An 82,091-nucleotide genomic window follows, 5' to 3' on the forward strand; every position below is an offset into this window, starting at 1 on the left:
CTTTGGGATTTTCACGCTTGATTGCGCTTATGAATTACTTTCACGGCGCAGTTCCTATCCCCCTACAAATGCAAGATTCCCTATTTTCTGCTGCCTAGAGTGACAGAAGAGCGCTAGGCTACTCTGCTTGTAAGGGAGAGAGGATGCGATCGCATCCTCTCTCCCTTGCCCTTAGCGCCTACCCCTCAACCCAACTGATTCTTGATATATTAATGACTGACACGGCGACCTTGTACTCATAAACTCAAACAAGTCTCGGAAAACAAGCATCTACGCACCACTGGTTAGCGACAACGCGGCTGTTGAATGATAAGTAGCAATGCTTAGCCTGCGTCTTGTAACGAGAAGTTAACACGTTTGAGTCGCCCAAAAGTATTCAAAAAGGGTCGCAGTGCGTCAGAATCATCATTGATATGACAGAATTTTGAACCCGTTACTCAGGCTGCGACAAAAAGTAACCATCCTCGAAGGATAAAGCTATGCCCACTGCACCGGCAACCCCCGATACCGATAATCTCGATGCCAAACAGCTCCTGAGAACGCTCGTAGCTGTTAAAAAAGGTGACTTTTCTGTCCGGATGCCGATTGACCAGACTGGCATGGCGGGGAAAATTGCCGATACGCTCAACGACATCATTGAGATGAATCAGAGGATGGCGAATGAGCTAGAACGGATTAGCACGGTTGTTGGGAAAGAAGGAAAAATCGCCCAGCGTGCTTCGATTGGAACGGCAGGGGGTTCTTGGTCAGCAAGTGTAGATTCTGTCAATACCCTGATTACAGATTTAGTTCAACCCACCGCTGAAACTGCTCGCGTGATCCGGGCAGTTGCCAATGGCGACCTATCTCAGAGAATCGCACCGGAGATTGAAGGTAGAGCCTTGCAAGGGGAATTCCTCCAAACCGCACAGGTCGTCAACACGATGGTGGATCAGCTTTCCTCCTTTGCCTCAGAAGTCACGCGGGTTGCCCGTGAAGTAGGCACGGAAGGCAAGCTGGGCGTGCAAGCAGAAGTGAAGGGCGTCGCAGGCACCTGGAAAGATTTGACCGATAACGTCAACTTGATGGCAGGAAATTTGACCGCGCAGGTGCGGAACATCGCCGAAGTGACGACTGCGGTAGCAAATGGCGACCTTTCTAAGAAAATCACCGTCGATGTCAAAGGCGAGATTTTAGAACTGAAAAACACCGTCAACGTCATGGTGGATCAGCTGAACTCGTTTGCCTCAGAAGTCACGCGGGTTGCCCGCGAAGTGGGTACAGAAGGTAAACTGGGCGGTCAAGCAGAAGTTCGCGGCGTTGCCGGAACCTGGAAGGATCTCACCGATTCGGTGAACTTGATGGCGGGGAACTTGACAGCGCAGGTGCGGAACATTGCAGAAGTAACGACGGCAGTAGCAAATGGCGACCTTTCCAAGAAAATCACGGTTGATGTCAAAGGCGAAATTTTAGATTTGAAGGACACCATCAACGTGATGGTGGATCAGCTGAACTCGTTTGCCTCGGAAGTCACACGGGTGGCGCGTGAGGTGGGTGCAGATGGGAAGTTGGGCGGTCAGGCAGAAGTGAAGGGAGTTGCCGGAACTTGGAAGGATCTCACTGATTCGGTGAACTTCATGGCGGGAAGTTTAACCTCCCAGGTGAGGAACATCGCAGAAGTGACGACGGCGGTGGCAAATGGCGACTTGTCGAAGAAAATTACCGTCGATGTGCGCGGGGAAATTTTAGAACTAAAAAACACCGTCAACACGATGGTGGATCAGTTGAACTCCTTCGCCTCGGAAGTGACGCGGGTGGCGCGAGAGGTGGGTACGGAAGGGAAACTGGGCGTACAAGCAGAAGTTGGTGGAGTTGCCGGAACCTGGAAGGATCTCACCGATTCGGTGAACTTGATGGCGGGGAATCTAACCGCGCAGGTGCGGAACATCGCGGAAGTGACGACGGCGGTAGCAAATGGCGACTTGTCGAAGAAAATTACTGTCGATGTCAAAGGGGAAATTTTCGAGCTGAAAAACACCGTCAATATCATGGTGGATCAGCTTTCTTCCTTCGCTTCGGAAGTAACGCGGGTGGCGCGAGAGGTAGGCGCAGATGGGAAGCTGGGTGGTCAGGCGGAGGTGCGGGGCGTTGCCGGAACTTGGAAGGATCTCACCGATTCGGTGAACTTCATGGCGGGTTCTTTGACCGCACAGGTGCGGAACATCGCGGAAGTGACGACGGCGGTTGCCAATGGCGACCTTTCTAAGAAAATTACCGTCGATGTTAAGGGCGAGATTTTAGAGCTAAAAAACACCGTCAATACGATGGTGGATCAGCTCAATTCTTTTGCCTCAGAAGTGACGCGGGTGGCGCGAGAGGTGGGAACGGAAGGGAAACTGGGCGTGCAAGCAGAAGTGCGAGGCGTTGCCGGAACCTGGAAGGATCTCACCGATTCGGTGAACTCGATGGCGGGGAATCTAACCGCACAGGTGCGGAACATCGCGGAAGTGACGACGGCGGTAGCGAACGGCGACCTTTCTAAGAAAATCACGGTTGATGTCAAAGGCGAAATTTTAGAGCTGAAAAAGACGATCAACACGATGGTGGATCAGCTTTCGTCCTTCGCCTCAGAAGTAACGCGGGTGGCGCGTGAGGTGGGTTCGGAAGGGAAATTAGGCGTACAAGCAGAAGTGCGAGGCGTCGCCGGAACGTGGAAGGATCTCACCGATTCGGTGAACTCGATGGCGGGGAACCTCACCGAACAAGTGCGAAACATTGCGGAAGTGGCAACTGCGATCGCAAATGGCGACTTATCCAAGAAAATTACCGTCCAAGTTAAAGGCGAAATTTTAGAGCTGAAAAACACGATCAATATCATGGTGGATCAGCTTTCATCCTTCGCCTCGGAGGTGACGCGGGTAGCGCGAGAGGTGGGTTCGGAAGGAAAACTCGGCGTGCAAGCAGATGTACGAGGGGTTGCCGGAACCTGGAAGGATCTCACCGATTCGGTGAACTTCATGGCGGGAAGCTTGACCGCGCAGGTGCGAAACATTGCCGCCGTGACGACGGCGGTGGCGAATGGCGACTTATCCAAGAAAATTACCGTCGATGTTAAAGGGGAAATTTTAGAGCTGAAAAACACCGTTAACACAATGGTGGATCAGCTCAACTCCTTCGCCTCGGAGGTGACGCGGGTAGCGCGAGAGGTGGGTACGGAAGGGAAACTCGGCGTACAAGCGGAGGTGCGAGGGGTTGCCGGAACCTGGAAGGATCTCACCGATTCGGTGAACTTCATGGCGGGAAGCTTGACCGCGCAGGTGCGAAACATCGCGGAAGTGACGACGGCGGTGGCGAACGGCGACTTATCTAAGAAAATTACCGTCGATGTTAAAGGGGAAATTTTAGAGCTGAAGAACACGATCAACACGATGGTGGATCAGCTCAACTCCTTCGCCTCGGAGGTAACGCGGGTAGCGCGAGAGGTGGGAACGGAAGGAAAACTCGGCGTACAAGCGTATGTCCGAGGGGTTGCCGGAACCTGGAAAGATTTGACCGATAACGTCAACTTGATGGCGGGGAATCTAACGGCGCAGGTGCGGAACATCGCGGAAGTGACGAAGGCGGTAGCAAATGGCGACCTTTCTAAGAAAATTACGGTTGATGTCAAAGGCGAGATTTTGGATCTCAAAGACACGATCAACGTGATGGTGGATCAGCTTTCCTCCTTCGCCTCAGAAGTAACGCGGGTGGCGCGAGAGGTGGGAACTGAAGGGAAATTGGGCGGTCAAGCGGAGGTGCGCGGCGTTGCCGGAACCTGGAAGGATTTGACCGACAACGTGAACTCAATGGCGGGGAACTTAACCGCGCAAGTGCGAGGCATCGCCAAAGTGGTAACGGCAGTTGCCAATGGGGACTTGAAGCGAAAACTGATGCTGGAGGCGAAGGGAGAAATTGAAACCTTAGCCGATACGATCAACGAGATGATCGACACGCTGGCAACCTTTGCCGATCAAGTCACGACAGTGGCGCGAGAGGTCGGAATTGAAGGGAAGCTGGGAGGGCAGGCGAAGGTGCCGGGAGCTGCCGGCACCTGGAGAGCGCTGACCGACAACGTGAACGAACTGGCGGCGAATTTAACCACGCAGGTACGAGCGATCGCAGAAGTCGCGATCGCTGTAACCAGAGGCGACCTCACCCGGTCGATTTCCGTCGCTGCACAAGGCGAAGTCGCCATCCTCAAAGACAACATCAACCAGATGATTGCCAACCTGCGGGAAACAACGCAGAAAAATACCGAGCAAGACTGGTTGAAAACCAACCTCGCCAAATTTACCCGGATGCTTCAGGGACAGCGAGATTTGGAGACCGTCTCCAAACTCATTCTCTCGGAACTCGCTCCTCTGGTATCCGCGCAACACGGTGTGTTTTACCTGATGGAAAGTGGCGAGCAACATCAGGCATTCTTGAAACTCCTGAGTACCTATGCCTACCGCGAGCGCAAGCATCTCGCCAACCACTTCCATTTAGGAGAAGGCTTGGTGGGACAATGCGCCCTGGAAAAAGAACGGATTCTGCTCAGCGAGGTGCCGGACAACTATATCAAGATCAGCTCTGGCTTAGGGGAATCGACTCCGCTGAATGTTGTTGTGTTGCCCGTCCTCTTTGAAGGACAAGTGACTGCGGTGATTGAACTGGCTTCTTTCCGACGATTTAGCGAGATTCACCTCACCTTCTTCGATCAACTCACCGAAAGCATTGCCATCGTTCTGAATACGATCGCGGCTTCGATGCGTACCGAAGAATTGCTCAAGCAATCTACCGCCCTGGCAGAAGAACTCCAAACCCAGCAGAAAGAACTCACAGAAACGAATAAGCGACTGGAACAACAAGCCAAATCACTCCAGGCATCCGAGGAACTGCTCAAGAATCAACAAGAACAGTTGCAGCAAACCAACGAAGAACTGGAAGAGCGATCGCGCTTACTCGCGATGCAAAACCGCGAAGTCGAGCGCAAGAATCGAGAAATCGAACAGGCAAGACAGTCGGTGGAGGAAAAAGCCGAGCAGCTGGCACTCACCTCGAAGTACAAGTCGGAATTCTTGGCGAATATGTCCCACGAATTGCGGACGCCGCTAAATAGCTTGTTGATTTTGGCTCGTCTACTTTCTGATAATCCAGAGGGGAACCTGACGCCGAAGCAAGTCGAATACACCCGCACCATTCATTCCGCAGGCACCGATCTGTTGGGACTGATTAACGACATCTTGGATCTGGCAAAAATTGAATCGGGAACGATGTCGGTTGACATCGATCAGATGTTATTTACCGATTTGCGGAGCCAGATGGAGCGAACGTTCCAGCAAGTGGCACACGACAAAGGACTCGCCTTTACCGTAGAATCCGACGAAAGACTGCCCAAGGGAATGTATACCGACTCGAAACGGTTACAACAAGTCCTGAAGAATCTGCTCTCGAATGCCTTTAAATTTACGGATCAGGGTGCAGTCCGATTACGAGTCGAGCTAGCCACAGGCGGCTGGAGTTCCGAGCAGGGCAGTTTAAATCGCGCCCAGACCGTCATTGCTTTTGCCGTCAGCGACACAGGGATTGGGATTGCACCAGATAAGCAGAGAATTATTTTTGAGGCTTTTCAGCAGGCGGATGGAACAACCAGCCGCAAATACGGCGGCACGGGTTTGGGCTTGTCAATCAGTCGAGAAATTGCCCGACTGCTGGGCGGAGAAATTCGTCTGGTGAGCAGTCCGGGACAGGGAAGCACGTTTACCCTCTATTTGCCGCAAGCTTATCAAGATGGGGCAGCAGGAATGAGTCCGGAAGTGCGAAGTATCCTTCCAGGAGCGAGGAGTCCCGTCGCCCCCAGTACCCTCGCACCCAGTATCCCTCAGACCCTTGATGTTCGACCGGCGATTCCATCGGCAACTCTACCAGCAACTCCACCAGCAACTCCACTGGCGACTCCACCGGCGAATCGAAACGACGGCGTTCGTTCCTCCAGTCTCGGAGAGGCAAGTGTCGCCGCGAGTCCCTACCCGCGTTCTGCACACATGGCTGACATTAGCGATGACCGGGACGATATCCAAGCGGGCGATCGCGTGTTGCTAATTGTGGAGGACGATATCAATTTCGCCCGGATCTTGTTAGATATGGCACGACAACAGGGCTTCAAAGGGCTGGTGGCGTTGCGAAGCGATACGGCTCTGGCAATGGTGCGAGAATATCAGCCGGATGCGATTACTCTAGATATCCGGTTGCCGGTGATGGATGGCTGGACGGTGTTAGACCGTTTGAAGCACGACCCAGGCACTCGTCACATCCCCGTGCATATCATCTCCGTCGAAGAAGTCCAGCAGCGCAGCTTGCAACAAGGAGCGATCGCTTATCTACAAAAACCTGTCAGCAGCGAAGCGTTAGCGCAGGCGCTATCTGACATTAAGGGATTTGTCGAGCGCCCCGTGAAGAACTTGCTGGTCGTAGAAGATGATGAAACTCAACGCCACAGCATTGTCGAACTAATCGGCAATAGCGACGTGCAGACGACGGCGGTAGGCACTGGGACAGAGGCACTCGAAGAGCTGAGAACCGGGCACTATGATTGCCTGGTACTGGATTTGGGACTGCCGGATATGACTGGATTTGAGTTGATGGAGCAAATCAAACAGGAGCCTAGCCTGACGACACTCCCGATCATTGTTTATACCGGCAGGGAATTAACCAAACAACAAGAAACCGAACTCAAGCGCATTGCCGAGACGATTATCATCAAAGACGTGCGATCGCCAGAACGTCTTCTGGATGAAACCGCCTTGTTCCTCCACCGAGTGCAGGCAAATTTACCCCGCCCGAAACAACAAATTCTGGAACAATTGCATCAAACCGATCCGGTTCTGACTGGCAAGAAAGTTTTGATTGTTGATGACGATGTGCGGAATATCTTTGCCCTCACCAGTATGCTGGAACTCCATCAAATGGAAGTGTTGTATGCCGAAAATGGCAGAGATGGCATTGCGAAGTTGCAAGAACGCCCCGACATTGATATTGTCCTGATGGACGTGATGATGCCGGAAATGGACGGTTACGAAACCATGCAAGCCATTCGCCAACTCGATTCATTCGCAACACTACCGATGATCGCTCTCACCGCCAAAGCCATGAAAGGCGATCGCGAAAAGTGTATTGAAGCGGGTGCGTCCGACTACATCACCAAACCTGTGGATACCGAGCAATTGCTCTCCCTGCTTCGCGTCTGGCTCTATCGATAAGGCAAAAGAAAAAAGGCAAAGAAGCAGCAAAAGTTCTTGCTGTTTCTTTGTCTCTGTTTCTTTTACCTTTCTACTTTTTACTTTTTACTGTATGAACACGCCCAAAAATAGCAGCGAACTTGAAGATATTGAAATTCAGTTGCTATTGGAGGGCGTGTATCGTTACTACGGATTTGATTTCCGAAATTATGCTCCCGCTTCACTCAAGCGCCGCATCTGGAATGCGATTCGTGCGGAGCATTTAAGCAGTGTATCCGCGCTTCAGGAAAGAGTCCTCCACGATGCAAACGCGATGGAGCGATTTCTGCTCGGTCTCTCCGTCAACGTGACCGCCATGTTCCGCGATCCGACCTTTTATTTAACATTTAGAAATAAAGTTGTTCCCTTATTGCGAACATATCCATTTATTCGGATCTGGTGTGCAGGTTGTTCAACTGGAGAGGAAGTTTATTCAATCGCAATTTTGTTGCAAGAAGAAGAGCTTTATCACCGTTGCCGCATCTATGCAACCGACATGAATGAGATGGTATTAAGAAAAGCCAAAAGTGGCATTTTTCCCCTCCATTTAATGCAGGAATATACTCAGCATTATCTCAAAGCAGGCGGGATTAAGTCTTTTTCGGAGTATTATACCGCTGCTTATGATAGCGCTATTTTTCGGGCGTCACTCAAAGAAAACATTATTTTTTCTCAACATAATCTAGCTATCGATGGTTCTTTTAATGAATTTAATGTCATCTTATGTCGCAACGTCCTAATCTATTTCAATCCATTTCTTCAGGAACGGGTTCACAATCTTTTGTACGATAGCCTTTGTAGATTTGGGATTTTAGGATTAGGTCGTCAGGAATCCCTGAAAACCACTCTATACGAAAAACACTATGAGGAGTTAGAAAATCATGAAAAGATTTACCGAAAATTGGCTTAATTAAAACTTTCCAATTACAAATTACACATAAATGCAAGATTTCCCAAATCAATGGAATAAAAAGGAGGTGAACATTTTTTAGGTCAAGAGTAGTAGGTAATTGGAAATCCTTCACTACCCACCCGTTTTATTGAGTTTTGCCCATCTACTGATTCATGGTGAGTATGACTTTTGATATTGTTGTTGTCGGCACATCATTAGGTGGGTTACAAGCTTTAACCGTAATGCTCGCAGGTCTACCAAATACTTTCCCAGCGGCTGTGGTTGTCGTCCAACACCGTCACAAAGCCTCTGATAACACGCTGAGCTTCTTTCTCCAGCAGTACAGCACTTTGCCGGTGGCGGAAGCGGAAGATAAAGAAGAAATTCTGCCTCGACGGGTATACCTAGCTCCCGCTGATTATCACTTACTGGTGGAACCCCGACAGGCATGGGGACACCGCCAAGGTCGGTACGGAGGCATCGCCACATTAGCACTCTCCACTGAGGCTCCTGTATGCAATGCCCGACCGTCGATTGATGTGCTGTTTGAATCGGCGGCTGATGCTTATGCACAGAGAGTTATCGGGGTGATTTTAACCGGAGCAAGTCAGGATGGAGCGAAAGGCTTGGCAAAAATTAAAGCACGCGGCGGACGGGCTATAGTACAAGAGCCTGCAACAGCAGAAAGCCGGATTATGCCGGAAGCCGCGATCGCATCTGTAACGGTAGACTGGATTGTGCAGCTCCAAGACATTGCCCCTCTTTTAGTCAACCTTTGTCAATCGGCTGTGAGGTGAAAAAATCAGATATGTGACGCCAAAGCCCTAGTAGCTCAACAGCCGAATCTAGACACATCAAATCTTCATCTAAAAACCCTGGATTCTGGTTTCTAAAATTTGTAACTTTGGATAGTGGTATCAATAGCGAAACAGTGGCAGGCTCGACAAAGCCGCTCAAACAAGTCCCGACCTTCCAGAAAATGCAGCCCGAAGAAATAGTTAACGTCCTCCTTGTGGACGATCACCCAGAAAATTTACTGGCTTTGGAGGCGATCCTGGGCAGCCTCGGTCAAAATTTGGTCAGAGCTACATCGGGCGAACAAGCCTTGCGATGTCTGCTTGAGCGGGATTTTGCCGTGATTTTGCTTGATGTCCAGATGCCCGGTCTAGATGGATTTGAGACGGCAAAGCTGATTCGACAACGACAGCGATCGCGCCACACGCCGATTATTTTCCTAACCGCATTTAGCAGTAGCGATTCTCTGGTTTTCAAAGGTTATTCCCTGGGTGCAGTAGATTACCTGCTGAAACCGCTGGAGCCGGAAATATTAACCTCCAAGGTGGGGGTGTTTGTTGACTTATTCAAGAAAACCGCAGAGGTGAAACGACAAGCGGCACAACTGACTGCTGTTAACTTAGAACTTAAGCAAAGTGAAGAGCGTTTTCGCTCGTTAAGTGCCTGCTCGCCCCTAGGCATTTTTATGACCGATATTGAAGGGCGCTGTACATACGCAAATCCGCGCTGCCAAGCGATTTGTGGCTTAACGCCTAATGTAGAAACGGGAACTTTAGCCTCGCTCTACGAAGAAGGCTGGTTGCAGTCGGTACATCCAGAAGACCGCGATCGCGTCTATAGACATTGGTCTACTTGCATGAGCATCGGTCAGGAATGCTCTAACGAGTTTCGCTGCCAAACTCCGGAGGAGATTGTGCGTTGGGTTTACCTGCGCTCCTCCCCGATGCTGACCGATACCGGCGAACTTATCGGTCATGTCGGCACCCTAGAAGACATCACCGAGCGCAAAGCCGCAGAGGAAGCCCGCGCTCAGATGATCCGCGAACAGGTGGCACGACAGGAAGCCGAGGCGGCGAACCGGATTAAAGATGAGTTCCTCGCCACCCTCTCTCACGAACTCCGCACTCCCCTCAACTCGATGCTGGGTTGGACTCAACTGCTCCGCAGTCGCAAGTATGATGAAAAAACAACAGCCCGTGCCCTGGAAACGATTGAGCGCAACGCCAAGTTACAGGCGCAACTGATTGAGGATATTCTCGATGTCTCGCGGATTATTCGCGGGAAGCTGCGGTTAAATATCTGTCAAGTTAATCTTGTACCCGTGATTGAGGCGGCGCTGGATGCGGTTCGTCCGGCGGCTGAGGATAAAGAAATTCAATTGGAAAGTATACTCGATCGCTCCGTGGAACTGGTTCCTGGCGATCCTAACCGCTTGCAGCAAGTTGTTTGGAATCTACTCTCCAATTCGATCAAGTTCACGTCTTCAGGAGGAAAGGTGCAGGTGCGCCTTTTCAAGGATGGCGATCGCGCTCAAATTAGCATCAGCGACACCGGCGTGGGCATCAGCCCAGATTTTCTCCCCTATATTTTCGATCGCTTCCGTCAAGCAGATAGCACCACCACCAGGCGCTATGGTGGATTGGGACTCGGTTTGGCAATTGTCCACAACTTAGTGGAACTGCAAGGCGGCACGATTGAGGCAAGAAGTGAGGGAGAAGGGAAAGGGTCAACATTTATCGTGAAGCTGCCAGTAGTATCCGATCAGCTCAAGACTTGCGATTTGGAGTCTATCTCCTCAGGTAAAAAAGTCGCGGTCGCGTCTCCTCCCTCTCTGGAAACGTTGCAGGTGTTGGTGGTGGATGACGATACGGATACCCGCGATTTTTTGAGGGCGGCGCTAGAACAATACCACGCTCAAGTGACGGCTGTGGCATCGGTTCAGGAAGCGATGCAAGCTCTAGAACACTTAAAACCCGATGTACTGGTGAGCGACATTGGAATGCCGAATGAGGACGGTTATGGCTTGATCCGCAAAGTTAGAGCTTTGGAATCTCAGCGAGGAGAAACGAGCATTCCCGCGATCGCGCTGACTGCTTATGCCAGGGGTGAGGAGCGATCGCAGGCACTCGAAGCAGGTTTCCAGGTACACCTACCTAAACCCGTTGAGGCAATCAAATTAATTGCTTCTGTGGCAAACTTGGCGGGGCTGAGTACAAAGCTCGCAGACGTGTAGCAATCTCTAAACCAATCGTTCTTTCAATCAGGCGATTTCTATAACGAGATTGCTTGCTAGCCGCACGGCTGTAAGCGTTGGTTAGGCGATAGATATCCCGCGATGGGAGCAGGACTATCTGTTCGCGCCGATCGTCTTGTCGAAGAAGTCGAACGTCCGCTACAGCGCCTTGAGCGACGCTTCGCGTGTCTGCTTGTAGGTCGATCCGATGAAGCTGTGACCCATCCCCACACAGAAAAAGGCATAAAAAAAAGGAGAGCCACTTGGGCGACTCTCCCGATCATCAGGGTGCATCTACTAAACAAAATATATCACTTGGGGATGAGGGGTGTCACCCCTTATTTTGTTTTTTTCGTGAAGTTTCCTCGCTTTTATGTGAAGTGAAGACGAAGATAATTGTCAACATAAATCAGGCAAAGGGTTGTGCGGCAAATGTAGCAGATACGTATTTCTGCGAGCGATCGCCTGCACATCCGCTACATTTTCTACCAGCACCCGTTGCCTGGGCTTCAGCCTTGCGGAGTAGGTTTTGACGACTCCGCAAGGCGGTATATTTTGGCTTGTCTAACTAACTGTTCAACTTCTTAGCCATCATTTGGTTCGTGAGTTTCGGGTCAGCTTGACCTCCTGTTTGCTTCATCACCTGCCCCACAAAGAAACCCAACAGCTTAGTTTTACCGCTGCGATACTGTTCCAGCTCTTTGGGATTTGCCGCTAGAACTTCATTGATGATTTTTTCCAGCTCTCCCTTGTCAGAGATTTGCTTGACTCCTTTGCTCTCTACCAGTTCTTTCGCAGAACCCCCTTTAGAGAGCAACTCTGGCAGAATCTCTTTAGCGATTTTGCCGCTGATAGTCCCGTCTTCAATTAAGGAGATGAGTTCCGCCAGAATCTGGGGTTTGAGGGCAATTTCAGCGATATTCAGTTTAGCGGTGTTGAGATAGGCAGAAATATCACCCATCACCCAGTTAGCCGCTTGCTTGGGATTCGCCTTGGCAGAAACCGCCGCTTCAAAATACTCCGACACCGATCTATCGTCGGTTAGGACGCGGGCATCGTAAGCAGACAAACCCAATTCACTTTCGTAACGATGACGTTTTTGCGCTGGCAGTTCCGGCAGTTCCGACTTCCACTTAGATAATTGCTCAGCGGAGACTTGTATGGGAGTTAGGTCGGGTTCTGGGAAGTAGCGGTAATCGCTAGAGCCTTCCTTCTTCCGCATACTCACTGTGCGTTGGCTACCTTCCTCCCAAAGCCTGGTTTCTTGAATAATTCGCTCGCCGGATTGGATGGCTTCAATTTGCCGGTCGATTTCGTACTCAATCGCCCGTTGGATGGCGTTGAAGGAGTTCATATTTTTGATTTCGACCTTCGTGCCAAACTCCTTCTGACCAACCGGACGCACGGAGATATTCACGTCGCAGCGTAGCGAACCTTCTTGCATATTGCCGTCACTGACGCCCAGATAGCGGACAATCCGGCGCAGTTCTTGGGCATATTCAGCAGCTTCAACCCCTGAACGGATATCCGGTTCGGAGACAATTTCTACCAAGGGAATGCCGGTGCGGTTGTAGTCTACTAAAGAATAGGTAGAACCAGAGAGTCTTTCACTACCCGCATGAACCAATTTCCCAGCATCTTCTTCCATGTGCAGGCGAGTGATGCCAATCTTTTTGCGGATGGGGTTGCCATCTGCGTCAGTTAGCTCAACCTCTAGCCAACCATGTTCGGCAATGGGCAAATCGTACTGAGAAACTTGATAATTTTTGGGCAGATCGGGATAAAAATATTGCTTACGGTCAAATTTGCTATAAGGAGCGATCGCGCAGTTGAGAGCCAAACCGGCTTTAACCGCGTACTCCAGCACCTTTTGATTCAGCACCGGCAATACTCCAGGCATTCCCATACACACTGGACAGACATTCTGATTGGGCGTCGCACCAAATTCGGTGGAGCAATTACAGAAAATCTTGGTTTCGGTACTGAGTTGACAGTGAGTTTCCAGACCGATAATAGCTTCGTACTGAGTTTTAACCGGAGCAGCAGTCGTCATGAGCTTACAGAGTGCAGATAATTGCAACACTTCGGCTCTATTTTAGCTTTGTCTTAACCTCGCAGCCCTTAATTAATCAAAAACGACTTCTGGATTCATGTCTGCTGGTGATTTCCAATCGATTCCGTACTCTGCTTTTAAAATACGTTTCTTCTCAGCCCAGAATCGCTCGGCAAAGGCTGCGTCTCTTGGTTCGTTCGCCAGGTTTTCGTCTGCTTTTCGACCGGCGTCTGCAATCAGTTGTTCATATTTCGGAGCAAATTCTTTTAAATCGTGCTTGATTTCCCCTGGATTCTTTCCCAGGTTCAGCCTTATTTGAACTTCCCGAACTAGCTTAGGCAGAACAAAGGCAACATAGCGATCGCGATACTTCTCACTTTGACTGACATCATCTGGCGTTTTTTGGAGTCCTAGTCTCGCCCCGACTCCTAATAAGGTTAGGCTTAATAAAATTCCTAGAATAACCTTTGAGGATTTCATCAACCAACTCTCCTAAATTAGGGAATGCCCAACATCTTAGCATCAGAACTAAAGATGTCTATCCGCTCATTTTCATCTGGATAAAGTAGAGGATGCACGCTTGCGATCGCTCGTTTCTAGTTCGGTTTAAATCTTGCAGCGAGAAATTAAAAATTGCGAACTGCCTTAATTCGGCGCTATCGGGATTACTCTCAAATAATTTAGCTTCCGTTAGATAGTCAGAAGCCGAGTTGACTTCCAAAATGAGTCTATAAAAGCGAAATAATTTAGCAATATAAATTTTGAAAGTATTACTAATCTAACGATCGCCGATTTTATTTTTAGGGATATAAAATTAGTCGTTGCTTCGCAAGCGACGCCGAGGAAACAAAGGAACGGAAATAGATGAATTCACGACGGATCTAAATCTTTTGACGATTCAGTTGAAGAAGCGCGATCGCTGAAATTCTCTCTTTTTGTATACGCCTTTTGGCTTGTGAATATGCTAAAAAAAACCAGCCACTCGCGGCGACTGGTCAAGCTTGCTGTGTTGGGAGGAGGAAAACCTGATGCCAAGACGAAAAAGCTATGCAATTATCCCGTAGATAGCCAACCTGCGTCTCGATACACTAAGTCGTCCCTTGTTAAGGAATGTAACACATTTTTTTCAAAAGCTGCAATATTTATTTACAAACAGTCATTTGTGCGTGTGCCAACTTGTGCATTAAATGCCGAACAAAATAATGTAAGTTCCCCAAGCCGCAGCTAAACAGGCAATAATCGTTGACCAGATAGGGTGCCGACTAAGACTGGTGATGCCGCCTTGGGTTCGTAGGGTTTCTAAGTCAATCCAGGGGGTCGCGCCTTGCCGAAACCATCCAGTTGCGGTGACTTGCCGATTTACGAAGTCGCTGGGACGAGCGGACAAGGGTAAAAGATTACCAATAGAACCCAGCCCAGAGCAATAATGTAACTTAACCAAGCCAGTATCGGTTTGCAGGATTAAATCCTGTCCCAGCCAGTTGCTAATCCCTTGACGCCCCAAGAGTTTTCCTTGCAGACGCACCGGCTGACTATCGACAGGTAAAGCATCGATTCGAGTCGATAAATCGGATAGGTTGGGGTTTGTTTGCAGAGTGGAAGCTTTGATATCTGGAAAGAAAGAATTGATCCGCAAAAAGGTGCCAATGCTAAAACCTATTGGCAGACAACCGACGAGGATCGTCCAGTAATCGTCGAGTATCCAAGCGAGTTGCCGGATTCCCAACCAGCTGCCAATCCACCCCAACAGCCAGAACAAGCACCCCAAGGCTAAACCAGACAAAATGCCAAAGAAGGGGGCACCTTGTAACCAAAGTTTTGACTTCTTAGTTTTGAGCGAAGATGCTCGAATCCGCTGTTCGGACATTTGAGTGGAGTCAAGTTCTGTCTCTAGCTTCCAGTGGCGGGCGTAGAGGCATAACAAGTACAGGCGATCGCCCATTAAAGGATGGCTGTTGTTGATGACCATCCACTGGCGATGGGGGTTGAGGTAGCCCCATTGCAATAGGGATTCCCAAGGCGTCTGGGAGGGAAAGCTGCCCAAGCTGATGGCTTGCCGATACCCCACTGGCGTTAGTAAATCAAAGCCTTCTAAAAGCCAGCCGGTGGACTGGTGTTTTTGGATATCAGCAGCAATGCCACGGGTAACTTTCAATAAAGCGCGGGTGAAGGCATTTGGGTTGCCAGTGATATCTGCGGCTATGCGATCGCTATAGATAATTCGCAGCCGCGACAGCCACAAACCGATAAAGCAAACTAACCAAAATAAGCCGTAACTCAAAGCCGAAACAACCGCAGCCGGAATCTTTAGCAGGGGGCTTTTTAAGCGGTCTCCCCACTGCGCGACTTGTCGGTACAAGGTGTAAGGAATCTGGGCAATTAGCATGATGAGGGACATCACTGCCAAATTCAATCCCAACGGTAAACAAGCCAGGGCAATCCACCAACAAGTCCAAGCCCAGTCTGAGTTCCTCAACAGGCTGAAAAAGCCTCCAATCAGGAACATTGCGGTTGCCATCACCAAACCGACTAGCTTGTTTTGGACAATGTGTCCCAACTCGCTAGCATAAATTGTGGCAATTTCATCGTCTGCCAGTTGATCTAAGAGTCCTTGACTGACCACAATTCGGGCAGTGCGAGGCAGATTTCCATAAGTGAGTGCGACTGGGGCGCTGATGGGTAAGATCCGCAAAGTCGGCACGGGCAAACGGCGCTGTCCGCAATAGCGGGGTAGCATCTTGGCGGCTTCTGGGCTGGATTTAGACAGCGCTGACAGCGACAGCGATTGCATCTTCTCAAATTGCTTGAGGAAGAAGTCTAGTAGCCAGGGAGACAGACACGCTAGCAGCACCAACACGGTTACGATAGGCCAAGTCGGGTCTTCGTAAAAAGCTGGAATAGGCTGCAAAAATGGCAGGTTGATGAGGAAGTTGTTGGTCGTCGTCATCAAGAACTGCACGAAAACGCGAATTACCCAGAAAAGCGCGATCGCAGTCCCTGCTTGAAGCAACCACAGACGTTCTGGTTTCACTGCTGGCATTGCTCGCCATCCTTTGGCGCGTCCTGCTTGACGCCAGCCAATACTACTGGTCGATTCTAGAATTTTCTCATCTGTTGGCGTCTCAGATGGTGTTTCAGATGGCGTCTCAGAAATGACCCCTGTCTCTGCTACTGTATCTGGCGCAATCGGTGCTTCTGCCGGGGCGGCTACTTCTGCCTCTAGGTTGCTTTCCGCTTCTTTCCCTTTGCCCTGTACTAAGGGTGAGTTGGAGGGTGTTACCTTTTGTACTGGCTTAGTGCTGTTCGCCCTGACGCTTTTAGAGGCAGGTTGAGCGGCTTTTGCCCCCTGTGCGGGTGAAGTGGCAGGCGTTTGCAAGGGGACAAACCCGGTCGCGTCTAGAGCAGGCGACACGGATGGCTGAGGCTTTTGAGGCGGTTGGTCTAAGGGAATAAATCCGGTGACATCTGACGCAGGCGCAGCCCCTTGTGCGGGTGAAGTGGCAGGTGTTTGTAAGGGGACAAACCCGGTCGCCTCCGACGTTGGTGGAGGGGAAGGCGTTTTTTGAAGTTGAGGATAACGATTGACCAAATTAGCCAAATTCCGCTCTCCCCAGTCCTTCACCTTGGGATATTTGCTTTGACTGAGGGTTTGACAAAGCGATCGCGCTTTCTCGATTTCGCCAGTGCGTTCATAGGCAACCACCAGCCCCATCTGAGCGCGGAGGACTGTCTTTTGACTCAACTCAAACTCGCAAACGCCTTCTAGGTGGGCGATCGCATCTGGATAATTTCCCTGTTTCAGGGCTGCTAGACCAGCTTCCAGAGAGGGATTGGGAACAGAAGCCATAAAAATTCAACAGCACTCGGCTTCCTTCCAAGATACCCCTACTTCAGCGATCGCCTATCATTCAGCCAATTTTCAATTTTCAACCGCAGATGGCTATCCGTTTCAGTCGGATTCACCAATTAAAGTAAAAGCCGCCCAGTCTCTGGGGTCGGGGTGGTGTTTCATGGTTGTTAGCATCGCTTGCCGCAATGCTTGGGAGCGATCGGGGTTGAGCTGGAGATTTTTGTAAAACTCGGTCATTAAAGAGGCTGTTGGTGCATCGGGAACCGACCACAAAGAGACAATGACACTGGGGATACCGGCACTAATAAATGAACGTGATAAGCCAATCACGCCATCCCCGGTAATTTTGCCGCGTCCGGTGTCGCAAGCACTCAAAACGACTAATTCTGCATTGAGCTTCAGGTTTAAGATTTCAGCAGCCGTGAGCAAACCCTCATCTGAACCGGATGGAGCCAAAGCGATCGCACTGTTCAATCCCTGGATATCATCAAATATCCCATGTGTTGCCAGATGGATAATTCGGGCAGAAGGCAATGCTTGCGCGATCGCGGCTTTAGTCGCTTGCTTCCCTGTAATCGCCTGAGTCTTGAGCAGTTTAGCAATCTCTTTAGCTTCCTGTTCCGCCCCCGACAAATTCGATAACTGCTCGGCGGGTTCTCCAGGGTTCAGCACCACCTTAGGCATCGTGGGATTGCCGACTATCAACGCATTCTTGCTAGAAAAAGTCCGTGTATCCCCCAAAACCCGTTTTGTGCGCTGATGGGTTAAATCCAGCATTTGAATTGAGGGAGCCGTCAGAATGGTATGTTTTTCTATCAGGTATTTGCCAGAAGCATCTTGGAGAGCTGGAAATGGCGCGAGGAACAGCGCATCTTGTGGGATAAAAATCACGCGAGCATTTGGATCAACAGGTAGCTCTTCCGCAATGGGTTCAATCAGCAGTTGATGGAGTTGCTGTAATCGTTTGGTCGGGCTTTCTTCCTCTATCAGTTCCGCTACAATACCGCCACCGCGCCCCCTTACCCCTATAGATTCACGGGTATTGGCAACGAGGTCTTGTAGAGAAAGATTCTGTTTCTGCCACAGTGGTTTGAGATCGGCTGTCCGAAACGTCACTTCACCTGTAGGCTTGATGACCCAAATATAGAGTTCTGATTCCTTTGTTTGTTCTTTCCCTTGAACTTTGAAATTATCGTAAATAACCGAATATTCAACAAGAGTTGCATTTTGTTTCTTGGCAACTTGTTTAATCAGCTCGATATTGGGCGTAGTAATGCTAGATTGCTCTTTTGGTTTAGGTTCTAATCGAGAAGCCAGTAACTCCACAAAAGCACGCGCCCTTCCTCGTTCGGCAATTTCCAAGGCTTCATTAGTTTTATTCTGAGCAATTAAAACTTCCTGCAACAGGCGGTAAGTCCGAGCTTGCCTTTCAAAAATAGAAACTTTATTAGCATCTTCTAATTTAACTCGTAAATCTTCCCAAATCTTGATAGCATCGCGGAGGTATTTTTCAGCTTCCGGTAGATTACCTTTTTTGCGATAAGCATTAGCTAAATTATTCAAGGCATTGCCTTCTGCTTCCTTATCTTCTTTTTGTTGTGCAATAGCTAAGGTTTGTTTGTAGTAATCAATTGCTTTCGTAGCATCTCCTTGGGCTAAGTAAATATTTGCCAAACCTGCCAAACCTTCGTATCTGCTGAATTGTAATGTTTCTGTATAATATTGAATTGCTTTGGCATAATCGCTTGAATAATAATAAATATTCGCCAAGTTAACTTTATTTTTAGCGATGCCAAAGACGTTTTCTTGTTCCTCGTCAATACTTAATGCTTGCAAATAATCTTTAATTGCTTTTTCAGTTTTCCCCTGTTGATTATAACTATAGCCTCGACTTCGTAAAATCTCTGCTTTAATTTGAGGATTAGAGTAATTTTCGACAAGTATTAAAGCATCCTTGTAAAACTGAATAGCTTTGTCATAAGCAGCTAAAGAGTTATAAACGTTTCCCAGATTTGAGAGAATATTTATTTGTCTTTCTAAGTAATTATATTGTTTGGCTAGGTTGAAGGCTTCAGTGTAGTAATTAATTGTCTTGGTGTATTCGCCTATGCAATAGTAAGCATTACCCAGTTTTTCACGCATAAAGCTTTCATTTTCTTTATCTCCAATTTCTTTGTAAACTTTAAGCGCTTTTTCCCAAGGCTCAAATGCTAAGGCACAATTAGGTGGAGGAAATTCCAGATTTCTCAGTGTGTCTGCTTTGGCTAGCAAAGAAGAAGGTGTTTCAGGCAAAGTCAAAGTTGCTAGAAGCTTGCCTGACAAGTTCCACAAACGGATAGTGCCGTCATCAGATGCAGTAGCAATCAATTTTCCATCAGAGCTAAAGTTAGCGCTGTTGATATCAAACTCATGTCCTTTTAGTTCGGCTATTAATTTGCCAGAAATATCCCAAACACGAGCTGTCTTCCGAGAGATTGTAAGGATAAATTTTCCATCAATGCTAAAACTGGCACTGTTGACTCTATCCTCATGCTTTGTTTCTACTAACTGCTTGCCAAAGGTATCCCAGATACGAGCTGTACCATCAGCCGATGTAGTAACAATTAGCTTTCCGTCAGGGCTAAAGCCAGCACTGTTTACTCTTTGTTGATGTCCTTTGAGTTCCACTAATAGGTTAAGAGAAGTATTCCACAAACGAGCAAACCCATCTTCAGAGGCGGTTATAATTTGCTTACCATCTGGACTAAAACTCGCACTTGTAACATAATTTTCAAGCTCCGCAAGCAATCTCCCGGCAATATCCCAAAGGCGCACTTCATTAAATAAGCCTGTAGTGATAATCAGCTTACTATCAGGGCTAAAACTTGCACCGTATATACCACTCCACTTATTGCCTTGAAGTACTGTTAGTAACTTACCAGAAGTATCCCAAATACGAGCTGTTTCGTCTGAAGATGCAGTGACAATCAAGTTCCCATTTGGGCTAAAACTAGCACTCCAAACTTCATCCTGATGCCCTTTGAGTACCGCCCATGGATTTCCGGACTTGTCCCAAAGTCGGGCTGTTTTGTCCTTAGATGCAGTAACAATAAACTTACCATTCGGGCTGAAACTTACCGTGTTAACTTGATGTTCATGACCTTTAAGTTCAGCTAACAGTTTGCCTGAAACTTTCCAAATACGAGTAGTCCCGTCTTTAAAAGTACCAACAATACGTTGTCCATCGGGACTAAAAATAGCGCTTATTGCTAGGTTCAGATTGATAGCGATTTCGGTTAGCAGCTTACCGGAAGTATCCCAAATACGGCTCGTACCATCCCAAGATGCAGTAGCTATCCGCTTGCCATCAGGACTGAAACTGGCATTTACAACCTGTTCTCGATGCCCCTTAAGTTCGACTAGCTGCTTACCTGACAAGTCCCAAATACGGGCAGTTTTGTCCCAAGATGTGGTGACTATTCGATTTCCATCAGGACTGAAACTGGCACTATCGACATTTTCTTCGTGACCTTTGAGGATAGCTAGCTGCTTGCCTGATAAGTCCCACACACGGGCTGTTTCATCCCAGGATGCAGTAACAATGAGTTTACCATCTGGGCTAAATTTTGCATTTCTGACAGAACTTTCATGACCTTTGAGTTCCACGAGCTGCTTGCCTGACAAATCCCACACACGGCCGGTTTTATCACCAGATGCAGTAACAATTAGCTTGCCATCAGGACTAAAACTAGCACTGTTAACCTCATCCTCGTGTCCTGTTATGAGCAATAGCTGTTTACCTTTTGTATCCCATAAACGGACAGTTTCATCTTTGGATGTGGTAACAATTAGTTTGCCATCCGGGCTAAAACTCGCAGTGTTGACGCAACAGTTATGTCCTCTCAGTTCTGCTAAGAACTTACCGGAAATATCCCAGACACGAGCCGTTTCATCATCGGATGCAGTGACAATCAGTTTACCATTGGGGCTAAAATTGGCATCTAAAACACAACACTTATGTCCTCTGAGAATCGCCTGTAATTGACCCGAAGAACTCCAAATACGAGAGATACCATCATCCGATGCGGTTACAATTAACTGACCATCGCCACTAAAACTCGCACTTCTAACTCTTCCTGGAGATTTTCGTTCAGATGATCGTTGTGGAGATTTTGGTTCCAGCGCCTTAAATTGAGCAAGCGATTTATCGGATAAATACCACACATGAGCTATGCCACCCCTATAAGTAGTAACGATGTATTTGCCATCTGCACTGAAGCGGGCATTATCCCCATTTCCTAGTGCTGCTAGCCGCTTGCCGGAAGTATCCCAGAGGTAAATATCAACACCTTCAGTAACAATCAGCTTACCATCGGGGCTAAAAGCAGCGCTGTTGCCTCCTTGGAGTTCAGCTAGCTGCTCACCAGAGATATTCCAGATTCGGGTTGTACGGTCTTTACTTGATGCCGTAAGAATTAGCTTGCCATTTGGACTAAAACTTGCTGCGTTTACTTCTTTTTGATGTCCTTTGAGTTCTGCTAGCAAATTGCCTGAAGTATCCCACACACGGGAAGTTTCATCGTCAGATGCTGTGACAATCAATTTGCCATCTGGGCTAAAACTGACACTATTAATGTCTCCCTCATGTCCTTTGAGTTCTGCTAGCTGTTTACCAGAAATATCCCAGACACGAGCAGTTTTATCTCTAGATGCAGTGACAATCAATTTACCATCCGGACTAACACTTACAGCAGCTTGGCGTAAGCTAGCGTTGAAGCTCAAGGAAACTTTGAGTTCGGTTAATACCTTGCCAGCGGTGTTCCACAATTGAACTGCATCGAATGAATTGGTAATAATATACTTTCCATTTTCGCTAAAGTCTGCTCTGTAAACATCTTTGAGTTCTGCTAACAACTTGCCTGAGGTATCCCACAAACGGGCTATTTTGTCTTCTGATACAGTAATAATCTGCTGCGTCTGTGGGCTAAAAGTAGCATAAATATTTTTTTTCTGATTTCCTTTAAGTTCTACTCGCTGCCGATTTGACAAATCCCATACGAAGAGGGTTTCCTCTTGCCAATCCTTACTGGAAGCAATGACAACCAATTTACCCTCTGGGCTAACGCCACCATCCTTAAAAATGGCCTGTTCCGTTCGTAGTTCTGTTAGCAACTTTTTGGAGGTGTTCCAGACACGCGCTGTACCGTCAACAGATGCAGTAACTATAAGTTTCCCATCCGGACTAAATTTGCCACTGTTAACACTACCCTGATGCCCTGTCAAAAAAGCTAGTATTCTACCCGAAGAGTCCCAAAAAGCTGCTGTTTGGCGAACTGAACCTGTAACAATCCGTTGCCCATCAGGACTAAAAGTTGCACTGTATACACCTTCACTATGCCCTCTCAGTTCTGCCAATTGTTTCCCCAACAAATCCCACACCCGTGCCGTTTTATCATCCGATGCTGTAACTATTCGCTTGCCATCGGGACTAAAAGTTGCACTCCATACTGTGTCAGTATGCCCAGTCAGTTCCGCCAACAGCTTGCCAGACAAATCCCAGACACGGGCAGTTTTGTCAGCAGATGCGGTGACTAGACGTTTGCCATCTGGACTAAAACTCGCACTGTAGACACTGCCTGAATGTCCTTTGATTTGCAGCAGTAACTTGCCCGAAGTGTCCCACACGCGAGCAGTTTTGTCAGCACCTGCGGTGACGATACGTCCTCCATCGGGACTAAAACTGGCACTATAAACATTGCCTTGATGCCCAGTAAGTTCCGCTAGCTGTTTGCCCGACAAATCCCACACACGGGCAGTACCGTCAAACGATGCGGTGACAATGCGATCGCCATCGGGACTAAAATTGGCACTCCGGACACTAGCCGAATGCCCCCGCAGTTCTACTACCACCTTGCCAGAGGTATCCCACACCCACGCAGTACCGTCAGTTCCGGCGGTGACAATTAGCTTGCCATCTGGGCTAAAACTGGCGCTGTTGACACTCCCCTGATGCCCTTTGAGTTCAGCTTCTTGTGCGATGTAATCAATAAAGCTGCCTGATACAGCCGGTTTGGCGGCTGTATTTTGGTCTAATTTCTGGTTATGGGGGGTTTGCGCGATCGCCTTCATATCGAATATGACTGGAAAATAAACAGGCAAGGGGGTTGAGATACCGAAGGCGAACCAAGGTAGAAAAAGTAGACCAATTCTTGGGAGACGCATAAATCTCAATGAGGGCAGCGCGATCGCGATTATCTACTGGAATACTTATCTCTCACAATTTGGCACTTATGTAATTCGATCTATAGTTTTTTGCCAGAAACTGGGTTTCTCGAAGAATTGCTCCTGCAAACTGGATTGGGAAGGAAGCGATCGCCCTCTTCTCAACCAAATCTGGCGCTAGACTGGACAGTGTTGCCAAGAGTCCAACCCTATGTCGTATCCAGATAAACCCCTCACTTATCCCACTAGCCAAAAAGTCGATCAGGTTGATGACTATCACGGGACAAAGGTATCTGACCCTTACCGTTGGCTAGAAGATCCGGACTCGGATGAAACTAAGGCTTGGGTTGAGGCTCAAAATCAAGTTACTTTTAGCTATTTAAATGAAATTCCGGTTCGGGAAAAAATTAAGCAACGGCTAACACAACTGTGGGACTACGAAAAATATAGTCTTCCGTTTAAAGCAGGCGATCGCTATTTTTACTTCAAAAACGACGGCTTGCAAAATCAAAGCGTTCTCTATACATTAACGTCCCTGGATGGCGAGCCAAAAGTTTTGCTAGATCCCAATAAACTTTCAGAGGATGGCACCATTGCTCTGTCAGGTATTGCTATCAGCGAAGATGGGAATTTGATGGCGTATGGTTTATCCACCTCTGGTTCAGATTGGCAAGAATGGAAGGTACGCGATGTTGAGACGGGCGAAGACCTTTCCGATCATCTCAAGTGGATTAAATTCTCTGGCGCGTCTTGGACGAAAGACAACCAAGGTTTTTTCTATAGCCGCTACGATGAACCGAACGAAACAAGCAAATTAGAAGATATTAACTACTATCAAAAACTTTTCTACCACCGACTGGGTAAGCCACAATCTGAGGATATCCTCGTCTACGATCGCCCTGACCAAAAAGAATGGGGTTTCAGCGGTGGCGTCACCGAAGATGGGCGTTACCTAATTATCAGCGTGTGGCGAGGAAGCGACCCTAAGAATTTGGTGTTTTATAAGGATTTAACCAATCCAGATGCGCCCGTGATTGAGCTAATTAGCGAGTTTGAGGCTAGCTATAGTTTTATCGACAATGATGGCTCAATCTTCTGGTTTCGCACGGACTTAGACGCGCCTCGCGGTCGCGCGATCGCAATTGATACCTTCAATCTTCCCTCCTCTCCAGTAAGTAAGGAGGAATGGCAAGAAATCATCCCGCAGGCGGAAGAAGTCCTCGAAGGTGTGGGAATCCTCAATAATCAGTTTGTGACTGAATATCTAAAAGATGCCCGGACTCAGATTAAAATCTTTGAGCTGAACGGCTCCTTTGTGCGGGAAGTTGAGTTACCGGGAATTGGTTCGGCTGGAGGTTTTGGCGGTAAACGCTACGATACGGAAACTTTCTATAGCTTCACCAGTTTTACCACACCTGCCACTATTTACCGCTACGACATGGTTAGTGGTGAAAGTACAATTTTTCGTCAACCGAAAGTTGATTTCAACCCTGATGATTACAAGACAAAGCAGATATTTTATCGCAGCAAAGATGGCACCCATCTGCCCATGTTTATCACCTACAAAAAAGGGCTGCAACTAGATGGAAGCAACCCTACTTATCTCTATGGCTACGGCGGTTTTAACGTCTCCCTGACGCCTAGTTTCTCGGTTGGCAATCTGGTGTGGATGGAGATGGGCGGGGTCTATGCTGTCCCCAATTTGCGCGGCGGCGGCGAGTATGGAGAGGAGTGGCACCAGGGCGGCACGAAGCTAAATAAGCAAAATGTCTTTGATGATTTCATCGCGGCGGCGGAGTGGCTAATTGCTAACGGCTATACAACCCCGGAAAAACTTGCTATCGGCGGCGGCAGTAATGGGGGATTGTTGGTGGGTGCGTGTATGACTCAGCGCCCGGATTTATTCGGTGCGGCGTTGCCAGCGGTGGGAGTGATGGATATGCTGCGCTTCCATAAATTCACGATTGGCTGGGCTTGGACTTCGGATTATGGTTCTCCGGAAAACCCGGAGGAGTTCAACGCGCTTTATGCCTATTCGCCGCTGCACAACCTCAAACCTGGGACCTCTTATCCAGCCACGATGATTACAACAGCGGATCATGACGATCGGGTGGTGCCTGCCCACAGTTTCAAGTTTGCTGCCGCTTTGCAAGCAGCTCATACAGGTGTTGCACCCGTATTAATTAGAATTGAGACTAAAGCGGGACATGGGGCTGGGAAGCCAACGACTAAGATTATTGAGGAAGTTGCGGATCGGTGGGCTTTCCTGGTGCGGGAGGTGTTCGCGTAGCGGCGCGGATGCGCGAGAGCGATCGCTCGACTCAAATCGATTGCTATCTCACTCAATCATCAGTCATTATCTGCCTGGTTTGAAGAGCAAATCCAAGGAGCAATCCCCTATCAAACATCGCCAAAAAAGATAAGTTCCATGAATCTAAAATCAGCCCAGCGTTATGCACAATCGGCGGTCATCCCCTATCGCATCAAAAACGGAAAAATCGAAGTTTTGTTGATCACTTCCTCAACAGGCAAACGCTGGGTGATTCCTAAAGGAATGATTGAGCCGTTTATGACCCCGCAAACTTCGGCAGCCAAAGAAGCCTGGGAAGAGGCGGGGATCATCGGTCAGGTGCTACCGACTTTGATGGGGACTTACGAGTATCAAAAAGGGGGCGGCACCTGCCGGGTTGAGGTATTTTTAATGCAGGTGAAAACGGTGTTGGAAGTTTGGCCCGAAGCTAGCTTTAGAAAGCGACAGTGGGTGAGTGTGAAACAAGCGGTTAAGCGCGTTGAGGAAGCCGAACTCAAACGCATTTTCATGACTTTCGCCGATACCTTATTCACTCTACAATCACCTCTCGAATAGCCTGAATCGTTGATGGGGCTAAGGTGTAGGTATTTTTCAGGAATCTTTGAAAATCGCGGCTTCTGCTAAAACTGAGTAAAGCGATCGCTCTTGTTGATGCACGCGATCGCTCTACTCCAATCGCTCAATATTTAGTCGCTAGACGAGAAGTAAGCGAAGTTATGCCAGATCGAAAACAACCCAATGGTTGCCGTAAAATGCTGCGGCGCACTTTTTTATTTTTAGTAGGTTTGGCACTTGCTCAATTTTTAACCGAATTCTTCTCAATTCCCCAAAACCGCTCCAATTTTGCTAGTCTCGTTCGTCAGTTATGGGAGAAAGCGATCGCTTTCTGGGAGTCTCAAAACGGAGTCGCTCAAAAACCTCTACCCAGTAGTACGCCAACCCCAATAAGTAGCGTTTCTCCTGAGCCTTTACCTTCGCCAACTCCAAAAACCAGCACCACTTCTAAACCATCTCAACCGTCTTCCAAAACCAACGTAAATCCCGCTGTTGCTAAAGGAAAACCCGTACAAGTTACCCAAAAAACACTGGCTGGGGTGTCTTTTTATCAAACCACCATTGACCTCTCTGACCCCGAAACTTTCATCACTCTGGGATTAGCAAATAATGCAACTTATGCAAACGGGCCAACGGTGAGCAATGGTGATGAACCTTTTGCCAAGTTGGTAGCGCGTCAGAAGGCTGCTGTGGTAGCCAATGGCACCTTTTTTGATAAAAGTAACCAGAAGTGGGTTATGGGTAACATGGTGGCTGCTGGCAGATTTCTGAAATACAGCCGCTGGGAAAATTATGGGACTACCTTGGGGATTAAAGCAGGTAATCAATTAGAAATGATTACCGCCCGAACAGAAGGACAGCCGAATTGGGATCAACACTGGTTTTCAATTACTTGCGGACCAAGACTGATTAAACAAGGAAAAATTTCTATCTCGCCGCAATCAGAAGGCTTTGCCGATCCTCATGTTCTCGGTGTAGGATATCGGACTGCGATTGGGTTTCCAGCGAATCGAAAACAGTTATTTTTAATTTCTTTTCTTGCTAGTCTATCTTTACAACAAGAAGCCAACATTATGAAAGCGATTGGCTGTATTGAAGCAATGAATTTGGATGGTGGTGCTTCAGAAGCTTTAGCCCATAATGGAAGAATTTTACTTCCCGCAGGACGGAACCTGACGAATGTAATTGTTGTTTATGACACTAATTATCCTGCTCCTTCAGCTTTGAAAACATCTTGGCAACGCTTTCAAGCAGGCGATCGCCCCTCGATTCCTTTATAGCCGTCCCAAATGATTCGTGACGGCGAGATTACCCGACTTCTCCAGGAAGTCGGGGATCTGAAGCGCTAGCATCTCACCCCTAAAATAGGATTGCTGTATCAGCTTCCTCTTTAGATTTATCTTTTGTACAGCGTTAAGCATTCGCAGAGAGAAAAGGAATACTCTCAGCAAGCGGATCGTTAACACTTATCCCTTGTTTACTTGCCCAATACTCACTTAAAAAGTGAATTTGTATTAAGCCAACGATTAGATTGAATCCTGGTACAAAAATCCACCAGACAATCAGTGGTTCTTTCATCCCAGCTTCGCTGTAGAGTTCGTTTACAGTTTTATAGAGTCTGAACTGCACAATGTAAATCCAGGCAATTCCCACCAAGGAAAACCAACCAAACCAGCCAGGAACATCTGGATCGAATATACGCAACAATTGGGGAACTGCTATCCCCAAAACAAAAGGCGCTAAGCATAAAGTTCCTGACCAACCATAACCTTTGTAGCGACGTAATTCTTCTTGGATTATCCACTTATACCAGCCGTAATACAGCATCAGGGTGACAATCGATAAAAGAATCACTTGCCAAAGGGGACGGGTTTTTCCTAGAGGCTTGCTAGACATATTGACGGCTGAATTGCTAAAGTTTTGCTCTATCGTTTACATTTATTAATATACAGCATACCCCTCGCTAACGCCGCCTCTAATCTCAACCGTTTGTTCCACTTATCGGCAACCCTTTGGGCAATCCATAGAGAGCCTTTTTGGTTTGCTCTAACCTGCTGCTACTTTTTATTAGCAGTTCATTCTCTAATTGGCGCTTATTATCAGCTTTGATTAAAGCATCCATCGCTTCATAATATAAATCGTGATCGTAAGCAATCAATATCAAATCGGCTCCGGCATTCAGCGCCTTGACGGTAGCATTTCTCAAACCATCTTGACTGTTGTAAACTGCATACATACAAAAATCGTCAGTGATTAAAACCCCATCCTGTTGCCAATCATTTCTAATCATGCTAATTACTCTCTGGGAAAAGGAGACGGGATGTTCAACATCTACCGCCATCAATTTAGCATGACCCAACATCGTGAAAGCCTGAGATTTACTCATTAATGTCCGGAAGGGTACCCAATCATCCTGCGCTAATTCATTCACGGAAGTATGCAATTCTGCACTTTCAAGATGGGTGTCGGTCTCTACTCTTCCCAATCCCGGAAAATGCTTAATCGTACATCTAACCCCGTTAGCTTCTAACGTCTGACAATATAATAAAGCAAATTTTTCAACGACTTTTTTATCAGATGAAATAGCTCGCTTATAAATTTTAGAAAATTTATCGTTTGGATTAATCACTCCTTTGTTTAAATCCACCACAGGGGCAAAATTTAGATTGATTCCAATTGTAGATAGCTCACTTGCCTGAATTTTGGCATACTTGATGACTTTATCTTTCGCTTGTTCTAGATTTGCCGACTCAGAAATTACTTTTGATAATTGAGGTAATTGGGTTAGAGGGGGAGATAATCGAGATACTACACCCCCTTCTTGATCGGTCGTTATCCATAAAGGAGATAAACCTTGACTGCGGCGAATCTCCTGCAAAGCATTAATTTCTTGCTTGATATCTTCTTGGTTTTTATTTCTAATATTTCTGGTTGTGAGAAATATACCGCCTATGGCTTTTTTAGAAACTAGCTTCTTTACTTCATTTAAGTCTCGGTAGCCAATAATAAAGTGCTGACCCAGCTTTTCTATTTGGGATGGGTTGGCGTGGAATAAACTTTGTTTCAGTAAATTGAATCTTATTTCAACTGTTAAAGCTGTAAAAAGACTTAGGCAAGCAATCACTAGGATTGTTTTATTCAGGAATTTTTTTTTAAGCTTCGAGGGAGTAAAGGCTTTGATTTCAGTAAAAATCAAAGCTAAATTGATTGCGATTAAACCTAAAAATAAATAAAACTTTATGCTTGGGAGGAAAGGCGCTCTTAAATTAAAGGCAAGGAATAGAAGTGCGATCGCTAAAAATACTTTAAGTATTTTAAGTAAATTAACCATTTAAACAAAAAAGCAAAACTAGACATAGTTTGACGATTATTTATCTTGATTGAGCGATCGCTCAATCAGTTCCCGAATCGCTTGGGCGGTGGCGGGTGCGAGTAAAACGCCGTTGCGATAATGACCTGTGGCGAGAAGAACATTGCTGTAACCGGGCAGAAGACCGATAACAGGGGCGGGGCGTCCTTCGGGGCGGGGACGCAACCCCGACCAAGTTTTAAGGATTGTGGCTTCTTCTAGACTTGGGCAAAAAGCGATCGCTTGCGCCATGACTTCATCCAGATGGGCGGCATCTGCCACTATCTCATCCCCATTATTGGGAAACTCCACCGTCGCACCGACCCAGTATTCTGTGTCCGTGACGGGCACAATGTGAACATCATTGCCTGTAATTGTCGGCTGGAAATCTGCGCGCCCCATTGGCTGCGCTAGGCGCAAGTGCAACGCTTGTCCCAATACCGGGCGGATATCAATCGGTTGTTTTAAAGACGCTGTGAGTGGGGTGGAACCAAGCCCTGCTGCCACAATTAACCAATCAACATCAACTTGCCCTGCGGTTGTTTGAATGTGGCGAATGTCCGCATTTGTTGCTTCCTCTTCTAAGACGGTGACGCCAAATTTAAAGGTAACGCCGTTGCGTTGAGCAGCATCAACCAGCGCTAAAGTCAGAGCAACCGGGTCGAGTTGCCTGTCTTGGGGAGAATAAATCGCGCCGATTATCTCATGACTCAACTGAGGACAGCGAGACTGGAGTTGGGCGGCGTCCCAAATTTCCAGGTGCCAGCCTTGAGTGTGGCGAATTTCTACCAGTTTTTCCCAACGAGATAAATCTTCACCAGCAAAGCAGAGCATCAGAATTCCCTGGCGGTTGAAGGGGATCTGACGGTCTAAAAGCGCTTCTAGCTCTGGAATCAGGGTTTCATAGCGCTGGATGCTAGCCTGCCGCATTTTCCAGGCATTGCCCTTAATTTTGTGACTGATCGCGCCCATCAAGACGCCCAATGCAGCGCCAGTGGCGGCTTGTGCGGGTGGTTGCTTGTCCAAGACTGTAATTGTTAGCCCTGGAATTAGACTGAGTTCATAAGCGATCGCAGCCCCAACAACGCCGCATCCAATAATCACAACCTGACTCATTTGAGAGCGCATCAGAAAGAGCGCATGAGAAATGGGTAATCGGTAACGGGGTAATCGGTAACGGGGTAATCGGTAATGACGATCAGCCCTGAATTCTGAGTCAGTAGCAACGAACTCATGACAAATGACCCAGGACTAATAACTTTTTCCCAATTACCCCTTAATTGGCTATGCCTTCGGAATCAAGTTCATAAAGGCGTCGAACTCTTGCAATACAGAGCGGAAATTTGTCACCGCTTGCTGATAATCCGCCTCTTTCGCAGCCTGATCGATTCTGACCAGATCGCTGAACAAATCTTTTGCTGCTTGACGCGCTGCCTGTTTGTCCTTAGGAGCCAAGCTATCCGCCACACGGTTCATATTCCGTCGCAAATCTCCTAGTGGCCCGTGAATAAATGTACCCACATCTACCCATCGCCGTTGTTGGATGAAGGTTTGCAATGTGTTAAGGCGATCGCGCTGTTCTTGAATTCCTGGAAGCGATTGCTGAATCTGCTCAATCTGAGCCGCTGTGTAGGTAGGAGCCGATTTCGTTGCCGCAGTTGCACTACCGCAACTAATCATAAATGTGGCTACCACTGCCAAAATTAAACCCAAAATAGACCGATAACGTGCCATCATGCTATTTTTTGAAACCATGAATCAAATTTCCCCTGTTATTTTAGAGAAAAATCGGGAAAACGCGAGAGGAGAAGAGAAAAAGAGATGATATCACCCATTATCCAATTGCCTGACGACGCAGAAACCCTTGAATCGCATCGCTGACTTTGTCCGACCAATGGTCTTGAGGATAATGCCCGACTTCTTCCATCTTCATGATTTCTGCCCTCTGGATGGAACTCGCCAGCTGTTGCGCTTGAGTGAAGGGAAGCCAGGGGTCTTTCATCCCCCAGGCAATTAAAGTTGGCTGCGTCCAGCTTTGAAAACCGGATTCTATTTCTGCCATCGACTGCTGAAGCTGGAGATTCCGCACGGTGTACAGGAGACTTCGCCCCGCATCCGAACTTTTGAGGTAGGGACGGCGGTAAATGTCTAAATCCTTATCTGGGATGACGTAACGGCTACCACCTTCTAAGGTTCTGTCCACCAAGAGCGGGTCTTGCGTCATCATATCGCCGACAAAAGGTAGACCCAGTTGTTGAATCTTCCAAGGCAGCTTGGCAGTCGTTGCTACAGGTGTATTGAGGATAACCAAGCGCTCGATTTGGTCTGGATGACGCAGGGCGTACTGGAGTCCCACAGAACCCAAAAATCCCTGAACAACCAGATAGAATCGCTCGATTTCCAGGTGTTGGATGAATTCTGCTAGTGCGTTGATGAAGGTATCGGGTGTATACGCAAAGTCCCGCCGCTCTGGTTTCGCCGAGAAGCCAAAACCAATCCAGTCAGGCGCGATCGCTCTATACCCTTTCTCTGCTAATCCGGGCATGACCCCGCTCCAGCTATAACTCTGCGACGGCAACCCGTGCAGCAGCAGAACTGGCAGGTTATCACTTCTACCAATCGGATTCTCTTCTCGGTAAAACCATTCCAAGGAACCGATCTTGATTAATTGCTCATTGGTTGACACTATCTTTGCCTGCACATCTCCCGGTTGCTTGAGCTTACCGCAAAAGCGGGAATCTCCGGCAAAGCAAGTCAAGTTTTAATTTTAGTATCCTGGTTAAAATTGCATCTAAAATTGGGCTGTTGAAATATTAGAAGTTCAAGGATTTCATGATAATTTAGCAATTTTTTCTGGTATATTATTAGTAGTTTATATTTATTCTATATTTCAATTTTTTATAATGAAACTCTAACCGCGATTTCAAAAAATGCACATATTTCTATTATTTAAATATACCTTAAAAAATAGCACTTGTATAGTATCCAAATTTACCATTCTTATCGCGTCAATGAATAAACTTAAAGAAAGATGCTCTACCAAGTTGCGAAATACAGAACATCCTGTTATATTTAAACGCCAAAACAACTGAAAAAGCGTAAGTTTAGGGGAACCCAAGCGAAGTGAATGCAGCTGAACAGGCCACAAACATACAAGTCGCTAGTAAGATTGCTGCTGTTGTCAATCTCTACAAATCTGAGTTTCCTGATGCAAGAGCAGATTTAAAACCTTGGGCAAACGACCCGGATACTAGAGAGTTAGTCGATCCGGATTCAATTGATATCGGCTTCCATTTTCCTGGCAGAAGTCGCTTATTTCAAAGCCGCAGCATCTTGGTACAGATTCGCTTTTACGAAGACCCCGTGACTGGGATTCGCCGTGCTATCGGTGTCGAATTAGCAGGTTTTGACCATAAAGGCAAACAGTGGCTACTCTCGACCGTAGAGGAGTGGCAGTTTGTCGGGGAATCCCAGCCAGTGCCAGAAGTAGGGGAAAAGCTGAAGCACTTTTGTCGGCAAATATTTGAACTGTTCAACAGCGAAGAAATCGCTTAAGTCGAATGGGTAATCCCTAGGGAATTACTCGATAACTTGGGTTGTCTGAGCAATGACTACCGGCTTGCCTTCAAATTCGGCTTCCATTTTCTTCTTGACATTTAAATCGTTCGTTAAGTTGTACTCTTTCTCAAAATCATCCAGGACGAATTTCCGAACTTGCCCTGTCACCGTAACATTCTTACCTTCAGCGATCGGAACTGTGGCAGAAACTGCATTCAAAACCAACACTTTTTCGCCACTGAATATTTTGTCGTCTTCTAACTGAAACGCTTTGGGACCAATAATTTCTTCAACTTCGCCACTGACCGTCACTGTCTGACCAATCAGTTGATCCGTGTTTTGAGCAACTTTTTCAACGGCTGTGGTAGGTTCAGGGGCAGCCGCTTCTTTCTGGACAGCTACGCAACCAGGAAGAAGCATGGCAAGCAGCGCTAATGCGATCGCGCCGCCACTGTTCCAAAATCCTTCGGAAAAGCTCTTTGTTCTATCGGCAACCCGATTATTCGTAAATCTCTTGTTCATTGCCCAAATCTCCTAAATCTACTTCGCAGCTAGTCGCTACAGCAGTAGATAACCCCCCGATCAAACCTTGATAAAGCTTTTTTCCCGCCCTTGTTAAATCACCGCCCCAAGCCAGCAATTGTAAAACCAAGCCACCAGCTTTTAAGCGGCGACTTTTCGCAACAGGACAGCGATAGCTAACTATTATTTTAAAAACGAAAACTACTGCCTAGCGTCTACCTGGGGAAGGAAAGCTTTGGCGAGAGTATCCCAATGCTTCCTCTCTACTTTTAGGGTGTTGCCTTGTTTGGGCGATCGCTTTCAGTTTCCCACCAAATATTTTTGTGAGTTCTTATTCAGTAACACATCCCGTAGAACAAAAACTAGCTGGGTAACTAGATTGATAAGTAGAAGAACGTTTGCCAAAGATGGTGTAACGGTTATCGCGGATTTGTTCGTAAGTGCGATCGCCCATCCACTTCACCCCTGGTAAAGCTCGATATGCATCCACAAATAGGCTACCCATTGGCAATAATCGCCCAATTTCTTCTGCCGCATCACTTCCCTGCCACCGTCTCTCAGGCGTATCGGCATTAATCAAAATCATGCCCATTTCACAATCTTGGGCAGTAATTCCAAAGTGTTTGAGGGCTTCTTGATCTTGCATCGGGATGTATTGAAACATCTGCCCCTTATCTAAATTTTCCAGCAGTTGCACCAGGGTGACACAGAGATTACAGTTGCCATCATAAATCACGTGGTAATTCATTGAGTTAATAAATGTTTTTATTCTTAATTTGAAACATATTTTCGGAGCGTATATCTAAGCTTTAGAGTTGATTTAACTTCAATGACTCACCATCTGAATAAGGAAGATACACTCTTTGATGTCCACTAACTTGAGGGTATCGACTACAACGCAGTCGAGCCAATTTTTAGATAACTACTAGGATAACCTAATATACCAGGTTGCTAATTCTCTCGAAGGGAAGACCTAGTCTTGAAACTAACCCATAAATAGTCATTAGAGCTAAAGTTCCCCAGGAAAAGCCGAAAAAAATAGGTAGCCATACCAAGCAATCCGTACGCGCAACAGCGCAAAAAAGAACTGAGTTTGACATCTTGCACTATTCTCAATTAGCTCCAAAACCCGCAAAGAAATCGATTTTTTGACAGATTTTCTTGGCGAGTTATCGTAAGTGGTGCTAAATCTAAAAAATTTCACAGCGCGATCGCCTGCATGGTGTATTCAGCGATCGTTCCAACCGCCTGAAGACAAGCAATGTCTTAGCGGTGTATACGGCTACAGTCCTTTGAGCGGAACTCAGTAAGAATATTCAATTGCACGAATATTTAGGCAGTGATTAGGCGGGATGAAACCCAAAATTATTGTCTGTGGCTTAGGTTTGACTGGGTATAAAATATTTTCCTTGCTAAGACAGCAGGGAGCCAGCGTGATTGGCATTCATGCCGAATCGATTCCGGGTGAAGATTATGATGTCGTAATTGGAGAATTACGGGCAGCTTCTACTCTAAAAGCAGCGGGGATTCAGGAAGCCCAAACGTTAGTGCTGGCTGGGGAAGACGAGGCGCTGAACTTAGCGATTCTTACCCAGGCAAGAGTTCTCAATCCTCAGATTCGGATTATCAATCGGTTGTTTAATACGAGCTTAGGCGATCGCCTCAACCAGACGCTTGCCGATCACGTCACCATGAGCGTTGCAGCCCTAGCAGCACCCGTGTTTGCCTTTGCCGCCTTGGGAAGTCGAGCGATTGGACAGTTGCGGCTGTTTAACCAAACTTGGCCCATCCACGAAGAACATATTGATGAAATGCATCCTTGGATCGGTCGTAAGTTAAGTGACTTGTGGGATGACCGTTCTCGGATGCTGATTTACTACTTGCCGGTGGACGGTCAGATGGATCTCATTTCTGCCGTCGTGTATGGGCAAAAGTTGCAAATAGGCGATCGCTTAATTGTTGGCACCCAACCCAGCGTCCGCACCTCCGGCAAACCCGTACTTCCGAAACTTTTCAAAGTCCTGACCAACTTCCAACAGTTTCCGCAATACGGTCAACCGATAGCAGTTGTTACCCTAGTCCTCCTGATCACCGTTTTTGTTGCCACCCTCACTTATGTTTGTGTCGATGCAAAAATATCTGTCGTTGACTCCCTTTATTTTTCGGTTGGCATGATTACGGGTGCTGGTGGTAACGAGAAAGTCGCAGAACACGCACCCGACAGCATTAAAATCTTTACCGCAATGATGATGCTGCTCGGTGCTGGTGTAATCGGGATTTGCTATGCTCTCCTCAACGATTTTGTTTTAGGTACCCGGTTCAAACAATTTTGGGACGCCGCACGAGTTCCAGGGCGAAATCACTACATTGTGTGCGGACTCGGCGGTATTGGAGTTCAAATCGTCAACCAACTCCATACCCACGGACATGAGGTTGTTGTCATCGAACGCGACGCCAACAATCGCTTTCTCAACACCGTCCGCGCTTTGAAAGTGCCCGTGATTCAAGGAGATGCCAGTTTATCTGCCACCCTAAAAGCTGCCAATGTGGAAAAAGCAGACGCCCTTTTAGCTGTCACCAGCGACGATATGGCGAATTTAGAGATTGCCCTTAGCGCCAAAGGGATTGCACCAAAGTTAGCTGTCGTGGTGCGGAATCAAGACCCCCACTTTGCATCCCAAGCGCAAAAGGTATTTGAATTTGATGCCGTGTTGAGTCCGACTGAATTAGCCGCACCTTCCTTTGCAGCAGCGGCTTTAGGAGGACGAATTTTAGGTAATGGGATAACTGGCGATAGTCTTTGGATCGCCTTAGCCACCATGATTACACCAGGGCATCCGTTTTGTGGCAAGCGCGTTCAAGAATCGGCAATGGACGCCGACTTTGTGCCTTTGTATATCGAAACCAACTGCCAAACGATTCACGGTTGGGATGTTTTGGAAACTTGCCTTAGTGCTGGCGATATTTTGTATTTGACGATGCCAGCAAATCGACTAGAGCAATTGTGGCGCGTGACGCCTTCTCAACTTCTAGCCAGTTGAAGATTCTGTACTGGCTAGAAGCGTTTACTCAATTAGCTTTGTAGGGGCAAAGGCTGTGTATCCTCTTCTACAAAGCAAAGCTAATTAACGTTGGCAAACCCTCCATTAACGCAACAGCACTCGACTCCGAGGCCCAATGGGTTGCTCAGATGTCGTCAGCTCAATCGAGCATCCTGCCGTCTGCTCGTTGGCAGAAGACGAGACACTTGTTGAATTGCTGCCTTGATTAGGCGTACAACTGGTTGCGGCTGTCGCGGAAGACTCCAAAACCACATGATTAACCTCAGTAGAGTCATTGCGGCTGAAGAGTGAGGGAGGTACATTTGCCCCGGATGGAGATGGGGATGGGGTTCCTCCACTGGTTGGACTACCGCCACTGCTAATGGGTGCTAGGGCAGGTGCTGGGGTAGTTACTGGAGCTGTTACTGGGGCGGTTACCGGGGTGGGTGTTGAGGCGGTGGGTGCTGGGGCGGGTGCTGGCACTGGGACAGGTGTGGGCGCTGGGGCAGGTGCTGGCGCTGGAGAAGGCGCTGGCGTTGGGACAGGTGTTGGGGAAGGTGTTGGAGTAATTAAAACGGCATTTGCAGGCACTTTCACCTGTAATTTCACCGGCATACCACCGGCAGGGATAGTAAAAGAAGGGAGGGGTTTCGGCACGGTAGGGGGCAAGTTGTTGCCGAAATTGTATTCAGATCCAAAATCAAACACGGTGGGGCTGGTGCCTCCATTGGCATCGCTATATCTAGGCCCCTGACCCCTAATTTCAAATACACCTTGATACTGTTGCCCAGTTTTTGGATCGGTGACAACGCCTTCCCAGAAGCCTCTGGCGACAAATTCATCCTGAATTGTGCCAAATAAGGTGGTTCCTTCTTGCCCGGTTTGCTTTTTGGGTTGAAGATTGCCGCTAGTTAGAACCGGAGAGGTAATCGTTCCATTCGTGGAGACAACGGGAATACCACGAAAGTCTACATAATGAGTGCCATCGGCTTTGGTTCCTACATAGCCAGGATTGGGTGCAGTGTAGACGAGGACGCCGTTGCGGAAATATTGCCCTGCGGCATTAGTATCAACTCTCGTTGTGCTTTGGTTGAAATTTGGGTTAGCGGGGGGAAGGGTAAAGGTACCCGTGACTGTACCGCTACTGTTAATGGTTACTTGGGCAAAAGCACCATTTGCTCCCAAGCCCACGATCGTAGCGGTTAAACTACTGCTAATCAGTAAGCTTAAACTCACCGGAGTTTTTGAAGATAGCGATCGCATAAATATTCTTTCCGATTGGTATTAGCCAAAAAATAGAGCGATCGCATCATGGCAAAGCAAAGCTTCCGCCAGTTTGTGCCTCACTCAATCACATATACTGGGGAAATTTGCCGAAACCGCAACGGGTTATTTCATTTATCAGAGCTTTTTCGCTTTTACTAGCTTTTCTCCTTAAAACCGGAAAGTTGCTCTCATCGTTCCCACTACTAACGTGTCATTTGCCGCATTATGGTCGGGGTTGAAAACCACCAACACCCCTGGAGTCAGGAAAATGTTATCCGTCAATCTGGCTCGATAAAACAGCTCTAGGTGCAAAGCCGTGTCGCGACGCCCTCCCGGCGTTCCACTCAAATTGGTCAAAAAGTTGGGAAGATTGAAGCCATCCGGCAAGGTACTGGAAGTAATTTTCGGCGGCTGTCCAAACAAAATTCCCCCCAAATTTCCTCTACCAAACAAGTCAGGAAACGCAGAAAATAACATCCAATTCGTAGTTTCCACAGAACCCGAAAGATTGACCGGGTCTGAAGAAGTCCACCCTCCCCAAGTCCCTAAAGTCAATCTAGGGTTGACGCGCCAAGCCAAAGTCCCTCCCACGGCGTGAGTATTAAAGGCAAAAGAAGTCGATGGCGAAATAATCGGTGCCAAGGGCGAAATGAGTTGATTGTCGCCGGTGCCGATACCCAGCAAACCATCGGGAGAGTGTGAATAGATATAGTGCAACCCGATATCTAGATTATTTGTAGGTGCAATAGTGAACTGCACGCCCGCACTGGTTCTACCGCCAAATAGTCCACCTTGGCTGCTATTACTGGTAAAGTCAGGAAGTTCAGCGCTGTAGACGGCTTGTAAACTCAGGCGTTTGTTAATTTGCCAGTCAAATCCAATGCCGCCCGTGCCGTTGCCAATTGACAGAATGGGGTTGCGCTGACCTAATAAGGAAATCGAACCATCTCCCGAACCTTCTAAAGGATTGATACCGCGAAATGTATTGGCAGGGTTAACACCAGCCGGACCAACAATAACGCCGAAGTTATCCGTGACTGGAAACCGATAGGAAAGGTCGCTCAAAACCAGGTCGTTGTTAGTTTCTAACTCAGTCGATAATCGACCCATATTGGTAAAGACAAAGGGTGCAGAAGAGGCGAGATTTCCACCCTGAAGCCCCGTCAGCAGTAAATCCTGTCCTGTAAACGAGGTTGCCAGAGACAGTTGAACGTTACTTGCCAGAGTCAACTGAGCCTGACCAGAACGTTCCGGCACTCCATCTCTAGGAAACAAATCCACATCTACTTGATTGCTTCCCTGCAAGCCAACAATTGCTTGCCCAAATAGTCGAGTATTGGTAGAAAATTGGTGATTTTCGAGCTGTGCTGTACGACTTTCTAAGTTATCGACTCGACCTTTAACTTCCGCTAGTTCGGCGGCATAGTCTTGTTGAAGCCGTTGCAGGGTCGCTAAATCATCTTTAGGAATGCCTTGGGGTTGCGTGAAAATTTTTTCCAGGGCAGCATTGAGGGCGGCGGCAAATTCGTAGCGGCTGAGGGAACGGTTGCCGCGAAAGCTGCCATCCGGGTAGCCGGAGATGACGCCATACCGTTCTGTCAGGTTTTTTAGGGCTTGGTAACTCCAATCTGCGGGAGTAACATCTGTCAGTTGATCGACTGATGTTAATTGACTCATCGCATCGCCTGATTCATCGCCGTCAGCGATATTTTCTAAGCCAGCATCTTTCGGCTGAGTTGCTGCGGGTATTGGTTCCGAGGCATTCGTAGAACTCATTTCCGCCAACACACCTTTCCCCCAACCCCTCTCCTGCAAGTCGGGGGGAGTCCTATTCCCCGTTCCTGCACTTCGTGCCACTTGGCTAATGGAGGGAACGGGGTGGGGGGTTAGGTTCTCCAAGCGACTGTGAGAAGTCAGGCGATTGGAAGTTGAGAATTCTGGCTGCGTGACTTCAACCGTGACAGAAGAGGGCAAAATGGGTTGAGGCTCAGTTGCATTTAGCGATCGCTCGGATGGCTGAGGCATTACGGCTGAGGGTGGCAAAGTTGAGTTTTTCCCAGCAGTTAACAGTCCGACAACTACCAGGCTGAAGTCGCTCATGAGATTCTAGTCATTCTGGATACATAGCCGTTACCTTTGACAGCCGAAATTGCTAACTTCAGGAAATCAACTAAAAAAAACGGCACCCCACTTAGGAATACCGTTGCCATATCAGTTTTTGGCGTCACAAGTTACGCATTGAGGCGCTATCCTTCTGACGCGGTGTGCTTCTAACCCCCTTGTTCAAGAGGCGTTGAGAAAATCAAAAAGACTTTAACGCGCTTCCATCCAGGCGATACACTGCTGCATCTGCTGGCGCATCGTCTCATTGTCAGCATGGTATCGGCGTCCGTGACCGGGTAGCACCCACTCAAACGAGTAATTAGCCAGCTTTCGCATTGATTTAAGCAATTCAGGCCAGGAATACCAACAGACATCGGGGAAGGCAAACAAGTGATTTAAACTTGGCGACCAAGCCAGATGATCTCCCGTGAACAGAAATTTATTTTTGTACAGTAAAACCGTGTGACCTTTTGTATGACCGGGCACTGGAATAATTAACAAATCTGGCTCCAACTGTACTGGCTCTAAGCCAGTTAGCTGAATTTCCACATTGCGAGTACCCGAAGAGATTTCGTCGGTGTGGAGAATTCGCTGACACCCAAAATGCTCGGCATACTTTTGATGATCCGCTACATCATCTCGGTGCGTCAGATACATATAGCGAATCTCTCCCATTTCCTCTAGCCGCTTCACCAGAGGAGGCGTAAAGCGGGGAGAATCAACTAACACATTGCCTTCCGGTCGCACAATTAAATAGCTAGCAGCGCCATAGGAATTTTCTGCATGATAGCCGCAATGATAGACATTTTCAGCGACTAAAATCGGAAAACTGTGCTGAGCATCTTTAACGTCTTTTGGCTTCTCCACAGTCCCAATGGAAGCCGTAGGACAAGACAAAAGAGCCTGCATTGCTTTTAATCTTTCAGCCTCATTTTCTGGCTGATGATAAACTGCTGACTGCTCATCGGTGCGATAAAACACCTCTGGAGTCATCCAACGACAAGTATCGCAATCAATACAAGTCGTATCAACGTAAAAATCGCCACTAATATTTTCAGGGTGACGCTGATTTAAGTGAGCCATAATCTAACCTAATTGGTTGTTTAAAAAGAATCTTGTGCAAAATAAATGCCTTAAAGTGGAAGCTCGAAAAAGGGAGATAGAAAAGGCTCAATTTGCAGATCAATTTGCCGACATTGTTCAACTTCCTGTACTTGAGTCCATTAGTTCAAAAAACCTAACTTTAGAGAGATGATAAAAATAAGCTACTCATCCCTTTTAAAGGTGGGACTACAAAAATTGTAGGAACGCACTTGCTCGCGTCTGTCTAACCTAAAGCAAATAGATATAGAAATGGGATGCGATTGTGCTTACCAATCAATGGGTTGGCGATCGCGGAAAAAACCACTCGTGGGGCCATCATCTGGAAGAGTAGCCAGCCACACAATTGTTTCAACCCCTTGCTCTACAGACCGGGTAGCATTTGGGCCACCCATATCGGTTCTTACCCAGCCAGGACACACAGAATTCACTAAAATATTGGTGCCTTCCAACTCATTGGCAAAAATCCGTGTGAGGGCATTTAATGCGGTTTTGGACATTCGATAAGCGGGAAATCCAGTGTTCATGTCGGATAACTGTCCTGCACCCGATGATACGTTCACAACACGCCCATACTGATGCTCTTTCATCAGCGGAATTAATGCTTGGCAAAGCAGTAATGGGCCGTGTAAATTCGTCTCCATCGTTTCGTGAATGGTACTAACCTTGGTGTTGAAGATACTACCCTCTGGATCTCCTAAAGGATCTCTCGCAATTCCAGCATTGTTCACTAGAATATCTAATCGCCCAAATTGATTGCGGATGAACTGAGCAAGATGCTCAATACTCTCTGCACTGGTGACATCAAGCGGATGAGAAACTACATCTAAGCCTTCAGCTTGCAATTTCTCAACGGCTGCTTTCCCCTTTGCTTCGTCACGACTGGTCAGAATCACTTGGATATCTCGCTTTGCGAGTTGTCGGCAAGTTTCAAAACCCAGTCCCCGATTGGCACCCGTGACAATTGCGACTTTCTTCATTGGATTTTCTATACTTCCACTGCTCCCTTTGTTTCTACTCTAGACTTTTTTGCTTTTATTGAGTGTTCTGCAAAAATTTCAGGACTGATTTATCAATGAAGTCTCAGCAGATTCTTTGGGAAGTTGCTCAGAATCTGGTTAATTTCTTGTCATGGGTGGATGAACGTACAGAAGCAAAATTAGCAACACGGGTACAGTTTCCTGTACGCATTAGGGCGCAAGCCACAAAGCAACATTCCGCGCATAAGTCTTGATATCTTCTAGGGCGCGTGGCTCTTGGTTCATGCCATCGCCGGGAGCCTCATCCACAAAGCTAGGACAACCTTTTTCGATGTCCCAGTTGTAATCGACAAAATGGTGAAAACTCGATGCAGCAACTGCACGCCCTAGGGTGTTGCCGTCAGTGTCTTTTTCACTTTCGATAACAACAGCCAGATTAAAGGGACGACCTGTAATTAAGCTTTTGCCCATTGCAATCACACGAGCATTCTTTGCGCCTGTGGGAACTCCGATTGCACCCTCGTGGGGATGAGTTGGAAAATATTCGACTAATCCAGAAGGTGAATTGGGATTGCGTAGAAGTTCGTGAATGGGTTCGGTGGGGGTTATTTTTTGATAGTCGCCGTTGCGCCCAGAATGATAGTTAGGCCAGGAAATATAGGTTGTGTAGGGGTCGTCAATGCACCAGCGAGATTCGTCGGGGTCTGGATTTTTGGTGTTGAAAAAGTGGATCGCGCCGATGTCACCCAGACCGTACATGGAGCAACCCATATCTTGATGATCGCGGGTGGTGAGGATACCTCCACCGCGTCGGCGAAATGCATTAATTCCCGCACAATCTTTTTCCGTCAGACCTTCGCCAGTATCTAATGCAAATAGCCATAGCTGGTCAAAATCCGAGCGGTCGAGGGTACTTAAAATCGGGTCGTTGCCGTCTGCATCTGACACGCGATCGCGTTCTGTTACTTCAAACAGGGGATTCCCCGCCTCATCTGTCAGGGATGCGAGATAGTCGCGTAACAAGGAGAAGCGCCAAATGCTCCAGTCATCTTCTGTTGTCGGGATGGTTGTCTGGAGCAAAATGTGAATGGGTTGTGTCATCGTTTTTTACCTAATTCTTCTGGATCGGAAATCATCCAAATTTGGGGAAAGTAGACGGGATTAGTTTCAGAGAAATTAAATTCACGGTGGGTGATGCCAGCGCCAGCACTCATCATCTGTGCTTCTCTTGGATAAGTACCTGTCCGATTCCCCATCCCCAACCTATCTTGATGCTCTTCTATAGCACCTTCTAGGGCGTCTAGGGCGTAGGTGAGGATTTCCATGTCATGATGACTGTGGGCACCGAAACCAGAACTGGGTTAAGACTCTATCTTCGTGAATCAGCCTGAGAGTGCAAAATCTCATTGGCTCCGGGTCAAGCAAACCCCCTAAGGAAAAGGTGCGATCGCTATCCAGCCAACCTAGCTTGGTATAACCGCGATTTTGCCTGTCGTGGATTAAATTGAGCGTATCTTGACTCATCGCTTGCACCTCGGTTTGAGTAGTCAGACACGGATGTCAGTTCATGCGATCGCCTAACGCTAGCAGCTACATTGGCATTGTTGAAATTATCAACGGTTATTGTAATGAAGGCAACAGTTAATAACTGTTGTTAGCGCTACTAGGCACTGTAGCTTTTGTGAGGAAAGCGAGATAGTTCCATAACGAGGAATGCTAAATACTCTAGTTATCTCCTCGGATCTAAAGGGTCGTTTGCAACAAAAGTACTCATAGACTTTTCTATCGCCCTGCCAGCTTTAGAATGAGCGTGAATCTAGCTGATTTCCCAGATTGTTAACATTTGATTAATTGCAGAGGAACACTTATGGCAAAATCATCTGACAAAGAATTGGTTGCTAACGCATCCCCGGCTCTTGTGGCTTTCTATCTTAGTCAACAGCCTGATTCAGAAGGACGGATGATCGACGAGATTTGGTCATGGAATTACGAAAAACTTGAACGGATTCATGACTATGTTCAGTGGCTTTTCCCCCTGAAAGATAAAAGTGGCTACAACCCTAATGCACTGGTTCTAAATGATGAAATTGTTCAAGCTTTTCGGACAGATCCCTTACTTAAAACACGTCTGCAAAAGTCATTTAAAATAATGCTCAGGTTTTACGGATTCAAATGCAACGAAGGAAACATCAATAATATTCAAATAACCAAATCTGACCAATATCAAGATAGAAAAAGGGCTTGGATTCAGCCTCTTAATCATAATTACCTCCGGATTACCAGGATTTTAAAATGTTTGACAACTCTGGGATTAGAAAATTATGCCCAAGCTTTTTTAAAATGTTTAGATGATATCTATTCAGAAGATAGTCAAAAAATTGGAAGTGACACTTATGCTTTTTGGAAAAGGGCAGTTGAAATGAGTTGATTTTTCGGGGTTTATTGCCTAAACGAGCGTCGCAATGAACCCCGAAGATTCTCTTGAAAAACGACGATAAAATTACCTACTCTTGGATAAGAGAGCAGGCGCTCTTCATCTCTCTTGAAAGCAAGTCTAGTAGGAATATTGGGTAAAAAAAGCAAAATATAGAGTCAGCAGAGGCAAAGCATTTGCCCCTACTGACTTCTTTATGGGTAAGCACAATATGTTGCTTTGATGAATACCGATTAATTACATAATCCAGTCGGTGCTTACACGGGATGCAGGTGAGTTTTAATCGTCACCCAAGGTGCTTTCGCGATCGCGTTCCGCATCGTCTCCTCGTCTGGGAAGGTTTCCGATAGATAGCGTCCTTCGCAAACCAGCGTTACCGCATTCTCTGAAAAAGGCCAAGGACTTACCGCTACCTGAGTTGGATCGCCTGCTAGTGGCGTCAGCTTCAGCGTAATTTCACCCTCAGCGGTGGGAACCTTCTCTACTGAACGCTCTTTACTTAACTTCATGCACAAGATCAGCGATAAACAATCCCAGATTCCCACTAACTGCCGATTTCGGGCGATCGCTTCTGGTGTGCTGTAGGGTGCGTAATCCGGATCGTTGCGGAGGGAGTCAATTAATTCCTTCTGGAAAGCCTGTTCGCGCCCTAGGAAGTCCTGCACAAGCTGGATATCTTCTGCGGAGTCGTTACTAGAGTCGTAATGCTCGTAGAGGCGCGTACCGTGCAGGGAAGCCAACAGCGCTGGATATCTTCCTTGAGCGATCGCTAATTCTCCGGCTTTTGACCAAATATCTATATGGATTTTTCTCGGTAATTCCGTAAAACTGTGCGGCAAACCAGTTTTTGGGTTGAAGGTAGGCGTCTTTTCCCAGGACAGCCAGCCAATATCATGTTGTTCGGCACCTAAGCAAACCTCTTTTCTAGGTTCCAACTTCCCAAAATACTCATTTCCCCACGCTTGTGCCAATTGACCCGATACCCACGCATGGGCAAGCTGCGCGATCGCTATCAGCCCCTCTGGTTCTTTGCGATATAGCATTTATGGTTCCTACCGCATCTTCCTAACTATAGTCGTGATGAGTTGGATGCTCCTCATCACAGCAAGCCGTGCTTTATCCATTTAAACCGCTCGCGCCCCACGAGTCTGTCCGCTCCGAGATTGATTTCCGCGAACGGGATCGGCAGTGAATGGAGTAATCCTAATTTCCTTTGTTTTCAGGAAGGCAAGGAAGGAGCGAAGAGGTTGGATGTAACGTTAGGTGAATCAGGCGCGAGGGGACGCGATCTCGAAGCGAGTGCGATCGCGTTCCCTCAAATTCAGAACCTCAAATGCACAAGTCGGTGCAACGACAGTTGAACCGAAACTTTTACTGACTAAGTTTTATTGACTGCTCAGCTGCGCCAACCAATCCAATATCAAAGGATTCACCACGTCCGGACGTTCATCATGGGGACAGTGACCCGTTTTGGGAATGCCGACAACCTTCACGGGTTGCCCATTCTCACTTAGCTCTTTATAAATCGTCGCACCCTTAATCGGCGTCCAGGGGTCATCTTCTCCCCAAAGTACCAGCAGCGGGTGTTGTATTTTTGGCAACAACTCAGCTGGGCTAGGGCCAGGGGGTGCCGTGAGAATTGAGGCAAAAACCTGCTGAGCGCCCGTGTCACAAGAAGGATCGTAAAGCATATCCACCAGTTCATCCGTGATAGCTTCAGGGTTCACGTAGACCTGTCTGAGCGTGCGACGGAGACGATCTTTGTGGCGGATGCGGTTAAATAGGAACGGGCCAGCGACTTTGGAACTGACCAGCTTCGTGAAGGCTCCCATCACCAGTCGCAGGGGGAAATTCAGCTCATCGGGGCGATGATTCAAGCCCCCGGCACAGTTAATCAGCACGCCACCAGCGGAAATTTCTGGAGAATTCACCACTACCATCAAGCTGAGTAATGCCCCAATCGAGTTGCCGACAAAGACGGTCGGTTCCTGAATATGAGTTTCCCAGAAATCCTTGAGTAGTTCTTCCCACAATTCGAGAGTGTAATCGAGGGCTGGCTTGTCCGAACCGCCGAATCCGAGTAAATCTAGGGCAAATACTCGGTAGCCCTCAGCGGCGAGGACTGGCATATTCTTGCGCCAGTGTCCAATGGAAGCCCCAAAGCCGTGAATCAGCACTAGAGGGCGACCTGTGCCCATGACTGTGTACTGAATCCGGTAGCCGCGCCAAGTCCAGTTGAGTTTTTCAAAAGTGCTTCCTGTTTTTAGCTGCTGAGTCGTCACGATAATTATTAAGATTCCTTAACTATTTTTCTATCGTAATAGTCTCTATCATTAAAAAGAGATAAACCAGGGAACATCTAACCGACTGAAAAAGTCACGCTACCCGTTTTGATTAGGTGTGAGAAGAGATTAATGAAGCGAAGTTCCTTGGTATTTTTAGGCAGCCTGGTATTTGCGGCTGCCGGTTTAAGTATGACAACGGTTGCCCCTGCGATCGCGCAAGTTGGACAAACAACGGGCAATCTGCCCTTATCGGGTCGAAATCTGCTCAGCCAAGCAGAAGACGATACCGCCCAGCTGCCAACAGCGGTTGCTGAAGGTGTTTTAAAGGATGCTGCCCAACGGACAGGAATGCAAAGTTCTGACTTAACCATCCTTCAGGTGGCGAAGCAAACTTGGTCAAATGGTTGCTTGGAGTTAGCAGAAGCAGGTGTTGCCTGCACCGAGGCACTGGTTCCCGGCTGGCTGGTACTGGTCGGTAGCGCCAAAGAACAGGGATTTTGGGTTTATCGCACCAACGAATCTGGAACGCTCGTGAAGTGGGATGAAGCAGCGACCCAGACGCTGACGGCTCGACTCCGGTCGGAAAGTACCACCACTGGGCAACAGACAACAACCCGTCGCACGGAAACCACCGAGCAAAGGAGTACCGTCCGCACAGAACAGCGGTCTACGGTGGCAATGACCGAATCCGCAGGGAACTTTAGTCTTGCCGTTCTGCAACCCGCAGGCAGCCTCACAGAGGTAATTACTCGCGTATCCGTGAAGTCGAAACAAGGCAACAGCTATTCCCAAGAGCAGTATCTTGGCGACTTCAGATACAAAATCAAGCAAAAAGCGAAGTTTGTCAAAGGTGTGAATCCGGGCGATCGCGTGGTCGTGCGTCTATACGACCAAAATCGCTTGATTGGGTACAGCGAGTTTGAATGCTTGTCTGAAAACGCCGCCGTTAACCTAATTTTGTCAGAAAATTCGTCTGAAACCCGCGTAGTGCGGACTGTGTACGGCATTGATGCCGACATGGATGGCAACATCGACAGCGGTACCACCGCCTACAACTACTACACCCAAATCGACTCTCAGGAACGGGTAACATTCCTGAGCAGCGTCGAGCAAATTAACGTCAGCCAGTTCCAATCGAGCGAGATTTCGACTTCGGCGGCGACTAGCGTTTATTCCAGCTCATTTACCAGCGGTGAATCAATGCTGGCGGGTGAGACGATGAGCGTTTACAGTTCAGGAATGGCTGCCTTATTGACATCAGCTCCCGGTCAGTTGGTGCAGGTGATTGGGGTAGAAGCCGAGAACGCGACCTACGAAGTCAGCCAGCTGCTGGCAAGATATGCAAACGTGGGAGTCACTCGAAACATCCAGACGAGTTTTCCCGATGTTCCGCAGGGATACTGGGCAAAAGATTTTATCGCCCAACTGGCGGAGTTAGAAATTATCGAAGGCTTCCCCGATGGTCGCTTCCGACCGGATCAGCCGGTGACTCGCGCCCAGTTTGCGGCGATGCTGCGGAAAGCGTTTGAGATGAATAAAGTGCGGAATGCGATCGCCTTCCGGGATGTATCCTCGGATTACTGGGCGTACAGTGCTATCCAAGAAGCCTATGAAATGGGCTTTTTAGGCGCTGTTTCCAGCAATGCATTCAACCCCACCCAAAAGCTTTCTCGTCTGGATATCTTAGTGGCATTGGCAAAGGGAATGAACTACTCTTCTGCCAGTACCACTACCCAGACGCTACTGCAAGTTTACAGCGATGCCGCTAGCATCCCTAGCGACGTCCGCAGTTTGGTTGCAGCAGCGACAGAACGGGGTCTGGTGGTGAACTATCCCAATGTCCAGTCACTCAAACCCAATCAAGTCGCCACCCGTGCAGAGGTGTGTGCTTTCCTCTACCAAGCTTTAGTCAGCACTGGGAAGGCTCAGAACATCGCCTCGCCATACGTGGCGGGAGAAGGTGCGAAACCCCCCACAGTGCGCGAAGTTGATACTCCCAAGCCAGAAAACGTCCCTGGCGATAACCGTGAGGTAGAGGGGAGCGAACGCACGAATCAGCGTCAGAATTGCAACCAAGGGGTCGGTAATGGGCCAGAAGGTTGCGATCCAGGCAATTCCAATCGGAACCAGCCCAGTAACGACGAAGGAGCAGGCGCAGCGCCTGGCAGTCCGGGTCGTCAGGGTCGGTAATCGTCGGTAATCGTTAGTCTGAGAACTAAGAAAGCCGCAGCTATCCAAATTAAATAGCTGCGGCTTCTATTTTTTCGACGTTTATATTAGTCATTAGCAATATTATTTCCCTTTTGGTTTACATAAACTTCTCTACTTGGGAAAGGGATAGTAATTCCTTCTTGCTGATAGCGTCGGTGCAATTTCTTGATGAATTTATGCTTTGCAATTCGTTGGTTCAGAAATTCATTAACTCTAAGAAATACTGTAAAGTTGACACTAAATTCGCCAAAATTTTGATATAAAATAAAAGGCTCAAAATCAGAAATCTCTGCTGCTAATTCTTGCATAACTTCTTTAGCAACTTCAACCGTTATTTCTTCAACGTGTTCCAAGTCGCTATCGTAACTGACACCTACTTGAATCGGTAAAGTTATTTCTTTCACAGGTAAATGGTAATTCGTAAAAATGGCAGAAGCCAGCTTTGTATTGGGTACAACGACTAGATTATTTGGCAGTTCTCTAATCACGGTATTCCGCCAAGTGATATCGGTAACGTAACCTTCTTGTCCCGTCTCTAGTTTTACATAGTCGCCAGTTCTGACTTGTCCAGAAATAATCAAATATAATCCTGAAAATAAGTTAGATAGGGTATCCTGAAATGCCAAAGCAACTGCCAAACCGCCAATTCCCAAGGTTGCCAAAATAGGTGTAATGGAAATCCCTAGCGTTTGCAAGATCATCAAGATTCCCAAAACCAGAACGACAATTTTGGCTAGGTTAGATAGTAATGAAGCTGAAACTCCGGGTGTTCTTTGACCAAATATCGTAACAAAACTCGCCGTCAGTCTGGCTAAAACTAAGGTGACAGAATAGAGGAAAATAACAGTCAGAATATTCTGAAAAATGCCAGAAATCCGGTCAGGAATAACCTGATTTAGTTGAAGGGTAAAAATGGCTCCGTAAAAGCCAGCAACAATAAACCAAATTTTGGGGATGCCACGCAGGGAATGAAAAACGATTTCATTCCCTGGCAACCGAGTTTTAACAGCTATTCTTTTGAGTCTAGGAAGAAAAAATTTATCAAAAATTATCCCAACGAGAAATCCGCTAAGAATAAAGGCAATCGGGACAATCCATTGCTTCATGTTGATAGTTTTATCTCAAATCTATTTGTATATGTTATGAGACTGACGATAGGGGCAACCTCCAGAGTTGCCCCTATCGCGGCTACACATAGCAGCGAGACAATTGTAGAGACACGATTTATCTCATCTGCTGGCGCGACCTCTAGAAAAAAGATACAGCGTAGTTACGACAATTGTTGCTTCAACTGATCAATTAACTGTCTCAAATTTTCTGGACTGAGAATGGCTTTCACTTCCAACTGTTGCTGAGTATCTCGCAGAGTCAGGATGTGGTTTTCACCTTCCTTAGCAGCAAATTGCAATTGGGGAGATTTAAATTCAATCTTTTGATAGATGGTTTCTGGTATCCCTACCCGAATGACCAGTTCTTTTTGAGATTGGGGATAGATATAAAGTTGCTGGCGAAGGGTATCGAGTTCGAGTTTGGTAGGCGTAGTGCTGCGTTCTCGATCTTCGTTGATTTTGCGCCAGTAGAGAGTGATACCGCGAATCTCAGGGATTTGAATCTCAAATACTTCGTCAAAGCGTTGGGGTTCCCAATCGAGTTCGGTAGCATCGCCCGTCTGGGGAATGATTCGCTGTCGCCACGTGATTTTATTGTCGATGAGACTTGCCCACCATTCGCGGATGGTTGCGAAGTTCTTGGTATTGTCAGGATTATTGCTGCCCTGTTCCCAGACGATTTTGTGTTGCATTTTCTCTCCTTCCTCCCCATCGCTTGCTGATTTCTCTTCTCTCCATCCAGTTTAAACTTCCTCCCTTGCTGGGAGTTGCTGTGACACGAAGATGTCGAGGTGTTGTATACGGCGTATCTACAGCGATCGCTCGTTTGCCCTATCTTCAAGTCTAAAACTGGCTGAATCCTGCGCGGGTAAGAGATGCTATGCAAAATTTTGCGATCGCTTCTAAATCTACCTTGAGCAGGTTTCGTCATACACTTTATATTGGTTCTCAGTCCGCGCCAGCGGGCTTTGTTTAAAAGTTCTCGCAACTTCTACTTCCTTGCTTCTAAAGTAGGGTTGGCATAGCTGTGATTTAAATCGCCAGGTATGGTAGCAATATGTTTACTCTTCCGATGAACCTGTTATTTCTTCCTAACCTGGATCTATTTGTTTACCACCTGAGAAACGGCTTGGGAGACGATGCAGAGCAAATCAACCAGAACCAGCTCACGTTTTGGGATAACTTCCCGTTAGAATTGCAAAGAATTCTTGTCGGTGCTGACGATTCAAATTATAACGATCCAGAATATTTAGAATTATTGCGCCTGGCGGGGGAAACTGAAGCTTATTATACTTTTCAAGCTCGCACTGAAGGATATCCAGTCAAAGGCTTTTATTATCCCGTGCGATTTAGCGATAGTTATGGGCTTTTGTTTAATTGCCATATTAACGATCGAGACTATCTGCAATCTTTTAAATGCTTTCCTACCCTCAAACATCTTGCTGCTGATAAACAAGGCAATCTTGGAAAAACCTGGATTGTGTCTGGGATTTTGCCTCGAAACTGTGAAACCCCTTTAGAATGTCTCGCCCAAGAAGCTTACGAAACTTTGAAGTTTGGGAGATGGAAACAGCAAAAGCCAAGCAAAGGAAAATTTTTAGGGGCAACCGTTTTTGAAGTGTGGCTATCTCCCCAGCGTTGGGACATGGAAGAGAATCACCATGTTTTGGTTATCTTTTATCCCGATGTAGCCGCCGAAACTGAAGCTGCTAAATATTCTGAGGTCTGGATGCAGTTGTTTTACTACCGCAATAAAATTATTTGGTCTTATTGTGAAGCTCAGAAACTCAGACAGCAATTGCAAGAGAATTTCGGCTATATTTTCCAAGCGGGTGAAATGCTCAAGCAGCTACCGTTAAAAGAATTGCAGAGAATTTTAGAAGTCAATATAAAAATATTGTCCCAGTATGCTTCAGACTTAAATCATCTAGAAATTCAATTGCACGCGATTGAAACCTATCAGAAAAAATACCAAGAACATTTAAATTACCTGCTTCAAGAAGCTAGCAAATATGGAGAAACCGAGCTGCATTTTTTGGCACGATTCAACCAAATAGTCAAGCAATACGAAATTCAAATCCAACAAGATCGTGCCAGCTTTAGCCCTGCATTGAGAGTGCTAGAAGATGTGATTAACACGATTCGAGGCATCGTCGAGATTGAACAAGCTAAGCGCGATCGCAATCTGGAAAATATTATCGCCGCTGCCAGTCTGGGAGTGGGAACCGCCTCAGTCGCCGCCTCTGCTTCCTCGGCGTTGGTAAAAGATTTTACCCAGCCTTACCCTAACCAAATCGACAACCAACTATCCGCAGTCATCCCCTTGGCGAATCTGGTTATTGTCATCTTGTTCAGTATTGGTTTAGGTTGCCTGGTTAGTGGGTTTGCCTGGAAAATTTTGCGATCGCGTAGCGTCTGAGGAAAATTGCCTCGGAAATCCTCTCTTCCTTTGCCGCTTGGCAGTTCAAAATTTTAAATATGGACTTGCCAATTATTTACCACCCGGATTATGTCGTACCTCTCCCAGAAGGGCATCGCTTCCCCATGCCCAAATTCAGTAAACTCTACGAAATGCTCTTAAGCGATCGCGTAGCGCATCCAGAGCAAATTCATCCGCCCGAACCTCCTCCACCAGCGTGGATAGAACTCGTTCACACCCCAGAATATGTCCGAGCATACTGTGAAGGCACCCTCGACGCCAAAGCCCAGCGAAGAATCGGATTGCCCTGGAGTCCCGCATTAGCGAATCGTACCTGCGTAGCAGTGGGCGGTACGATTCTCACCGCTAAATTGGCACTCAGTCACGGTTTAGCTTGCAATACTGCGGGGGGTACTCATCACGCTTTTCCCAGTTATGGTTCTGGTTTCTGTATTTTCAACGATTTAGCCATTGCTGCCCGCGTGCTTCAACATCTGGGACTGGCGCGCCAAATCCTGATCGTGGATTTAGATGTCCATCAAGGAGACGGTACCGCCGTGATTTTCCAAGAAGATAGCAGCGTCTTCACCTTCTCGATGCACTGCGAAGTTAACTTTCCCGGAACCAAACAACAAAGTGACTTAGATGTTCCTCTCCCGATTGGGATGGAAGATGACGCCTATCTGCAAACCTTGGCAAAATATCTCCCAGATTTGCTCTCACAAGTCAAGCCGGATCTTGTTTTATACGATGCTGGCGTCGATCCTCATGCTGGCGATCGCTTGGGCAAACTCGCCCTCACAGACACCGGAATCTTCCGTCGGGAAATGCAAGTTTTGAGTACCTGTGTGGCACTCGGCTACCCAGTCGCCTGTGTGATTGGCGGGGGTTATGCTGACGATCTTGACTCTCTCGTTTATCGGCACTCCTTGCTACACCGAGCCGCCACTACTGTCTATCATCAGTACCAACTTTGATGCCAGACTAAGGGCAGAGGAGCCATTTCGTCTTCCTCGATACACTTTTTAACGGTAGCGGTATCCCGTGTCCGTACTTCGTACTCACTCATCTGAGGAAAAACCCCTTGCTATCAAAAGGCTTTGAAATTGAAATGTATACCGGCACCCCCAATGGTGACATTGTGGGTTTATCCGATCGGATTGTGGCAGACCTAGACGGGTTCATGCGGGAGCCGGATAGCCGCAACGTGGAATATATCACAGAACCCTTTTATTGTTACGACCGATTATTGTGTGCCTTGCTACGCCCTAGACGGCAACTCCGAGAGTATCTAAAACGCTTGGGAAATTACACCCTGATTCCGGGGAGTACGCTGTCTTTAGGAGGCAGCGATCGCTTCTGGCGATCTGACCCTAGCAATCCTTACCACGACTACATTGAGAACACTTACGGCACCAAAGTTGTCACCGCCAGCGTTCACATCAACATTGGCATCAGCGATCCCGAAACCCTGATGCGGGCGATTCGCCTTGTCCGCCTAGAAGCACCCTTATACCTCGCTCTCAGTGCTTCTTCCCCGTTTTTGGATGGGAAAGCCACTGGCTATCACTCGACTCGCTGGGGACTGTTTCCAAAAACCCCAGCCCACGTTCCCTTATTTGAAAGCCACGCCCACTTTATCCAGTGGACGAAAGCCCAATTAGCCGCCGGGACAATGCAAAATGTCCGCCACCTCTGGTCATCCGTGCGACCAAATGGCAACCAGCGCCCCTACGACCTTAATCGCCTAGAACTGAGAATTTGCGACCTAATCATCGATCCGGTTGCCTTGTTGGCGGTTACAGCCTTGCTAGAAGCCCGACTTTTGCAGTTGATTGATGACCCTAGCCTCGATCCCCTGGAAATGAGTCAATTGTCTTCACAAGACTTAATTACCCTGACTGACGCCAACGAAGACGCCGCCGCCCGTCAAAGTTTGGATGCAACTCTGAGACATTGGCAAGACGGCAGACCGATTCTGGCGCGAGATTGGATTGAAGAAATAACCGGCGAAGTTTGGGATCTGTCTAAACAGATGGGCTTTCGCTGTTTCTTGTCACCCCTGAAAAAGATTCTCCGGGAAGGAAATTCGGCTCAGCGATGGTTAAATCTCCAAAACCAAGGTTTTGACACTTCCAGCGTGATGATTGACGCCATTCAAGCGGTGGCAGACCAAGAGCGCGAACTGGAAGACAAATTGTGCGAGAGCCTAGTTGCCTGAAGCACTTGAAGGATCGAGAATGAAGCTTGAAGGCAGAGAATTATCCTAAAGCCTTCATTCTTTATCTTCGATCCTTCCTAGCCCCTGATTTCTTTTTTTGCCTTTTTATGGCTTAATTTATTGGCTAAAAAGAATCATTCGGGAATTAGAATATTTAATCAATTTGATCTGGGTGAGTCATATAACAAATATGTATAGGTTCATGTCTCTTTGGGTATAATTTGAGTTTCCAGCGTGGATTTTAGTGTTAGAGCCAGAGTAATTAGTAAGTCTCATGCCGTTTGTTGTTCTCTACAAGCCGCAAATTCCGCCCAACACCGGCAATATTGCCCGTACCTGTGCTGCCACTGGGACGGAATTGCATTTAGTCGGGCCGTTGGGTTTTGACATTAGCGATCGCTATCTGAAACGTGCCGGTCTGGATTACTGGCCCTACGTCAATCTGCACCACCACATTGGTTTAGAGGATTTTCAGGCATTCCATCAGCAGCGAGGGGGACGATGGATTGGCTTCAGCGTTTCGGGAAGGGATAACTACTTGAAGTTCGAGTTTCGGGCAGATGACTGGCTATTATTTGGTAGCGAAACAACTGGATTACCTCCAGAAGTTCTCGCCCTTTGTGCCAATACTGTCTATATTCCAATGTCACAGCCGCACGTTCGGAGCCTGAACCTTTCTGTTAGTGCCGCAGTCGGTTTGTTTGAAGCGCGTCGCCAACTGGGGATTTTGTCCTCCTGAAGGAGGCAAACAAGTCCTTTGCTCATTGCGTGTTATCAATCTTTAGTCAGGTGTTCGCAGATTGAGTTAAAGGTTAGAAATTTGGTTTGACCTTTTATCTAGGAATCTCAAACGTGTTAACCGGCAACTGTTTGTGACCATTTCTGGCTGAGCTTTCCCTATGACTTCTTGCTCAACACTCGGTGACGAATGACTCTTTTCCCTTTCTTGAGAGAGTTTCTTTTGCGTCCTTCAGCTATCTAGAATACCGAATGAGCGCGGCTTAGATAAGAAATTTCTATGAACAACAGAGTAACAACGGGAAATTGATTGATAGATTTTTTTATCCAAAATCTTTCAGTGCTGAGCCTCTAAAACAACCTCGAATCAATCTTTAGGAAGATTTTTAGTAAATATGCGTCGGTATGCTCTATGCCATTTGTCAGAGTTTTCTCCATGATTCTACGGTTGTTATTCAAGGCAAAACCAGCTTAAAGTCTCATGTTGTAATGGATCAACAGCAGGATGCCAACAACGAAAAAGTTGTTTTCTCAGTCTTCCGGAGTAAAGCAAGTCAAGCAAGTATGTTCCAATATGCACGCCTTAGAAAGGAATACACCATTGACTTGCCAGCTCTTGACAAAAGGCTCCTGATTAACGCAATGATGAAGTCTTCAGCAGGGTGGGTCAAATGTAGGTCGTGCATGATTAAATTTTCCCAGTCATGTAAACTTGTCTAAATCAAAAAAGCAGGGTAATCTTGCCTAGGTATGATTACCGGCAGTGATCCTAATCACTTTTTGATGTGATTTGTCCCATTGACTGGTAAAAAACAATCATTCAGGGACAGTTAAGCGCTCGTCATAAGTTAGGAGGTCGTGTTTGAAACGCCCATTCACGCACAAGATTAAATCAGTTCCTTCCTGTGCAGCAGACAAAGATGCGAAAGCGAATCTGTCCGCAGGAAAGCTTTCCGGGGGAGAGTCAGGTTTATTGAAGCCAATTTCTCCAGAGGTTAACCGTCGGGCTCGCACCTCTGCCGCCATGATTGGATTGGCAATCTCAATGGGCACCTCCAGCCTATTGCTGCCGCAACAAGGCGATGAAGCAAAGGCAGCCGATCCGGTCGCCACAGAGCCGACTGTTACCAACGCTCCTGCTGCAACAGATATTGCTGTTGCCGCTCCTGCCTCAAAAGTGGAGCCAGAAACAACTGCTTCAGTCGCAGCAATAAAGCCGGAATCCAAATCTGTCGCTGCTTCCCCAAAGGTAGTAGAGCCAGAATTCACATCTGAGGCCGTTTCCCCGAAGGTGGAGCTGGACGCTAAAGCAGAATCGAAACCAGCACCGCGCGTTATCGAACACAAGGTGCAGCAGGCACAGACAATTTGGCAATCGTCGAAGAACTATGGGGTAGAACCTGCCGCGATCGCCACTTCCAACAACATCAAGTCCAGCTCAGCTCTTCCATCTGGGCAAGTGGTGAAAATTCCTTCAGTGAACGGTATTGTTCACGAAGTTAAGCTGGGCGATACCGTCGAAAAGCTATCTGAGTCTTATGGTGTTCGCCCGATACAGGTGCAGCAATCATCTGGAGCGACAACATCGGATGGACTGCCGGTGGGTCAATCAGTCACGATTCCCGGCAACGTAAATGAGCTATTAAAAGCAAGACAAGACGCTGCCATGAGCCGCTTAAAGGAGCAGCGGAGCCGCTTGCAGAGCAGTCTGGCGGAGTTGCGGTCTGAGGAGACGACAAAAGCATCTGCTGGTCAATTAGAAGTCGCTGAACCAGCCCAAATTGATAGCTCTGAAGCTGCTGAGGTAGAAATAGCTGCTCCTAGAGTGCAAATTCCGGTCGCAGTGCAGATGCCAGGGGAAAACGCCCCCAATCAGGTAATCAACCAAGTACCGTCCGTACCACGCAATATCGCGGTGCAGATGCCAGGGGAAAACGCCCCCAATCAGGTGATTAACCACCTCCCATCGGCAGAGGCACGGGAATCGCTAGAAGCATCCCCGCAGCCGATAGGGGTGAATGAAAGCGTACCAATCCTAGTACCGACCGCGACTAACCAAGCGCTGCCAATCCAGACAGTGGCACCCGTACCGATTGCCGTCGTCGAACCTAATGGGGTAACGGCAGATGTTTACCAGGTCAAGGCGGGAGATACGGTGGATGCGATCGCTCGCATTCACGGCGTTTCCAGAGGAGAACTGCTGCGGATAAATCAGTTAGATAACCCGAACATGATTCGAGTGAATCAAGCACTGAAAATCCCGAAAAAACAGACTGTAACTGTAATTCCTGGTTTGAACGCTGCACTTAGACAATCCAAGTCTAATGTTGCTGTACCGAATCTCTCCGTTCCTACTTTGCCAACGGCTGTTCCCTTACCCGTCGCAGCAACACAGGTACGGGTGCAAAGTAGTGCTAACGTACCTATCGTCAAACCAATGTTAGTAGCGGGTAATCCGTTACCCATTGCCACACCCGCTGCCACACCGATTGCCGAGAGGAACCAAACTCAGTCTGCTGGCTTGAAGCAAAACTCTGAGTACAGCACCCAGATTGAGAAACTACGGGAAGACATCATCAAACTACGGCAGCAGTATCGTACCCAGCAAAACGGGGATACCGCTAACTCACAGAACGTTCCGGTTGCTAACATCTCGGTGCCAGTGACTCCCGCATTCGAGCCGGTTGCACCTGTCGTCAACAAACCGTTGCAACGTTCTGAATACTCGACTCCGATCAATCCAGAATTCAGCCCAAATCGTTATAACGAAGCCGTACAAGCAGAAATGCAAAAGCGGCAACGGCAACAACAGCGATCGCAGGCGGCAATCGAAATCAAAGTGCCCCCACCTGCTGCACCACGGGCTAGAACCCAGAAGCCATTGGTGGCAGCAGCGCCCTCCGGAGCGGACACTTATAACCCGACACTCCGGCCCCCCTTCGGGCAACAAGTTGCTCCAGAGTTACCGCCCCTCCCTGGTCCAAATCCATACCTGCCGGATAGCCCAGGTCAATTTAATGGCTACATCTGGCCCTCAAAGGGCGTTTTAACCTCAGGTTATGGTCGGCGCTGGGGACGGATGCACAAGGGGATTGATATCGCGGCTCCGGTCGGCACGCCTGTAGTGGCGGCAGCTCCTGGTGTCGTGGTGTATGCACGCTGGAATTCTGGTGGTTATGGAAATCTGGTGGACATTAAACACGCTGATGGCACCCTAACTCGCTATGCCCACAACAACCGGCTTCTGGTTCGAGAAGGGGAAGCAGTTGAGCAAGGTCAGCAGATTTCTGAGATGGGCAGCACCGGACGCAGCACGGGGCCTCACCTTCACTTTGAGTTGCATTCGGCTGGAAAAGGAGCTATCAACCCGATAGCTTTGCTACCCCGACGCTAAGAAAGAGGCAAAAGCAAAGGAAAAGGCAAAAGAAAATATATTTCTTTTGTCTTTTCTCTTTTTTTAAGCCAGGGTAGCAATAATCTTGCTGGTATGCTAGGATGATAAGGTTGTTTAAGAAAAGTTGGCTCTGTAGCTCAGTGGTTAGAGCAGGGGACTCATAAGCCCAAGGTCGCAGGTTCAAATCCCGCCAGAGCCATTTTAAAAGTTATAAAAAGCCAGGTCTGAAGAATGAGTAGTCTGGTGATTGTACTCATCCCTCGGTGGTCATTAGTCGGAATAGTGCCGGATGAGTTCGGCAATAGACCAAGCTTGAGCGATCGCTCCTTGAGCTGCATGAGGCGGATCGCCATCAAAAATTTCCGAAACCGAACCCAGGCAGGCTGAGGACTGCAAGTGTTCAATCATCGGCTGCCAATCAAAAGGGACGGGTTCTGAATCGTAGAGGCGCTTCCAGGCTCGGATAAAGGGGCCAATCAGCCAACTCCAAACCGTACCTTGGTGGTAGGCGCGATCGCGATATTGAGGATTCCCAGCATACGTCCCCACATAGCGGGGATCGGCGGGGTCGAGACTGCGGAGACCGTAGGGTGTCACTAAGCGATCGCCTGCTACCTTGAGGACAGACCGCCCTTGCTCGGCAGGAAACCCGCAATGATAGAGCGAGAGCGCCAAAACTGCATTCGGACGAATTGTGGGGTCTCGCACATCATCCGGTGCGATCGTATCGTAGAAATATCCCAGCGTCGGATTCCAGAACTTTTGCAGCGATCTCTTCACCTGTTGCGCCTGCTGAATATAGCGTTCTCGCTGGTTAATCCGCCTCTGTGAATTCGCGCCTCCTTCCCTTAATAACAATTCTGCCCATCGGCTAGCCCAGCACAAAGCAGAGTACCAGAGAGCATTAATTTCTATAGGTTTACCCCGACGAGGCGTTACCGGCTGACCATCAACCACCGCATCCATCCAGGTAAGCGCCACTCCTGGCGCATCCCAGGTAACTAGCCCATCCGTGGCATCAATCCGGACATTGTACAGGGTGCCAGCCATAAAGCTTTTGTAAATCTGCCGCACCACAGGATATTGCTGAGCCAGAAAATCCCAATCCTGCGTTGCTTCTAGGTAAAGACCCAAAGTTTCAATCCACCACAGCGCAGCATCAATACTGTTGTAAAATGGCTCAGCTCCAGTATCTGGAAACGCATTCGGAATCAAACCATTCCGACAATAGCGCCCAAAAGTTTCCAGCAGTCCCTTCGCCAACTCATAGCGCCCAGTCGCTAAAGCTAGTCCTGGTAGAGCAATTAGCGTATCGCGTCCCCAGTCATTAAACCAGGGGTAGCCAGCAATCACAGTCGGGCCAGCAATGGAAGCGCGGTAGACAATAAATTGATCGCCTGCTCGCAACAGCTGCTGCCAAATATCATTGACAATGTCATTGTCAATGTCATTGTCAATGGTTGAGGGTTCGTTGCCATGAACCCTCAACAAGGGACGGCGAAGCGCTTTCAGTCGTTGTTGCTCAACCTGCACTGCTTGCTCAAAGTCTAGGGAACTGAGCTGTGATTGTTTGGAGTTACATAATCCCACTTTCGCTTCTAGGGTGAGGGAGTCTCCCGGTTGTAGGGGTACTGTCAGGTATCCAGGGCTGTAGAGGTCTTCCTTGTCCCCCAATCCCCGCCGCTTCTCTTCTGGATAGTAATAATGCCAATACCAAACGGTGTCTGGTTGATAGCGACCCTTACTCCAGCGCAATTGCCAGGGAGTCCCAGTCCAGTCAGGACGCATCCCTTGCAAGCAAATTTGCTTTTGACCGACTAATTGCGAGAAGGACAATCCGGAAGCGCCGGATTGCTGGTGGTGAAAGTCGCGATCGCCAATTACCGGGCGTAACCTCAGCGTAGCCAACTCAGTGCCTTCATAGCGGTACTGAATCAAAATCCGGTGACAAAACTGGGGAGTACCTACTTGCTCAGTCTCCTTCCCGCTACTTACGCTCTGTGAGCTACTTTCTACTAAGCCATAGGGCATCACCAGCTGCCTGCTTAGCTGCCAGTTATCTTCACCCCAAACCCAACGGGGAAAGGGGTCAATGTCGAAAGAACGCAGTAGCTCATAGCCCAAAGGGTCAATTTTTCCATCTATCCAGAAATTCGTCCCCAGTGCAAATACCCGTCCTCCTACATCCAAACTGGCATCCAGGTGAGACAGTAATAAAGTGCGCTGACTCGGCGGATCGAGGGCGGCAATTAACCAACCGTGATAAGTCCGAGTCCGAGCATCACAAACCGTTCCACTGGCAAAACTTCCTAACCCGTTGGTCAGCAGCCACTCGCGCGTATCCAAATTCTTCATTCCTACTCAAACTCGTTATGAGTATGATATAGTTGTTACAGTTCGTAAATTAGCTGTCGTTGCGTCTAGGGTAGACCTCAACTAGATTACCCTTGACTCAGCACGAGTCAATGCAAAATCTATTCCATTTAAGGAGAATCTATTCATGACCCACCACACAGAAGGCTGTCTTCGGGTTGGACAAACCGCCCCGGACTTTACCGCAACCGCTGTGGTCGATCAGGAATTCAAGACCATCAAACTGTCTGACTATCGTGGCAAATATGTAGTCTTGTTCTTCTATCCTCTTGACTTTACATTCGTTTGTCCTACAGAGATTACAGCTTTTAGCGACGCTTATTCAAAATTTCAGGATCTCAACACTGAAATCCTTGGTGTCTCTGTAGACAGTGAATTTTCCCACTTGGCATGGATTCAGACAGACCGCAAGTCCGGCGGCGTCGGCGACCTAAACTATCCCCTCGTTTCCGATATTAAGAAAGAGATTAGTGCTGCTTTCAATGTCCTCGATCCAGAGGCAGGCATTGCACTCCGGGGGCTGTTCATCATTGATAAAGAAGGCGTGATTCAGCACGCTACGATTAACAACCTGGCTTTTGGTCGCAACGTCGATGAGACTCTGCGGACGCTGCAAGCAATCCAGTACGTACAAACTAACCCCGACGAAGTTTGCCCCGCTGGTTGGCAACCCGGTGACAAGACGATGGTTCCCGACCCCGTCAAGTCAAAGGTCTTCTTTTCTGCCGTCTAAATTCCTAGTGTCGAGTTAGTTTCAGAACTGATTCAGTCGTCAATTAATCAAACACCCCAATACATTTGATGAGATTTTTCCTATCAGATGTATTGGGGTTTAGTTTTTGATGCTTGCGATCGCGTTAACTCCTGTAACGCTGCTTGCACGATATCTAGATGCTGGTGATTGTATGCGATCGCTTTTTCATAGTCTCCCAAGGCACGGTAAGCCTTTTCCAGATTGTCCAAAGTAAGGGCTTCAGACTATTGATTGCTGATTTGCCGCCAAATGTCCAAAGCTTTTTCGTAAAACTCAATCGTTTGCTTATATTCTTCTAAGGAAAAGAAAACTACGCCCAAATTTCCTAAAACTGTCCCTTCTCCCTGAACAAAGGAATTTTCTTTGCAATTACCAAAGCCTCCTTATAACACATAGCCAAGATTTGTAAGAGAGGCTACTTGTCCCTCAGGATCGCCAGTTTTCTGTGAATCTGCGAGTAAATCCTGATACGTGGGTCTTGCGCCCAGTGATGTTACAACAAAATTCAGGGACTTCTAATAAGAAGAAGTAATCCGTCAGTTAGTTAATCGCATTCCTGAAATGGAGAGGCGACTTTTTGAGGGATGAAGGATGCGATCGCTCTCTTGCCCACGATTCGCCCCTGTTCGTAAAAAAGTAAAGAACTATTACAATTACAGCAATAAGACCAAAATGATATGCCGATGCTGACATCTACTGACTTTAGCGGACTGTTAAATCAACGCTTCTTTGAGAATTTCTTGCCGATTCCAGCAACCAGCCGTTTAGACCTGGGTGAAACGACTCCAGCATTTGAACTGCCGGACATTACTAATGGGGGTAAAGTCAAGTTATCGAATTACAAGGGAAAGCAACCTGTTATCCTTGCCTTCACCCGTATCTTCACCGAAAAGCAATATTGCCCGTTCTGCTTTCCTCACATCAAAGCGCTGAATGAAAACTACGAGCGCTTTACTAGTTTGGGCGTCGAGGTTTTGATGATTACCAGTACCGACGAACAGCAGAGCAAAACGGTTGTCAAAGACCTGGGTTTAAAGATGCCCTTGCTCAGCGACCCCAGTTGTCGGACTTTTCGAGCTTACTGTACGGGTCAAGCTTTGGGTGCGCCTCTGCCAGCCCAATTCGTACTGAATAAACAGGGAATTCTGCGCTATAAACATTTGTTCTCCTTCCTCGACCATAATGCTGAAGTGGAGAAGCTGCTAGAGACGCTCAGCGGATTGTAGATTACTGGAATTAATACTAATAAGTTGCGTTCAAGACCCTACTTTGTCTGAACGCAACTTGGGATGAGTATCAGGGAAGTGGACGAGAAAACCTGCGGAAAAGCGGCACATCGTTAGCCATTGAATTAGCCATCAAGAGAATATTTGACCGTTCTATGGTGGGAAAACTAACGCGATAAATAAAGTCATCCTGCTGCCACATTACGGAAGAAAATTCATAGGATGGCTTTTGCTTTTTTCCTTCTAACAAATATCCTCTAATATCTTTCCTTAAGGTGATGGGGTCGCCTGCTTTTTTATGTTTTTCTAATTCTCGTATCGCATTGAGAGAAGTCTTTCTCTCAACTGAAAAACTTCCGACTAAGCACGGTTGGGGATTACTGTAGCAGGTAAAAAGGCTAACAGTATAAGCTAACGGAGTTTCTGAGGGGAAGACGCGGACAATCAACTCAGAAGGATCTACATCGGTGGGGCCACTGAGGAGAATTTGGGACGGCAAGCGCATAATCAACCCAGGCGGTACGCTGCTTTGAATTGTCTCTAAATGGCGTGTAAATACAGGAGCGGGACGAGCCTGTACGGGTACGTTCTCGGATGCCCTAATTACTACAGTCCCAGCCACCGCCAGGACGACTGACAGAAATAGATTTTTAACCCGCAAGAATTGGTAACGCAAGGATTTGAGAGTTTGTCAAGGGTTTTAAAAAAAGCATAGCAGCTGGAATGTTGCTCAGGGCGATCGCTCGCCCAAAACCAGAAGGCAAATGCCAAAATCCGACCTTAAGGCTGACCAAGAGAACTGCCTTCGCACTTTATGATTTGTAAAGTGAACGTTTGTAAACTATCAGCAGTCTAAATAGACAGGCAGGCACAGAGCTAACCTGTTGCCTTTGCATCTCACCGCTGGACAGCCCCGCCCAAGGCGAGTCCGAACCGTCTCCTGAGTGGAACACCCAAGTGCAACTTAAGCGTATGTCTCCTGATATATCTGCTGCTCAAGCCTCTCGGCAGCAAACGAGTCAAAAATCAACAAGCCAACGGCAAAATCAAAAAATTCCCCTATTTATATTGATATTTGCTGTTTTAGGGATGCCTGGGTTGACCAGTTGTGGCATTCTGCCGAAAGCAGAAGCGGAGGCTCAATCTCCCAGAGGGCAAGAAGGGGGGCAAGGAAAACCTACACCAGTGGATGTGGCGATCGCTCGCAGCGAATCGCTTCAAGAAGATGTAAAATTTATCGGCACGACTCGCCCACTCAGAGAAGTCTCGGTGCAACCCCAAGTGGAAGGACGGCTGCTCTCTCTTAAAGCAGATGTGGGAGATCGGGTGGCGCAGGGTCAAATTGTTGCCCAATTAGATGACACCACCTTGTTGACTAGCGTGAATCAGGCGCAAGCAGAACTCGCAACGCTTCAAGCAGAAGTTGCCCGCGCCCGAACTCAGGTAGCTAATGCCCGGACACAGGTGGAACAGGCAAAAGTTGAATTGCAGCAAACACAGCGGGATGCGGCGCGACTGGCTGGCTTGGCGAGACAGGGTGCGATCGCTCAGCAACAAGCAGAATTAGCTCAAACCGAAGCTCAAACGGCTCAACAAGCTTTGCTCTCTGCTCAGGCACAGGTGAGTACAGAACAGCAAGCAGTCGTAGCGGCTCAAGGCAGAGTCAAGGCGCAACAATCTGTACTGGCTCAAAATCGCGAACGCCAATCTTATTCAGTATTAACTTCCCCCATTAGCGGCGTTGTCGTTGCTAAAGGGTTAGAACCGGGGGATTTAGCGAATCCAGGTAGTGAAATCTTAAAAATTGGAGATTTCAGCCGCGTCACAGTAGTGGTGCCAGTTTCAGAATTGGAATTGTCAAATATCCGGGCTGGACAATCGGTGCGGGTGCAATTAGATGCCTTCAAGAACAGGGAATTTCTTGGACAAGTAGCTCGCATTTCTCCGGCGGCGAATGTAGCGGCTCGTCAAGTGCCGGTAGAAGTCACGATTGCCAACCCCAAGGGTGAGATCGGCAGCGGACTGTTAGCACGGGTCAGCTTTGCCTCAAATGCATCCCAACGGGTAGTGGTGCCGCAAACAGCGCTGCAAGAAGCAGGAGAGAGAGGGAGACAGGCACAAGGAGGACAGACACAAGGGAGGCAGGCACAAGGGGGACAGGCAAGGAGCGAGGGAGAGAGCGCTTCCAACTCCCAAGAAAATGCCAAATCCAACAAAGCGACGGTGTTTGTTGTGACTCGTGAAGGGCAACAGCCAAGAGTGCAGGCTCGATCGGTGACAGTGGGCGATCGCGTAAATGGAAAAGTAGAAATTCTGTCGGGATTAAAGCCAGGAGAGCGATTTGTCAGCCGCGCTGGTAAGCCGCTCAAGGATGGCGAACTTGTCAGCTTAAGTGTTTTATCAGAAACCGCAAAGCCCTAGAGTTTTGAGTTTTGAGCTTTGAATTCTTAATTCAAAACTCACTCATGCACTCAAAATTCCGAATTCACTCAAAATTCAGAACTCAAAATTCAAAATTATTATGTCTGGATTTAGCCTAAGCGCGATCGCCATCCGCCGCCATATCGGCACACTCATGCTCACATTATCTGTGTTGGTGATGGGAGTGTTCTTTCTCTCCCAACTCCAAGTCGATTTGTTGCCATCTATCACTTATCCGCGAATTGGCGTGCGGGTAGAAGCGCCTGGAATTTCCCCCGAAGTGGGAGTTGATGAAATTACCAAGCCGCTAGAAGAAACTCTAAGTACCACACAAGGAGTGGTGCAAGTTTACTCCCAAACCCGCGAAGGGCAGGTGAGTTTAGACTTATTCTTTGAACCGGGAGGCAACATTGACCAAGCGCTCAACGATGCCACTGCTGCCTTTAACCGGGGTCGCAGCAGACTCCCCAGCACCATCGAAGATGCGCGTTTGTTTAAAGTTGACCCCTCCCAGCTACCCGTTTACGAAATGGCGCTGCAATCCTCTTCCCTGGGGGATGCGGATTTGCGGGTATTTGCCGATGAAGAATTATCCCGCGAACTCAGTGTAGTCAATGGTGTCGCCGCCGTCGATGTTGCGGGTGGGGTGGAAGAACAAGTGCGGGTGCAAATTGACCTGAATCGCTTACAGGCGCTGGGGGTGAGTTTGGTAGATGTGTTGAATGCTTTAGGCGATCGCAATCAGGACATCTCTGGGGGTCGCTTGCAAGGCAAAGACTCCCAAACGCTAACCCGTACCGTCGGACGCTTTCAGGATGCACAGGAAATTAGCAATCTCTCCTTTGAAGTTGCTTCCTCAACTCCCAGCCCAGTAGGAGCGCAAAGCCCTGCACTTTTACCACAATCTCGCGTTTATCTAAGAGATTTTGCCGAAGTCATTGATGGTACAGAAGACCAGCGGGTATTTGTCTATCTTAATGGGCAACCAGCGGTAAAACTCAGCATTCAAAAGCAACCAGATGCCAATACTATCGAGGTGGTGGAAGGAGTTAAAAAACGCATCGAAGAACTCCGCCAATCGGGTGTAATTCCCGCAGACATGAAACTGCTACCCACCTTAGATGAGTCAAAATTTATTCGCAACTCCCTGAATGATGTCATCGTTTCTGCCATCTCCGGAGCATTACTTGCAGCCGTAGCAGTTTTATTCTTTTTAGGGTCACTGCGACAAACTTTGATTATTTCCCTGACGATTCCCCTTTGTACTCTGACGGCTATCGTCTTGATGAAGTTTTTTGACTTGTCTTTGAATGTTTTCAGTTTGGGAGGTCTGGCGTTGGGGATTGGTCAGGCGATTGACACCAGCGTCGTGATCATGGAGAACATTGCGGAAAGCATTGGCATGACTCCAGGCACTCGGACAAAGCAACGGTTAAACAAACAAGAGATAATTGATCAGTCGATTGTCAGTTCCCAGGAAGTAGAATCAGCAATGGTTGCTGCTACAGGCGCTAACCTGGTATCTGTAGTGCCATTCTTGCTAATTGGTGGCTTTTTCTCACTACTATTTAATGAATTAATTCTGACGATTTGCTTTGCAGTCGCAGCTTCACTTTTAGTAGCTCTGACCGTTGTACCTGTTCTCACATCTCGGCTATTGGCTATCCGCTGGTCGAGTCGGGTAGGTGAGTTTCAGTTGTTGCGGCAATTTAACCGTTCTTTTGAGGCGGCAACTGGCAGCTATACTCGCACTTTAACGAGGGCGCTGCCTTATCGAATATTGATAATTGCGATTTCGGTTCTGGTTTTGGGAGGCGGTAGCTTGTGGATGGCAGGGCAAATTCCTCAAGAAATTCTGCCTCGTATTAGCACTGGTCAAGCAAATTTATCTGCCCAGTTTCCTCCGGGAACTAGCGTGGAAACTAACCGGAAAGTGATGGCAATGGTTGACGAAATTCTCACAAAACAGCCCGAAACTGACTATGTATTTAGCACAGCCGGAGGTTCTCTTTTCGGCAGTAGCACCAGTGCAAATCCCCTCCGAGGTTCCAGCTCCATCACCCTCAAATCCGGTACAGATGTCGAGAAGTTTGTCGAAAAAGTCACCCAAGAGTTAAATAAACTGAATTTAGCGGGGATTCGTCTGCGGCTCAATCCCGGTCAGGTGCGAGGTATCATCCTAACGAACTCGCCAGTGCGGGGAGCGGATGTTGATATCATCCTCCAAGGAAACGAAGATCGACCGCTGCAACAGGCAGGGCGGCAAGTGGTGCAAGCCTTGGATGAGCAAGTAAAAAGTGCAACGTTTCGACCAGATGCTGACCCTCGGCAACCAGAAGTGCAGATTCGACCGGATTGGGAGCGTGCAGAGGAGTTGGGGTTGACGACGCAAGACATTGGGCAAACGATTCAGACAGCAATCGAGGGTTCTGTACCAACGCAGTTGCAAAGAGGCAATCGCTTAGTAGATGTGCGCGTACAATTCAATGAAGAATCGGTGCAACGCGCTTCGCAATTAGAACAGCTGCCTTTATTTGTCAGTAACAACAGCTTAGTTCGTTTGGGTGATGTCGCTACTGTTTCTGAAGGTCAAGCTCCTGGCGAAGTGCAGCGGATCAACCAGCGACAGGTTTTTATCATTGCTGGGAGTTTGAGCGAAGGAGCAAACCTCAGCGATGCCCTTGCAGAGGTAGATCAAGTATTAGGGAATTTGCAGTTACCTGAAGGTGTGACTGTGCTTCCTAGTTCCGCATCCGAAACCAATCAGCAGTTGCAAAACTCTCTGAAAACTTTGGGGGCGCTATCAGCCTTCTTAGTGTTCGTAGTCATGGCGGTGCAGTATAACTCATTGATTGACCCCCTGGCAATTATTCTGACTTTGCCATTAGCTTTAGCTGGGGGAATTATCGGGCTTTACGTCACTAAAACCGCCATCGGTGCTACTGTTCTAGTCGGTGCCGTTCTGCTGGTGGGAATTGTGGTGAATATCGCTATCATCATGATCGAGCTAGCAAACCAGATTCGGGAACGGGAAGGATGCGATCGCCAAACTGCCATCATTAAAGCTGCTCCCCAACGTCTGCGACCGATTATGATGACTACCATCACGACGGTTTTGGGCTTACTGCCGCTAGCGCTGGGCATCGGCGAAGGCTCGGAATTCCTGCAACCTTTGGGCATCGTCGTCTTTTTTGGGATGTCTATCGCCACCATCCTCGCCCTGTTTATTATTCCCTGTTTGTATGTGCTGCTGCACGAAGTACCCGGAAGCCAGCAGGTACTGAAATGGCAGCGATCGCTATCGAGAAAATTTGCCCGTAAAACTTTTTCGAGCGATCGGAAGTTCTAATTTGTGCTGTCTTTAGCACTCAGAGTTTAGCCCCACCCCTGTCCCTCCCGGTCAACGGGAAGGAGTTCAATATTCCCTCTCCGTCAACGGAGAGGGGTTAGCGGTGAGGTTCCGAGTGTGTAGAGAGTTCGTTTTTTGGCCCAGCATCAATTGCTTCTTTCAATTTTGTGGGCGAACGGGAATTTCAATCCAGAACTCAGTGCCCTTGTCTGGTTGAGAAGAACACTTAAAAACGCCGCCGTGTTTTTCTACCACAATTTGATAGCTGATCGACAGTCCCAAACCTGTGCCTTTACCAACCGGCTTTGTCGTGAAAAAAGGATCGAAGATTTGCGCCTGCACCGCCTCTGGCATACCAGAGCCATTATCAATAATTTGAATCACCACGTTAGCAGGATGAGGAACGAAAGGATGAATAAGTGAATCTGTTTCATGCTTTATCCTTCCTTCTTGCTCCTGTATTTTTTCACCTTTTATTCTTTCTGCTTCCTCCTTCAAAAAGGTGCGGATAGTAATCTGCGCGGGTGAAGTTTTAACGTCTGATGATGTTAGGGCAGTATCTGTGTCACTTGCGTGGTGCAAATAACCAGCAGCTTCTCCCCTTTCCATCGGGTGGTTCGATCGATCCCAGTTGTTTTGCTGCTCCAGCGCGTCAATCGCATTGCTAAGGACATTCATAAACACTTGATTGAGCTGACCGGCATAACACTCAACTAAGGGCAGCTCGCCATAAGCCTTTACAACTTCAATCGTAGGAGTATTACCCTTCCCTTTGAGTCGATGTTGCAAGATTAACAGCGTGCTGTCTAAACCCTCATGGATATCCACCCGTTTCATCTCGGCTTGGTCAAGGCGAGAGAAATTCCGCAGAGACAGCACCAGTTGACGGATTCTGTCGGCTCCCACCTTCATTGACGACAGCATTTTAGGCAGATCATCAGCAATGAATTCCAAATCGATTGCTTCTGCGTGTTTGACAACCTCTCGATCGGGATGGGGATAACGCTCTTGGTATAAATGCAACAGATCGATCAAATCTTTTACGTACTCGCCAACGTGAATGAGATTGCCGTAAATAAAATTAACCGGATTGTTGACTTCGTGAGCCACACCTGCGACTAGCTGTCCCAAACTCGACATTTTTTCTGTCTGAATCAGCTGGGTTTGGGTTTGTTGTAATTCTTGGAGGGCACAAGCGAGTTGTTCTGCTTGATGCTGGGTTTGAGCGAGTAATTCTGCTTGCTGTATTGCAACTCCCAGCTGAACAGCAGTCTGGGTGACGAACTCAATTTCCGAGACATCCCAATGTCTCTTTTGCGAGCATTGATGGATACAGAGCAATCCCCAAAGGATATCCCCTTTTAGCAGTGGCACCACGAGTTGAGCTTGGACTTGAAATTGCTCCAGCAGCTCGATATGGCAATCAGTTAAGCCTGCGTTGTAGATGTCATCAACTACTTGAATCCGACCCTGTTGATAAAGTACAGCATAGTTTTGGGAAAAGTGGCGGTCGTAAACTTTGGTTCCTAAAATCAGCTTTAAAGCTGGTAATACGTCTTCTGAGACAAATTCATCATCCAGCGAGCCAGAGGCGGAATATAAGCGAAATACTGCCACTCGGTCAGCCCCTAGCAGTTGTCGGACTTCAGTGGTCGTTGCTTTGAAGATTGTATTTAGATCGAGGGATTCTCGAATCTTCGTAATTACTCCAAACAATGCTTGCTGTTGTTCGGCAGCTTGTTCTAACTGTTGTGCTTGAGCGGTAGCAGTCGCAGCGGCACTACGGCTTTGTTCGTAGAGTTCGGCTTGCTGAATTGCGATCGCGGCTTCATTTGCCAGCTGTTGCAGCAAATCAATTTCAGCAGTCTTCCATTCCCTAGGAGCTTGGCACTCATGGGCAATTAGTAGCCCCCATAGCTGTTCCCCCATGTTAATCGGGACAACTAAGTTGGCTTGAACCTGAATTTTCAGTAAAAACTCTATATGACAGGGATGTAAATCTGACTCAGCTACGTTATGAATTGCTCGAATCCTTCCTTGCTGGTAAGCAGAGGCGTACTCCTGAGGAAAGCATTCATCTTCGTATATCTCTCCCAGAATTGAGTTCCATCTGCCTGTCACTGCTTCTACAACCACCTCCCCTTGCCAACTTCTGGTGAACTGGTAAATTACCACTCGGTCTGTGCTTAGCAGTTTCCTGACTTCCTGCACAATGCTTTGTAGGATCTTCTCTAAATCCAGAGTGCTGCGAATTTGGTCTGTGACTTGCTTGAGGACTTTGGCAAACTCTAAGGACTGTTCTAGCTGGACAGTTCGCTCTTGAATTTGATGCTCCAGGTTGCTATTGAGAGACTGCACCTGTGTGTACAGGAGATACTGCTCAATCGCCATTGAGAAGTGATGACCCAAGGCTTGAGCGAGTTCAATTTCTCCCGGCGTCCACGCTTGTGCTTGACCTCGTTTCAGTTCCCTCCATGCCTCAAAGGAATTACGAGGTTGCAGTTGTCTCCGATCCGGGTCGAAATTTCCAGCCCACAAAGTTTCCGTATCAATTTCATTACGAAAAATGCACAAGTATCCCAGAAACTGCTGACGATACTGGAGGGGGACAATCAGGATGCCCCGAATTCGAGTCGTGCGGAACGCTGGCGCGATGACTCGCAGATGAGGTTCTTTATAGAGATCCGTCACTGCCTTGATGGGATTGCAGGCAGTGTCTTGTAATTTTAAATATTCCTGCCAAACGGGATGCTCTTCAAGCGGACGATCTTTCCCGATGGCTCCTAGCATCGGTTGATCGCCGCAGGCAAATAGGATTGCTTGACTTGGATTTTCTGCCGCTATGTAAATTCTGCCCCCACAACCTTTAAAGGCTGCAACCGTTTCCGTAAGGGCTTCAGAAAGCTGAATCGTTGGTAGTGCATGGAGCAGGGTGGCGACTCGGTTAATCCGCGCTTCCCGCGTTGCTTGGGCGCAGGCGAGTTCGAGTAAGGTAGATTGAGCGATCGCAATTGAAACTTGATCTGCCACTAACTGGACGATTTGCAGTTCTTGTTCCGAAACCGAACGCGATTCAGCGTGATGAGAGACTAATAAACCCCATAGTTCCGGCTGGGTCTCCTGCGTGCGGGCATCATGATATAGAATCGGCACCACGAGGGAAGATGTGACTCCCATTGCCGTGAGATATTCAATATGGCAGGAATCTACTGGGCGATAGCGAACATCTTCCGCCTTCAAAGCAGTACCTGTCTGGGCGCAATCCAAGGAACTCAGACCAATCAACCCTGAGGAAACATCGACAATTGAGCGCTGGCGAGCTTTCAGAAACATCTCGCGGGCGTGGGGAGGAATGTCATCAGCCGGAAAATTTAGTCCCATCAAAGATGGCAGGCGATTGTTATCAATTGCCTCGGCAATCACTTCTCCACTGCTATCGGCATGAAACCGATAAATCATCACGCGGTCGGTTTCAAGCAATGAGCGAATTTCAGCGACTGTCGATGTCAAAATTTCTGGCAATTCTAGCGATCGCCGAATCCGATTGGTAATTCCGTGTAATAAGCTTGCTTGGTCTATTTCGTGCTGCATTGTTTGCGTATTATCACTTAAGCTCATTCCCTCTATCCACCACTTTTATAAATTCAGGCATGAATGTTTTTGTATATTTCTATTCTGTAACTGAAAAGTCATACTGGGTATTCGTAAAACTATTGATCTTATAAAAGTTTTAAAATTATTGTTAACTTTAATATTTTCAAGAAAAAATAACTTAAAAATGTTGACAGTTTATGTAAGTCGTGCTATTAAAAGTTAAAAATATTTCCCCTAAAAAATCGCTAGTTCAGATTAGCTAAATATATAAATTCGCAAAGGAGTAACGCTACTTTTTTCCTAACCGTTGCCGGATTTCTTGACGGACACTCATCAGGATTTTTCCCAAATGATTTTGTCCAGTTTTTTCTACACCGCAACCCCAGTAATAATCGGTGGGAGAATCCTCCACGATCGGACAATCGCCGGTAGAAAGCAGAATGGATTGAATCTCTAGGTGAGTTAGAAACTTGATTAGCACGGCTTCGCGCATAATTTGGGTTTTCACTTGTTCCCAGTCCGGACGGATGCGGCGGGTGCGATCGCGTCCCAGTGTCGCGGCTTCCATTGGCGTCTTCGCGCTAGCGATCGCTAGGATTAACGCTTCATCCTCGGTGCCAACAAATTTTTGCGCTTGATAATAATGCTCCACCGTCATCCAATCTTGACCCAGCAGATAAATGTTATGAGGAGAAAAGTTGGAAAAACATCCGTAGGGATCTTCAAATTTATAAAAGTAAATCGTCATGTCGAAACTATAAAAGTGCTTGTCCCAGTTCTACCATGCTTGTTGCTGCAAGGGATGCAGTCGAGTAGGCGACTTTCAGCCGCTCGAGTATTCAGCATTATCAAAGTTGAGGATGGTAAGTACCTGTTGCCAACATCCCAACCCAGCTTTGGGTCTGTCTCCCCAATATGGTTCGGTGAAAATTATTGTTTGTTGGGTGGAGAAACGAAATCCAACAAATGCGAACTTTGGTATTTTTCGCCCTAACCAAACCGTATTCAGTGTTTCCCTGGGGCTGGTTGCCTGGTTACAGAACTTTCAGAAAACCTTATCGCTCAACCATTATAGGGGCACAGCATTGCCGTGCCCCTACTTTTTAAATCAACAATCGTGCCCCTACTCCTGGGAGTAAAAACTCTATCCTCTTTTCAGGGAACGGGAGTGTTAAAACTGGTTACTGTTTCCCTAAAGCCTTTAGTCCCTGATCGATCTGGTCAGCTTGCTGAGTTTGACCTTGCTCTTTAAACAAGTCTCTGGCTTTTTTCATCGCTTCGATTGACTCAGACTTCTTACCTTGTTGATTTAGAGCTACCCCTAGACCAAAGTAAGCAGGTGCTGCTTTCGGAGCAATTTCGGTGGTCTTTTTGAGAGCTGCTACTCCCTCATTTAACTTTCCTTGTTTGACCAAGGCAACCCCTAAGAAATAGTGTGCATCTGCACTTTTCGGGTCAATTTCAATTGCCTTCTTGAAAGCCTCAGTCGCTTCGGGTAATTTACTGTCACCTTGGGCACCTAAAGCAACTCCCAAATCATTGTAAGATCTGGCATTTTTCGGGTCAATTTCAATTGACTTTTTGAAGTTAGCAGCTGCTTCAGGTAATTTGCCTTGATTGACCTGAATAAACCCTAAGTCATTATAGGATTTGGCATTTTTCGGGTCAATTTCAATTGCCTTTTTAAAAGTAGCAGATGCTTCTTCCAGTTTCTTTTCTTGAACCTGAACAAATCCTAATTTATGATATAGCTCTATATTTTTCGGACTATTTGCAATTGCCTTTTGAAAAGCATCACTGGCTTCAGGAAATTTCTTTTGGTTGACCAGAATAGTTCCTAACTTATTGTAACTTTCTGCGTCCTTGGGATTAATCTCAACGGCTTTGTTGTAGTCAGCGATCGCTTCGTTTAATTTGCCTTGTTGAGCTAGAGTATTTCCTGAGTCAACATACTTTTTAGCGTCAGCCTCTGATTTTTGACAACCTAGCGTCAGGAAGCTTAAGCATCCCGCTGCTAAAATCATCAGCCCGAACCTGGATAACTTTGCAGTCCTAGAAGACATAACCTAGCAAGTTTCTGGATGAAAGCCCCAATATAACACATGAGGAAATTGCACCACTGACGATTTAAAAGGGGGTTGCACTCTCAAAAATTTAATTTTGTAGAGTGAGGAATACCTACCAAATCTTATCTGGGTGGGCTTTTGCCCACCCAAAAGAAGTCAACCCTTACTAACTAAATGCTCAATCGTTTTACCCACCCATTCCCGGTATCATGCTCTTACTGAGGCGTTTGATAGCACTCTCTGCCACTTCAGAGTAACGACTTTCTCCGCACAGAATCTTGCCCATGCGCTCAGTGGCACCAGGGCGCTTAACACCGACTCGATAAGCAATCTTGGGAACTCTGTAGAACACTCCTGCTAAGCGTTGTGCCCACTGCATATCCGATCCCCATTCTTCGGCGATCGTGCTGGTATATCTTTCCAGAGCATTGCCATCCCCGGAGAGTGATTTGTCAATCGCTTCCGCTGCCTTCAAGCCGCTAAACATTGAGGGACGAATTCCCTCAGCAGTAAACGGATCGACGACACAGGCGGCTTCTCCGGCTAAAACTGCATTTTGCGTATGCAGCCTTTGATTGCCATCCCATAGAGAAAGGGGATGACCATATTGCTTGCTCTGATTGACCTCTACGCCGAAAGATTTGGCGTACTCAGCCAAAATTTTCTTAAAGTCTTGGGGTTCACCGCCGATGAACGTGCCAACGCCGATAGAATATCCGTCTGCTTTAGGAAAGTTCCAAATATAGCCATTTTTGACCATCCCAAATTCAAAATGAATCTTTTGTTGGTTGGTATTTTGGGCAGGTATTTCTGCTTCTAAGGCTCCAGCCAGACGCCGTTTGCGCTCTTTAAAGTCTAACCACTTAGCCATTGGCCCTTTGGCTCCGTCTGCGGCAATCAGATAGCGACCTTCAACGGGTCCATTGGCGGTGTTGACTTGCCAGCGATCGCTCTTAAACTCAATCCCCGTTACTTCAGTGTTGTCTCGCAGTTCTGCGCCTTGTTGCTGCGCCTGCTGCATCAGGAAGTTGTCGAAAACGTCTCGCCTTACCATCCAAATCGGTTGTCCTGTTTCCAGCCCTACTTCCACCGGATCGCCCATTTTCCAGGTGTAGCGGAGTGATTTGAGTTTTAAGGAAATCGCTGGAGAAAAATCAAAATCAAACCACTCTTGTATCGCTGGTGATACTCCACCCCCACACGGTTTGTAACGCGGCATTGCGTCTTTTTCTAAGACTAAAACCGAACGTCCTCCCTTAGCTAGATGATAAGCTGCGGTTCCACCTGCTGGGCCAGCACCGACAATAATGCAGTCAAACATCGTGTTAATTTTTGCTTCTGAACACACTTGCAATTTAAGCTTGTTAAGCGAAGAATTTACATCCTCACGCTTGACACTCACTGGTAATTAAGCTTAATTGCTTTCCCTACCAGCTAGCTATTTGCGTAATTATGCTTATCTCGGTAAAACGTATACAATTTCAGGCTTTCAGGATTTTTAAGATAAATATTATTCGCCTTGATTTAGATTTTCTCTTGACTTCTAGAAGACAAACCGTGTTTTCCAGTACGTAGTCGTTCAGCTTTTTCTTCCAGACAACTAGAGAGCGCGATCGCGATATTTATTCAATTCATCAATTTTACTGAGTGCAAAGTTTATATAAAGCTTATAGGATAGGTTCATGAAAGTTTTATAAAGTCGCTGACCGACTATTTGGTGTTTCTACTATTTTCATAAGGGGAAAAGCGATGTTCTGGGAATTACGCATCCAATACGCCAACGGCAACGAGAAAGTTTTACGCACCTGCAAAAATCGAGAAACAGCCCTGCGGTACATCGATGCGATCTACTCCCAGGGCTATCCTATGCACGTTGCTTTCCTGGTTCGCCCTGCTTTAGATGGACAAGCGCTTCAACCTGCCTAGTATCCGTTTCTAGCCTTTTGTCCTGAGTCCTTAGCTCTAGCGCGATCGCTTTTGACGAGCGACCCATGACGAGTGACTAATGACTTTAAACGGTCGTGATATCTTTTTCTTTCTCGGCTAACAGCTCATCAACCTTGGCAACGTACTTGTCAGTTAGCTTTTGAATTTTTTCCTGCAAGTCTCGCGCTTCATCCTCAGAGATTTCACTATTTTTTTCTTGCTTGCGAATTGAGTCTACGGCGTCGCGGCGGATATTGCGAACAGAAACTCTTCCTTCTTCAGCATACTTGGCAGCGATTTTTGCCAGTTCTTTACGACGCTCGGTCGTTAGGGGTGGAATATTCAATCGAATGACTGAGCCATCATTGCTCGGAGTTAAACCGACATCTGATAAAGAAATCGCTTTTTCGATCAGATTCATGCTGCCGCGGTCAAACGGCTGAATGGTAATCGTACTAGAATCTGGTGTATTAATACTTGCCAGAGATTTTAGAGGGGTTGGGGAACCATAGTATTCCACCGACACCCGGTCGAGGAGAGAGGCGTTTGCCCGTCCCGTCCGAATCGTATTAAAAGACCGTTGAGTTGCCTCAATTGTCTTTTGCATATGATTTTCAACATCAGCTAATTTCACAAGATCCTCCTACAATTGTTCCCACCGCTTCTCCCGTAACGGCGCGGTGGATATTGCCCCGCACCGAGAGGTCGAACACAACGATGGGGATGTTGTTGTCTTTGCACAGGGCGATCGCGGTACTATCCATCACCCGCAGATCGTGAGTGAGGACGTGTCCGTAGGTCAGGCTCTGATAGCGACGCGCCCCTGGGTTGAGATGGGGATCTGAATCATAGATCCCGTCTACTTTGGTTGCTTTAAAAATTACATTCGCATCAATTTCCGCCGCTCGCAAGGCAGCGGTCGTATCAGTGGTGAAGAAGGGGTTTCCCGATCCAGCCCCAAAAATTACGACCCGTCCTTTTTCTAAGTGGCGAATGGCGCGACGCCGGATGTAAGGCTCCGCTACTTCCTGCATGGCGATCGCTGTTTGGACTCGTGTCGGTACTCCGATTTGCTCCAAGGAGTCTTGCAAGGTCATCGCATTCATCACCGTTGCAATCATCCCGATGTAGTCGGCTGTCGCCCGATCCATGCCAGCCGAAGCTGCCTTGACACCGCGAAAGATATTGCCGCCACCGACGACAATTGCCATCTGAATGCCACTTGCCACGACATCTGCGACTTCCTGCGCGATTTCCTGAACCACCATTGGATCGATTCCATAGCCCAGGTTGCCCATTAAAGCTTCACCGCTCAGCTTTAGTAAAACCCGCCGATAAGTTATCCCCATGCCCAGACTATTGTCTCACTCAAAATACCTCCACCATAAGATAACAGTAGAGGAGTAAGTTTTGTGATATTATCCGCAAATTCAGTTACTAAAGTGTGGAGAGCCTTGAGACTGCGTGTTAAGGACGCCAGTTTATCGGGGTGCCTACCGCCTCAGTTGAGGCGGTTGTAATCGCCGTTTTTCCTTGCAGTAAAGAAGCGATCGCATCCCGTAAATAATGCACCTTCACAGCTGCTGGATCTTGGGAATTATCATCAATCCGTCCCCTGTAGCGGAGTATCCCAGAATTATCTAATAAGAAAACCTCTGGCGTTGTCTGTCCCCCAAAGCAACGAGCGACATCCTGTGTGGTATCTCTCAGATAAGGAAAATTTAGACCGTGAGTTGCTACCAAATTTTGCATATTCTCGAAGCTGTCTTCAGGCGACTGAACCGCATCATTGGCGTTGATGCCAATCAGGGTAAATCCCTGGCTTTGGAACTCGCTTTGAATCTGGATTAGCCGACCCATATAGGACTGCACGTATGGGCAATGATTGCACATAAAAACAACGCCCACAGCTCGATACTTTTCTAAATACCGAGCCAGGTGGTGGACTTGATTATCGATTCCCGGTAATTCAAAATCTGGAGCATAACTACCAATAGGAGTGCCGGTCTTTTCCATTACACTCATTTACTTATCCCTGGGTAATTACAACAAAGTACGAGGGGGCTACAGTCGTAAAGAACAAAGCAATTACGGTCTCTATTTGCCTTGGGAGAACGCCTGATAACCGATTAGTTTGTAGACTAATTTTGCAGCAGTAAATTCTGATACTACGGAATCTACAATCGGTGCTAATTCCATGACATCACAACCAATCACTTCGTGATTTTGAAACACTTGCCGCAAAAAAGAGAGTAGGGAGTACCAATTTAATCCACCGGGTTCTGGGGTGCCGACACCAGGTATCAGGGTGGGGTCAATCCCGTCGAGGTCAATGGTGAGGAAAACGCGTCTGGTGGAGATACTTGCGATCGCCCTTTCCATCCAATCCGGTTGCGTCGCAATTTCTCTCGCCCGGAACACCGTCAAATTTTTCTCTTTGATCAAGTCAGCTTCTTCTTTGCAAATGGCACGGATGCCGATTTGTACAGTTGGCAATCCCATTTCCACAATCCGCCGCATCACGCAAGCATGGTTGTGAATCGAGCCTTCGTACTCATAGCGCAAATCGCCGTGAGCATCTATTTGCACGACCGTAAAGGGTTCATCGGGGTAGGCTTTTTGGTATGCCTCTACAAGACCAGTTGTAATGCTGTGTTCGCCACCCAGACCAATCACAAACTTGCCGTCAGCTATCATCTGAGATACCGTTTCGCGGGTAACTTGCAGCATTTCCTCGGATGAAACTGAACGACCGTTGCGGGTGTCTGCAATCGATTTAGCTGTATAAATTCCAATGTCTTTGCCAGTTTCCCAATCTAGCTCCTCATCATAATATTCCACCTGCCCAGAGGCTTCTAGAATCGCATCTGGCCCATTTTCGCAGCCATTTCGATACGTTGTCGTCGCCTCATAAGGAATCGGCAAAATCACCACTCGCGCGGCATCGTAGGTAGAAGCTAAATCAGGACCAAGGAATGGCAGAACAGAAGTAGGAGTTTGCACCGTAGTCATCACCAACTAAATTTCATGAGGGAGTCACCAATCTAGATACTGACATACTCCCCGCTTTGAGTGCTACGCACAGATGAAAAACTAAGGTTTTGAAATTGGAAATTGAAAATTGGAATTCTCCGTGTCACTTTCCGCTTCTTGTGAGAGTCTTCACCTGTGTACCAGGCTTATCTACACTTGGCATCAGAGTTTTTACGGGATTTTCGATTCAGTTGCTCAAAATTATTGGAATTAGTGTTTTCCAGAGTTGAAGAATTGTAAAATTAGGAAAGCTAAGTCTACCCGTGGCGTTGAGAGCGCATTCAAGGTGCGACGGGATAGAAATCAAAGAGATGCGATCGCTATCTATCCCATGACTCCATCTTCCTCCACCACTCCAACTGCACCTACGGCTGCCCATATCGTCACGAAAACTTGGACTTGGCAAGGTTTTCCCATCTGCTACCAGACTCAGGGAACTCAAGGGCCAGCGGTTGTTCTGGTACATGGATTTGGGGCATCTTGGGGACACTGGCGCAAAAACATTCCAGTTCTGGCTCAAAATTGCCGTGTCTATGCCATTGACTTAATTGGCTTTGGTGGTTCCGCGAAACCCACGCCAGGGGGCAAGATTTCCTACACCTTTGAAACTTGGGGACAGCAACTCGCTGATTTTTGCCGCGAGGTGGTAGGAAGCCCCGTTTTTTTAGTCGGAAATTCCATTGGCTGTATTGTGGCAATGCAAGCAGCAGTCGATCATCCAGATATTGTCTTGGGAACTGCCCTCATTAACTGTTCTCTGCGGCTGCTGCACGACCGCAAACGCGCCCAGCTGCCCTGGTATCGCAGTTTTGGCGCACCCATCGTTCAACGACTGCTGGCAGTCAAGTGGATTGGCAAATTCTTCTTTAGCCAACTTGCCAAGCCGAAGGTGGTACGGAAGGTTCTCCTGCAAGCCTACAAGCATCCAGAAGCGGTAACAGATGAACTGGTAGATATGCTCATGGCACCCGCTTTTGATGAGGGGGCTGTGGACGTTTTTGTCGCCTTTACCCGCTATTCTCAAGGGCCGCTGCCGGAAGACCTGCTGCCCCTTTTGCCCTGCCCGACCATCATTCTCTGGGGAACGGAAGATCCTTGGGAACCGATAGAACTGGGGCGAGAGTTTGCCAATTACCCCAAAATTGAGAAGTTTATTCCCATCGAAGGTGTCGGGCATTGTCCCCAGGATGAAGCGCCTGAGTTAGTTAACCCAATTTTGCAGGATTGGATATTGCAGCATTCAGCCACATTAGCCACAGAATTGACTTCTCTTAAGGAGACTTGACAGAGAAATACCAGCGATATGATTTCGTTTTGCCATCTAGAGTCCGAAAACGAACTTCAGCGTGATGAGTCCCTGACTCAGAGAAATTGGGAGTGTAACCTATTTCGAGGTGGCTAATAGGCCAGTCGCGGGTGTTGCCAATCCGAGACTGGCTTGTAACATCTACCCCATCAACAAACAACTGCACCGATCTAGGATCGGCCTGTTCCCCTAATTTAAAGCTCAATGCAGCGGCGACATACTGTACATAAGTCTGTGTTGACTCTTCGGGGGGAAACACCTGCAACAGCTGGGCAGGTCGAGGCGCTGAAGATGCCATCAACAGAAGACTCAATAAGGTTCCTGAAAGCTGATTCATCAGAAAACTACCTGGAACGACACAAGTCGAGGATGGCACAAAACTCTAAAAGTAGCCTTGTAAAAAGGGGCTGAAAAATTTACCGACCCGCAGACTCTAGAATCATCTGAAAATACTTAGAAGTGCTGGAATTCTGGCATCAGTGCTGCACCTTTATCAACTTAATAGTGCGCCCATATTTTTCGCAATGGACATCCCAGTGTTTGCTCTAGCAAGTGAAGCTGGCTCTTGTCAAGGTCAGTGTTAGGGTGGCGTGCTTCTAAGATAAAACGAGCGAAACCAGCGGGACACTCATACCGCAAGTCATTTAACGAACAGACAATACCGCAACAAGGCACGATAACCATCAGATCGTTGAATCTTGTGCCGTATACGGTGTCCATAGCTTGTTGCCACCAGAGAGTTTCCAGGTGGGATAAACAGACAGGACATAAGATTTGTTCCAAGTTGCTGCCTGGGTCAACAAATTCCACGTCATCTGTGACTCTGAGATACACCCGATCTGCTTGCGGGACAAAAGACTTGAGCAATTGCAAGGTCATTTGTTGCGCTGCGGTATTGGGTACAAGCTGTGGAGCCGTTGGAATCAATCTCAGGAAGTCAACAGACATCTAAGCGATCGCCCTCGGCACTTCTAAGCAGCCACTAATATAGCAACCGCCAAGATAGTTAGGACGTAGAGTAGAGATCACCTGTTGTCCTGAAGTTATTCAAGCTGCTCATGGCAAACCCCTATAGTTATGACCTGCGTCAGAAGGTGATCCAAGCGATCGAGTTAGACGGCATGAAGAAAAGTGAAGCCGCACAG

General features: G+C 47.6%; 59 protein-coding genes, 1 tRNA gene, 1 pseudogene and 1 riboswitch. Of the genes and pseudogenes, 25 read left to right on the top strand and 36 right to left on the bottom strand.

Annotated features, from left to right (window positions below; genetic code table 11):
- Positions 1–479: 479 nt before the first annotated feature.
- The 4 genes from NDI44_RS22055 to NDI44_RS22070 all read left to right on the top strand — a co-directional run bounded on the left by NDI44_RS22055 (position 480) and on the right by NDI44_RS22070 (position 11,197).
- Positions 480–7,259, top strand: a complete 6,780-nt coding sequence (locus NDI44_RS22055) for a HAMP domain-containing protein (protein ID WP_190411948.1) — start codon at positions 480–482, stop codon at positions 7,257–7,259.
- A 91-nt stretch (positions 7,260–7,350) separates the two neighbouring features.
- Positions 7,351–8,187: a protein-glutamate O-methyltransferase CheR gene (locus NDI44_RS22060; RefSeq protein WP_190411949.1), complete on the top strand. Its 837-nt coding sequence runs from the start codon at positions 7,351–7,353 to the stop codon at positions 8,185–8,187.
- Between the two features lie 164 nt (positions 8,188–8,351).
- Positions 8,352–8,966 carry a chemotaxis protein CheB gene (locus NDI44_RS22065; protein ID WP_190411999.1) on the top strand — a complete coding sequence of 205 codons (615 nt, stop codon included), beginning with the start codon at positions 8,352–8,354 and terminating at the stop codon, positions 8,964–8,966.
- Positions 8,967–9,148: 182 nt separating this feature from the next.
- The gene (locus tag NDI44_RS22070; protein WP_190412000.1) at positions 9,149–11,197 is read left to right on the top strand and encodes a response regulator; all 2,049 of its coding nucleotides are present in this window, start codon (positions 9,149–9,151) and stop codon (positions 11,195–11,197) included.
- Between the two features lie 409 nt (positions 11,198–11,606).
- Here NDI44_RS22070 and NDI44_RS22075 read toward each other — a convergent pair whose 3' ends face one another.
- The 5 genes from NDI44_RS22075 to NDI44_RS22095 form a co-directional block, all read right to left on the bottom strand.
- The gene (locus tag NDI44_RS22075; RefSeq protein ID WP_277877538.1) at positions 11,607–11,741 is read right to left on the bottom strand and encodes a hypothetical protein; all 135 of its coding nucleotides are present in this window, start codon (positions 11,739–11,741) and stop codon (positions 11,607–11,609) included.
- A 24-nt stretch (positions 11,742–11,765) separates the two neighbouring features.
- The gene (gene gatB, locus NDI44_RS22080) at positions 11,766–13,250 is read right to left on the bottom strand and encodes an Asp-tRNA(Asn)/Glu-tRNA(Gln) amidotransferase subunit GatB (RefSeq protein WP_190411950.1); all 1,485 of its coding nucleotides are present in this window, start codon (positions 13,248–13,250) and stop codon (positions 11,766–11,768) included.
- Positions 13,251–13,322: 72 nt separating this feature from the next.
- Positions 13,323–13,730, bottom strand: a complete 408-nt coding sequence (locus NDI44_RS22085; protein ID WP_190411951.1) for a hypothetical protein — start codon at positions 13,728–13,730, stop codon at positions 13,323–13,325.
- A gap of 703 nt (positions 13,731–14,433) precedes the next feature.
- Entirely contained in the window at positions 14,434–17,097 is a 2,664-nt protein-coding gene (locus tag NDI44_RS22090) for a zinc metalloprotease HtpX (protein ID WP_190411952.1), read from the bottom strand.
- Positions 17,098–17,199: 102 nt separating this feature from the next.
- Positions 17,200–23,301: a CHAT domain-containing protein gene (locus NDI44_RS22095; RefSeq protein WP_190411953.1), complete on the bottom strand. Its 6,102-nt coding sequence runs from the start codon at positions 23,299–23,301 to the stop codon at positions 17,200–17,202.
- 211 nt (positions 23,302–23,512) lie between these two features.
- Here NDI44_RS22095 and NDI44_RS22100 point away from each other — a divergent pair, with 211 nt between their 5' ends.
- The 3 genes from NDI44_RS22100 (at position 23,513) to NDI44_RS22110 (ending at position 27,447) form a co-directional block, all read left to right on the top strand.
- Positions 23,513–25,591, top strand: a complete 2,079-nt coding sequence (locus NDI44_RS22100) for a prolyl oligopeptidase family serine peptidase (protein ID WP_190411954.1) — start codon at positions 23,513–23,515, stop codon at positions 25,589–25,591.
- Between the two features lie 138 nt (positions 25,592–25,729).
- Positions 25,730–26,167, top strand: coding sequence for an NUDIX hydrolase (locus tag NDI44_RS22105; protein WP_190411955.1), 438 nt, complete (start codon positions 25,730–25,732; stop codon positions 26,165–26,167).
- Between the two features lie 161 nt (positions 26,168–26,328).
- On the top strand, positions 26,329–27,447 hold the full coding sequence (locus tag NDI44_RS22110) for a phosphodiester glycosidase family protein (protein ID WP_190411956.1): 1,119 nt from the start codon (positions 26,329–26,331) through the stop codon (positions 27,445–27,447).
- Between the two features lie 133 nt (positions 27,448–27,580).
- On the opposite strand, the gene NDI44_RS22115 is transcribed toward NDI44_RS22110, so the two are convergent.
- The 5 genes from NDI44_RS22115 to NDI44_RS22135 form a co-directional block, all read right to left on the bottom strand.
- Positions 27,581–28,063, bottom strand: coding sequence for a hypothetical protein (locus NDI44_RS22115; protein WP_190411957.1), 483 nt, complete (start codon positions 28,061–28,063; stop codon positions 27,581–27,583).
- A gap of 85 nt (positions 28,064–28,148) precedes the next feature.
- Positions 28,149–29,498: a glycoside hydrolase family 3 protein gene (locus tag NDI44_RS22120; RefSeq protein ID WP_190411958.1), complete on the bottom strand. Its 1,350-nt coding sequence runs from the start codon at positions 29,496–29,498 to the stop codon at positions 28,149–28,151.
- A 36-nt stretch (positions 29,499–29,534) separates the two neighbouring features.
- Entirely contained in the window at positions 29,535–30,632 is a 1,098-nt protein-coding gene (locus NDI44_RS22125; protein ID WP_190411959.1) for an FAD-dependent oxidoreductase, read from the bottom strand.
- A gap of 168 nt (positions 30,633–30,800) precedes the next feature.
- Entirely contained in the window at positions 30,801–31,271 is a 471-nt protein-coding gene (psbQ, locus tag NDI44_RS22130; protein ID WP_242029085.1) for a photosystem II protein PsbQ, read from the bottom strand.
- A 79-nt stretch (positions 31,272–31,350) separates the two neighbouring features.
- Positions 31,351–32,202, bottom strand: coding sequence for an alpha/beta fold hydrolase (locus tag NDI44_RS22135; RefSeq protein ID WP_190412002.1), 852 nt, complete (start codon positions 32,200–32,202; stop codon positions 31,351–31,353).
- 437 nt (positions 32,203–32,639) lie between these two features.
- Between NDI44_RS22135 and NDI44_RS22140 the strand changes: the two genes are divergently transcribed.
- Positions 32,640–33,071, top strand: coding sequence for a hypothetical protein (locus NDI44_RS22140; RefSeq protein WP_190411960.1), 432 nt, complete (start codon positions 32,640–32,642; stop codon positions 33,069–33,071).
- 24 nt (positions 33,072–33,095) lie between these two features.
- On the opposite strand, the gene NDI44_RS22145 is transcribed toward NDI44_RS22140, so the two are convergent.
- Together NDI44_RS22145 and NDI44_RS22150 are read right to left on the bottom strand one after the other, a co-directional pair.
- Complete coding sequence (locus tag NDI44_RS22145; RefSeq protein WP_190411961.1) at positions 33,096–33,596, bottom strand: hypothetical protein; 501 nt, start codon at positions 33,594–33,596, stop codon at positions 33,096–33,098.
- Positions 33,597–33,927: 331 nt separating this feature from the next.
- The gene (locus NDI44_RS22150; protein WP_190411962.1) at positions 33,928–34,344 is read right to left on the bottom strand and encodes a DCC1-like thiol-disulfide oxidoreductase family protein; all 417 of its coding nucleotides are present in this window, start codon (positions 34,342–34,344) and stop codon (positions 33,928–33,930) included.
- A 430-nt stretch (positions 34,345–34,774) separates the two neighbouring features.
- Between NDI44_RS22150 and NDI44_RS22155 the strand changes: the two genes are divergently transcribed.
- Both NDI44_RS22155 and NDI44_RS22160 read left to right on the top strand, forming a co-directional pair.
- Positions 34,775–34,906, top strand: coding sequence for a hypothetical protein (locus NDI44_RS22155; RefSeq protein ID WP_277877539.1), 132 nt, complete (start codon positions 34,775–34,777; stop codon positions 34,904–34,906).
- A gap of 42 nt (positions 34,907–34,948) precedes the next feature.
- Positions 34,949–36,637 carry an NAD(P)-binding protein gene (locus NDI44_RS22160; RefSeq protein WP_190411963.1) on the top strand — a complete coding sequence of 563 codons (1,689 nt, stop codon included), beginning with the start codon at positions 34,949–34,951 and terminating at the stop codon, positions 36,635–36,637.
- Between the two features lie 105 nt (positions 36,638–36,742).
- On the opposite strand, the gene NDI44_RS22165 is transcribed toward NDI44_RS22160, so the two are convergent.
- From NDI44_RS22165 to NDI44_RS22195, 7 genes are all read right to left on the bottom strand, one after another.
- Positions 36,743–37,900, bottom strand: coding sequence for a hypothetical protein (locus NDI44_RS22165; protein WP_190411964.1), 1,158 nt, complete (start codon positions 37,898–37,900; stop codon positions 36,743–36,745).
- Positions 37,901–38,071: 171 nt separating this feature from the next.
- Entirely contained in the window at positions 38,072–40,003 is a 1,932-nt protein-coding gene (locus tag NDI44_RS22170) for an iron uptake porin (protein ID WP_190411965.1), read from the bottom strand.
- Positions 40,004–40,216: 213 nt separating this feature from the next.
- Complete coding sequence (locus NDI44_RS22175; protein WP_190411966.1) at positions 40,217–41,089, bottom strand: MBL fold metallo-hydrolase; 873 nt, start codon at positions 41,087–41,089, stop codon at positions 40,217–40,219.
- 287 nt (positions 41,090–41,376) lie between these two features.
- Positions 41,377–42,087, bottom strand: a complete 711-nt coding sequence (locus tag NDI44_RS22180; protein WP_190411967.1) for an SDR family oxidoreductase — start codon at positions 42,085–42,087, stop codon at positions 41,377–41,379.
- A gap of 210 nt (positions 42,088–42,297) precedes the next feature.
- The gene (locus NDI44_RS22185) at positions 42,298–43,188 is read right to left on the bottom strand and encodes a hypothetical protein (RefSeq protein WP_190411968.1); all 891 of its coding nucleotides are present in this window, start codon (positions 43,186–43,188) and stop codon (positions 42,298–42,300) included.
- Positions 43,185–43,412 (bottom strand): pirin family protein, encoded by a 228-nt coding sequence (locus NDI44_RS22190; RefSeq protein WP_190411969.1) that lies wholly within the window; start codon positions 43,410–43,412, stop codon positions 43,185–43,187. The genes NDI44_RS22185 and NDI44_RS22190 overlap by 4 nt, the downstream gene beginning before the upstream one ends.
- 1 nt (position 43,413) lies before the next feature.
- Positions 43,414–43,611 (bottom strand): hypothetical protein, encoded by a 198-nt coding sequence (locus NDI44_RS22195; protein ID WP_190411970.1) that lies wholly within the window; start codon positions 43,609–43,611, stop codon positions 43,414–43,416.
- Positions 43,612–43,954: 343 nt separating this feature from the next.
- On the opposite strand from NDI44_RS22195, the gene NDI44_RS22200 reads away from it, so the two are divergent.
- Positions 43,955–44,515 carry an opioid growth factor receptor-related protein gene (locus NDI44_RS22200; RefSeq protein ID WP_190411971.1) on the top strand — a complete coding sequence of 187 codons (561 nt, stop codon included), beginning with the start codon at positions 43,955–43,957 and terminating at the stop codon, positions 44,513–44,515.
- Between the two features lie 263 nt (positions 44,516–44,778).
- Here the strand turns inward: NDI44_RS22200 and NDI44_RS22205 are convergent, their stop codons facing one another.
- Entirely contained in the window at positions 44,779–45,564 is a 786-nt protein-coding gene (locus NDI44_RS22205; RefSeq protein ID WP_190411972.1) for a DUF3891 family protein, read from the bottom strand.
- A 342-nt stretch (positions 45,565–45,906) separates the two neighbouring features.
- Complete coding sequence (locus tag NDI44_RS22210) at positions 45,907–46,803, bottom strand: alpha/beta fold hydrolase (protein ID WP_190411973.1); 897 nt, start codon at positions 46,801–46,803, stop codon at positions 45,907–45,909.
- Positions 46,804–46,935: 132 nt separating this feature from the next.
- On the opposite strand from NDI44_RS22210, the gene NDI44_RS22215 reads away from it, so the two are divergent.
- Positions 46,936–48,996: an S-layer homology domain-containing protein gene (locus NDI44_RS22215; RefSeq protein ID WP_190411974.1), complete on the top strand. Its 2,061-nt coding sequence runs from the start codon at positions 46,936–46,938 to the stop codon at positions 48,994–48,996.
- Between the two features lie 86 nt (positions 48,997–49,082).
- Here NDI44_RS22215 and NDI44_RS22220 read toward each other — a convergent pair whose 3' ends face one another.
- Both NDI44_RS22220 and NDI44_RS22225 read right to left on the bottom strand, forming a co-directional pair.
- Entirely contained in the window at positions 49,083–50,123 is a 1,041-nt protein-coding gene (locus tag NDI44_RS22220) for a mechanosensitive ion channel family protein (RefSeq protein WP_190411975.1), read from the bottom strand.
- Between the two features lie 164 nt (positions 50,124–50,287).
- Complete coding sequence (locus tag NDI44_RS22225; protein ID WP_190411976.1) at positions 50,288–50,818, bottom strand: hypothetical protein; 531 nt, start codon at positions 50,816–50,818, stop codon at positions 50,288–50,290.
- Between the two features lie 365 nt (positions 50,819–51,183).
- On the opposite strand from NDI44_RS22225, the gene NDI44_RS22230 reads away from it, so the two are divergent.
- The 6 genes from NDI44_RS22230 to NDI44_RS22255 all read left to right on the top strand — a co-directional run bounded on the left by NDI44_RS22230 (position 51,184) and on the right by NDI44_RS22255 (position 59,097).
- Positions 51,184–52,545: a hypothetical protein gene (locus NDI44_RS22230; RefSeq protein WP_190411977.1), complete on the top strand. Its 1,362-nt coding sequence runs from the start codon at positions 51,184–51,186 to the stop codon at positions 52,543–52,545.
- Positions 52,546–52,604: 59 nt separating this feature from the next.
- Positions 52,605–53,522: a histone deacetylase gene (locus NDI44_RS22235; RefSeq protein ID WP_190411978.1), complete on the top strand. Its 918-nt coding sequence runs from the start codon at positions 52,605–52,607 to the stop codon at positions 53,520–53,522.
- 737 nt (positions 53,523–54,259) lie between these two features.
- Positions 54,260–54,344, bottom strand: a riboswitch (cyclic di-GMP riboswitch).
- Entirely contained in the window at positions 54,338–54,766 is a 429-nt protein-coding gene (locus tag NDI44_RS22240) for a hypothetical protein (protein ID WP_190429744.1), read from the top strand. Its footprint overlaps the riboswitch before it by 7 nt.
- A 274-nt stretch (positions 54,767–55,040) precedes the next feature.
- Positions 55,041–55,505 carry a tRNA (cytidine(34)-2'-O)-methyltransferase gene (locus tag NDI44_RS22245; protein ID WP_190411980.1) on the top strand — a complete coding sequence of 155 codons (465 nt, stop codon included), beginning with the start codon at positions 55,041–55,043 and terminating at the stop codon, positions 55,503–55,505.
- 861 nt (positions 55,506–56,366) lie between these two features.
- Complete coding sequence (locus tag NDI44_RS22250) at positions 56,367–58,898, top strand: peptidoglycan DD-metalloendopeptidase family protein (RefSeq protein ID WP_190411981.1); 2,532 nt, start codon at positions 56,367–56,369, stop codon at positions 58,896–58,898.
- A gap of 126 nt (positions 58,899–59,024) precedes the next feature.
- Positions 59,025–59,097: transfer RNA gene (locus tag NDI44_RS22255), tRNA-Met, on the top strand.
- A gap of 71 nt (positions 59,098–59,168) precedes the next feature.
- Here the strand turns inward: NDI44_RS22255 and NDI44_RS22260 are convergent.
- On the bottom strand, positions 59,169–61,253 hold the full coding sequence (locus tag NDI44_RS22260) for an amylo-alpha-1,6-glucosidase (RefSeq protein ID WP_190411982.1): 2,085 nt from the start codon (positions 61,251–61,253) through the stop codon (positions 59,169–59,171).
- Positions 61,254–61,398: 145 nt separating this feature from the next.
- Here NDI44_RS22260 and NDI44_RS22265 point away from each other — a divergent pair, with 145 nt between their 5' ends.
- Positions 61,399–62,004 (top strand): peroxiredoxin, encoded by a 606-nt coding sequence (locus NDI44_RS22265; RefSeq protein ID WP_190411983.1) that lies wholly within the window; start codon positions 61,399–61,401, stop codon positions 62,002–62,004.
- 83 nt (positions 62,005–62,087) lie between these two features.
- On the opposite strand, the gene NDI44_RS22270 is transcribed toward NDI44_RS22265, so the two are convergent.
- The gene (locus NDI44_RS22270) at positions 62,088–62,234 is read right to left on the bottom strand and encodes a tetratricopeptide repeat protein (protein ID WP_190411984.1); all 147 of its coding nucleotides are present in this window, start codon (positions 62,232–62,234) and stop codon (positions 62,088–62,090) included.
- A gap of 474 nt (positions 62,235–62,708) precedes the next feature.
- On the opposite strand from NDI44_RS22270, the gene NDI44_RS22275 reads away from it, so the two are divergent.
- A complete protein-coding gene (locus NDI44_RS22275; RefSeq protein ID WP_190412003.1) occupies positions 62,709–63,251 on the top strand; it encodes a redoxin domain-containing protein in 543 nt (180 codons plus the stop codon).
- Positions 63,252–63,321: 70 nt separating this feature from the next.
- Here NDI44_RS22275 and NDI44_RS22280 read toward each other — a convergent pair whose 3' ends face one another.
- Positions 63,322–63,927 carry a hypothetical protein gene (locus tag NDI44_RS22280; RefSeq protein ID WP_190411986.1) on the bottom strand — a complete coding sequence of 202 codons (606 nt, stop codon included), beginning with the start codon at positions 63,925–63,927 and terminating at the stop codon, positions 63,322–63,324.
- Between the two features lie 296 nt (positions 63,928–64,223).
- On the opposite strand from NDI44_RS22280, the gene NDI44_RS22285 reads away from it, so the two are divergent.
- On the top strand, positions 64,224–65,672 hold the full coding sequence (locus tag NDI44_RS22285) for an efflux RND transporter periplasmic adaptor subunit (RefSeq protein WP_242037029.1): 1,449 nt from the start codon (positions 64,224–64,226) through the stop codon (positions 65,670–65,672).
- Between the two features lie 100 nt (positions 65,673–65,772).
- On the top strand, positions 65,773–69,021 hold the full coding sequence (locus tag NDI44_RS22290) for an efflux RND transporter permease subunit (RefSeq protein ID WP_190411987.1): 3,249 nt from the start codon (positions 65,773–65,775) through the stop codon (positions 69,019–69,021).
- Positions 69,022–69,180: 159 nt separating this feature from the next.
- Here NDI44_RS22290 and NDI44_RS22295 read toward each other — a convergent pair whose 3' ends face one another.
- The 4 genes from NDI44_RS22295 to NDI44_RS22310 form a co-directional block, all read right to left on the bottom strand.
- Complete coding sequence (locus NDI44_RS22295; RefSeq protein WP_190411988.1) at positions 69,181–72,639, bottom strand: GAF domain-containing protein; 3,459 nt, start codon at positions 72,637–72,639, stop codon at positions 69,181–69,183.
- Between the two features lie 265 nt (positions 72,640–72,904).
- On the bottom strand, positions 72,905–73,363 hold the full coding sequence (locus NDI44_RS22300; protein WP_190411989.1) for an NADAR domain-containing protein: 459 nt from the start codon (positions 73,361–73,363) through the stop codon (positions 72,905–72,907).
- Between the two features lie 433 nt (positions 73,364–73,796).
- Positions 73,797–74,678 carry a tetratricopeptide repeat protein gene (locus tag NDI44_RS22305; protein WP_190529175.1) on the bottom strand — a complete coding sequence of 294 codons (882 nt, stop codon included), beginning with the start codon at positions 74,676–74,678 and terminating at the stop codon, positions 73,797–73,799.
- 190 nt (positions 74,679–74,868) lie between these two features.
- The gene (locus NDI44_RS22310) at positions 74,869–76,002 is read right to left on the bottom strand and encodes a geranylgeranyl reductase family protein (protein WP_190411991.1); all 1,134 of its coding nucleotides are present in this window, start codon (positions 76,000–76,002) and stop codon (positions 74,869–74,871) included.
- Positions 76,003–76,430: 428 nt separating this feature from the next.
- On the opposite strand from NDI44_RS22310, the gene NDI44_RS22315 reads away from it, so the two are divergent.
- Positions 76,431–76,607: a family 2 glycosyl transferase gene (locus tag NDI44_RS22315; protein WP_190411992.1), complete on the top strand. Its 177-nt coding sequence runs from the start codon at positions 76,431–76,433 to the stop codon at positions 76,605–76,607.
- An 85-nt stretch (positions 76,608–76,692) separates the two neighbouring features.
- Here the strand turns inward: NDI44_RS22315 and frr are convergent, their stop codons facing one another.
- The 4 genes from frr to speB all read right to left on the bottom strand — a co-directional run bounded on the left by frr (position 76,693) and on the right by speB (position 79,619).
- On the bottom strand, positions 76,693–77,241 hold the full coding sequence (frr, locus tag NDI44_RS22320) for a ribosome recycling factor (RefSeq protein ID WP_190411993.1): 549 nt from the start codon (positions 77,239–77,241) through the stop codon (positions 76,693–76,695).
- Positions 77,228–77,956 (bottom strand): UMP kinase, encoded by a 729-nt coding sequence (gene pyrH / locus NDI44_RS22325; protein ID WP_190411994.1) that lies wholly within the window; start codon positions 77,954–77,956, stop codon positions 77,228–77,230. Before pyrH ends, frr begins: the two co-directional genes overlap by 14 nt.
- 118 nt (positions 77,957–78,074) lie before the next feature.
- Entirely contained in the window at positions 78,075–78,632 is a 558-nt protein-coding gene (locus tag NDI44_RS22330) for a thioredoxin family protein (protein WP_190411995.1), read from the bottom strand.
- Positions 78,633–78,704: 72 nt separating this feature from the next.
- Complete coding sequence (speB, locus tag NDI44_RS22335) at positions 78,705–79,619, bottom strand: agmatinase (RefSeq protein ID WP_190411996.1); 915 nt, start codon at positions 79,617–79,619, stop codon at positions 78,705–78,707.
- 352 nt (positions 79,620–79,971) lie between these two features.
- Here speB and NDI44_RS22340 point away from each other — a divergent pair, with 352 nt between their 5' ends.
- Positions 79,972–80,925 (top strand): alpha/beta fold hydrolase, encoded by a 954-nt coding sequence (locus tag NDI44_RS22340; RefSeq protein ID WP_190412005.1) that lies wholly within the window; start codon positions 79,972–79,974, stop codon positions 80,923–80,925.
- On the opposite strand, the gene NDI44_RS22345 is transcribed toward NDI44_RS22340, so the two are convergent.
- Both NDI44_RS22345 and NDI44_RS22350 read right to left on the bottom strand, forming a co-directional pair.
- Positions 80,912–81,283 carry a hypothetical protein gene (locus tag NDI44_RS22345; RefSeq protein ID WP_190411997.1) on the bottom strand — a complete coding sequence of 124 codons (372 nt, stop codon included), beginning with the start codon at positions 81,281–81,283 and terminating at the stop codon, positions 80,912–80,914. The genes NDI44_RS22340 and NDI44_RS22345 overlap by 14 nt on opposite strands.
- A gap of 161 nt (positions 81,284–81,444) precedes the next feature.
- Positions 81,445–81,894, bottom strand: a complete 450-nt coding sequence (locus NDI44_RS22350; protein WP_190411998.1) for a hypothetical protein — start codon at positions 81,892–81,894, stop codon at positions 81,445–81,447.
- A 110-nt stretch (positions 81,895–82,004) separates the two neighbouring features.
- On the opposite strand from NDI44_RS22350, the pseudogene NDI44_RS22355 reads away from it, so the two are divergent.
- Positions 82,005–82,091, top strand: a pseudogene (locus NDI44_RS22355) (IS630 family transposase); the annotation flags it as partial.

The sequence above is a fragment of the Trichocoleus sp. DQ-A3 genome, assembly GCF_039961975.1.
In the GTDB taxonomy this organism is placed as follows: domain Bacteria; phylum Cyanobacteriota; class Cyanobacteriia; order Cyanobacteriales; family FACHB-T130; genus FACHB-T130.

Bases quoted from the DNA above. Each gene is read 5' to 3' on its own strand.
- gatB (WP_190411950.1), bottom strand. From the start codon at position 13,250: ATGACGACTGCTGCTCCGGTTAAAACTCAGTACGAAGCTATTATCGGT.
- NDI44_RS22120 (WP_190411958.1), bottom strand. From the start codon at position 29,498: ATGGTTAATTTACTTAAAATACTTAAAGTATTTTTAGCGATCGCACTT.
- NDI44_RS22245 (WP_190411980.1), top strand. From the start codon at position 55,041: ATGCCGTTTGTTGTTCTCTACAAGCCGCAAATTCCGCCCAACACCGGC.
- NDI44_RS22290 (WP_190411987.1), top strand. From the start codon at position 65,773: ATGTCTGGATTTAGCCTAAGCGCGATCGCCATCCGCCGCCATATCGGC.
- NDI44_RS22095 (WP_190411953.1), bottom strand. From the start codon at position 23,301: ATGCGTCTCCCAAGAATTGGTCTACTTTTTCTACCTTGGTTCGCCTTC.
- NDI44_RS22275 (WP_190412003.1), top strand. From the start codon at position 62,709: ATGCTGACATCTACTGACTTTAGCGGACTGTTAAATCAACGCTTCTTT.
- NDI44_RS22150 (WP_190411962.1), bottom strand. From the start codon at position 34,344: ATGAATTACCACGTGATTTATGATGGCAACTGTAATCTCTGTGTCACC.
- NDI44_RS22170 (WP_190411965.1), bottom strand. From the start codon at position 40,003: ATGAGCGACTTCAGCCTGGTAGTTGTCGGACTGTTAACTGCTGGGAAA.
- NDI44_RS22340 (WP_190412005.1), top strand. From the start codon at position 79,972: ATGACTCCATCTTCCTCCACCACTCCAACTGCACCTACGGCTGCCCAT.
- NDI44_RS22175 (WP_190411966.1), bottom strand. From the start codon at position 41,089: ATGGCTCACTTAAATCAGCGTCACCCTGAAAATATTAGTGGCGATTTT.
- NDI44_RS22065 (WP_190411999.1), top strand. From the start codon at position 8,352: ATGACTTTTGATATTGTTGTTGTCGGCACATCATTAGGTGGGTTACAA.
- NDI44_RS22145 (WP_190411961.1), bottom strand. From the start codon at position 33,596: ATGAACAAGAGATTTACGAATAATCGGGTTGCCGATAGAACAAAGAGC.
- NDI44_RS22070 (WP_190412000.1), top strand. From the start codon at position 9,149: ATGCAGCCCGAAGAAATAGTTAACGTCCTCCTTGTGGACGATCACCCA.
- NDI44_RS22110 (WP_190411956.1), top strand. From the start codon at position 26,329: ATGCCAGATCGAAAACAACCCAATGGTTGCCGTAAAATGCTGCGGCGC.
- NDI44_RS22265 (WP_190411983.1), top strand. From the start codon at position 61,399: ATGACCCACCACACAGAAGGCTGTCTTCGGGTTGGACAAACCGCCCCG.
- NDI44_RS22105 (WP_190411955.1), top strand. From the start codon at position 25,730: ATGAATCTAAAATCAGCCCAGCGTTATGCACAATCGGCGGTCATCCCC.
- NDI44_RS22125 (WP_190411959.1), bottom strand. From the start codon at position 30,632: ATGAGTCAGGTTGTGATTATTGGATGCGGCGTTGTTGGGGCTGCGATC.
- pyrH (WP_190411994.1), bottom strand. From the start codon at position 77,956: ATGGGGATAACTTATCGGCGGGTTTTACTAAAGCTGAGCGGTGAAGCT.
- NDI44_RS22085 (WP_190411951.1), bottom strand. From the start codon at position 13,730: ATGAAATCCTCAAAGGTTATTCTAGGAATTTTATTAAGCCTAACCTTA.
- NDI44_RS22345 (WP_190411997.1), bottom strand. From the start codon at position 81,283: ATGAATCAGCTTTCAGGAACCTTATTGAGTCTTCTGTTGATGGCATCT.
- speB (WP_190411996.1), bottom strand. From the start codon at position 79,619: ATGACTACGGTGCAAACTCCTACTTCTGTTCTGCCATTCCTTGGTCCT.
- NDI44_RS22330 (WP_190411995.1), bottom strand. From the start codon at position 78,632: ATGAGTGTAATGGAAAAGACCGGCACTCCTATTGGTAGTTATGCTCCA.
- NDI44_RS22230 (WP_190411977.1), top strand. From the start codon at position 51,184: ATGTTTACTCTTCCGATGAACCTGTTATTTCTTCCTAACCTGGATCTA.
- NDI44_RS22195 (WP_190411970.1), bottom strand. From the start codon at position 43,611: ATGAGTCAAGATACGCTCAATTTAATCCACGACAGGCAAAATCGCGGT.
- NDI44_RS22315 (WP_190411992.1), top strand. From the start codon at position 76,431: ATGTTCTGGGAATTACGCATCCAATACGCCAACGGCAACGAGAAAGTT.
- NDI44_RS22180 (WP_190411967.1), bottom strand. From the start codon at position 42,087: ATGAAGAAAGTCGCAATTGTCACGGGTGCCAATCGGGGACTGGGTTTT.
- NDI44_RS22215 (WP_190411974.1), top strand. From the start codon at position 46,936: ATGAAGCGAAGTTCCTTGGTATTTTTAGGCAGCCTGGTATTTGCGGCT.
- NDI44_RS22305 (WP_190529175.1), bottom strand. From the start codon at position 74,678: ATGTCTTCTAGGACTGCAAAGTTATCCAGGTTCGGGCTGATGATTTTA.
- NDI44_RS22055 (WP_190411948.1), top strand. From the start codon at position 480: ATGCCCACTGCACCGGCAACCCCCGATACCGATAATCTCGATGCCAAA.
- NDI44_RS22205 (WP_190411972.1), bottom strand. From the start codon at position 45,564: ATGCTATATCGCAAAGAACCAGAGGGGCTGATAGCGATCGCGCAGCTT.
- NDI44_RS22060 (WP_190411949.1), top strand. From the start codon at position 7,351: ATGAACACGCCCAAAAATAGCAGCGAACTTGAAGATATTGAAATTCAG.
- NDI44_RS22295 (WP_190411988.1), bottom strand. From the start codon at position 72,639: ATGAGCTTAAGTGATAATACGCAAACAATGCAGCACGAAATAGACCAA.
- NDI44_RS22220 (WP_190411975.1), bottom strand. From the start codon at position 50,123: ATGAAGCAATGGATTGTCCCGATTGCCTTTATTCTTAGCGGATTTCTC.
- NDI44_RS22350 (WP_190411998.1), bottom strand. From the start codon at position 81,894: ATGTCTGTTGACTTCCTGAGATTGATTCCAACGGCTCCACAGCTTGTA.
- NDI44_RS22100 (WP_190411954.1), top strand. From the start codon at position 23,513: ATGTCGTATCCAGATAAACCCCTCACTTATCCCACTAGCCAAAAAGTC.
- NDI44_RS22190 (WP_190411969.1), bottom strand. From the start codon at position 43,412: ATGGAAATCCTCACCTACGCCCTAGACGCCCTAGAAGGTGCTATAGAA.
- NDI44_RS22165 (WP_190411964.1), bottom strand. From the start codon at position 37,900: ATGCGATCGCTATCTTCAAAAACTCCGGTGAGTTTAAGCTTACTGATT.
- NDI44_RS22185 (WP_190411968.1), bottom strand. From the start codon at position 43,188: ATGACACAACCCATTCACATTTTGCTCCAGACAACCATCCCGACAACA.
- NDI44_RS22310 (WP_190411991.1), bottom strand. From the start codon at position 76,002: ATGTTTGACTGCATTATTGTCGGTGCTGGCCCAGCAGGTGGAACCGCA.
- psbQ (WP_242029085.1), bottom strand. From the start codon at position 31,271: ATGGTTTCAAAAAATAGCATGATGGCACGTTATCGGTCTATTTTGGGT.
- NDI44_RS22285 (WP_242037029.1), top strand. From the start codon at position 64,224: ATGTCTCCTGATATATCTGCTGCTCAAGCCTCTCGGCAGCAAACGAGT.
- NDI44_RS22090 (WP_190411952.1), bottom strand. From the start codon at position 17,097: ATGGCTTCTGTTCCCAATCCCTCTCTGGAAGCTGGTCTAGCAGCCCTG.
- NDI44_RS22300 (WP_190411989.1), bottom strand. From the start codon at position 73,363: ATGACGATTTACTTTTATAAATTTGAAGATCCCTACGGATGTTTTTCC.
- NDI44_RS22260 (WP_190411982.1), bottom strand. From the start codon at position 61,253: ATGAAGAATTTGGATACGCGCGAGTGGCTGCTGACCAACGGGTTAGGA.
- NDI44_RS22235 (WP_190411978.1), top strand. From the start codon at position 52,605: ATGGACTTGCCAATTATTTACCACCCGGATTATGTCGTACCTCTCCCA.
- NDI44_RS22115 (WP_190411957.1), bottom strand. From the start codon at position 28,063: ATGTCTAGCAAGCCTCTAGGAAAAACCCGTCCCCTTTGGCAAGTGATT.
- NDI44_RS22200 (WP_190411971.1), top strand. From the start codon at position 43,955: ATGGCAAAATCATCTGACAAAGAATTGGTTGCTAACGCATCCCCGGCT.
- NDI44_RS22160 (WP_190411963.1), top strand. From the start codon at position 34,949: ATGAAACCCAAAATTATTGTCTGTGGCTTAGGTTTGACTGGGTATAAA.
- NDI44_RS22225 (WP_190411976.1), bottom strand. From the start codon at position 50,818: ATGCAACACAAAATCGTCTGGGAACAGGGCAGCAATAATCCTGACAAT.